The following is a 115343-nucleotide window of genomic DNA, read 5'->3' as shown; positions in this document are numbered from 1 at the left end:
TCACTTCTAGTTGCTCAACTAACTCTGTGGCTTTAGAGTCATACTCCTTAAGTGCTGTAGCAAAATCGCTTACAGAGCAATAATCTGCGCCAGCGTTCATTGATGGCTTGTTACTTTTGATTAAAGCAACCCCTTGTTTGGTTTTCCGTAAATGTACGAGCAGGTCGTCTAGGAGTTGGGTATTAATCGTGTCGTCTTTGATCTGTTGCTCTAATTCTTGAGCGAGATCTGCCAAATAGGTCATCGATAAATTGGCACCAGCCCCTTTAACTGCATGAAGAATATGTAGCGCAAGTTCGTAATTGCCAATCTCTATTGCTTGTTTTAAGTTTATAATTTCTTCAATTTGCTCAAACACAAACTTTTCTAACAATTTATAGTATATCTCTTCGTTGCTTGCTGCGCGTCGTATGCCCTCAACAACATCGATACCGATTAATTCTATATTTTCTTCCTGAGGCTGGACATGTGTGTCAAGCGTCTCAATAGGTACTTGGTCGCGCGTTAAATCTTGCGTGACAACCTGCAATATGGAGTCAATTAACCCCTCTACATCAATAGGTTTGGCAACATGACCGTTCATGCCAGCATCTAAACAAGTTTGAATATCTGGCCCCATTGCATTGGCCGTCATGGCAAGGATAGGTAGCGTATCGCTCGAAATAGTTTCTCGAATGATTTTGGTTGCTTGTACGCCATCCATCACTGGCATTTGCATGTCCATTAACACAACATTAAACTCATGCTCTATAATTTTCTGGCATGCAATTTCGCCGTTATTTGCCACGCTCACCTGAGCACCATGGAACGACAGTATTTCTACCGCAATTTCTTGGTTAACCGGTTGATCTTCGGCTACGAGTACATGAATACCCTCTAAACGCTTGTCGGGTATGTGCTCTTGGGGCTGCGTCTTAGCACTTTCGTTGGCCATAAAACAGGCTTGCAAGCAATCGACTAGATTAGAGGGGTTAAGCGGCTTAAGTAACATGCTGTCAAAAAGGTTTTTTTGCGCATCATTGAGCGCGATGTCATGGCCATGTGCTGTCACTAATACAAAATGGCCTTGCACTTCGAGAGATTTCAATTTGGTTGCCGTTTCGAGTCCATCGATATTTGGCATGAACCAATCGACAAATAAAATATCGTATGTAGGTTGTGCATCTTGAATGTATTCAATGCATTCACTACCACTGGAAAATGTTGTCACTGTTAGACCAAGGCCTTCCAGCATTTCAGTTAAAATATCGCGAGCATCCTCGCTATCATCGATAATGCAAGCTATTTTACCGGAAAACTTTTTAGCCTCTTGTGACAAGTACGTGGCTTGGTTATTGATAGTTAAAGGGAGTGTAAAGTAAAACTCCGATCCTTTGTTTGGCTCACTTTCTACAAAAATCTCTCCGCCTAAGAGCTTCACAAGTTGCTGTGAAATGGTCAAACCAAGCCCTGTGCCGCCATATTTCCTAGTGGTTGATGCGTCTGCTTGGGAGAAGGACTTAAACAGTTTCGTTTGTTGTGCTTGACTCATACCGATACCAGTATCTTTTACGGCGAAAGTCAGCTTTGCTTCGTCACCTTCTAAACCAAGCATTGAAATTGACACAGAAACACAGCCTTGCTCTGTAAATTTGACTGCATTTCCGGCTAAATTGATCAGTACTTGAGAAATTCGAAGCGGATCCCCCAAGTAATTAACAGGTAAGTCGGTCGGGACGTTAAAAATAAACTCTAGTCGCTTTTCCTGCGCCTTAATACCCACAATGGTTGCTACATTATCGAGTACTTTATCCAGCTGGAAAGGGATGTGTTCAATGTCAATTTTTCCAGCTTCGATTTTAGAGAAATCTAAAATGTCGTTGATTAACTTCAATAGTTGTTTGGCTGCATAATCTATCTTAGTTACATAGCCTGCTTGTTGAACCGAAAGCTCTGTATTGAGCGCAAGGTGTGCCATGCCGATTATAGCATTCATAGGAGAGCGGATTTCATGGCTCATATTGGCCAAAAACTCCCCCTTGACCTGTGCATTTTTGTCGGCTTCGTCTTTGGCCTTTAACATTTGACGCTCTAGTTCATTACGTTCGGTGACGTCTAGAAACGTACCGACAACGCCACCCACTTGTCCCAAACTATCAAAAAAGGGGGCTTCATAGACAACCAACTCTCGCATTTCTTTTAAACTGTTTTCCATCGATAGCGCAAAAGAGTGCGCTTCTTTCTTTTCGATGGTTTGCGTTGACTTAGCTTCAAGGTAGCTGGCGGTTTGCATATCAAAGACTTGATTGAGGTGAGAGTCTGATACTTCCACTTCAAATTTATCTATGAATGCTAAAAATGCGCGATTTACGCCCATAAAAATCCCCTGTGTATCTCGGTAATAAGTAGGGTTGGGGATTGCATTGATAATATGGAGTGTCAGTTCTAGATGTGCGGCGAGTGCGTTTTCTGCTTCTATTTGCTTTTGAGTGTTCTCACTGAGTCTAAGTTGTATACTTAAATCATCAGAGAGTAAATTGAGACAATGTCGCTGCCCCTCGCTGATTGAGCCTGTTAAAGCAACTACGACAACACCTACAAGTTCTTCATTTATTATCAATGGCAAATACAGCACGCAATGCAATGTCATTGAAAGCTCATTTTTGGTCAACAGAGCATTTTGACCTTTACTTACGAAAGATTGCGCGACCTTTTCAGTTTTCAGCTTTTGTATTTGTGTTGAGGACGCTTCAAATAAAGCCGGAAAACCAACACAGATTTGCTCGGTAAACTCGTCTTCAAGGTAACTAAAAATTGCGACGCTTGGGGCACTAAAGTGGTGCGCTAAGAAGTTGGCAGCAGTGGCCCTCATATCATCAGGATCTACACAGTGGCGCATTTCTCGACCGAATGCATGCCTAATTTTTGCGATATCCGCGCGCTCATCCAAGTTTTGATAAGTCAGTGATACGGCACTTACTACGTCTGCCATTTCGCCTTGTAACCCCTGTGGAAGGGTCACAGCTTCGTTTGAAGTGTTATTTGTGCAAAACGCATGATGCAATGCATTGAAAGGGGCAACCAATCGCTTAGTTAAATAAATGTAGGCTGCAAGACCAAATACCATCAGCAATATCATAATAGTCGTCAGTGCGATCAATAGGCGGCTTTGAATGTTATCAATTTGACTTTGAACAATGCGTATATGTTGTTCAGTCTGATCGAGCGCTCTAGAAATGCTGTTTATACTTGTTTGGTTTGCATTGGCTAAGGTGCTGTCGTTGAGCACATATCGAGATTGCCCAATATCGCTGACCAGCACTTCTTCTGCTATGTTGTATAGGACGAGGTAACTGTTAACAGCATCTTTTGTTGCTTGCGTACTCATGTTGGGTTGTAGTAGAGGCTGGATCGTTTCAAATTGTATTCTTGTGCTTATGAGTTCTGCACTGGCAATACTTCGGCTCGCAGCGTCTTTTTGCAAACTATAATTTTTTAAACTAAAAAAAATGTGTGCGCGCATTGATTGAAGATTCGCAAGGGCTTCATGTTGGCTGTTTAGGGTATTGAAACGGTACATGTACTTAGACATATCAGCATGCCATGTAGATAGAGAAAAAAGCCCCACAATTAGCAAAACTGAGAGTATTACAAAAAACGAATGAAACATTGTTTTTGTTGGCATAACTTACTTTCCGAAACTTTACTAATATTAACAATAGACCGCAGGAGGTAATTCACAAGCGATGCAATCACATACGGTAAAAATGGTAGGCGGATAGGGAGGTTTAGATGGCAAACATCTTAATTGTTGATGATGTTGCGGAAAACTTACAAATTCTGCAGTTGATATTACGAAATGAGGGACATAAGGTTTTTGCAGCAATCAGTGCGGAGATTGCGTTGAATATTGTGCAAGAACATCTGCCTGATTTAATCATTTCTGATATAAAAATGCCGAAAATGAATGGCCTTGAGTTTTGTAAAGAGTTAAAAACCTCAGCTTCAACTGCGCAAATACCGATTGTCTTTGTCAGCGCGCAAAGTGATACTGATAACATCGTAGCTGCGCTCGAAGTAGGCGGTGTTGACTATATCACTAAACCATTAAAGCCTGCCGAAGTGATTGCTCGTGTTAATACGCAGTTGAAAGTCTTAGAAGCCCATAAGCTCGCTGTTCGACAGCATTTATCCCATGTGGTGAATCAGATGGTCGTTGGCGTTGCACATGAGATCAACACTCCGTTGGGTACCGCAATTACCGCTGTCACACATTTCGAGAGCATTTTAAATGACTTGCGCCACGCTTTTGATGCCCAAACACTTAGCGCTGATCAACTGTCTTGCGGGCTCGATGATTCGTTAGAGAGTATGGGCCTATGTGAAAGGAGTTTAATAAGGGTTGCCAAATTCGTGAAAATGCTAAAAGAAATCGCCCAAGTAGAACGACCAAGTTGTCCTAGCCAGATAAATGTAAGTGAATTTTGTGAAAAGCTCAAAAGGCGGTGGAATGACGAAGCGGTGACACTTGACGTACATATTCACATAAATGAATTAACTGCGGACGATGAAGTGCTATCGACTGTGCTAGATAATTTAATTTCAAACTCTTTGGCTCATGGCAATTTAAACCGTACCACCCCAATTACGATTGAATTTGGCAGTGTTGACCACGGCGTACAAATTGTTTATTACGACCATGGGCAAGGCTTGCAAAATTTGACTGTTGAAGAGTTGCTCAAACCTTTCGTCACAACAAAAAGAGGAAACGCAGGGCATGTCGGTTTAAGTGCTTCGGTGACGGCAAATTTGATCAGCAATGCGTTGCATGGCCGTTATCAAATTTTTGAACAGGGAAGAGGGCTTGAATGGGTAATAGAAATCCCATTAGAAGCTGATTGATCTGTGTCAATGGACTAAACTAATCAACTTAAATGCGGACATAAGTCCTTATCTGTGGCCTCTTATTTCACTAAGCTCGCCGAGCAAAGATTTTATATCTTTATTCTTAAGATTAATTATAAATAATTCTTCTAATTAATGTTTTGAATTGAAGTCACGCAATTAAATTGGTGGAACCATTATGCAACAGCTACCTACAGTTGATTATAAGTCAGAAACAGCAGCAAAAGAATTTGTTGAGTCTCTACGTAACACGGGTTTTGGTGTTTTAAAAAATCACCCAATCCCTAAAGAGTTGGTAGAGTCTATCTATAAAAACTGGCAAGAATTCTTCTATACAGAAGAAAAGCACGACTTCCTATTTGACAAGGACACTCAAGACGGCTATTTTCCACCGGAAGTTTCAGAAGTCGCTAAAGGCTTTACTGTAAAAGACATTAAGGAATATTTTCACGTTTATCCAAAAGGGCGTGTACCTGCTCAATTAGAAGCTGAAATTAGAGAGTACTACCGCCTTGCGAATGAGTTTGCGGCTGAACTTCTAAGTTGGGTTCAAGCACAAGCTCCAGTAGATGTACGTGAGAAGTTTTCGATCGATCTCAAAGATATGATCAAAGACTCTGATCAAACGCTATTACGCGTATTACATTACCCACCGATGACGGGTGATGAAGAACCTGGCGCAATCCGCGCAGCAGCACACGGAGATATTAACCTGTTAACTGTGCTACCGGCTTCAAATGAACCGGGTCTTCAAGTTCAGAAGGGCGATGGTAGTTGGTTAGATGTGCCATGCGATTTTGGCTCGCTTATCATCAACATTGGCGATATGTTACAAGAAGCGTCTGGTGGTTATTTTCCATCGACCATTCACCGTGTAATTAACCCAACAGGTAAAGCGAGTGACAAATCTCGTATATCGTTACCGCTGTTTTTACACCCTAAACCAGAAGTGGTTTTATCTGAGCGTTATACTGCGGATTCTTACTTACAAGAGCGCCTGCGCGAATTAGGTGTTAAGTAACACACTGATAAATAAGTATTAAACGGCCCAAACGAGGCCGTTTTTTTGTATTCAAATTTAGCTGTAAATCGATTTTTCCCTGACAATTAATCTAAAGTGTGCAATATTAGAATTTCTCAAACTGAGAAAAAATAATAAAAAACTTAATGACAACGCTGTCATTTATTGTGTAACATCAAATCAACATGACTGAATACTGTGTCGCGATGAAATTCGCGTTCATATCTTACTTCTTAGGGGTCGCTTAATGATGGCTAAACAGGTTGAACAAGACCAGTTGTATATAGGTATCGATGGAGGAGGGACAAAGTGTCGAGCCACCATCTACTCAAATAAAAACGGCGTTTTAGGCACTGGTCTTGGTGGGCCCGCTAATCCACTTCATGGTTTTGAAAGAACAATTGAATCGATCATGGTGTCGACGCAATTGGCGTTGCAGGATGCAGGGCTTAGGATAGAAGCTGTGCACAACCTTTATGCAGGTTTGGGGCTTGCGGGTGTTAACCTGCCTGCACTTCATGAAAAAATTATGCGATGGGACCATCCATTTAAGCAAATGTTCTTAACGACAGATTTGCATACAGCGTGTATTGGTGCCCACGAAGGTGGTGATGGCGCGGTAATTATTACTGGTACCGGTTCTTGTGGGTTCGCAATGGTTGATGGTGTGTCTGTTAATTATGGTGGACATGGTTTTGCACAAGGTGACATGGGCAGTGGCGCGTGGATGGGCTTAGAAGCTGTTAAAGCGGCGTTGTTAAGTATCGACAAGTTAGGCCCCGAAACGATACTTAGTGACACACTCAAACAACACTTCAATACGACAACTGCAATGGGCATTGCCGAACAAATGGCGGGTAAGCCGTCTAGTAGTTATGCGCAATTAGCGCGTTTTGTACTTGCAGCTGCTGAAGATAAAGATGACGTTGCACTACGTATTGTTGAGTCGGGTGCAGAGTACATAAGCAACTTAGCGCATCGACTAATGGAAAATAACCCGCCTAGGCTATCGATGATTGGTGGTTTATCAGAACCACTCCGTAAGTGGCTTGACCCTGAAATTGCAAAGATTGTTGAATCTCCGAAACAGCCCCCTGAAATGGGCGCAATTTTCTTTGCAATCCAAAGTGTTGAGCAGCAGTCAGAAAAGGCGGTTTGAAAATGAAAAAGTATTTGGCGAGTCAGTTTTTTGATGGTCACAAGTTAAAGCAGAACGTCGAGTTTCTGGTTGTTGATGGTAAAATTTCTTTTGAAACACAAGATGTAAACTTGCAAGCACAGCCATTAGATGGATTAGTTGCGCCAGGCTTTATTGATGTTCAAGTGAATGGCGGAGGCGGTGGCTTCTTTAATGCGGAGCAATCGGTGGATTGTTTGAGAACGATTGTGAATGCGCATGCAAAGTATGGCTCTACGGCACTCATGCCAACGTTGATCACAGATAAGATTGAAGTGATGGAAAGAGCTGCAGATGCAACCGCACAGGCGATTGCAGAAAATGAGCCCGGTGTGGTTGGTATTCACTTTGAAGGCCCACACTTATCACACCCTAAAAAAGGCACTCACAGTGAGCAGTTTATCAGGCCGATATCTGAACAAGAGTTTGCGGTATACGCGAGGCAGGACCTAGGTATAAAAATGGTGACTTTGGCACCTGAAACGGTGCCTTTGGCTGACATCAAACGCCTTATTGAGCTAGGTGTAAAAGTAAGTATCGGCCATTCTAATGCTGACTTTGAGACAACAATGGCGGCTTTAGAGGTGGGAGTTGATGGATTTACACACTTATTTAATGCTATGTCGGCGTACACATCAAGGGAGCCCGGTGTGGTTGGTGCAGCTTTGTGGGAGGACAATGCGTGGTGTGGGTTGATTGTGGACGGTCATCATGTTCACCCAGCATCGGCAAAGCTTGCGATCCGCACTAAGCAGCGTGGTAAAATTATGCTCGTAACTGATGCGATGCCGCCTGTTGGCACGAATGATATGGAATTTGACTTTTTTGATGGCCGTAAGGTAATCAGAACGGGTGATAGGTTAAACTCGACAACGGGAGAGTTGGCGGGCAGCGTACTTGATATGGCAAGTGCGGTTAGAAACACAGTTGATACGCTTGATATCACCTTAAGCGAAGCGCTTAGAATGGCATCTTTGTATCCTGCACAATATTTAGGACTGACTAAAAAAGGGCACTTATTAGAAGGTGCCGATGCGGACTTTGTACTACTAAATGATAGCCAAGAAGTTCTGAGTAACTTCATTGGTGGAAAACAAATTTAAAAGTTCCCTGGGTAAAAAACCCCGCTGTAGTTTAGCGGGGATTTTTTGTTTTTACTGGAAAGGTATTAATGACAAATAAAAAGCAACGATTGACATCCTTAGATGCACTGCGCGGTATGGACATGTTTTGGATTTTGGGTGGACAATCGATTTTCGCAGCGTTGTTCGTATTGACGGGCTGGCAAGGTTGGAAGCTATTTGAAGCGCACACGATTCATAGCCCATGGCATGGATTTACATTCTACGACTTAATCTTTCCTTTATTTATTTTTCTTTCTGGGGTTGCGATGGGGTTGTCACCCAAGCGCATTGATCATTTGCCATTGAATGAACGTAAGCCTTATTACCAAAAAGCCGTTAAAAGGCTGCTTTTATTGTGTGGTTTAGGTGTTTTGTACAATCATGGTTGGGGAACAGGCATACCTCTGGCGTTGGATGAAATTAGATATTCCAGTGTTCTTGGCAGAATCGCGATCGCTTGGTTCTTTTGCGCAATGCTGGTATGGCATACAAGTCTCAGGACGACGGGCATGGTTGCGGGCGCAATACTGATAGGCTACTGGGTATTATTAAACTTTATTCCAGTACCGGATGGCAGTGCCGGCCAACTTAGTGCGCCAGGCACTCAAAGCTGGAATGCTTGGTTTGATCAGAACTTATTACCGGGCATCACCTATCAAAACAGACCTGTTGATCCCGAGGGGATCCTGTCTAGTGTGCCAGCTATTGTAAATGCAATTGCCGGTGTATTTGCAGGTCAGTTGATAGCAAAAGCTGAGAAACTTGGGCAGTGGAAAGTGGCATTGTGGTTATTTGCTGCCGGGCTAGCTGGTGTTGCACTAGGGTGGCTCTGGGATTTACAATTTCCAGTCAATAAAGAGTTGTGGACGAGTTCATTTGTACTGGTCACGGTGGGCTGGAGTGCAATTCTACTTGCGGTGTTTTATGCGCTGGTGGATATATTAAATGGTCAAAAACTCGCGTACCCGTTTGTCATTATCGGTGCAAACTCAATCATTATTTATCTTGCATCCAGTTTAGTGAATTGGGAGTTTGTAAGCTTAAGTGTATTTGGTGGGTTTGTTAATGCGGTCGGCACAGATTGGCAGCCTCTCTTTTCTGTGATTGCGTTATTATTAGTTCAATTATTGGTACTACACTGGATGTACAAGCGCAAAGTTTTCGTTAGCGTTTAGTCACTAAGGTAAGTTTAAAAAAGCGGTCGTAAATGTACGACCGTTTTTTTGTTGGGATAAAAAAAACACAAGTTTTTCTTCACTTTTACTTTACAAAGGCTTTTTTTCTGATAATAATGACAGCGTTGTCATAATGGTAATGACCTAATAAAGTGTATCCCAATTAGGTTTTGATCTGATCTTGTTTTGATTGCACGCGAAGCAGGATCAGATCCCATTTTTTCTTTTTTTCTCAACATTGAGCTTTAATATCATGCAAATAGTAATTTTAAAAAATGCTGCTGAAGTCGCTGCTTATGGTGCAGATATATTCGAAAAACAATTAAGTCGTAAAGCAGAATCGGTGTTGGGTTTGGCAACTGGTTCAACACCTGTTGCACTGTACCAAAATTTAATTGAGAAAAACCGCAGTGGTGATATCAGCTTTAAAGACGCCATTACCTTTAACCTAGATGAGTATTTAGGACTTGAGGGAACGCATCCACAAAGCTATCGCTACTTTATGAATGAACAATTGTTCAATCATGTAGACATTAATCATGACCATACACATGTGCCTCCGGGCAATGCGAAAAATCCGGTTGAGGCTTGCCAAGAGTACGAAGCGCAGATTGCCGCTGCAGGTGGTATTGACGTTCAGCTTTTAGGTATTGGCCGTAATGGTCATATCGGATTTAATGAACCTTCATCTGGCTTGACATCTAGAACACGTGTAAAAACGCTGACGAAAGAAACTATCGATGATAATGCGCGCTTTTTCTCTGCAGATGAATATCAACCACATTTGTCTATCACTATGGGTATCGGTACCATTCTTGATGCTAAAAAGGTGGTTTTATTGGCAACCGGTGAAAATAAAGCAGACGCGGTCAAAGCTACTGTTGAAGGCCCGTTAACGGCTTCATGCCCTGCATCGGCATTACAGTTACATCGTGATGCTGTGATTGTGATTGATGAAGCTGCTGCAAGCAAACTCGACAACATTGAATTTTATAAGCACATAGAAGCTGAAAATCAAAAGCTTCAAGCACATCTTGCCTCTCTGTAGTGTGAAATCACACTGTAGTTTTAAAGCCCGAAAGGGCTTTTTTTTTGCCTGAACCCTTGGCAAACACCGACACTATTGTTAGCTTGGCTTCGTAGCAAGTAAGGGCCAAGCAATTGAACGTGATTGATACATGGTTTTGATGCCAAATGCAGTGAATTAACTGCGATGTACATAAGTGCTTTTGTTTACACCTGCTAGTTTAATAAAAACAATGAAACCAAAGAAAAGGACAAGCGTTTGTTGTACTACACACAAATGACGCTAGATAGGGCGTCTGCTCAGCGTAAAGATAAAAATTGGTTGCTCACACAGTATGGTGATAGGAGCCGTTGGCTGTTAATTCATGATGATCAAAATCTCTTTTCACACGATCTGTCTAAACTTGCATTTTTAACACAATCAGATGTTGAGCATTTTGACAAAAATGAGGCTGTTTTTCTTGGTAAAGACGAAACGCATTCATACTTTGCCCTGGACGTATCTCGCAGTCCAATTAAAGAACTACAAAATACAATTAGCTTGGTAAGCGAAAAAGAGCAAACGGGTGACTATCAATTTGCAGATATGCGAAAAGTTGGCCCAAGATTAGAACAAGCAAGTGCGTCTGTCGGTGTTCTAGCACGTGGACTGTGCTATTGGCACAAAACACACCGATTTTGTGGGCGTTGTGGGACTGAAAACATCAGTGTAGAAGCTGGGCATGCAAGATTGTGTAAAAATAAAGCGTGTAAACATGTGACATTCCCTAGAACTGATCCCGCGGTTATTATGCTGGTGAAACACCGATTTGCAGATGGCATAGAGCGGTGTCTTTTGGGTCGACAAGCGTCTTGGCCTGAAGGGGTTTACTCAACGTTAGCTGGCTTTGTTGATCCTGGTGAAACGCTTGAGCAAGCTGTTGCAAGGGAGGTTGAAGAAGAAGCTGGGGTTAAAGTTGATAATGTTGAGTATCTGGCTTCTCAACCTTGGCCGTTTCCATCTTCATTAATGTTAGGTTTTATGGCGACTGCCAAAACGACGGACATATTTGTTGAGCAAGATGAACTTGAACATGCGCAATGGTTTTCCCGAGAAGATCTTAACAAGTTTGCACAGTGGGGAGATGACGCCCCGGGTTATAAGCTGACAAGACCAGATTCAATATCACGATTTTTAGTTGAGCATTGGCGTCAACTACCAGAGAAAGAGTAAATAATGAAAAAGAATACGAAATTAGCGAGCGCAGGTCGCAAATTACAGTACACCCAAGGAGTCGTTAATCCGGTCGTTCAGCGTGCTTCTACCGTTGTCTTTGATTCTGTTGCAGACATGCACGAGGCAGTCAAAGAACGTGGGAACCGGACTTTGTTTTATGGCCGTAGAGGTACAAACACGCATTATGCACTTCAAGACGCAATCACCGAGTTAGAAAGTGGTGCGGGATGTGCTTTGTACCCCAGTGGTGCAGCTGCAATTAGCCAAAGCTTATTGTCGTTTCTAAAAGCCGGAGATCACCTTTTAATGGTCGATACAGCTTATGAGCCAACAAGAGATTTATGTGACAAAATTTTAGCCGGATTGGGCATTTCAACGACCTACTATGATCCTATGATTGGCGAGGGGATTAAAGCGTTGATACAAGAAAATACAAAAGTACTCTTTCTTGAATCACCTGGCTCAATCACCATGGAAGTACAAGATGTCCCGGCACTGGTTAAAGAAGCAAAAGCTAAAGGCCTGATTACTATGCTAGACAATACCTATGGTAATGGTTGGCATTATCGGCCACTAGAGCATGGGGTCGACATTAGTATCCAAGCTGCTACTAAGTATATTGTAGGCCATTCAGACGTTATGATGGGGGTCGCTGTTGCAAATGAGGAATACTGGCCGACGTTGCGTGAGAACTCCTATCTTCTTGGTCAATGCACCTCAGCAGATGATGCCTATTTGGCGCTACGGGGCTTGAGAACAATGCCTGTGCGTTTGCAGCAACATGAAAAAAGCGCGTTGACAGTAGCAAATTGGTTGGTTTCGCATCCTCTGGTTGATCATGTTCGTCACCCCGCGTTATCAAGTAACCCTGGCCATGAGTTTTTTCAAAGAGATTTTGATGGTAGCAACGGTTTGTTCTCATTTGTCATGAAGACCGGAAATCAAAAAGCCATCAACCGCTTTTTAGACAGTTTGCACCATTTTAAAATGGGTTTCTCTTGGGGGGGATACGAAAGTCTGGTTACGGCAAACCGCACGATGGCAGCACTCAGGACGACGACTGGGTGGGCACACGGCCCAATTATTCGTTTGCATATTGGCCTTGAGGACGTCGAGGACTTAATTGCTGATCTAGAGCAAGCATTGAAGGTGTACGAATCACAGCTTTAATTACGGTTAGAAAGGGAGCCAAAGGCTCCCTTTTCTTTAGTCATTAGAGGCTCTGTGCGTAGTGGTAAAGGGCTTTTAAAATTGTTACTTTCTTTTCATTCCCTTCATGCTCGTACACAAGGTTTTCTAGAGTTAGCATAAAATCTTGTGCATTGATGGACGGGTTGTCCTCACCGTGCATGAGTTTACCCTGACAATACTTGCGCCAAGTCTCTAGTTCAGATTGAGACAGGCTTTCAGGCCAATTTCTTGCTCTATACCGAAACAATAAAGTATGAAATTTAGGGTCTTCAAAATCCAACGCTAAGCTACTCAGTTCAATTGGCGACGCGTTTCTAACAATTGCGAGCTTTGCTTTATCTGACTTACTAATAAAGCCATTATAAAGTTGGTAATCTGGGTTTGTTGTCTCACTAAAATCGCCCTGTTCGGCAAAGACTTGAGATACTTTGTCACGTAACTCAGGATGTGCCTTTAAAAATTTTAAGTGCTCTAAACATTGCTCTCTGTCTATACCCAAGCGAGCAGCATTCTCCGGTAGCAGAGTCTTAGCTGGTGCTAAAATGGGACACTTATTAATATGCACAAGCTTTAGGCCAACAGGCAACTCACCTTCTTCCAGCTCAGAGTGTTTTGTATACAAACGTGCTCTTAGCTCTTCAACAGAGAGGTCCATGAGGACACTGGGATCATGTGTCAAATTAAAACACACAACCGCATTTTTATTGACTGGGTGAAAGCTCATAGGGGCAATCCAAGTCGTGCACCCTTGCGTCGCTGGAATGCGTGACGAGGTGTGAACCAACGGCTGCATATTAAATACATCCACCAGTTCTGTTAACGCTTTCTTCGTGCGTAGGTTAAAGAAAAATTGATAGAGTTTTGGCTGTTTTTCTTTTATTAATTTGGCCAGAGCAATGGTTGCAGTTACATCACTCAAGGCATCATGTGCAGCGCTATGTTCAATGCCATTCGCGACAGTGAGTTCTTCGAGCCTAAAGCTTGGTGAGCCATCTTCTTTGCGAGGCCACTCGATACCCTCAGGGCGTAATGCATAACAAGCTCTTACTAAGTCAATGATATCCCAGCGGCTGTTTCCATTTTGCCATTCACGCTCATATGGGTCGTAAAAATTACGATACAAGCTATAACGGGTCACTTCATCATCAAAACGAATGCTGTTATAGCCAGCAACACAGGTTTGAGGCTTGATAAACTCAGCATGGATCTTTGCCATGAATTCACTTTCTGGTAATCCATGCTTTAAAGCATGTTGAGGGGTGATACCGGTAATTAGACATGCTTCAGGGTGTGGCAAGTAATCTGGCGCAGGTTGGCAATATTCAATTAGCGGCTCACCAATAATATTCAAATCATAGTCTGTTCTAATACCTGCAAACTGGCTGGGTCTGTCTTTTTGCGGACTTGCCCCCCAAGTCTCATAATCGTGCCAGTAAATTGTTGGGGTATTTTCATTGTTTTCTTGATTCTTTTTTTGGTCGCCATTTGTCATAAAATCATTAGCTTATATAAAAATTATGCTTTGCATTGTTTGTTCGTGTTTCTTGCAATATAGCCCAAGTGTGTGTATAGGTGTGTGTATCAAAACTTGCAAGTGTGTGTATGGTCGTAAAATGCTATCTGATGCTAAATTAAGAAACCTAGTAAACAAGAAGAACGACCCCGTCACATTATCTCATAGAGACGGGCTGAGAGTAAGACGTAATAACAACGGAACAATATCTTGGCAATATCGCTGTCGATATTCAGGCAAGCAGCAAGTAATTACATTAGGCTACTATCCACAGTTGTCGATTCGAGATGCGCAAGATTTAGCATATAAACTTAAGGGGTGGATAGCAGATGGTGAAGATCCTAGACTTCAACTTAAATTGTACAAAACGAGTGAAGAAGAGCAATTAACGCCGGCTCAAATTGTAGACAGGTGGTACAACAAAAATAAACGTTTATTCAAGCCCAAAACGCAAACACTCTACGAAAACAATATCAGTAAGTGGATCGCACCAAATAAGTATCTCACCGAAAAACCAGCGAGCCAAATGAAGCCATTGGATTGGAGCAACTATTTTGATTTTGTTTTTGAATCTGGGTCACCGAAACTTGCTCCCATTATGCTGGTTAGATTAAAGACTGCTTTTAGGTGGGCTGCCGCGAGAGGAGAGGTTACCAACGATAATTCCTTATTTAATATTAAAACGAAGCATGTTGGGGAGCCAGCATCACAAGGGCAGCGCTTTTTACAGTTTAATGAAATTGCGTTGTTATGGCGTCAAATAGAGCAGGCCAAAGCCACGCCAGCGAATAAAGCTTGTTTGCAACTGATCTTTTTAACCGGTGCACGTCAGTCAGAAGTCAGACTTATGAAGTGGGAAGACCTTGACCTACAAAACAACATTTGGACAGTACCGCCTGAGAACTCAAAAACCAATCAAGCAATACGTCGTCCTATAAGCAATAAAATGCATCAAATACTCGATAACCTTGCTCTGGTTTACGGCAAGAGTGGAATAGTTATACCTGGCAGTAACCCAAACAAACCTATTACAACCCACGCGGTGAATAGGTTTTGTGCACGCATGTGGCAACATCTAAATGAAAACCATAAAGTCGCTAAGTTTGTGCCGCACGATGCCCGCCGCTCTTTAAGTACATTGTTAAGTGAACAAGAAGTATTACCGCACGTAACCGAAAAAATGTTAGGCCATGCGATGCGTGGAGTCATGGCAGTGTACAACAAACACGATTACTTAAAAGACCAGGCTAGGGCATATGAGTTGTATTGGAAGACTATAGAGAGAAATATTATTTCCTTAGAGGAGACTTTTTCTTAAAAATTTATGATTTTTAAAGGTTTTATCAATAAGGGGTAAAGTTGTATGCTATGGAAAATATCGGTTTACTAATACTTCTCTATTCACATGAATATTTGGAATTGTATAAGATCGCCAGCGGGGTGAGTTGGCTCATCTATGGGGGTTATCTTTGACCTTCCTAATACTAAATGTGTTGTTATGAAAACAGGTACGTCTGGCATGTCTAAAAAACTGTAACTCGACAGGCTATTGATAAGGACCCCTACCTAGCGATTTAGTTATAATGCCTTTAGAGTGCTCATAGGCATACCAATTGCGAAACATGTTGCTTGTTTAACGATAAAGTTAGCGTGTTGCATTGTACCGTTGCCGATGTAACTCTGTGATTGCAAAGGTTATGGATGGCTTCTCTCATAATTAGTTCTAAACTCTACATTTAGGCCTTTGTCCATCGAGGCCTTAGAGATAACTTTTCCACTCAGCGGTTTTTTCAATGGTTGTCAGTCCCATATCTTGTTTAGTATTGGGAGTAAATGAATCTGTATTAACTTGAATTTTGCTGTTCAATACTCCTTTTTGTACAAGCTGAAGTCTCGCTATTTTTTCTAGCAAATTAAACATGTTAATGGTTCTAGATGAACCTGCTAAGAGTAGTGTGGAAGAGGCGGGTAGTTAAAAAGAGGCCTTTTCCTGTTATTGCAAATTTCATTAGTTGGTTCCACTCTTGATTCCAATAATGTTATGCACGGTTACACATCCAAATTGGCCAATGTGTATGAAACACTATGCCCAGTTAAGCATTTGATCTTGCCCGTTAGAGCTTTGTTGGTTAAGCCAGTGTGTATGTATTGGATTTAATCTAGCTATAATCTAGAAATCTTATATGTTTTAAATTAATCATCCTGATTTAGATAATTAGGATGAAAGTTTTCATATTGTGTAAATTTGTTATTTAATAAATTTTTTCAATATTAACATTGGATGATATAATTTATGTATTTTAATTTTGACTAGTTTTGTTCTGTATATTCTTTTTTTATTGAAGTAGTGTTTAATTTTTAATTTCGAGTTGAAAGAGTATGAAGGTTAAAAAAATAAAGTTAAAAAAAGTAAAGTTAAAGGAATTAACGGTTAAACAAACTGCACGAGTTTACGGGGGGGATACCTCTATCCTACAAGATAAAGTCACAGCGACAACTGACTTGATGGAACCCCCCACGGTTGAGTGATTAACGCAGGTTTATTTTGCCATGGTATATGTATTAATATTTTTTCTCACTTGTTTGGCATAATGGCAATTGATTTTTAAGTTTTATTTCCCTGTTTGAGTGGGGTTCTCAGTTTATAAAAGGCGTGTATTTTCTGATTTAATTTGTATATTTACAGCTTGAAAATCCAATTATTAAATGGCGACTTTCTAACTAAAAGTAGGAATATCGTATTCGGTACAAAATGTAACACTATTCCTTTCGTGTTTTCAGTGTCAACCAGTATACTGAATGCTTGATTGGGAATGAGGTCCCTTGTTTAATGTTTATAAGTGTTGAAGTATGATAAAACTGAAGAAAAAGAGTCTAAAAAAACTGTCATTAGAAGAGCTGCGGGAAGTTAAAGGTGGCAATGGTAGTACATCTCTCCCAAGTGACGTTGATCTAACGACTGCACGAGGCGACGAGCCACCAGCAGCATAACTGCTTACAATCAGAGCAAACAGGGCTTAGTTAACTAAGCCCTGTTTTACAGATGTGCTGATTCAAATTTTCTGAATTACTGGTGCACTTTCTCTTTGTAATACATTTTATTTTTAGACGGACAAATTATCTTTGTCAGCGTAAACTGTGAACTGACTTGAGAGTGTGCAAGTATGCAGGTGCTTTTATGAAAGCACGATTAATTGTAAGTCTATCTACCTTTTAATGGCAGGGGTAGTTCATTAATACGCTGTTGTGAGGGGCTGTATCGGCATTTCTGTAAGTTAGTAATTTCTATTTTTATAAATAATGTTTTTTCCTAGTAATTAATGATTTCTTAAATTTTACGGAATGTTTAAGGTGTAGCTATACAGGGTTTTAGGTAGTGTGGCCGGTCTTGTTTTATAAATAAATGCAGGTAATGACTTTTTTAGAGTTTAATAATTTTGCTTGCTGTAGGGTGAGATTGTAATTGAAATAAAGTCGTTATATGCGACTTTATATAGCGTGTTTTAATTGGTGTTGGACAATTTCTTTTCATATCTCCCCGTGTTTTAACCTTAAGTATCTGATGATTTTATTCGAGAACCTTTTTTAGTTGAATGTACTTTATAGACAGTTATTTTGATTTTGTGTCTATTCATAGGTGCGCAATGGTGCGTTGCTAATGCGTAGGGGTAAACGGTTTGATTGCTTAAGATGAGATCAGGCATATTATTTATAGTAAACATCGAGCTACAGCTCGATGTTTACCATTCAAAGAATTGCTTTAAAAGCTAAAGCTAACTTTTGCGTAATAAGTCATGCCATCAAAGCCATAAGGTAGTGCCCTGAGAGGGTAACGCATCGCGCCATTTGTAATAAAGTTTAATACTTCATCTTCACCAAGTTCATCAGGTGTTTCGTCAAATAGATTGTCGATCCCGACGGACAAGTTAAGGTTCTCTGTTAGTTCATACCCAAAGTTCACATCAACTAATACTGCGGACTCAACCACGCTGGTTTGTTGCCAACTATTAGTTGGAGATAAAGAATCCGGTAAAACAATGTGTCTGCCAGCAAAATAGCTTACCTCAGTTTCTCCAAAGTAATTGAATCTCAACAATGAGGACCAGTGCTCTGCTTTGTAATCAAACGTTAAAGTAGCGCGCTCTTGCGGTTGTCCATGGGTCAAGAAGGAGCGGCGCTGCTCGTCGAGTGCGATTGTATCTGGAATACCGTCGGGTGAATTTACCCTGTCGATGGTCGTTTCATTTTTGTTAGCAGCAAAGGTAATTTCAAGTTCACCACTGGCAAAGTCGGTGTTGTAAGATGCAATTAAATCCACTCCTTTTGTGGTTGAATCTAATGAGTTGGAGAAAAAGTTCCCTTGAACGGCACCGGTAGCCTTTAACGCCGTGTTTGCGTCGGCAAAATTGCTGAGCTCAGCGCTATCTGCGCCAATGAAGCTACCTAAATTGATTCTGTCGTAGATTTTGATTTGATAGAAATCCAAGGTCAGCGACAAATTACCGCTTACATCCCAGGCTAAGCCTAAGTTGTAGTTATCTGAAGACTCAAGCTTTAATCCGTCAATGCCCAAAGCCGATGGGAAAGGAGAGCCCGCAGTTGCTGTATATGATGTTGCCAACGAGCCGTCACCACCTAACGTCGTCGTGAATGCTGTGTAGCCTGACTGCTGAAGAGAAGGGGCTCTAAATCCTGTCGAAGCGGCTGCTCTAATAGCCAAATCTTCAGTTACTTCATAGCGAGTTGCTAATTTCCAAATCGTGTCGTCACCAGAATCTGAGACATCTTCATACCTCAGCGCAGCACTAACAAGCCAGTTCTCATTCAGTAAGGTCTCTGCTTCAAGATAAATTGCGTGGCTGGAACGCGATGCACTGTTTGCTGCATCTGGTCGTAACCCTTGATATGCCTGAAAACCACAATCAGCGAATACTTCTGAGTTAATCACAGAGGCAAATGAACGTTCTGCATTCGAAGCGCCACAGGCATATGATGCAACTTCACCAGGGACTATTTGGTAATTTTCTTTGCGATATTCTGCGCCAATAGAGAGATAAACTGGCTCAGCATTTGCTCTATCTATGACCCCATTAATATCTAAATTGGTGGTCCACTGATCAAAACGGAATCCGCCAGAATAACCGCCCCTAGGTCCTGCATTGTTTGCGATATCTTGGCTGCTTGCATTCGGATTATTCGCTAGATATTCCGCAGCATATGATGCATTGATTGTGTTGGATGAAGAGTAATCGTATTGGTTCTCGCCATATACGGTCGACAAATCAAAGTTCCAGTCTGGGTTAATATCGCCTTTGATCCCGACTGCGAAAGAAATATCTTCGGCCTCGTTATCTATACGCGGCAGAAAACCATCTGGGTAAACCTGAGGTACGTTGCGCTCAGCACGGTCGAAATCTCGGTAGAATCCATTGCCTAATGCTGTACGATTTGAGTAGCCAGCGAATGAGTATAACTCTTTGTCACCTAATGGGAGGGCAGCATTGTAAAAGACGGAAATAAATTCACTGTCTGAGTTACCTTGGCGCCAGCGCACAGAGTTTGAAAGGTCGCCTTTAGGCGTTGTAGAAGAACCACCAGTATCACGCTCTGCTCGGTTGGTGCCATCAGCATCTCTGTACTCCAGAGATACATTGATAAAGCCCCCTTCATTGCCCAAATCAAACCCCCTGTTTAGGCCCAGTGCATAGGTGTCGCCATCGCCTTCACCCGTTGAGCTGCCTTGCACAAATCCGGTAGTGACGCCTGTTGAGTCATTTAAAGACAGGTTGATAACACCCGCGATGGCATCAGATCCATATCTTGCAGCCGCACCGTCACGTAAAATTTCAACATTTTTAAGTGCCATCATTGGAATTGAATTCATGTCCGTTCCAGCCGCGCCTGCGCCAACGGTACCTGATAGCCCAAAAATAGCTTGGGTATGTCTGCGTTTACCATTGATCAACACCAGTGTTTGATCTGGTTGTAATCCTCTGAGCGTTGCTGGACGAAATAAATCCGAACCGTCCGATACTTGCGTTCTACTAAAGTTAAAAGAGGGAGCAATTGATTGGAGGCTTTGCCCTAATTCTGTGAAACCACCTTTGTTGAGTTGTTCAGTATCTAAAATATCGATGGGAGAGGTTGATTCTGTGGCTGTGCGATTTGAGACTTTGGAGCCGAGGACTGAAATTGTTTCAATTTTTTCTTCGGTTGGCTCGTTGGCTTGCGCCATCATGGTACTGCTTAATAGTGCCAGTGCTATTGGTGATAGCTTAAGAGATCCTGTCATAACTTACTACTCTATATAATTATTTTTTATTGTAACGGCTTTGCCTGCTGTAGAAGTTGTCATAAATAAAACGCAAGCGCAACTCATTTGTTTTAATTATGTAAACAAAATGCCAAAGGTATCAGTATGAATTACCTTCAAGTATTTGTGCTGCAATAGATTCGAGCTCAGAACGCAGCCATATTAGACCTTGGTCTAGGTTAAACGAGGGATGCCATACCATGAACAATTTATAGTCTGGTAATGACAGTGGAGGTTCTAAAATCATTACATCGTTACAGGCTTGTTGACTGAGCGAGGCGGCTGGGACAGTCGCAATTAAGTTACTGTGACTAACCAGCTCAACAACATGCATTAATTGAGGGAGCACGGCGGCAATGTGGCGAGACAAGCCTCGTTTTCGTAGCTCCCTATCTAAACTACCTTGCTCGCCTCCCCAAGGAGAAATTAAAACATGCTTGGCTTTTAAGTAGGTTGCTAGGGTGAGGGTACTCGAAATACATGGATGATTGCATCGAGCGATGACCCGATAGTTGCCTTTAAAAAGTTGCTGAGCGTGCAGTTTCGTGGCGATTGTCTGCTCATGACTAAAGGTCAGGACTAAATCAATATGGTTAGAGGACAGATCAAATGCGGGGATCTCAGCTGTCAGGTCTATCACTTTAATTCGTATATTACTTCCTGATTGAGCGAGTTTTGAAAGCAATGGGTAGACAAATAGAGAAATAGTAAAGTCAGTTGCAGCGATAACAAACTGCCGCTGAGAAGTATTAACGTCAAAGGTGTCTAGCCCATTGGCAAGCTGGGTTAGCAGTTCAATCGCTTGTTGGGCGAGAGGCCGAATTTCAGATGCTTTTTTAGTTGGGCGCATTTTTCCATTGTTCCGGACAAAGAGAGGATCATTAAATGCCACTCGGAGTCTTTTTAGCGCGTGGCTCATGGCTGATTGACTTAAGCTTAAGCGCTCGGCGGCATCGGAAACACTGTGAGTTTTGTACAACGCATCCAGTACCAGCCATAGATTTTGGTCAAATTGTCTTAAATCCATATTATGTATCAAATTCATGCATATCTGAAAAATGTACATTTGATTCATATTTGATTGCAACTTAATCTAGATTGTATACGACGTAGGAGCAATGAAAATGAATACAAACTCGGCGATAAACTTGGCACAAAAACTGACCTTGTTCAATGAGCATTGGTCACCCAAAGTGGTTACGAAGATGAATGATTATCAACTAAAGCTGGTTAAAGTACAGGGAGAATTTACGTGGCATAAACATCATGATACCGATGAGTTATTTCTTGTGCTAAAAGGCGCATTAGACATTCATTTCAGAGATCGAGTTGTGTCTTTGAGCGATGGAGAGCTGTACGTTGTTGAAAAAGGAGAAGAGCACAAACCCGTTGCTACACAAGAGTGCCATATTCTAATTATTGAACCCAGCGGGGTCGTAAATACTGGTGATGCGGGTGGAGACCTGACGGCGCAAAATGATGTTTGGATTTAAGGTCGCTGGCATACAAGGGGAAATACTAAACCCTGGTTTTGCATTGTAAAAGTGACTTTTATGAAGTCCTTTATAGAGAATCACGTTTACTCCTCTGTCCATCAGAGCCACCATGCGCTTTTCCAGTGTTATCTCGCTATTATCTAACCTTAAAGTAATAAAAAGCGTTCAGATTTGCGAATTCGAAATTAAGTAAGTTACTGAAATTTATAGCGTAAAATTCATATTCCTAGCGTTGTAAAATAAAACTGCTGTTTGGAAAAAATATTGATATGCTCTTTGCTGCCTGTTTAATAAATAGTCATTCCCTATTGCGGCAATATGTTTGTAATCAAAATGATTACCACTGGTTTTGTGTTGTTAATGGTGTTATTTTTTTGTATTGATGATGTTTTTAGTTAAGCTTAAAGTGGTGTGCTTCATAGAAATCTAAATACATTTAGTCTGAGGGAAGATATGTGGTATCTCTTGTGATTTAAGGATAATAAAAGAGTACTAACAATATGTTAATTGCACATTCGAATAGCTCAAAAATACAAGACTCCTTCTTCTCCAGTCGCTACCAGTTACTCGAGAAAATAGGTCAAGGCGGTTTTGGCGAGGTTTTTAAAGCGACACAAGTTAGCACCGGACAATTAGTCGCGATTAAGTTTCTTCGCATTGCTTCCGATCTTGAAGAAGATAAAAAAAATCGCTATGTCGCCAGATTTCACCGAGAAATCGATTTGATAAGCAGACTCCATCATCCCAATGTTGTGCAGTTAATCGATAGAGGAAAATGCGATGGAGGATTGATCTATGCTGTTTATGAATATATCGATGGTCAGTCTCTCAAAGAGTTTTTATCCAGTCATGGCCCTTTATCTGCTGTTGATGCTGCTGAAGTGATGGCAGGTGTACTAGACGCCTTAGCGCATGCACATGCAAAAGGGGTTATCCATCGAGATATCAAGCCTGCAAATATTATGTTGTTAAAAGCCGGTGCAAAGTTACATGTCAAAGTGCTAGATTTTGGTATCGGTAGTTTGGTGCAAGAAGCAAGGAAACTCGACTATGAAAGCATCACGCTAACCCAAGAGACACTAGGTACGCCAGCTTATAGTGCACCAGAGCAATTACGTGGAGAACCGCCGGTCTCGCAAACTGACATTTACGTTTGGGGGTTGGTTTTTCTTGAGTGTTTGACGGGAGAGACCGTCATGCGAGGTTCGAGTTTAGCGTCAATATTCCATCAACAACTGAGTCCTGCGAATATTCCGTTGGATGTGCTTGCAGGGCATGACTCTGCGTCACTCATGCGCAGAGTACTAGATAAAAAAGTAGATCAGAGGCCGAAGGATGCGGGAGAGCTATACAAAGTTTTTCGTAAAATAAATTTTGCGAACTTGGTCGGCACGCTTGCATCAGCCAGTTCAAAATTAGAGGCAGTACCTACCGAGCAATCCACACAAACGATGGTGCAATCACGCACTCAAACAATATCGGATACACGTTCGGGGTTGTCATACACTAGGTTAGCGGAGAGAAAACAGGTAACCATACTCTGCATCATATTGGGATGTGAACCGTTAAATAGTGCACATGATGGTGCGCAAGATGTCATCGATACTATGCATGCGGACCAGCTTCAACAATGCATTGACATCGCGACGAGGTTTGGAGCCTATCATGTGGGTACTTTGGGCGATACATTAGTTTTTTATTTTGGTTACCCGAGAGCCAGTGATAGTGATAGTCGACTGAGCGCGAGAGCGGCACTAGAAGTTGTTAGTAGGGTGCAGAGTAAAAATGCGCTCCTTAAACTCAGTCATGGCATAGTGTCGAGTTTAAAGATGGGAATAGAAACGGGCTCTATGGTGAGTTTGGCGAACAATATGCCGGAGGGAAGGGCTGCTCACAACGCAATGGAAATGGCGCGTTGTGCGAGTAGTGGCCAAATTGTGTGTTCAAAAAATGTGAAGCAACTGCTGGATGCGTATATCAATTTTGAACTCGCCCCTAATTCGCAGTCAAATCTTGAAAGGTATACGCTACAAGGAGAGCGTCAACTAGAGGCCTTCGGCTTTCTACGAGGAACGAGAAAAAACCCTGTATTTATAGGCAGGGACAATGAGTTAGCCTTTTTACTGGACGCTGTTGATGGCAATCGTCAAAGCCTTGACGAAATGGATAGGGAAGCATTGCTGCTCGATACACCTTGTGTCCACATTGAAGGCGAAGCAGGTATTGGCAAATCGAGACTAATCTTCGAACTTCGAGATAAAACCACTATAAAAGAACACCAAGTGGCGCAATGTTTACCCGAGCATGTGAATAACGCTTTATATCCGATCTTAAACCTTGTTCGCTATCGCTATGCCGTGGATGTACTTGACTCAACAACTGTTTTGAATTCACTTAAAAAAATCATTGATACGCAAAGTAATGAAAATGAGCAGAGTGCAATCGGTCTGTATATTTTAGCTTCATGGTTAAACATTGTGCTGCCAGAAGGCGCAGAACTAGACGGTATTTCCCCTGAAAGTCAAAAGGATTATTTATTCGATACCATCGCACGACTGTTATGTTACCAGAATGGTTGTCACGATGAGAGTGAAGATCAAGGTTTCTTATTCGTATGTGAAGATTTGCACTGGGCTGATCCATCGAGTAGAGAGTTTATTAAGTATTTTACAAACTCGTCGTATTTTAAAGCCGGTCGGCATGTGTGGGTTAACACTTCTAGAGAGGGGATCCCAAAGGCGTTCTCATCACAACCTACCCATTATTTAAAAGTTCAGAAGCTCTCGAAAGAAAGTACGCAGCAGTTTATTGAGTACTTGTTTGATCACGAGGTATTGAGTAACTCGCTTATGTCAGTCCTTTTGGAACGGACTGATGGCATTCCTCTTTTCATTGAAGAGCTGACTTTATCGCTGATACGCCAGAGTTTGGTTCATAAGGTCAATGGACAATTACAACTTAAAAATGAAAAGTCCATCTCTTCAGTACCGTTGACGCTCAGAGACTCTCTTCAACAAAGACTGGATAACCTTGAAAATAGCAAAGATACAGCTCAGTTAGCTGCAACAATAGGCAGAGAATTCGAATATCACCTCCTTGTGTTAGCTTCAAATAAAGAAGAGCATCGAGTTCAACTTGATTTGGAAGAGCTGATCGCAGCTGAATTGATCTTTAAGCAACGGACGGTAAGCGGTGATAAGTACATCTTTAAACACGCTTTAGTGAGAGACAATGCCTATGACTCTGTGGCAGCTGACTACAGAGTAGATTCCCACATTTCGATTGCAAGAGCATTAGAGGTTTATCACCAAAACCAGTTAGATGACAATGCATGGCTGATTGCGGCTCACTACAATTTTGGTAATAACATTCAAAAAGCTTGCGCATATGGGTGCATTGCAGTACGTCGGCAAGTAAAACTGTCGAACAACAGTGATGCCATTGAATTTGGAATGAAAGTTCGAGAGTGGTCTTCACAAGTTTCTGATATTACACAACGAGATGAATTATTTTTTACAGCGACTAAATTGATTATGCCTGCCGTGTTGACCTTGCATGGTTACGGTAGTCAGTATGTTGAAGACATTTACCATGAAGTGAAAAGCATGGTCGATGAAAGAGGTACGGAGCAATTAAGTGAGTTAGTTGCAAGCACACTGGATGTGTGTGAGTGGATGTACTTTTTGAACTTGCACTACCGTTCAAAACGCCAGGCGGCTAGGCGCCTAGGTATGAATATTTTAGATAAAGCATATCTAAAAAATGATCGCCAAAAAATAATGATAGTGAAGGGCCATTTAGGGCAAGCGGTTGTTCACGATGGAGATTTACTGGACGGAGTTCAAATGCTTGAGCAAAGTATTGAACTGTACAGGCCTGAAGATAAGGCCCTAGTGAATGAGTATGGCACGGATGTAAAGTGCATGACCACGGCGATTTGCTCGTTTTGCCATTTTCTCAGTGGCAATGCCATTAAAGCATTAGAATATATAGAAGGCTCGCTAAAGAGTGCCATAGAAATAGACCATGCGGGCAGTATATCTAATGCGTTCCTATTTGTTGGTTTACTGAACCTGCATTTACAAGATAAGCAATTGGTTAATGACCAGTATCAACTATTTAAAAACAGATACTCAGACGTTTTGAGTAAATCTTGGCATGGGCGCTATATTCAAGTTTTAGATGGCTGTGCGCGTGGAGATACGAAATACGCACGAGAAAATATAGACGTGTTAATACACAGTGGACAAGGGTTAGCTATTGGTTGGTATGTCCCGTTGTTGAGCGACCTTTACAGACAAGAAGGTGCCTACGATATAGCCATTGATTTAATTGAATCTACAGTCGCTGATCTAACGCGTGCAGATGAGTTGCTTTCACATCCTGCGTTATTGTGTGAGCTTGCTCAGTGTTACTTTGCGCTTGATAAGACAATATCAAAAAGAGTTGCGCACACCTTACAGCGTGCCGCGGAACTGGCTTCGCAAATGAATATCTGGCCCTATCAGCTGCTCGCAATGGTGATTCTTGGAGAGTATGAAGTCAAGCTCGGTCAATCCGTGACCCAAAGTTCTGAAATTAAACAACTACTCAGTTTTGAAAACAGTAGCCGGACTTATTTTTATCGCCGCGCTATGTCACTCGTCAATCGTACCTCAACAACTAAGGAATAAGATATGGGTATTAAATCAACACATGGCTCTGTCTGGGATCAGCTTCATAAACTCCTAGAATCTGGACATTTAATCACGACGCTAGATGAACAAGCGGCTAACCCGTCTGCAATTTACAAGCTAGTCGATAATGCGGCTATTCAGACCGTTGAAGATTGGAATGCCGTATGGCCTGTTATTATCGAAATATTTTGGTCTTATGAAGACGTGTTATGGAACAACGATAAACTGTCTGTTTTATTTAATGGGGGCAATGGTATAGACGCCAAGGAAGCTGAACTAATTCACTGTGCATTGATGTATGTAATTATGCAGAAAATGGGGGTTGTGAACATAAGCTTGCACTCAGAAGGCTACGTAGCGCTTCGTTCAGGCCGTGCGTTAAGCTCCATTTTTCTGAAACTTCAGCCCAATCTTTGCAGCAAAAGTCCTGCAAACAAACAGCCTTATTTTAATTGGCGTGATGCGTTTACTCCAACAAACGCGTGGCAACGTATTGATACAGAATTCTCAGTAGTGATACCGCCTATTACAGTGACACAAGAAGAGCAAATTGCTGTACAAGCTGATTTTATTAGTAAACGGATGTACCTCCCTTTACCTTTGCCATTTGCAACGCCCTTCAACTCTGATGATGTCTGGGATCAAACGGTTGATTACTCGAATCACCAACCTTTTATTGTATATACTGGTACAGATCTTAAAATCTATGACGAATCGAAAGACACCAGCTCTGACACACAAGGAGAGTTGCATACTTTTAATCTTGATGGCCAGACTGGCGATGTTGATGAACTAAAAGGTATCTTAATTGAGTCAGAATGGGTTAACTTTGTCCCTAGATTAGTTGCTTACAATTGGACTGCCGACCCAGATTTTCAAATTAAAAACAACACTAGCATTGAAAACTACCCACAGATGCTGAGCAGTCTAGCATTTGAAATACCCAGTAACCTGACGCTTATAGTGCAATATCCACCTCATGAAACAGAAGCAGAACAAAAAGCGGCTACTGTCATTGACGGAAAGTATGCAAGCACATTACGCTTTACGATTCCTAAGCCACCATCAAGAACGCTTTTTAAGCCTGTAGCCTTAGCTGATTTATCGGGTAAGCGCCCAAATCACCCATTCTGCTCTCTTTAAAACGTAATGTATGGGCATAGCTTTAGGTTATGCCTTTTCGATGAGTCATTCATTTATGAGTAAATATAAAATAATCGATGTAGATCGGCATGTTATTGAACCATTAGAGATGTGGCAGCAATACGTGAGCCCTGAAATTTATGAAAAATATCCAATTTGGATGAAGTTTGATACTGAGGAAAAAGCACTTGCTCGGGCGAAAAAGATGGGCGTGCCTGAGCCTGTATTTGTCCCCCCAGAATATATGATTGGCCAGCATGAAACGCTTTTACACTGGGGAGAAGATATTAAATTAGCGTGTCTTGAAGGAAATAATGAATCTGAACGCAAGCTCGCTATGTACCCTGATACTCAGTTAGACAAGATGACGAAAGATGGCATCCATCGAGCCTGCATACTTCCCACGTTTGGCAACAATATAATACATCATGAAAAACTACCCGATCATGTTTCAGTCGCATTCGCGGATGCATACAATAAATGGTTGAGGGATTACTGTGCGTTGGATCCTGAAAAACTGATTGCGGTTGGTGTGATAAGCCGACATGATCCGAAAAAAATGTTAGACCAACTGAGAAGAATCATTGATTATGGCTGGAGTTGCATCGCATTACGACCCGAAAAAATAAGAGGTCGTTTACTCGGGGATCCGGAATATGAGGCTTTCTGGGACTTGTGTGATGAACACAATATTAGTGTTGCTATTCATGGAGGCACTCACGCAGTATTGAACACGGTAGGAACTGACCATTTTACCTCGCATTTTGCTTTGCATGCTTGTTCTCACCCAATGGAAGCGCAAATGGCATTTGTATCCTTACTCGAGTCAGGGGTATTAGAAAGGCACCCCAATCTTAAATTCGCCTTCTTAGAAGCGGGCGCATCGTGGTTACCAAGTTGGCTGTGTCGTCTGGACACTATTTGCTTCCCTCAGTTTAGGTCTTTGACTAGGGCGCATATTAAACAGTTGCCCTCAGAGTACTTTAAGAGACAATGTTGGATTGCCATTGAACCAGGTGAACCTAATTTACGAGAAGTTATTAATTGGGTTGGTCATGAGAAGTTGATTTTCGGCAGTGATTTTCCGCATCCTGACCACGAACATATTGACACTACAAAGCTCGAACAAGTGCTGTCGATGTTAACCGACGACGAGGTGCGGGCTATATTAGAGGTAAATCCGGTGTCATTCCTGAGTTAATCTGTAGGTGAGTACTTTAATCAGGTAGCAATGCTGCTACCTGTTGATTAAATTAGAAGAATCGTAATCCTCTGTAATGTGACAATTTTTTTAAGGGTGTTAGGGTTCCTTTTAGATGACTGATTTAACAACAAGGATTTTGTGAATTATGGCAAGTATGGTGGACGCTTTGGGCGGGCACGTCATATCTATCAAAAAGCTCCATAAAGTAGGAAGAGAAAGTAGCATGGTGGAGACCGTGGTGAATAGTCCCGAGGTATCAAGAGTTCATTTCACGATAGAATGGGTTGATAATACATGGATATTTAGAGACTTAAGCAAAAATGGCACTTGGATTAATGGAATAAAAGCCGCTTTAGAAGTACCTTATGAGTTGTCGGTAGGTGACCGAATATGTTTTGCAAAAAACACAGACATTGGTTTTAAAATTAAAGAGTTACAGGCCCCTAAATAAAGGGCCTCACCGTGCATTGCTCTAATAATAAGGAGCACTGTTAGAACATTCGGCGTTGCATCACAAATATGCAGTGAGCAGAGTTTTCGCTGCGAACGACACCTGTGTGTACGATGTTTAAAGATACAGCCCTTGCTGATTGACAGTTGCTTCATTTAACGCAGTGTTCATCAAGCCAAGTTTAACAGGGGTTTCGTACAATCGAGGGTTACCTAGCTGGGGCCAGATATGACATAACCCAGGTACAAAGACATTGGCAGTTTTGATAGGTATGAACTCCTGTGAGTAATTTAACGCGAGTGTTTCCATACCTAAACTTTGTAGTTGCTCGACAATCGCGAATATATCTAACTTTAAGTCTTTACTTGGCTTCAACTTAGGCGAAATAGCAGGGTAATTGTCATGAGGCATCAAAAAATCTGTCTGATCAATGGCATCAAAATCAAAAGGCGCGTTACTTTGGTCGCGAATAGGGATGAGCTGACATAATTCAGTCAAAGCGCGTTGTGCAGCCATATGTGGCTTTAAATGACAACCAAAGCCAAAAATCCAGCCCGCAGTTTGTTTGTTTTTACCGATAGCTGCCATCACAGGAACACCAGTATCTAATGTAATATCGAGTACCCAATATTCGTAGTCAACAGAAATAGTTTGGTCAAGCTGAGTATAGTAATGGGTATCTAGTGTCGTCAGATCATATGATGGTCGGGGCAATTTGTTGTACCACCATATCGCAATCGCATCACGCTCTAGCAGCTCAAACAATCCCTGCATAATTGCTTCCTCAAGATTATTTCCTGCTGCACATCCATTAGAATGCCATTTTCCAAATACATCTTCCTCATAGGGGGTATTAGCAAAACAACTGACGTATGGAAGATAAACAGGATCGTTATGGGTCAAAGACCACACTTGCTGCCAATGGATTTGGCCATCGTTAAACGCCAAGACAGCTTGAGTTCTGTTAGACTCTGCGTTCGATAGGTCAGCAAATTGTATGTATTGCTGATCACTGTAGGGCACAAGCTGATTAAAATGATAACTGCGATGAGGTAGTTTTGACTGAGTTGCAAAGATTGAGGGGGGAATATGCCGATATTGTGCATTTTTGCGTTCTATGGTCTCACACAGAGCACTGGCCTTTGACTGAGCTTCACTGATGCCTTTCCCTAAGCAAATCTGTACAAAACTATTGTTATCTATGGTGTTAGCGTACTTTATTGGAAGCGATTTGAAAAATGCAGTTTTAAAAATAGAAATTGAACTTTCTTGCGGTTGTGGCAGTTTTTCAATATGTGTTATCTGCCCCGTTATTGGACTGATAAATGGCTTTAACTTTTCTACCGTTTGTTCAGCAGAGACGCATCGAGAGCCACCATCATCATCAGATGTAACAGGTTGAGAGCTTAGTGAAATTTTAGCATCAAGTTTGTGAATCGCTGTTGGTGGCTGATAGGGGTGCGTTTCAATATGGTGTGTGTCGTGGTTATATTCAATGAGTGTTCGACTTCGTTTCTGATCAGACACATGTTGCACGATTATTTTATTTAACGAACGAAAAAATTTCTCCGTGCAAGCGTCACGCTTGATAGGTGCGGGTATTGTAAAATCGGCCCCAGAATACGCTTTGACGAATTGTAAAACGGGCTTATTGGGTTCTAAAGCCTGCGCTAAGGAGTCCGCGTCTTGTATGCTAGAAAGGATGGGACTGATAAGAGAATAAGTATCGGTGATAGCGACAATACAGATAGGCCAGTCACTTTTTACGCCGTCGATGTAACGCAATGCTTTACATGTTGAAATTAAATTATCAGAAATGAATAACTGGACATGTTCGACATCGAAAATATGGGTGTGCATGCCGATGTCTAAATTACTAAACAGTCGCTTGCCGACACTTGTAATCTTATTGAGTAGCCTTGGCTTTTCTACGTTATTTGTATCTGTTATATATTGTTTTTTTGCTAGAAAATGTTCACATACAGCATAAAATCGCATCAGGTCTTGCTGGCTTTTTGCATGACTTGCAATTTCGCTCAGTGTCTTTTTACCATCAATCAAGTGAAATAGCGGAAAAGCAGTGTGTTCAAAAAGAAACTCGCTGTGAGCGCTGATCACAATGAGGTTGTCATTTGGTAAATGGATGACACGGTAGGGAGGTTGCCAACTTATTATTCTATCTTTCATGGTGACGAGTCCTTTACAATAAACTTTAAAACTAACTTCCTGAGTGTGTAGAGTATAATACTGAACTTTTTCAGAGGTAGGCCAGCTCTTTTAGGCGCATTGTTGTATATGCACTGCGCTGGCTCTGTAACTAAAACGAGTGTCTCTCTTACCCAGTTTGGTTTTGGGCCATTAATAAATCATTTTACTTAAACGATACGCAATTATGGCTTTATACTTTTGTGCCGTTAATGTTGCGAAGCAATACGTCTTTAATCAACCGATGTCGCGAGTTGTCCTTGTTGAAAGCATATCTAGCTTTCATCTCGAATAGCTTTTTGGTGCGCTAGGCGCGGGTGTATAGCGAGCGATAAAGCGCTGCCAAAAAGTCATGTTTTGGCTTTTATAATCAAGTAGATATTGTATTGAGTGCCTAATTTATTTAAATTATGAACTTCAACGAAATAACGAGAGAAACACATGTTAAAACTTTTTGCATTGCAGGTAAGTGTTCATGATATCGAGGCTGCAAGAGAATTTTACGTTAAAGGACTTGGCTTTGATGTTGTAGGGGACGATTTACTCCCGCAAGCGATGTATGTGAAAAAAGATGATTTAACGATTATCTTAAACAAAGTTGAACAACCAAAAGTGCTTACCTACCCAGATCAGTCGCAGATGATTATAAATTTGGTTACGACTGACCTTGAAGCAACGCTCGCTGATTTTAAAGAGAAAAACTTGAACCTGCTTCATGACAAAGCGCAAGAATGTCCAGTTGCCCATTACATTGCCGTTGCAGATCCAAGTGGAAATGTGATCGAAGTGATACAAATGAAAGGCTAGCGGAGTTTTTCGAGTTCACCAGTACTTAAAACTTCGTCAATTGCGAAACTGGTTTGATTTGCCAGTTTTGCTTTTAGCATGTCGAGTGTGGTTTCCCTTTCAATAAACGCGATAAATTCATTGGGTGTAATACCAAGCTCATCTAATACGCCTCCTAACTTGTTAAAGTCGGGTTTGCCTGCACTGCTACAGTCCCAAGTGGTCGCAATTTTTAGCATCGTCGGAAAGGTGTCGTCCTTGGAGACGTTTGGCATAAGTTTGCTTGCTAAAAAACGATTTAGTATGTGTGGTTGACAACCCGCTAGCAGGGTGCCGCTCTTCAACAACGTATCGTTACTGTAAAGTGATTGCGTTTTTTCGCTGACGAATTCGTCTAGCATCATTTGCCAAGCATCTGTGAAGCTGAAATCAAACTCTGGCGGAGGGGCAAAAGTGGAGCGCTTTTCTTGTACATCTTTGACTAATTTTAATGCTGTAAGCGCATCTAATTTCTTCAGCGAAGTGATTTGGTTTACATAGTCAGTGAATGATTTTAATGCTGTCTCAGAGAGGTGTTTAGCCGCGATTTCAAACATCAATGTATAAGTTCGATTGGGGTACCAAGTCGCTTTTAACTCCGCTTCTATTAGGATAGCAATGTTTTCACTTATTAAGTTTTTGACGACGCACTCATGGAGGGCATGCCGAATATCAACCAGAGCTTCAGAAATATGAGCATACCCATACTGACTGTCGGTGTGTAGGAGTGTCACTTCATCATCATCTTCCAGTTTACCTGAGTCGAATTGCTGAAAAATCTCACCCACACCTATCATGCCGTACACCGATAACTCAGATGCTCTTAATGCACCCATACTTGAACACCCAATGACTGCGACGTTACTTTTCATTGCATCTAAGATTTCTTTGTGCCAGACCGCGGGATGCTGTTCAAATGTGCCATCAATAAGTAGGATAATGTCAGGGTTGGAAGCTTTTTCTTTAAGTATATCGCCTTGTTTAGCTGGTGGCCTGACGGTTACCATAGGCAATATTGTCTTGATTTCCTGTTCAGATATTGTAGGACCTGCAAATACGATTATCTTCATTTTTCAGTTCTCTGCATTTGAGCGCGCAGTTTATTTGCTCTGGAGCCAAACACATACCCAGGAACATCATGAATTCCCTCTAGGTTGGGAGCAATAACACGTACAACGGGTATATTGAAGGCGGGCTTTGTTAGATCAACATAGGTGGGATGAATATTCACACCCGCTAAACAGCCAAGCACATAATTAAGATCATCGTTAATTGTCTCGCCACTATGACTAGGTATGGCTTGGAATGCTATCTGCGTTTCAGGTTTCTCTAAGAGTAAGTTGCGCAGTTGGTTTACGGACTCTTGCTGTCGTTTTGATTCATACTTGGATAGGTTGATATCATCGCGTGAACCTGAAATAAGTGTCAGTCTCGTTTGTACAGCTTCTGTGATCGCTCTTAAAAGTGCGACAATGGCATTTGGGTGAGTACCAGCGCCTGAGGCTGAATATAAACGCCTATGAGGGTTTTCTTCTGCATCTAAAATGGTTGCCAAAAAAGTGGGTACACCCACATCGCTTGTCGTTTCCCAGGCCCCACATAGGACACCAGCTCGAGATAACTGTGCCAATAGTGCTTTTACCGTGTCATCTTGAACTGTCTCCAAGTCAATGCGTTTGTGGGTATACTTCGTGTTACTTTTCAGTGACCATAAGCACAACGCATCTCTCTCTATGACTTCACACAAACCGTGTAGTTGCGCTTCTTCTAGCGTATTACCTGAGGCAAGTCCATTTGTACTCATCTGAAAAACGCCGCTGCCAGTTGGCAAAGGTAGTGTGTAATCACAATGTACCAAGTCATAAGGCACATAGAGTGGATCATTTTGAACAAAAGTATGGCTGGCAATCCAAAGGCGTTTTTCCTTTGGGCAGAACGGTTTGACATTCAGCTTGGGTAAAGAGCTTTGCTCAACACATGGGTAGCTGTTTTTAAGTTCGTTATAACTCATCAGCTTGAGTGGTAAATCTATATTCTCAGCGTGATAAGTTTCTATGGCTTCCATTGCGGCGGAGACCTTCGCGGCAACGAGGGTTGTCCCCTTACCCTGCGACACTGCGACGGCTTTAGAATTTGGACGACAAGCCGTCGCAACGGGTAGACCAATATTATCTAAGCCTGTTACGTTCGCTATCCGTGTAATCCCCATGGCGGTAAAATACGGGGTGATTCTATTGAGTGTCTGCTGCGGACTTATGACACGGTGAGTGCCTTCAAAATAGTGCTTTTTCATTTTGTTTTGTTAGGAAAGGCGCCGTATATCGGAGCCTTTTTGACCTAGTTAGTCGTTTTTCATTGTACGCAAGTTTGCGATGTAGCAAGCTGCACCCAGTAAATGAGGGATCATATCACGTGGGTTAATCGCACCAACTTGCGCGTTTGTATCACCATAGTAACGTTCTAGGAATTGGCCCGTGTGAAGTTTAGACAGCGCATCAAGCTCAAGGTCTACATCTCTATCTGTTTCTGCTGGCACATAAGAGTCTAGGCCATCAAGGTCTTCTTTACTGATGTAGCTGATTTGATACCCATAAAGGTCATTGATACCTCTGATTTGCTCTGGGTTTTTGAATGAAACAACGTATAAGTTTTCTTCTTCGATTTGTTCGCTCAGCTGATACTCTTTGTCTGCTGGCACAGGGAAGAATGGGCTTATTGTATTGGATTGCAAAGAAATTGGTGTATCAAGGCCTAGATTTAAGCTTCTTACAAAATTAGGATCATTTGCATTCAAGCGATTCAACTGTATAACACGTAGATCAATTAGGTATCCTGGTTTTAACGGCGCAGTGCCTGCAAATGTGCTTGGCAGTTTATCCTGAGCATTTTCTAGATTCCATGGAATCACCTTGGTGACCGCAGGGCCCATGAGATTTAATGGGAACAAATTCTCGTCAGTTAAAAAGAATTTCTGAATATCCTGCTCTGAGTGAACCCATTCGATAAGTCTTGAGCCTTCGGTGTAAAAATCGACATCCATGTATACGATGTCGCCATTTTGTCTTAGTAAAAATAAATTGTGCGCAACTTTACGCCATTGTTCTTCAAGGTCATCCACTGAGATTGGCGCACTACCTTTAGGTGCGTTATTTGAACTGAAGATAGGATTTCTTGAGCTAGGCTTATCTTGAGGAGTTTGTGGCATTTTATAATTTTCCTTTATTAAAGATAATTTGATTGAGTGAGTGTATTGGTCAATTCAATCAAGAATTCACGGCTAGAACATTTGTCTGGTTTTTCTAGCAATGTTTGGATTTGGTTACCTAAAAACATTTGGTTCTGGTCAGATAACTGGTCAAAGATCGCGGCCATCTTTGAACTATACTTCTCATTTATTTTTGGCTCATTGAGCATGAGAGGAAATAATTGTGCATATGCAATCCAACTAAATGGGAATGAATAGGTCTTACTCAACTCTTCCCAGATTTCAAAGCAACATTCTAACTGTTCTGTTGCTTGTGCAAACTGACCCTGCTTATAGGCTGCCCATGCGAGATTTGCGTGGGCAGCAGCTTTATAATCATGCATACCAGTATCTTCGCTGTACTTAAGGCATTTAATGGCGCATGAGTAGGTATTCTCAACATCTTGCGCTAGGCGATATGAAATAGTTTGATATGTAACACAGCGAGTGAGCGTGACTTTATCTTTGAGTTTGTGGGCGATCTGCATTGCTTGGTTTAACTTATCAATGGCCAAACTATGCTTTTGATTCAAAGAAAGTGAAAACCCATTGACAAAAAGCGCATAGGCCATCAGTGAAGGATCTTGTGTATCTTTAGATGAGTTTTCCGCAAGTTGTGCAATATTTAGGTCTTCATCAGAAAGAATATACCTTTTTTCCCTGAACTTTAAATGCAATAAATCATCATAAAACTTGGCTTTCACTTCATCTGTTCCAATGAGGTTAACTATCGGCGACGTCAAAGACACCAGTTTGCTCATCGACACTTTGTTACCTAGCCAATAGTTTACGTACAACTGGGCACTTTTAAGTGAGAGCCACAATTGCCACCAAGTATCGTCTTGAGGTGAGGCAGAATGGGGAAGGCTTTCTAAAATTGAATCTGCAATCATATAATGCTTAAGCGCTTCACTATGTAGGTGCACGATTTCAAATGTCTTGCCCAAGGTAATGTACGCTTCAACAGATAGCGTATTGTGGTGTTTTATGTCTAATTGTTCGGTCAGCTCATGTAAGAAATCACGTGCTTTTTCTTGCTGTCCAAGCTGAGAGTATATGTGACCCAATCGATACAAACTTTGAGCATATATCGTGTCTTGTTTCGTTTCAGCTGAATTGCTTAGCAATAATGATTTATCGTAAAAAGCAATTGACTCTTGCAGTGAGTATCTGATTTCTGCGACTTTTGCTGATTGAAAATACCATTTCCTCGCGAGAGGTAATTCGGCAGCGGCTTCATAGTGGCGCGCAATTTCAGAGCTGACATTAGGATCTTGAGGTGCTTCTTGCTCAATCACTTTAGCGGCTTGCAAGTGCCATTTTATGCGGCTGCTTTTATCTATGGATTCGTAAGCAATATCTTTAATTAACGCGTGTCTAAAAATATAATGGTCTGATAACGCTTTGCGTTGTTTTATTAAAATTCCTTGCTCTACAAGCAGCTGTAAATCGGCAAATAATTGCGGCTCAGATATATCAACAATGCTCAATAAGCGTTTGAGTTCGAATTCCCTCCCTAACAAGGCTGCTCTTTGCACCGTGTCTTTGGCAAAACCGAGAGATTCTAAATTGCTTTGAAGTGACTCACGTAATGAAAGTGGTACCTGATTAATACTTTCAGGGTCAGAAAAGCAGTAAGCGCCCCCTTTAAACTCAATTAACTCTTTTTGTTTGAGCATTGCGACCAGCTCTTCAATAAAGAGCGGGACACCATCTGCTCGACTCACGAGTACACGATAAAGGTCACTTGATACCTTTTGGCCGCCAAAGAGGTTTGAAATAAACGCACTTGAGTCTTGCTCCGTTAATTTAGCCAAAGACACTTCAGAATAAGCACATGAATTTTTGAGCGCATTGGGCAGTACTCTCCTAGAAGAGCAAAGAAGGTGACTTCTGTTGCTGAGTAAGGGGGTGGCGTATGCAATAAACTCTTCGGTCATGTTGTCTGCCCAGTGGAGATCCTCTATTACGAGGCAACTAGAGCTTGTTTCTTGGCTGTTTCCATTAAAAATCAGTGCATAAACCGATGCAAACAGCAGTTGTTTCTGTACTTGGGGTGAGGATGGCGCACGCAAAGGTTTACCATCTAACTTTAAGTTCAACCAAATTAGTAAAGAGGAAACGGCTTGTTCCAAATTTATACTATCTACATGACTTTTTATTTTTTCTTTAAATAGTACGTATGCTTCATTTCCGCCCAGTTTATCCAGCCCGAATTTATATTTAATTAAATTCAATATTGGATACAGTGCATTACTTTGATGTTCCGGCAAACACTGAGCTAGTTGAAAGGTCAATTTAGGGTTCTGATTTCTTATTTCAAAAAGCAGACGAGACTTTCCGATCCCTGCATCACCGTGTATGTGGATTAATTGGCTTTGCGTTGATTGCGTAGACAGCAATGATTGAATTTGGTTGATCTCATATGTTCTACCAATAATTTCATGACTACTTCTGGTTCCTCTTAAAAAACCAAATGCCTCTGCTTTTCTTTCGCCAAGTAGTGAATATACTTGCTCAGGGTGATATGACTGCCCAAGTTTTAGCTGAACGAAGTGCTCAAACTCATAGAAATGGTCAAGTAGTGCCTGTGTATCATGGCTACAGAGAATTTGCTTTTCTTTGGCCGTTCGAGCCAGTGCCATCGCAGCACTGGCGACATAGCCTTCCGGCGTAGCGTTTGCGTAAGTCACAAACATGCCAGTATGAATGCCTATATGAATATTTAGTTGAGCACCGTGAGCTTCCCGCATTAGTCCATTTCTGGAAGCGAGCTCACTGAGTATTTCAAGTGAGCCGCGAGCGCCAAGCCTCGTATCGTTATCACTTGTTGTGGGGTAGCCAAAGTAAAACAGCGACGTGTCTGACACACTTCCAACATGAAAGGCTCCGTATCTTGATGCAATATCGATAAAATGATTACGTTGGGATTTGAATAGGGTATCGAGTACTTCTAAATCATGTTGTCTATTGTCAACAAACGTGGTGCTAAATCGAATGGCAACCGCGGTGATTTGCTTTTTTTCTGTATAAACCGTTTGCTGCTGAGTGGGGGAGCCTATCTGAAGTTCGTCTGGTCGATACACAACCGTTTCGTCATCGAAGCTTGGGTGAACAGGCATATTTGTAGCGAGGCCAACCAAGTTTGACATATTTAATGATTTTAGTTCTTCAAAAATTTCTGTACCTGTGATGACCCGTTCTGTGGTGCTTTTTTTTAGAATTCGGCGTAGCAGGCCAGAAATGGGGTGACTCAACAATGCACTGGGTAGCGGAATATGTGATTCACTTAATTGCTTATGGTAAATTGCGGCAACGCTTGTGCCATTCATCGCTGGCAAGCCTGTTAAGCATTCGAGAAAAACCAGTCCCCACACATATAAATCGGTTTTAGTTGTTGCAGGTTCGCCTCTCAGTTGCTCTGGAGAACTGTATGATGGCGTGCCTAGCGTTTCTTGTGTCAGTGTCAGTGTTCTAAAATCTGCTTGTCGGTTGTCCTGCGTAAAGGTACCAATACCAAAATCTAATATTTTGGCATGTAATTTTGCCCCAGTTTTTGTGAGCATTATATTGGCGGGTTTGATATCTCGGTGCACAATGCATTTGTTGTGGGCATGTATCAGAGCATCGAGTACCTGAAGCATAATGTCTGTCGCTTCAAGCGCATTAAATGGGCCTTCAATGAGCAGGTGCTCTCTTAATGAGCGCCCTTCGACGAACTCAAAGACACCATAAAGCAAATCTTCATCAATTTGGCCCTTATTGAGTAGCCTAACGATATTAGGATGTTGTAATTGGCTACTTAAGTTCGTTTCTCTTTTGAACCTATCAATGTATCGTTGTTTTTTCTGCTCATCGCAGTGCTGATCAATTGCTAAAAACTTGATTGCGACATGCTGACCAGTATTCAGCTGCTTTGCTTTGAATACTTTACCAAAGCCGCCTTCACCTATTTTATTTAACAACTCATATTTTGAAGACTCAAAGCGTTGTAAAATATACGAGTCGGAGAATTGAGTTAATGACATGTTTGGGATCAGCTTCTCTAAATTTATAATCCGTTATGGCACATTTAAATCATAGATGTAAATCATCTAGAGATAAATTTTACCCAGTGAAGTTAAAACGATAAAATTATAACTATCGCTTTGTTGAACACCAGACCTTTTTGATAATCTGTATAATCAAAAGAAAGTACAGTGCGCTTTTACTCAACAGTATCTACTATTTTGCAATGAGATTATGTCGTTTAGTTTATAAAAATAAAATAGTTAGTGTCTTGTATGTGGGTAAAATACACGGTTAGTAGACGCAAGTAAATACATATGTAATGGGGTGTAATGTCTAGGTTCATACTGAAACTAGAGTGACTTTATACCTCTGTGTTTAAATTTAAAGTACATTGAGTGTGAAGTGAGAGTGCACAGATATTAGATGTTCAACTGTTTAGTATAAGAGGATAATAAGGAGGTTGAATTACGAAACCTGATAGTTTATTTAACCCCAATAATTTTAGAGGATAAAATCAAGTCCAGGCTCACGCTCATTAATGGTTTTTGACGTTTCAATGTAATAAAGTTGACAAGCTTGAGCCATAGAAATTGATCATTATGCAATGGCTTTTAGTAATACGCTCATGTCGGTAACACCTGCCTCCTTCATTGCCTCCCTGACACTTTTTATCATGTCAAAATACTGATTTTGAAGCTGGATGAAGTATTGATTTTTTTGCTCGTATACCGCTTTTTCGGCCTCATTATTGTGGTCAATTTTAGCGTTTAACTGGGCGACTTCTTGCTTTAATTCATCTAACTCTTCTTTCATCTCTTCCAAGCGCTCTAACATACGACGAATGTGGTCGGGTAAATCAGCGTATTTGTCTTCATTTTTCTCTTGAGCTTCTCTACCTGAAAGTCTCTCTTTTTCTTCCTTTGTGAGTTTATGTGTGCCTTCAAGCTCCGACTTTTGTTCAGCTTGTTGGGAAGTTGCTTCAGTTTTTGCAGGCTCTGGGTCTGGTTGCTCTCTTTCTTGCGCCTTGGTTTTGAGGTCAGAGGCTAGTTGATAACCATAGGCCACGCTGATTTCATGTAATAGGTTCATCAGAAATTCCTTGATATTACCGCCAGTAAAAACGGACGAACGTAACTGTCCAAAACATATATCGGCCTCTTGGCGAAGTACTTTAGGCGTTTTTTGAATAAATATTAGGAAGTGCTTATCAAGGTGAGACATGTGGGCATGCTCAAGTCAGCCCACAGAAAGTTAAATTATCAGAATGTCCAAGCAACATGGATTTGGGGCACAGACTCATTGGTGTTTGTACCAAGTTTATTGCGCCAATACTGCCACTCAACGCCTAAATACAACTGCTTTTCGGCCATATTTAATGCATGACCTAAATCCCAGCGAATGATAGGCTGTGCTAAAAGCCAGCCTTTAACATCGTTACCTGTTTCACTTTCACGCTCGGCAATATATTCAACGTGACCTGTGATTTCGAACTTTTGATTACCGAGTGTAAAAGGGTAGCCCCAAGCTACATCAATCATCCAACTATTCGTTTGAGCTGGTGCTCCACCTTTCGCTAAACCTTCACTGTCGTCAATATATGCAGTAAATAGTGTCGAAAGAAAAGAAAAGCCTTCGACATTCCAAGAAACCTTAACACCTGGTAGGTACTTCATGACTTTAGAGTCACCCGCTATATTGAAGCCTGCAACAATACCCACATCCTTTATCAAGCTATTGTCAAACTGCATATCGACAAGTTTACTCAAGCTAAATGTTGAGTACCATTCTCCATAAAAGTCTCTGTCTTGGTAATCATCATTCAAATCATCAACGAGATAGTCAATGAAGAAGAAATTGTCACCATACGCATACCCAGAGCTATGTTGCAGAGAGTACACGGTTGTATTGGACTCAACTCGACTAAATGGGTTTTTAAAGTCACCATTGTTGATATGAAGTTGAGTGTTGCTCCAGTCTGCCGCGAAAGTCGTTGAAGATAGCAGCGCAAGAGGGAGAGTCAGACATAACTTTTTATTCATTAATTAATTCTTCAAAGTTTGGGAACTTTGTAATTATATATTAATTCATGAAGTTATGTGAATTTTGCCAAGGGTAAATAATGCGCCCAAAAACTGGGCGCGATTAAGGTCAGGCGTGATTACGACGTAAAACAATGACCGTTACAGCCGTAATTGCTAAAATAAAGCAGTAGAACGATGACATTGAAACTTCAAAAGGGTTAATACCAAACGTGGTACCAAGCAATAGGGCTTGTGCACCGTAGGGCAGTGAACCTTGCATAACACAGGCAAATATATCAAGCAAACTGGCTGAGCGTTTTGGTGATATATCGCTATCTTCAGCAAGTTTTTTAGCGACAGGGCCGGCAACAATAATACTTACTGTGTTATTGGCGATACACATGTTGCTGGTCAAAACCAATGCCGCAATACCCAGTTGGTCAGCGACTTTCGTATTGAGTTTGCCAAGTGCTGCTGTTAGCTTGTGTATCTTTTTAGCGATGTACTCGAGGCCGCCATTCACTCTGATGAATTCAGAAAGGCCACCGATAAACATAGATAACAAGAAGATCTCCTGCATATCAGTAAAGCCTTTGTACACATCTTTTACAAAAGCTCCGCCCTCATAATCACCCGCAAAGCCGACAGCTGCGGCGAATATAATGCCGCTAAAAAGCACTGCGAAAACATTTAGCCCCATAACGGCCAATACCAGAATGAAGATGTAAGGAAGGACAAGTAACCAGTCAAACGGCTTAGTTTCAACGGCTTGAGGTTCAGGTGTTAAGAAGATTAAGAGCACGACAGTTAATAGAGCTGCCGGTAACGCAATCTTTAAATTCTCTTTAAATTTGTCTTTCATTTCACAGCCCTGCGTACGAGTAGCAGCAATGGTCGTGTCAGAAATAATAGATAGGTTATCACCGAACATGGCTCCGGAGACAATTGTGCCTGCCATCAACGCTGGGTCTATTCCTGTTTTAACAGAGACTGCATATGCAATGGGGCCGATAGCACCGATAGTACCCATTGAAGTACCCATCGCAGTAGATACGACAGCGGCAATCAAAAACAATCCTGGCAGTAAAAATGAGGGCGGGATAAGTGACAAACCTGCGTTCACCACGGCATCAACACCACCTGTTGCACCAGCCACCGCTGAAAATGCACCGGCTAATAGGTAAATCAAACACATGGTGATGATGTTGTTGTGTCCAGCACCTTTGATAAAGGTCTCGACACTTTGATTGATAGAGGTCTTATTTAGCCAAAACGCCAGTACAATAGCTGGCAAAATAGCAACAGGCGCGGGGAGTTGATAAAACGCATAATCAACACCTTGCGAATGTAAGTAAAGCCCAGCGCCTAAAAATAGCGCAACAAAAGTAAGTAAAGGTAGCAAAGATAACTTCGCACGTGAGTTGTCAAAAGATGGCTGCATAGCACTCCCCAAAAACCATTATCCACTTAATACGACCTGTGTAAGTAGATACAACCACAGCCAACAGGGTCATTATTAGCTGTATTTAAACTTCAACGCCCGCAATAATTTAAATCGGCGAATGCGGAAGTTTAAATGTTTAGACGTCTAAAGTCCAATGGTGTTTATTATAATTATTCAATAACTGACTATGACATAGAGATGGGCTAAACTCTAGGCCTGACATAGCATGAGTAAAACACTTTAGATATTGTAACCTAATGATTTTTCTCACTAGCGACGTGAAGTAAATGCATTTATATTACTTGCCACATTAGCGTTTGGGCTATGCATAAGGTGCGTTTTTGCGCCAAATTTAAAATGATATTGAAAACTAGGAATGAGAAAATAATGACAAAAATAGGTGTGTTTGGAGCCAACGGTAGAATGGGTCAAGCTTTAATCGAAGCTGTAGAAATAGAAAAAGAAGCGCAGTTGGCTGCGGCATTTGTAAGATCACGCTCGCCGTTTTTAGATACCCCTATCAAAGCGTTACAACCTGTTCATTCATCGGAGCTGGATTTTTCAGATGAAGAGGGTGATATAAGTCACACAGAAGTCTTAATTGACTTCACACTACCACAAGGCATGTTGGCACATTTACAAAGCGCCGTAGATAACAAAATACCGATGGTGGTTGGTACAACTGGTTTAACAGAAACTGAAATGGACCAATTAAGGGAAGCAGCAAACGTGATCCCAATCGTGTTTGCGCGTAACTTTAGTGTTGGTGTGAACCTGCTTTTAAACCTTGTTCAAACCGCGGCGACAAAACTTGCAGATGAAATGGACATAGAAATTTTTGAAGCGCATCACCGTAACAAAATAGATGCGCCGTCTGGCACTGCTTTGGCAATTGGTGAAGCAATTGCTGAAGCTAAAGGCTGGGATCACGACGAAGTGGCACGATATGACCGCATTAATGTGCATGAAGCAAAAAGTCAAGGTGAAATTGGCTATTCAGTCCTCCGAGCAGGTGACATAGTTGGTGAACATACCGCTTACTTCGCAACGATGGGAGAAAGACTTGAATTAACCCACAAAGCGGCTTCGAGACTGACGTTTGCATCAGGGGCAGTAAGGGCTGCGCAATGGTTGAAAAATAAGCCGGCAGGACTTTATGACATGCAAGATGTCCTAGGATTGAAGTAGTTTGTTTATTTTTTTGACGGTTTCACAAAGAAAATGCATTTAAGGGCTTATTTTTAAGTTTTTTCAATGAATAGTTAGACGAATCTCTGAAAGTGCTGTAGACTATAACGAATTTGCCAAAAATTTAATATCTGCGTGTTACCAAGCGCTTTGTAGACGGGAAAAAAGCGTGTTTGCTTATCCCGTTTTTTTATATCTATGGAGGTTAACTTGACTAAATCCGCTCTGTTAGTCCTTGAAGACGGTACGGTGTTTCGCGGTACTGCCATCGGTGCCGACGGTATATCTGTTGGTGAGGTAGTATTTAATACGTCTATGACAGGATATCAAGAAATCTTGACAGATCCGTCTTATGCGGAACAAATTGTCACCTTAACTTACCCGCACATCGGAAACACTGGTACAAACAGTGAAGACGAAGAAGCGGACAAAATCTGGGCAAAAGGCCTAGTGATTCGTGACTTACCATTACTTGCAAGTAATTTCCGTAACGAACAATCGTTAAGTGATTATTTAAAAGAACGTAATATCTTAGGGATAGCGGATATCGATACGCGTAAATTGACGCGTATCTTACGTGATAAGGGTGCTCAAAATGGATGTATCATCGCAGGTGATGACATCGATGAGCAAAAGGCGCTTGAAGCAGCTAAGGCATTCCCTGGCTTAAAAGGAATGGATTTAGCAAAAGTTGTGACAACAGAATCTTCATTTCAATGGAATGAAGGCAGCTGGACATTGGGCGAAGGCTTTAAAACGCTAGAGCAGGGTGAAGAGCAGTTCCACGTTGTTGCATATGATTTTGGTGTAAAGAAAAATATCTTACGTATGCTAGTTGACCGTGGCTGTAAGCTAACGGTAGTACCTGCAGAAACCTCCGCTGCAGAAGTACTGGCATTAAATCCAGATGGCATCTTCCTTTCAAATGGACCTGGTGATCCAGAGCCATGTACTTATGCAATCGATGCTATCAAGTCTTTCCTTGAAACGGACACACCAATTTTTGGTATTTGTCTTGGTCACCAATTATTGGCATTGGCGTCTGGTGCTAAAACAGTCAAAATGAAATTTGGCCACCATGGCGGTAACCACCCAGTTAAAGATCTTGACCGTGATGTCGTGATGATCACTGCGCAAAACCACGGTTTCGCGGCTGATGAGGAAAGCTTGCCAGAAAATCTCAGAGCGACTCATAAATCACTATTTGACGGTACGTTACAGGGTATCCACCGCACTGATAAGCCTGCTTTCAGTTTCCAAGGTCACCCTGAAGCAAGCCCTGGTCCTCACGACGCTGCGCCGTTGTTTGACCACTTCATTGAATTAATGCAAGCACGCAAAGCCTAATTTATTACTGGAGTAACAATGCCAAAACGTACCGACATAAAAAGCATTCTAATCTTGGGCGCTGGCCCAATTGTTATCGGCCAAGCATGTGAATTTGACTACTCTGGTGCTCAGGCCTGTAAAGCGCTTAGAGAAGAAGGCTATCGAGTCATTCTTGTAAACTCGAACCCTGCAACAATTATGACTGACCCTGAAATGGCAGATGCGACGTACATCGAGCCAATTCACTGGGAAGTTGTTGAAAAAATCATCGAAAAAGAAAAGCCGGATGCAGTATTACCTACGATGGGTGGACAGACTGCACTAAACTGTGCGCTTGATTTAGACAAGCACGGCGTACTAGCTAAGTTCGATGTTGAACTTATCGGTGCAACTGCGGATGCAATCGATAAAGCAGAAAACCGTGAGCGTTTTGACATCGCGATGAAGAACATTGGCCTTGAGTGTCCGCGTGCCGAGATCGCACACTCAATGGATGAAGCAAAAGATGTACTAACACGTATTGGCTTCCCATGTATCATTCGTCCTTCTTTCACAATGGGTGGCACCGGTGGTGGTGTTGCTTACAATATGGAAGAGTTCGAAGAAATCTGTACACGTGGTTTAGACCTTTCGCCTACGAATGAGCTTCTAATTGATGAAAGCTTACTAGGTTGGAAAGAGTACGAGATGGAAGTGGTTCGTGACAAAAACGACAACTGTATCATCGTATGTTCAATCGAAAACTTTGACCCAATGGGTGTTCACACAGGTGATTCGATCACAGTTGCACCTGCACAAACACTGACTGATAAAGAATATCAGCTAATGCGTAACGCTTCGATGGCGGTACTGCGTGAGATTGGTGTTGAAACAGGTGGTTCAAACGTACAGTTTGGTGTGAATCCAAAAGATGGCCGTATGGTTATCATTGAGATGAACCCACGTGTTTCTCGCTCTTCTGCACTTGCATCGAAGGCGACTGGTTTCCCAATCGCGAAGATTGCAGCAAAACTAGCGGTAGGTTATACACTAGACGAGCTTCAAAATGACATCACTGGTGGCGCGACACCAGCATCATTTGAGCCTTCAATTGATTACGTTGTGACTAAAATCCCACGTTTCAACTTTGAAAAGTTCGCTGGTGCAAATGACCGTCTAACGACTCAGATGAAGTCTGTTGGTGAGGTTATGGCGATTGGTCGCAATCAGCAAGAATCTCTTCACAAAGCACTTCGTGGTTTAGAAGTGGGCGCAACAGGTTTTAACCCAATCGTTGCACTTGATGACCCTAAAGCAAAAGAAACCATTATCCGTGAACTACGTGAGCCCGGTGCAGAGCGTATTTGGTACATTGCAGATGCAATGCGCCACGGTATGAGTGTTGACGATGTATTTGACCTAACTAAGATTGACCGTTGGTACTTAGTTCAGATTGAAGACATCATCAAAGATGAAACGAAGATCGCAGAAGCTGGTCTTGCAGGTCTAAACAAAGATTTCCTACGTCGCCTTAAGCGCAAAGGTTTCTCTGATGCACGTATCGCTGAAATTGCAGGTGTGTCTGAAAAAGAAATCCGCAAGAAGCGTCATCAGTTAGAAATTCTGCCTGTTTACAAACGCGTTGATACATGTGCAGCAGAATTCAGCTCAGACACCGCTTACATGTACTCTTCTTATGACGAAGAGTGTGAAGCAGCACCGTCTGAAAAAGACAAAATTATGGTAATCGGCGGTGGTCCTAACCGTATCGGTCAAGGTATCGAATTCGATTACTGCTGCGTACACGCGGCGCTTGCAATGCGTGAAGACGGTTATGAAACGATCATGGTTAACTGTAACCCTGAAACCGTTTCTACAGATTATGATACATCTGACCGTCTATTCTTCGAGCCAATTACACTGGAAGATGTGCTAGAAATCGTTCGTGTTGAGAAGCCAAAAGGCGTTATTGTTCAGTACGGTGGCCAAACACCACTTAAACTAGCGCGTGATCTAGAAGCGAATGGTGTGCCAGTCATTGGTACTTCTCCTGATGCAATCGACCGTGCGGAAGACCGTGAGCGCTTCCAGCAACTTGTTGAGCGTCTAGACCTGCTTCAGCCTGAGAATGCGACAGTCACTTCATTAGAAGAAGCGGTTGCTAAGTCTCAAGAAATCGGTTTCCCATTAGTTGTTCGTCCATCATACGTACTAGGTGGTCGCGCGATGGAAATCGTATATGACGAAGATGATTTACGTCGTTACATGACAGAAGCGGTTTCAGTATCTAACGAAGCACCAGTACTTCTTGACCGTTTCTTGGATGATGCAATCGAAGTTGATGTTGATGCTATCTGTGATGGTGAAAACGTGATTATCGGCGGTATCATGGAGCATATCGAGCAGGCGGGTGTTCACTCAGGTGATTCAGCATGTTCACTACCAGCACACTCTCTATCGCAAGATATTCAAGATGTGATGCGCAAGCAAGTACGTGACATGGCACTAGAGTTGGGTGTTGTGGGCTTAATGAATACTCAGTTTGCTGTAAAAGATGGCAAAGTCTATCTTATCGAGGTGAACCCTCGTGCAGCGCGTACAGTACCATTTGTGTCTAAAGCAACTGGTGTCGCACTGGCGAAAGTAGCAGCACGTTGTATGGTTGGCCAGTCTCTAGAAAGCCAAGGCGTAACGAAAGAAGTTATCCCGCCTTACTACAGTGTTAAAGAAGTTGTACTTCCTTTTGCTAAGTTCTTAGGTGTTGACCCAATCCGTGGTCCTGAGATGCGTTCAACGGGTGAAGTCATGGGTGTTGGTGAAAACTTCGCCGAAGCATTCGCGAAAGCACAATTAGGTGCATCAAACGCTTTACCACGTGGCGGTCGCGCGTTACTATCTGTGCGTAACAGCGACAAGTCACGCGTTGTCGAGCTTGCTAAAACGATGAAAGCTATCGGTTTTGAGCTTGATGCAACGAACGGTACTGCTAAAGCACTAGAAGAAGCGGGTATCGAAGTTCGTCGCGTGAACAAGGTATTCGAAGGCCGTCCTCATATTCTTGACCGCATCAAGAATGGTGAGTATAGCTACATCGTCAATACCACTGAAGGTCGCCAAGCGATTGAAGATTCGAAGGTGTTACGTCGTGGTGCACTTCAGCATAAGACTAACTACACCACCACGCTAAATGCAGCGTTTGCAAACTGTACTGCGCATGCCGCAGATGACAGAAGCTCTGTAAATTCTGTACAAGAATTACACCAGCGATTGAACTAATGGATATAAGCCAAGGCCTTTGGCCTTGGTGGTAAGTGAGAGACTTATGCAATCAATTCCGATGACTGTACGAGGCGAAGAACTGCTTCGTGAAGAACTGAACCATCTGAAAAAAGTGGTCCGCCCTCAAATTGTTGCCGACATCGCAGAAGCGCGTGAACACGGTGACTTGAAAGAAAACGCTGAATATCATGCTGCGCGTGAACAGCAGGGTTTTTGTGAAGGACGTATTCAAGAAATCGAAGCCAAACTATCGACTTCTCAAGTAATTGATGTCACAAAGATGGCTAACAACGGTAAGGTAATTTTTGGTAGTACAGTATCTATTGTCAATGTAGATACTGACGAAGAAGTGACTTACAAGATTGTTGGTGATGACGAAGCAGATATTAAGAATAATCTTATCTCTGTGAATTCACCAATTGCTCGTGGCCTAGTTGGCAAAGAGCTGGATGATTCAGTTAATATTCAAACTCCAAACGGTACTGTTGAATACGAAATCATCGAAGTTGAATATGTCTAATTTGTCTAACCTATAGACCAAAAGCCCGGCGGTAAAATGTTGGGCTTTTTTATTTCTATTTTGCTTGTCATCACAATCTCCTCCAATGTAGCCTTTTTTAGTGACTCTAACGTCTCCGTTTTTATCACATGATTTGACAACAAATGGGGTGTTTATCACAACCCCCGTGAATAGCTGATATGCTCAGACATCTTTTGATCAAGATCATAAGGTGACGACCTTAATTAGTACGGCGGTTTTCTTTGCGATACTATACTCGTGAAATATCACGAGGGGGTATCATGTCTTCAGTTATTAAGCACTTTTTAAATGATCCGAAATTATTACTGAATGCAGTCGGAGAAGGGATTTATGGCTTTGATTTGTCTGGAAACGCGGTATTTATCAATCCCGCAGCAGAAAAAATGACCGGGTGGGGCGCGGGAGAGTTACTCGGTAAAAAAATACATCAATATCATCACCACAGTCACGCTGATGGCAGTGTATATCCTGCTGATGAATGCCAAATCTATAAAACTATGTTTGATGGTGAAACTCGGTATGTTAAAGGTGAGGTTTTTTGGAGAAAAGATGGAAGTTGCTTTCCTGTAGAGTACACTTCGACGCCGGTTTATAGAGACGAGCAAATTATTGGCGCGGTCGCTATTTTTCGTGATATTTCACAACAAGTGGAAACAGAGCAAGCACTTCGCGATGCCCTGAAAAAAGTGCGGAGCTTGTCTGAGCAACTCAAAGATGAAAACAGCTATTTACTGTCGGAAATAAATCAAAACTGGCAAGGCTCAGGGCTGGTTGGGGAAAGTCATGTATTTAACAGAATGCTAGAACAAATAAAGTTAGTCAGTAAAACAGACAGTACAGTACTGATTCTTGGTGAAAATGGCACAGGTAAAGAGTTGGTAGCGAGGAATTTACATCATTTGAGTGAACGTTCAGACATGCCATTTGTACGAGTGAATTGTGCTGCATTTTCGCCGAGCCTTTTAGAGTCTGAATTGTTCGGGCATGAAAAAGGGGCATTTACAGGAGCCCATGACAAAAGGAAAGGGCGCTTTGAGTTAGCTCACAATGGCACGTTATTCTTAGATGAAATTGGAGAGCTACCACAAGAAGCTCAAAGCAAGCTATTACGGGTACTTCAAGAGCAAGAGTTTGAGCGGGTAGGTGGGAGTAAAACCATTTCTGTCAACATACGGATTATTGCTGCCACAAACAGAGATCTCTGGCGGATGGTTGAAAGTGGTACATTCAGAATGGATCTTTATTATCGATTGAATGTATTTCCAATTAAAGTACCACCACTTCGCGAAAGAAAAGAAGATTTACCTGCATTGTGTGCAAATATAATTAATAAGTTAAACGTACGCCTTGGCAAGCAAATTAAGGGCATTGCTAAGTCGTCTTTGTTGAAACTCAAGTCTTATGAATGGCCGGGTAACATTCGTGAATTGCAGAATATTTTAGAGCGTGAAGCAATTTTATCTAATAATCACACATTGCATTTGTCCCAGTCACTCGACCTCGATGAAGTTGTGCAAAGAGAAGGGGATAAAAGTCAAAGGTTAGAGTCAGTACAAAAGCAGCACATAATACACGTGCTAGAGTCAAGTGGTTGGAAAATCTCCGGAAAGGAAGGGGCAGCAGACAAGCTCGGTTTGAATGAAAGCACGTTACGCTCCAAAATGAAAAAACTGGGTATCGTAAAAAATCGTGAAATATAGCGGTTTTTCGTGATATATCACGAGGGTTGGAATGTGGGTTTGGTAAAAGTATATTAAAATCAAGCGTTTAATAAAGTTTCAGTTTGGTCTGAAAGTTGCAAATAGATAAGTGTCTTTAACTTAACGTAAGCAAGTAATATGAAGTTTGATATTAAAGAAGAGGATATGATCATCAAACCCTACAAACAAGAGGGTCCGATTTATATCCGTGAACAAAAAGGCTTCTTCCAAAAAATCCGTCGCAATCTTGGTTGGATCCTCATGTTTTTATTTGTAGCCATTCCTTGGATCCCTTACAAAGGCCAGCAAGCTGTTTTGTTGGATGTTGCAAGCCAGCAATTTCGAATTTTTTCTCAAACCTTCCTTCCCCATGACTTTATGATCCTTGCATGGGTTTTTATGGCCGGCGCGTTCGGCCTTTTCTTTGTTACAAATTGGCTTGGTCGTGTTTGGTGTGGTTATACCTGCCCACAAACAATCTGGATGCTTATGTTTACTTGGGTTGAGCATAGGATTGAAGGGACTCGCAATCAGCGGATTAAGCTTGATAAATCTAACTGGGACACAAAGAAAGCGTTAAAAAAAGTGGCAAAGCACATTGTTTGGGTAGTTATCTCCTTATTTACTGCCACTTCGTTCATGGCCTATTTTGTGCCAGTAAAGACCTTATACGTAGAGATGTTTACACTAGAATGGTCTGGGCTTGTGAGCTTTTGGGTATTTTTATTTGCTTTTTGTACTTATGGTAATGCAGGCTTTTTAAGAGAAAAAATGTGCACAGTTGCATGTCCTTACTCACGTTTTCAATCTGTGATGTTTGACAAAGACACCTTGGTTGTTGCTTATGATGCACTGCGAGGTGAAAACAGAGGTCGACGTAAACGTAAGTCAGACCACAAAGCACAGGGGCTAGGTGACTGCGTAGATTGCAATTTATGTGTAGAAGTATGCCCCGCAGGGATTGATATTCGCAATGGCCTACAATATGAGTGTATCAATTGTGGGTTATGCATTGACGCCTGTGACGATACCATGAGTAAATTTGGTTATGCAAAAGGCCTGATAAAGTATACCAGTGAAAATCAGTCAGCTGGTAAAAAGTCGAGCCCCTTTAGGCTTAAACTTGTTGGGTATGCTGGCTTATTTGGCGTCATACTTATTACCATGGCAGTTTGGGCATTCAATCGTACCCCGATTGAAGCATCCGTTATCCGCGACAGAAATGCACTTTATAGAGTGAATTATGAAGGCTTGGTCGAGAACCCTTATACGTTAAGTGTGATAAACAAAACCCAGCAAACGATGCAGTACGAAGTGAGCTTCAGTGGTATAGACAATGCGCATCTTACTGCGCCTGAGCATATTGAAATACAAGCTGGTAAGATGTTGTTAGTTCCTGTCACCATTGCGGCTGATGGCTACGAATTAAAGGGCAAGCGAATTCCTATTACCTTTACTATTTCCGCGAATGAAGATAGCAGTATTTCGATAACGAAAGAGAGCTATTTTTATAAAAACTAGTGTTCTAGTAGATCACTGGGTTATTCCTCAAGGGCCATTCGGCCCTTTTTTACTGTTAGAGATCTGGTGGACTTAATTGCCTCGTTGCAGTTTTCCTCGATATTTAGAGTTAGCACGTGCACGTATTGGGTGAATGGGGGTAGCCGCTTACAATTTATGATGTTAAAGGCGGCACTAAGCTTTTATATCAGCCCTTTTAAGCGGAAAGGGAGAAGTGACCAAGAACATCATTTTGTCAAATGGTGCTTTTTTAACGCCATAAAAAAGCCTCTTATTACTAAGAGGCTTTGGGTAGGGAGATGATGATTGGTTTATTCAAACTTTGCGTTAAGCTGTGCGCCAGTGCCTTGCCCAGACACCATTAAGTAGTGCCACCCAGAGGCTGGGTTATTGATTACAATCAGCTCTTCGCTGCTACCTTGAGTGGTCGCTGAGTGTTGGAAATTACTCGCGCTTGGCCAGCCTGCTGCATTTTGATAAATGCTGGCGTCGCCGTCACCACCTGCGGTGGTGATGGTTAGCTTCGACTGACCAGCAGGCACGCTAATGGCAACATAGACGGTGTTACTGCCCATACAAATAGCGTCATTATTAGATAAGTTGCCACGTGTTTGCGGTGCCTTAGTTGCACAAGCGTTAATAGGTGGCTCGATAACATCGCCTTCGGTGAAAGAGCCTGTCAGTGTTACGTTATTAGAAGCCGTCCAACCGACAACGGAAACATAGTAAATACCACCTGACTTAGTGAGTTTGCTGCTATCACAGGTCTCATCTCTATTACCGCTAGTATACGGTCGACAATCCCAATTAGTTGCGGTGTCTGAATCACCAAATTTTACGTATAGATCTGGGTCACCAGTTCCTGCGCCCATTTCAACTTTGATGTTTTTAGCGCCCTCAGGGACAAAAAATGTAAAGGTTTTAGTTTCTTTTGCTGCAATTGAAATACCTGATTTAGTCGCGCCATTAAGTAAATCAGATTCGGGACCTTGTTCATCTGTTATCGTCACCGAGTAATCCTCAACTTCACCCCAACCATACGAACCGCATGCGGGTAACTTGCCATCAGCTAATTCATAGGATTGGATTATTCGCATCGTTGTCGAGCCGCTTTTAGCAGAAGCCGGAATTGTTACTGAGTTAACAACTTCGTCAAAGGTAGTCGCGCTTGTTTGGAGCAATAACTCGCCAGAATCATCAAAACTGTTGTTTTGATTCAGGTCTAAATAAACAGCCCAATTTGCCAGGTATGGTCCATTAGAACCGTGTGTTAACCCAATGTTTGTCATAGCATTTTTCTTGAAGCTAAAGCCTGTCTTTTCAAAGCGACTAAATTGGCTTTTCTTTGAACTGTTGCGCAAGCTACCGACACGTACGTTACTAGTCCATTGAGTAGTTGATTTTGCGTAGGCGATGCAATGAGCGGGTCCGCTTACAGTGACGTCTTGCTCTTTCATGTAGCTTACGCCATTTTGTAAAGTCACTTTTAATCTAACAGAGTAGGTCCCAGCATAGAGATAAGTGTGCGAAGGATTGCCTTGTGTGCTGGTGTGATTTTGATTAACCACACTGTCGCCAAAATCATACTCGATTGAAGCGATATCAGGGTTGTTCTCAAGTGAATCTGCAAAGTTCACCGTTAGGTTATTTGCTGTTACGTTGGGCGTGAAATCGGCTGGGTTGTCAGACTGAATGTCTACCGTGAAATCTTCAACCTCACCCCATCTGATGCGTCCACATGGAGATTTAAGCTCTTCGTAACTTTGTAGTACACGCATTCTGGCTTTGCCCGTCAATGCCGAAGCGGGAATAGAAATTGTTCTTTCAATGTCATTTGCTGTATTTGCGCCTACCCAATACCAAACGCTTTCCGAGTCTTCAAAAGTACCATTTTGATTCATATCAATATAAACGCGCCATTCAGCGTTATAAGAGGTTTTAGAACCTGTTGCACCTTGACGTACTGACAGAATATTATCACCTTTGACAGCACCTAAGACTTTGTCTGTGTGGTTTGTATAATGTGCCGAACCGGAAGTAACGCTATTACCGTTCAGTGTGACATTTGCGTTGTATTGATATTTTGGTTGATTACCATACGCACGACAATAGTCTTGGCCAGCAGGGGCGGTTACCGTAATGACTTTAGTCTGAGTATAGGTTTCTCCATTTTTCAAAGTAACCGTGAGTGTTACCGTGTACTCTCCAGCAAAAAAATATTGATGGCTCGGATTGAATGAGGTGCTGGTACTTGAGTCGCTAAAGAGGCCATCACCAAAGTCCCATTTAACCGATGCGACATCACCAGAGTCGATAGAAAAGGCAACATTGAGATCGCTGTTGTTAATAGACGTCGTAAACTCTGCGGGGTTATGCTCTTTAATTACATTAATGCTGTAATCTTCAGCTTCACCAAACTTAAAATCGCCGCAGGCTGCAAGTTGTGTTTCTCCTTCACGTAGGGTGTTAGATTGAATAACACGCATTCGAGTTATACCCGCAAGTGCACTATCGGGAATAGTGATACTAGCAAGTATGGGTTCAGGAGAAGACTTGGATAATGGCTCAGAAAAATGAATGAGCTCCCCTGGATCCTCGAAACTGTTGTTTTGGTTTAAATCAACATATACGGCCCAATATGCGGAGTAGGGACCAAACTTACTGCCACGGGTACCTTGTTGTAGCTCAATACCTGTTGCCGAACCAGCATAAACAGTAAATGGGTCCAATGCTGTGTGATCCGTGTACTGCCTTCTATCCGACTGATGCGCCTTGCCATTCACAGACACGCTTTGTGTATATTGATAGACCGCATTTGTTCCTTTCACACCACAGTAGCTTTGACCCGGCGTAGAGGTTATGGTGACTTGTTGTGAGGTTGAATGGATCAAACCTTCATTATCGGTTGCTGTATATCTAACAATATAAGTGCCGGGGAATAAATAAGTATGTGTAACAGAATCACCTTGTGCGTATGGCTTATTATTGTATACACCATCACCGAAGTCCCAGAGTGTAGACACAATAATGCCATCGCTGTCATTTGCTTGACCAGAGAAATTGGCTGTTAGGCTACCTGGCGTTATGGTCGCTTGTGTTATCGCAGCAGTCGGAGCGTTGTGATCTGGGGTGCGCAATGCAGCCATGAAGGCAGCGCGTTCATTATGTACGCGTGCATTGTCGTTGACTTCAACAGTACCCCCAGCTTCTCCTTGATAAGTTCTATTTGGATTAGACCATACATTCAGCCTTTCGCCACAATCACTAATGGCCATGAGAGTGCGCCACGTTTTGGAGTCATTACAAAATCCATGGCCAAAAGCAAAAGGCGTGGTCGTTGAATCGTTGTCATGCCTTGCACCATACAAGTGACCGAGTTCATGACCGAAGGTATTTTTAAAGGTACCCCAGCTACTCATAGTAAACAGAGCGCTCTCGGCATCCGTTCCAATTTGTCCAGCCCAACCAGCCCAAGGGGAGCTTGCATTTTGATCCGCTAGAAAGACCATGATATCTGCTTGATGCGCATCGCGAATACTCTTTAGCTCAACGCCAAACCCATTTGGGGCCAGAGGATTGGGTTCCGCCAGCCAACTACTGGTATTTTCATTGAGAAGTAAAGAGTTATCCTCTGACATATCACCGGTTGACACATAACCGGTTTGATAAGAATGTAGCACTCTAACACTGGCGTTAATGCCACTTGCTGCATAGCTGTCGTTAGTGTCTTTTTCCATCAGTGCAATGTATGCATCAACATCACCAACCTCTGCTGCGAGTTTATCTGTATACGCAACAACCACAGTTACTTCAGTTGCTGCATTGGCTGCATTATTTGAGGCGGCGCGTAAAAAAGGTGATACCTCTGTATGGCCAACTAAACCGTGCGAAGAATCACCCTGTTCTAAATCAGGTCGATCTGATGTTGAATCAATAGGGGTGTTGTCTTGTGTAAATTTACTTAATTTATAAAACCCATTTCCCGATGGTGTTAATAAATAGCCAGTATTTCCGATATAAATTTTTGCGCTGTAGCTGTTGTTTGTTTTTATCATTGAAAGCTTGGCATGCCCATCGGACGAGCGGCCGTTAATATAGGTTGTTTTGCTATTATGTACCGTTACTTCCTGTAATTGAATTTGTACAAACTGTCCGTCTATTGTAAGGCTTAGTGAATTTCCTACTTGCAGGCTTGCACCCAAAGCACTGTTTAATTTTATTGAATCTAAAATCAGCTTTTGCCTTGTTTGGCTAGGTTCTGTTATTGATGACTGTGATAAGTTCGAAACTTCATTTTCGAAGCTCAATTGTCTATCGAATAGATAGGTTTGTTGAGCCGAAGCTGAAAATGAAACAGTGATAGCCGTTGCTAGCGCCAGCTTTTTTAATTGGTTTTTTTGTCGCACTGTAACTTTCCTTTAACGAGTATGGGTAAAGCACAAACATGCTTTACATGTTGTTAAAGAGGGGTTTAGGCATTGAATTTCAATGACATACCTCTTGCATATCATACTTCAATGACAGTTTTTAAAGTATGATTGTATACAATATATAATATGCGATTAAGATTTGTACATGGTTTTGTTGAATTTTTATCAATACTTTTGTGTGTATCAATAAAGAAACAAAGCTTAATAGTTCCTGTTTTATTAACAAAATCAATGAAGTATCAACTTGGCTTCGAAAGAAAAAAAATGAAAAAAATTATTTATTGTGAGGCTGGATAAACACGTAATTTAGGATACGAAACGAAAAAGCTTAGCCTTGAAGAGCAGAGATTGGACTTAAAAATGAATATGTTTACGAGTCTAGTAGACAGCCTCAAGATGAGAGTAAGAATGAATTTTATAAAAAGAAAAGTCCGATATTATTATCGGACTGTTTTGTGACCATTATTCTAGAGGACTTTTATAGCCATCAGGCTTGAGCGCCAACACATCGCAGTCAAGGCTATCAATTACGTGTTCAGCGGTGTTGCCAATTAACGCTGCGCTTAGGCCCGTTCGCCCAACTGTACCAATCACGACTAGTTCAGCAGACTTCTTCTGAGCAATAGATGGTATAACATCCTCAGGTAGACCTTCTTCAATTATGCAGGTCTCTTTAGCGAGGTTAAATTCATTCGCTAATGACCAAGTTTCATCTTCGTGGTGCTTTTTAACAGCCTCGCTGTATTGAGAAGGATTAAATTCCGGAATCTCAATCGCAATGTTTACGGGGGTAGCAGGGTAGGTATTTACTAAACTCAGTGACGCATTAGCCAGTTCACAGATAAACAATGCGTCTTTAATGATACGCTTATTTAAGGTTTGATGCTGTTCATTGTCACTCACTGCATTAACCGCTGCAATGATTTCACCATCCTCTGGCCATGCCTGATCTTTTACAAGTAACACTGGTGCAGGGCACTTCCTAATGAGATGCCAATCGGTAGGGGTGAATATGACGGATTTGAGAGTATCGTGTTGGTGCGTCGATTTAATAACAATATCAAATTGAGCGTTAAGTACCTCTTCGATAATTGCTTCATAAGGCCGGTTGTGCCACACGACCTTTGCCGTTATTTCAAGGCCTTTATAGTCGGTTATGAGATCGTTTATCCACGCTTCTCTATCTTTTACAACCGCTAACCTCATCGCCTCTCTTTCTTCCTTAGAGAGCATTGTGGTCATCTCATATGAGAAATCATAAATAGACAAAAACGCCGTAATTTGAGCGCCTGTTTTCTGTGCCAGGCTGATTGAACGTTCAAGGCTGTTTTGTTGCTCTTTTGTTGGGTCAATGACTGTGAGAATTCGTTTAATCTTATCCATCGTAGTCTCCTTTGTCGCTTGGCTAATCAATCTACTTTGAGTGTAACTGATATAGCCAAGGTATAAAGGTATTTCGAAGGAAAAATTGGCTTAGATCAACTACTAATCCCAGCGGCACTAGCCAGTCCATCTGCTTCTAGGATAGTGATAAACTTACCCTCTACTTTGATTAGGCCTGCTTTTTGAAATCTGCTTAGCAGTCTGCTGATTGTTTCAACTGTAAGTCCCAAATAGTTGCCGATTTCACCACGTGTCATCGTAAATCTGAACTCTTTTCTAGAGAAACCTCGCTCACCAAAACGGTTAGACAAGTTAAAGATGAACGTCGCGAGCCTCTCCTCAGCAGTTTTTTTGTTAAGTAGCAACAACATTTCTTGGTCATAATTAATTTCGTTACTCATCAAACGCATGATTTGTTGACGTAACTTAGGAAGTTTACCCGCTAGTTCGTCAAGCGTATCAAATGGTATTTCACACACCATCGACGTTTCAAGGGCTTGTGCAAAGCTCTGGTGTTGCATTTTGTTGATGGCGTCAAAACCAACAAGGTCACCAGCGAGATGGAAGCCGGTAATTTGTTCATCACCTTGTTCTGAGAGGGTGTAAGATTTAAATGAGCCAGATCGTACGGCATAAATTGCTTCAAGTTTAGAACCCGACTCAAACAAGAAATCGCCTTTGTGCAAAGGCTTCTTTCGTTCAATGATTTCATCAAGTTTGTCCATTTCATTCCCATTGAGTGAATAGGGCAAACACAGCTGACTGATACTGCAGTTTGTACAACTGATTGTACACTGACTTTTGGAGCGATTATTTAAATCCATAATAAATCCATTACTCGTAGACGCACATAAAAAATTACAAATTCAAAAAGTTAACAACAAACCCAGACAGGCATTAAGCGTTTCCGGTCTTTGGTCTAGAACTTTCACGTTTTAGGCGAATAAAAACTCCTGCTTCTAATCGCCTAAGATATGATTGGTATTATCTTACAATGCCAATCATAAAACCAGATTAAAGTACTAATTTGTGACTAGTAACAATAATCAGGTAAAACCCATACCAAACAAACAAATTTCCAAGTATTACTCGCGTGACTGGGTGATTCAAAAATTGATTCAAAACTTGCGCAGATTGACCCGCAACGATCAATGCTGGAAAGGTACCAAGAGCAAATGCGACCATTGTTAAGGCGCCATAAAATGGGCTTGAAGCGTGTAAGCTCCAAACCAAAGCACTGTACACTAAGCCACAAGGTAGCCAACCCCAAAGCGCACCATAAGCTAATGCTTTTTTCTTGGTATCAATGGGGAGAATATATTTATTAAGTTTGACGATGCGTTGCCAAATGAAAAAATTCCCAAGTTTTTCAAGCCAGTTTAATGTGCCTACAAAACGCATAATGTACAGGCCCACTAAAAGCATAAAAATACCGCTTAAGTACGAAAGACCGATCGCAAAAGACGAGTTTTGTTTTGCGAAAGAAGTCCCTAACAATGCAACTAACATACCCGCGGTCGCATAGCTCAACAGCCTGCCTAGGTTGTATAAGAATGCAACAACTAATGGATGCTGTTTATCTTGGGCGAATTGGAGGCTTGAAGCCACACCACCACACATAGCAAGACAGTGTCCACTTCCTGCGAGCCCCATAAAAAAGGCACCAGTTAAGTTAATTTCCATCATTACTCTTTTTATGCTGCTCTTTGTCATCTTCAAACAAAATGCTGTGAGCTTGTTTGTTTAAATCCGAAAATTGCTCGCTTTTCACCGCCCAGAAAAATACTCCTATTGCGATGACAACAAATAGAATGGCAATGGGAATTAATACGTAAATAATACTCATAATTTCAGCAACCTTAGTGAGTTTGAAATTACAACGATAGAACTTGCCGACATACCAATCACAGCAAGCCATGGGGGTACCATGCCTAATGCTGCCAACGGTAAAATAGACCCGTTATATAGTAGGGATATCGTCAAGTTTTGCTTGATGATTTGTTTCGTTTTCACCGCAACATTTTGTAGTGTTTCTAGTGAGTTTAAATCACTATTTAACAGTACTACATCTGCTGTATTTTTTGAAATATCAGCACCGGTTTCCATCGCAATAGAGAGGTGTGCACTGTTAAATACAGGGCTATCATTTACACCGTCACCGACCATTGCGACGATATCTTGCTCGCTAGACCACAGCTCAACACTCTGTTGCTTATCTTTTGGAGAGCAAGCGTGTCTGTATGAGTCTAAACCCAGCTCATCAGCCAGATTTTTTGCTGCGTTCGAGCTGTCCCCAGTTAACATATGGCAGGTAAGGTGCTTACTTTGTAAAAAAGCCACGACTTTATGTGCGCTGTCGCGTACTTTATCTTGAAGATAAAAGTCAGCGATCGGCTGCTTATCAACAAAGAGTGTCGCTTGTGCAAAAGAAGCGTGGTTGTTAAACCAAGCAGGTTTACCTATCGAAATGTCTTGATTGTTTATACGGCCGCTTACGCCATAGCCTGTTTTAACTTCTGGAGATGAAACATCAAAAACAACCTCAGAGTTTGAAACAAATGCTTTCGCAATTGGGTGTTCAGAGTACCTTTCTAGCGCACCAGCCAAGGCAAACACTTCTTGTTCGGTATACATTTTATTGATAATTGTTGTCTCGACAATAGAAAAGCGTCCCTCGGTTAAAGTCCCTGTTTTGTCAAAAGCGTAGCGGGTAATTTTAGGGGCGGTTTCTAAGACGTGGCTTTCTTTTATCAATATTCCCTTTTTGGTTAATGTGGCTACCGCGCAGGTTAGGGCTGTCGGGATCGCTAAACTAAGCGCGCAGGGGCACGTTGCTACGAGTACCGCTATGGTGACCCAAAACGCATGCTCTGGTTCTACATGATACCACCCAATTGCGGTAAAAGAGGCGACTATAAGTAAACAAGCTACAAACCACTGCGCGACTTTGTCTGTGATTTCGACAATCTTGGGCCGCTTCATCAACGCATTGTGTTGAAGCTTAATGATTTGGTTTATTAATGTATTTTGCCCAACTTTATTGATTTTGACTGTGATAACACCATCGTGATTTAAAGTCCCTGCGTACACTTGGTGGCGCTCAAATTTTTTTATTGGAAGGTGTTCACCGGTCATCATGGACTCATCTACGGTACTGCTACCTTCTACGACAAGGCCATCTGCTGGGATTGTTTCACCAGGCTTAATCAAAATAAGATCGTTTAGCTGTAAACTCTTGGCGGCAATAACCTCTTCAATCTGGCCGGATAATTTTCTCGCGGTGAGTGGCAGGAGTTTTTGTAAGTTTGCGGTGAACTCGCTGGCTTTCATTCTGGCTCTAAACTCTAAGTATTTACCGAGCAAGAGCAAGAACGTAAACATACAAATAGATTCAAAATACACTTCACCGACAGACATCACCGTGGCATAGCAGCTCGCGCCATAGGCGCCAAAGATAGCGAGCGACACGGGTAGGTCCATATTGAGCTGCTTGCTTTTCAGGCCTTTTACCGCATTGGTCAAAAAGGGCAGGGCAGAATATAAAATAACTGGGGAAGCTAAGACCAAACTGATCCATCTGAAATATTGTTCAAACCCCTCATCCATGCCAGAAAACATGCCAAAATACATCGCAAAAGCAAACATCATAACTTGCATTGTCATCAGACCCGCAACACCTAGGCGCCTCATATATGCTTTAGCGACTACTTGCTTTTGGTAGGCTTCTTCGTCAGCTTGAAAAGGGTAGGCTTTATATCCAATGTGCATGAGTGACGCGATTATTTCACTGAGCTTAGTATTTTCATCTTGCCACAAAATCATCGCCCGGTGGGTGGAGGTATTTACGTCAACGCGCTTTACACCTGAAATTGCAAGGAGTTGCTTTTCAATGAGCCATGCGCATGCCGCGCAGCTGATCCCCTCAACACTGAGTAAGACTTCTTTTAGGTCACCCTGTTGGCCTACAAAGTCTTTTTGTATATCTTGGTTGTCATAGCTGAGTAGTTCTTTGAGTTTTTCGGGAACTAGTTGTTCAACTTTACCATTGGTTTGCGTTCTAAATTTGTAGTAATCGCTCATACCTTGAGCGAGGATAGTCTCGGCTACCGCTTGGCAGCCGGTACAGCAAACAGGGTTTGCGACTCCTTCAAAAATAACCTCGCCATTGAATCCAATTGGCACTGGTTCAAGGCAATGAAAACAACTTTTTGTCATACTGCCTACTTATACTGTGGTGTAATTGATATTACTTTCTCAGAGGGTAGCTGTAAGTTTTCTTTTATTTTCCAACTGCCATCCATCGGCTCAATAAACACGGTGAATGCACCTTGATGAGGCTGTTCAAGTAGCCCTGTAAACGCGCCACTTGCATTGGCAAGTAGGTTGAGAGAAAAATCATATTCTTTGATTGTTCGGTGGTAAAAAGAAACTTTGAGTGCATTTACTTTACTATGATCGCCTTTAGTAAAACTAAAACTGACTCTATCATTTTCGACAAGTAGGTCCCCGTGAAGGTATAGCGCCTTTGCTTTATTGAACTTGCTTAACTCTAAGTTAATTGCTTTGCCTTTTTTGTAGTAGTCATCAACGACCATATCAGGCCCATTGCCTACGGCGACACTCACCAAAATGACGCACGCTATAATCGTGACGAGCGGGAAAAACATTAAAAACCAAGGCCAAAAATTCTTATACCACGGAGTTGGATTCATAATTGTTCACTACTTTACAATGTTGTTGTGTACTTAAAATATGTTTGAATATATCTGTTAAGTTTAGGTTTTAAAAGTAAGCCCCCGCTACCGGAGGCCTACTAGATTGCTCAAAGCTCGCTTATTTGTCTTGTGATAAGCTATAGACATATGCCGTCAATAAGTGAACTTTGTCTTCACCTAATATGTCTTTCCATGCAGGCATAACCCCTGCGCGACCATGACGTACAGATTCTTCAACAGCGCGCTGAGAACCGCCGTACAACCAGATATTGTCTGTTAGGTCTGGGGCGCCAAATGGTAAGTTATGAGCGACAGAGCCCTTACCATCCATGCCGTGGCACGCTGCACAAAGGGCGAACTTACTCTTGCCAGCATCAGCGTCTTTTTGGTTTACCTTACGACCAGATAAACTCAAAACATATGCTGTCATTTCTTCTACGCCTTGTTCGCCAAGTGCTGCTTCCCAGCCGGGCATTGCCGCTATGCGACCGTTCAATAGCGTTTCTTTGATCTGGTCAGGGCTTCCTCCGTATAACCAATCTTTATCAGTTAGGTTAGGGAAACCTAATCCGCCCCGAGCATCTGAACCGTGGCATTGTGCGCAGTTTTGTGCGTACAGGCGCTGGCCTATTTCAAGCGCTTCGCTATTGTCAGCAAGTGCAAGCACATCTTGTTGTGCAAATGCTTTAAATATTGGACCAAAGCGTTCATCTGCTGCTTCAAACTCTTTATCCAATTGCACCCAATGGCCGTTCTCCTTCGCGTTTAATACCGCTTGTTTAGATTCTTCAATGGAAGTGACACCTTGGTTAGAGCTCGTCCAACCCAGTAATCCAGCAAAGTTACCTAAACCTGGGTACATTGCGAGGTAGTAAACAGACCAAACAAAGGTGGCGAAGAACATATAAGTCCACCACTTAGGAAGGGGATTATTTAATTCTTCGATGCCGTCAAACTCGTGTCCACAGCTCGCGCCTTCTTCGACTCCTGTATAGTTTTTCAGGTTCCAAACAAGCAGGCCAAATATCAGAGCCAGACATGCTAGGGTCAGTACAATGACCCAAATACTCCAAAAGCTAGTCATTTTTCAGACTCCTTTTCCTCTTTTGAGATCGTGTTGTCATGTTTAATTTCGTCATCAAAAATTGCTTTCGCAGCATCATCAAAACGACTTTTTGTACGCTTGCTGTAAGCCCACACAACAATCACAATGAACAGTACTAAAATTACCAGAGTTAAAATGCCTCTGTATGTGCCGTAATCCATAATCAATTACTTCAAATGCGTGCCAAGTTGTTGCAAGTATGCGATGAGTGCTTCCATTTCTGTTTTGCCCTCAACAGCAGCTTTTGCATCATGAATATCTTTATCGGTGTAAGGCACACCAAAGTTTTTAAAGATCTCAAGCTTCTTGGCGGTTAATTTACCATCCAAAACGTTCTCTTCGAGCCAAGGGTACCCTGGCATATTCGACTCAGGAACTACCGAGCGTGGGTCCATCAAGTGTGCGTAGTGCCAGTCGTCCGAGTAACGACCGCCAACACGTGCAAGATCAGGCCCGGTGCGTTTTGAACCCCATTGGAAAGGGTGATCCCATACTGATTCACCTGCGACTGAATAGTGTCCATAGCGCTCAACTTCGTCGCGAAACGGGCGGATCATTTGTGAGTGACAGTTGTAACAACCTTCTCGCACATAAATATCCCTTCCTTCCATTTCAAGTGCGGTCAGTGGGCGTAACCCGTCCACCGGTTGAGTCGTGTCTTTTTGGAACATCAGTGGCGTAATTTCTACCAGTGCACCAAAGCTGATTGCGAACACGGTTAGAATAGCCATTAAGCCGACATTTTTTTCTACAATTTCATGTTTATTAGTAGAACCATTGTTGCTCATAATCGATACCTCTTAAGCCATTTGTGTGTTTGCATCAGTAGCAAGAGAGCCACTTTTAGCAGTAACTGTACGGTATACGTTGTAAGCCATAACGAGCATACCAACAACGATGAACACACCACCTAGGAAGCGCATAACATAAAATGGATAAGAAGCTTCAAGTGACTGTACAAAGCTATACATTAACGTGCCATCAGAGTTTACTGCGCGCCACATTAGGCCTTGCATAACACCCGAGATCCACATGGCTACGATGTAAAGGACAACGCCTACTGTGTGCAACCAGAAATGCGTATTGACCAGTTTGACGCTATACATATTTGAGTGACCAAATAACGCGGGAATTAGGTGGTAAATAGCACCGATAGATATCATAGCTACCCAACCAAGTGCGCCTGAATGTACGTGGCCAACCGTCCAGTCTGTATAGTGAGATAGCGCATTCACAGATTTGATCGCCATCATTGGGCCTTCGAAAGTAGACATACCATAAAAAGAGAGAGAAACAACAAGGAAACGCAGCACAGGGTCTGTACGTAGTTTATGCCAAGCACCTGAAAGCGTCATGATACCGTTAATCATACCGCCCCATGAAGGAACGAATAAGATAACTGACATAACCATACCCAGAGATTGTGTCCAGTCAGGTAATGCTGTGTAATGTAAGTGGTGAGGGCCTGCCCAGATATAAAGAGAAACTAGGGCCCAGAAGTGTACAACAGATAAGCGGTAAGAATATACGGGGCGACCAGCTTGTTTAGGAACAAAATAATACATCATGCCTAAGAAACCAGCGGTAAGTAAGAAACCTACAGCGTTGTGTCCATACCACCATTGAACCATCGCATCAACAGCACCTGCATAGATTGAGTAAGATTTAGTAAGTGAAACAGGAACGGCCATGCTGTTGACGATGTGTAAAACAGCAACGGTAATGATAAAACCTGCATAGAACCAGTTAGCAACATAGATGTGCGACACTTTTCGGTTGATAAGCGTGCCGAAAAAAACCACTGCATAGGTGACCCAAACAACAGCGATTGCAATATCAATTGGCCACTCCAGCTCAGCATACTCTTTCGAGCTCGTTATACCCAATGGTAACGTGATTGCGGCTGCAACGATAATTGCTTGCCAGCCCCAAAATGTGAATGAAGCTAGTTTGTCGGAGAATAAACGCGTTTGACAGGTGCGCTGAACGACGTAATAAGACGTTGCGAATAGTGCACTTGTACCAAATGCGAAAATAACAGCGTTCGTGTGTAACGGACGAAGTCGAGAGTAAGTTAACCATGGAATGTCGAAGTTTAAAGCAGGCCAAGCGAGTTGCGCTGCGATAAAGACACCTACACCCATGCCAACGATGCCCCAAATCACTGTCATTATAGCGAATTGGCGTACAACTTTATAATTGTACTCAGTTTGTGATGCTACTGTTTGGCTCATTTTCTGGATTCCGCTGCAGTTTATGCGATTAGAAATGAATAACCTGTAAAACAGGCCCTACTTTTATATTTCAACAAGCTCGCTTTCAGTACGCTAAATGTGATGAAGCAAGCCTGAGAAACCCTTATTTTTGCAAGGAAATAATAATTTTTTTGCAAAACAAAAGATACCTAAAACACCCTAAAGCATGACATCAATCAAATTTTCGGTGAGTTGATTACAACCACCTAGTTTCGCTGCTTGTAATCTAGGCACCACTTAAACTTGACTGGCTCAAATCTATCTAAAAGCGTAACATTAAGCTCAATTATAAGCCTGATGTTAGTTTAAATTATGCGCTATTTTTCAACATTCGCAGCGGTATTTTTGGTTTCTTTTGTGGTGTCTTGTTCAGACTTGTATTTAAGTATACATGAAAGTTCAGAAAAAAGTGAACGTTCAGTTGAATCTAAAAATTGCACGCTTGAAAAACCTTGTTTTTTGGCGGAGGGAGTTAAGTTTTGGGTGAGCTCCCTTGCGCCAAAACCAGAAACACCATTCAATGTGGTGCTCGAGATTGATGATCCGATAGAAATCCAAAGCGCTTATTTGGAAGGGGTGTCTATGTATATGGGGAAAATACCAATCACATTAGTTAATGCGGGGGGAGGGCAATGGCGTGGAGAGGCCATGGTCGGTGCTTGTAATTTAGCTGAGATGCAATGGCGCCTTAAATTCTTTGATACCAATAATAAGGAAGTACGCTTTTCTGCGACTATTTATACCTACCGATAATGCTTTCAGACACCTACTGGATGTATCCAAGTAAGGGATTTAGTGCGGTGCGTCAAGCAACACGCATGACTTGAGGGGTGTATTATTTTTGTACTTTTAGTTTGGTTTTTTGTTTGTTTTGTAACTATTTTGATTTGCTTTGTTATTTTTGGCGAAATTATCCTCTTAAATGTTTACTAGATCTGTTTATTGCCTTTTTGTTGTAAATTTGTTTTCATGAAAATAACAAGCTTGCTTTTATTTTGATCTTCCTTTGCAGGATTGTTGCGTTTGGTGGTTTTAATGTTGCAATTTTGAGTGCTTGAGTTGTGTTGGGTGTGCTTGAAAAGCAATCAGACATGCAGGCTAAGTATCAAAAAACCAACAAAAAAATATTTGCCAACGCTAGAGTTTTACTCTTTTGCAACTAAGCTTTACATAACTAAAAGAAAAATCTTGGGCATATTAAGGAGGCCTCAGTGGTGAATAAAAAAATTTACCTTACCCCAGTAGCGGCATCGCTGGCGTTAACTCTCGGTTTATCTGGTTGTAGTCTATTTGATAGTGAAGATGGAGCCTCAGTAGTTCCTGTCGATCCTGTAACCCCCGTTGATCCTGTCGATGTAGAAGGTACTGCAACTGCTGAGTTCAATGTGTTTGTTTCGGGAAAAGCCGTTAAAGGTACAATGAGAGATGCCCAATTGACAGTTAAAGAGCTTAAAAATGGCGAGTTAATTGATGTCGCATTTAGGGCTGAACTGGGCAGTGTAGAAGAGAAAGCGACCTCATCTACTGAAAGTGAAGCAGTCGCGAAAGCAACCGCGCAAATTATTGCCGGAAGTCCAAGTTCTTTGCAAACCGCAGATGATGGAACATACGGTTTTTATATCGACCAAAGTTTCAGTGGTTCGCTATATATCACCGTCAAAACGACAAAAACGAGCGGGTTTATCAAATGTGATGCTATTTTAGGCTGTGGTAGCTTCAGCGCTGCATCTAGCCTAGATACCAATGCTAACTTGGCAGTTGATTTCGACGAGTGGTACCAAGACGACTTAACACTCAACGTGGTGAAACAAATCACCGCACAAGCGAATCGAAAGGCTAAGGGGGCTGAGGGGACGACAAAATCATATACCGCGAATGCAACTATCTTTACCAGTCTTGCTTCTGCACTACTGCAATCTGAATCACAAAACGGCAATGAAATATCGGCTGCGGCAATATCTAAAGCAAGTTTGAGTACGCTATTACTATTACTTGGCCCTGAAGCTACAAAAGAAGCAGTATTGCTAGCTGGTGATATCTCTAGTGGGGGCGCGGTAGACTTTACCAATGTTGGTTCGGAAGATGTGATTGATTCCGGTACGCTTGCGCTGATTAATGTCGCATCGACGTTACAAAATATTGCCTCGAACAGTGGTGACAATGTGACCTTAGATACGGTGCTTGGCACTTTGAAAGATGGTGTCTCAGCCGGTGCTGTAAAAGGGAGTAGTAATCAAGCCGTAGCGTCACTTGCTAATACGCTTCAAGAAGAAGTGAGCAAAACCGCGACGGTTTTTGTTGCAATTGCAAGCGGTGATATCGAAGCGATCAAACAAGCATTGAAAGAAGTTGCCCCAGAGCTAAGCGATGATGTCGTCTCCGATTTGGCTGATAAAGCCAAAGATGCACGTGACAATGCTATCGAATCGGGAGCAACCGACGAATCAACCCTAGAAGGTGCTGCAGAGGATTCTAAGAAAGCAGTAGAAGATTTGGGTTGTACTGGTGATGAATGTGACTCAGAAGATCAATCATTAATAAATGAGGGTGTCACACAGCTTAATGAGGCTTTGACTTCGGCTCAAGCAAGATACGCAACTTTAAATGAAAAGTTTGATGCGCTTAACACTACGTTAGCCAATGTTGTTGCGGCTGGTCAAACAATAGAAACAGATGCTCAAAGATCGGCCTATCTACAACTAGCAGATGGTTTGGTCGTTGAGATCGCTTCAGCTGATTTGGTTGGAGATATTACAAATTTAATTGCTGAAGTAACGCTAATCGTGACCAGTGCGGAGTCTTTTGCAAGCTTAACCAATGCGGCCCAAACCATATTCACTTCTGGGCAAGCGTTATTGCAAAATACAGAAACACTGAACACAAACTATGCAACACTCTCTGCCAGTGCGAGTGCTGAGCTACAGAAAGCAGTGGACGCAATCGGTTCAGGTAGCAATGCGGATAAAGTACTTGCTGAAACGGCCCTTATGCGAATTGCAGAAACTCAAAACGCATTCAATGCACAAAATAGTACGCTAGATAATACAGTCGAAGATGCAAAAAGTCAGTTCGCTGCGGCGACTGATACAGCTTCCTTGCAAGTAGCGGTTGCAACTGCACAAAGTGCTATTGAGTTGTTTGGTGAAATAAATAGTGGCATTGATGCAATAGTCAGTGATGTTGCTTTGGCGAAAACGCGTGCAGAAGGTTACGTTGCGTCAGCTTCAGACGCGCAAAAAGAGGAAGCGGAACAAATTCTTGCGGATGTTATTGCAATAGAAGCTCAGTTAAACACTGACATTACAGCATTTAGAGCGAAAGAGCAGACAATTCGAGCTCTGAAAACTGAAATTGAGTCTAGCTCTGACATCGCAAGAGGAAAGGAAGGCACAACAAGGCTTACCTCTATTAACTTTGTGACCAAAGAAGGTGCAGATTCCGTCTTTAATGCTGGTGAAGTTGTGTACGATGTTGTCCGAGATATATGGGAACAAGATTTAGGTTCGGGGCAGCATTCAGGCACGGCACCAAATTATCCTGACTGGACGTATACATACGATACAGATGGTTACCAAATTGAGCTGAAAAATGCCCAAGAAGGTACAGAGGTGTCGGCTGTTGCGCAAGTTAACTCAGGTGCATCAAGTAGAATAATTCTCACTTGGAGTGGTATTTTAAAAGCCATAGAGGGGCAAACTGTTGAAGTAAAATCCCCAGATCTCGCAGAATGCGAACGTTGGGCGTTAGACATCATCGCAACACCTAATGCATCATGCTCTGTTATTTCAATAGATGGTAATATTTCCACCATTGAAGATGCGAAAGACTTTGAAGCTTCCAAAGCTGAAACGTTTAACATTGTTGAGTTTATTGATGGGCAATATGGTTTCGATGGCACCATGCATGCCGTAATGACGTCTGAAGATTTGAATGGTAACCCAACGTCTTTATTTGTGGACGATGCCGTGGAAGTGGCTCAAGTTAATATCAGTGGCACAACCGAAGGGTTGGCAATGAGTATTAAGCTAGACTTGAGGAATGCAAATGGCATTGATGAATTAGGCACTGCTAATGTCACGTTGGATCTGTTTAATGGCTACGCATTCAAGGTAAATCTGGTTGATTCTGATGCACCGTTAGTCGGGGAAGTATCCGTAAATAACAATACTACGCCGTTAAAGGTAGGAGATGTGCTTGAAATAGAGAATGGTTTCAGAGTTACCTACATTGATGGTGTATCAATTGATTACACAGACATAGACTTTTTAGGCCAATCAGGCAATTAAAAATAATATAATAACAAAGGGAAGGCGGAACTAGTTCCGCCTTTGTTTTACTTGCTTATGATAAAATCCTGTTTTACCACCTTAGCGTTATGCACTGCGTCAACGGTATACGCTGCAGATATTGAGTTTCTTCACCATTTTGACTCTGAGATTTACACCGAAGCTCAGCCTGTGAAGTCTTTTTTAGATGAATTTGATCATCCCTTAACAGCGGGAGATAGCGCCTTTACATATAATGTTTTTGAGCTTGGAGTGAAGTACAAAGGGGTCTCTATTGGTGCACAAAGTAGATATAACTATGTACTAGAATTTGACCCTGATACCGCTTTGTTTACTTACCTGGAAAAGAACGACTTACCATTTGAAAAGAGAAACTATCGCTATTTACTCAAAGGAAAACAATCGACTACCCATGGTGTGTTTTTAGCCTATGACATTAAAACACTTGGACACGGTCTGACAATCACGCCCAAAATTACTTATTTTCAAAGTGCCCACTTTCAAGATGCGGTCGTCGATGGTACGGTTTTTAGTGATGAAATTAAAGGTGCATTAGAAACCGAGTACTTTTTTTCTAGAGACATCTTATTTAAAACTTTTACGCCAGAAGAGCGACCAGATGGTAAAGGATACTCTTTTGATTTGGCAATTAATTGGCAGCTAAATGATGATCTTTACTTATCACTTAGGGCGTTGGATTTAATCAACGAGACACAATATAAAGGGGCTGGTTTTGTCAATGGCTTCACGACTGATGTCCCCTTTATAGAGCAGGGGGACAGCATTGTAACAGAGCCCTCTATTCGTCTTCGCACCTCTGCTTTTGGAGGCGAAATAGACTATTCGTTTGAGCATGATGCGCGTTATTATTTTGATATTTCCTATCGAATTAACAATCAATTTTCTGTTGATTTATTTACCCGCTTTTTTAACAACGACACATTTGTTCAAGGGAATGTGAATTACTACTTTAGTGATGATTGGAAGGTCTTCACTGGGTATGAAAGTCACTCGAAAGCCGTCGAGGTTGGCATAGCGAACAAGTATTTTGGTGCTTCTATTAAAACAGACAAATTAGATCTAGATGATGCGTATTATGCGAATGTTAACTGGTATTTGAAGTTGGCATTTTAGGGAGTAATTATGAAAAAGTTAAGTGCGATATATGCGCTGTCTGCTGCTCTGCTCGGGTGCGGAGGAAGCGGTGCTGATGCCCCTCAAGTTTCTGACATTCAACCTGGATCCGGCAATAATATCAATGAGCAATTTGAGGCCAAGATAGCGTTTTACATGCCACCTTATGTAAGTGATAAAGGAACGCTGGAAATAACCAATTTAAAAGAGAGCTCTACGGAACGTCATCAAGTGGCGTCTCTCAATGCATTCGAGATCACACTGCTTGTCGGTGGGCAATACCAATTTACATTTGAACCAGACAGCGACCAAGTATTTTGCCCTAAAGTTACTGGCTGTGGTCGCTCTAAGTTGAATGACCCAAATGATCTAAATGGTAACAATGAAATAGACTTTGAAGAGCCTGTAGATGCAAAAATAAACCTCGCGTTGACCGCATTGCCAGTGCCTGGTTCCAACCAACTGTTTTTTTCTTCATATTCGAGTGCTATTTCCACAGACAACTATGACAGTCGAGTCTTATCATTGACTGCGACCCCACATTATCAGCTGACAATCAACACGGTGCTTCAGAAGCGAAAAGCTGAATATATCGCGAATGCCATGGTTTATGCGGATATAATGCAGCAGTTTACGTCTGATGTTGCGAGCTCTGTTCAATTCTCTGATGCGTTCAATGGTCAAATGCAGCAAGAAAACGAAATCTGGTCGTCATACATCACATTTGCAAATGAATATCTAGCAGACACATTAATGGGGGAAGGATCTAATATTTTATATCGTGAGGATGCGGCAAGAACGCTACTCGAAGTTAATGAGCTGTTTAGGTTACGGCCACTGCAAAAAAGCCAAGACACCATTGTTCCTTACAACAAAGATTTGCTCGATGAAGTGAGGAATGCGCTAGGTGTTTTGAGGCTGCAAGAAGAACAGTATAGTGACGAACTAAAACAAAAATTGGAAGACGTCGAAAACATTGCCAGCAATGATGCACAAGAAGCCTTTGTTACAATCGGAGAAGTGATTGGTGACGCGGTGAAACACGTCTCTCCGTTTCAAGGTTCTACACCTGGTGAATATGACCTTCCTGGGCTAAATATTAGCTATGAAACGCAACCTAGTTTCAGGTGGCAAGTCAGTGGAGTGCGTCGAGGGTTCGAGGTTGATCTAGATATCACAGTACCCGAATGGCGAATAAGCCCAACATTGGGTGACAAGATAGTAGGAACCGGCGGCGGCTCTGTTAAAAAGCCTGGTACTAACCTAGCGGTGTCATTTGAGCGCTTTGAAATCGTCACTAAAGCCAGTTTCGATCCGAGCAACGTTCAAGAAGTTGTGGGTATAGCATCTGCAATAGGGGCGCTCGAATTAACGCAACAGAATGCGAGTTTGACAGGGGATATTACACTGGACTTGATTCGAGAGCCTCTCAGTATCAAGTTAACGAAAACAATCATCCCTTTCTTGTCGATAGACGGTGTCTTAAACACTCCCAATCAAAATACGCCAATTAGGTTATATGCAAATGAGCGTTCTCCGCTTGCACTTAATGAAGAGCTTGATATCACCGTAGGTGTACAGTTAGAGCTCGCGTTAAACGGTGCTAAGGGCTTGCGTCTGCAAATGGATGGTGAGCCTGATACTTTATCTAATTTTGGCACAGCAGATATCGCGATGGTATTGGGTGAGCATGTAAGCGAGATTACCGTGACCAACGTCGGTGGCAATATCAACCTTATTGTTCGTGGTCGAGATGGATATTGGATTGATATAAAGAAGAAAGATACGCTATTTACTGGCGGGTTCTATTTTGGAGATAAACTGGTTGGAGACGTCAGGACAATAAGACGTGTGCCAGGGGTTTTGTTTCCTGATGGTAGCTTTGAGTCTTTATTTTAATATAGAATATCAATATTCATGAAAGGGCCAACTGGCCCTTTTTTTTGTATTAAGAGATACCTGTGAAAAAGATAGTTGTGATTGAAGCGCTCAAATTTGCGCTTGAAGGGAAGCTTTATGAAGCGAAGGCTGCCGCAGACAGTGCTCGCCAAGACGCGATACACGAGCAAAGTGCGGCTGAAACCCAATATGACTCATTAAGTATTGAATCAGGGTACCTAGCTGAGGGTCAAAGTGAACGAGTTGAACAAGCGATTCGGGCTATTCATCAGTTTGAAGCATCCTATAATCTAAACCCTGAGCCCCATATTGTTGAAGGCGCTTTGGTACAGATTGCTGATGAAGCTGAGTCCAAAAGCTGGTACTACATAGGCCCTGCTGAGGGCGGCCTCAAAATTCAAATCGCACAAACACAAGTAATGGTTTTGACAGTAGCATCGCCGCTAGGGCAAGTGCTTTACCGTAAATGTCTCGAAGATGAGATCGAATTTAACTTTAACGGTCGCACTCAATATTTGTATGTAGACGCTATTTTATAATTATGAGAAGAGCTTCTTCCTGACTATTTGCCTGTAGTTGCTAGGGGTTTGATTCATCTGCTCTTTGAAAGCCCGTGAAAGTTGGCTCTGAGAGGTAAACCCGACTGTCAATGCGATATCCTGAATACTTAAATTGGTAGAAGACAGGAGTTCAGATGCTTGTTGTATTCTGACCTCTTGTACGTAGTTGATGGCCGTTTTTCCCGTTGCGGCTTTGAATCTGCGATTAAAACTTCGATAACTCATATCGAATTGTTCAGCAACCTCACTTAACGAGGATATAGCGCTAGCGTTGTTTTTCAACCAAAATTGAATAGCAGCGATTTGTTCATCGCTATGTCTGTCGACGGCACCTTCCAGGTAGCGTTGTTCTTCATATGGCTTTCTGATTTCGTGAGAAAAGTTCTGTTGAACGTGATTCGCGGCGTCTTTGCCGTAAAACTGTCCAATCAAATGCACCACAACGTCAGCTAGGGCATTGAGGCTAGCCACCGTATATATACGATCAGATTGAGTAATAAAGTAATCGGGTTTCAAATCCACGTTACTGTAGTTTTTAATAAATTGTTTCGCATAATGCCAGTGTGTTGTGGCAGAGTGGCTATCAAGCAAGCCTGACTCTGCTAAAAAACACACTCCCGTGCCTACGCCGATTAATGTGGCCCCATGATGCCATGCCTCAGATAGGTTACTTGCTAGTAACGGATTGTTTGCCACCACGGGTCTTGGGTTACGCCAAATGCTCGGTACAATAATGTAGTCGTAATCCCGTAATGTGACGAAATTAGATTGAATATCCATAGAGATACCCATCGATGTCTTTACGGGTTGTCCTGAATGACTCAAGCAGTCTATTTCCAGTGGCAAATAAGACGCTTGGCAGTGACGCTTTGCAAATGCTTCTCCTGCACGCAACATTTCAATCGGCAAAGTGACGCTGGTGATCAATAATTGTTCATATAAAGTAAGTGCTATTTTAATATACGTCATAAAAACTCGTCTGACCTCTTTATGTTGGCGAAAAATGCATTATTAGTGGCGGGTTTTGTAAAGTTATATTATCTACTTCATTCTAGAATTATTGCAACAAATAAGTTTTAGATGAGTTATATATGACAGCATTACCAATCATTGTCGGTATGGGCGGCATTAACGCTGCGGGGCGTACGTCGTTCCACCAAGGTTACCGAAGAATTATACTTGATAAACTTGATGATGCTGCGAGAGAGGAAACTTTTCTTGGCCTCGCTACGCTAATGAATTTGGTGTCTTTTAAAGATGGCCAATTAGTATCGCAAGATGGCGAGGCTGTTAGCGTTGGTGAAATTGAAGAGAAATTTGGCCAACAGATAATTGATGGCACTCTAATCAGAAAAATTGAAAAAAATCACTTTGATGTCGATGCAACGCATTGGCAGCAAAAGCTGACGGTTACGGCAAACAGCAGTGAGGGGATCGCCTTTACATGCCGAAAGCGTGATTTACCATCGCCGGTACCTAGTAGCTGGGTTGTTGAAGAAATTGAACCAAAAATGGTGAGCGTTAGAGTACCTGAGCAGCTGGAATTTAAACATGACAGTTATAGAGACAATCCTATAAAAGCTGCCGGTCAATTACCAACAGGGTTTGAACCTGCGAATTTGTATAATAGTAGGTATCAACCCCGAGGTTTACAAGCGACTATTTTCGCAGCGACAGATGCCATCAAGTCAACAGGTCTAGATTGGGATGCTGTAATGAATAGCGTCAAGCCTGATGAAATTGGAACGTATTCGGCATCTGTTGCTGGTCAAATGGATGCTGAAGGGCTTGGCGGTCTTGTTCGCAGTCGCTTGAAGGGCGATCGCGTCAGTACAAAGCAACTGGCGCTGGGACTAAATACAATGTCTACTGACTTCATCAATGCCTATGTGACAGGCAGTGTTGGCACAACCTTTTCTACGACGGGTGCGTGCGCAACATTTTTATACAACTTGAGAGCCGCAGTGAATGATATTCAAGCTGGACGCACGCGCATTGCGGTTGTAGCCAGTGTTGAATGTGCATTGACGCCAGAAGTCATCGAAGGCTTTGGCAATATGGGGGCGCTTGCCAATGAAGAAGGCTTGAAAAAGCTTGATAATTCTGACGTTGCAGACCATCGCAGAACTAGCCGTCCGTTTGGTGAAAACTGTGGCTTCACCATTGGTGAAGGTGCGCAAGTAGCAATTTTAATGGACGACAAACTGGCATTAGAACTTGGTGCACAAGTGATGGGTTCTGTGGTCGATGTATTTGTGAATGCGGATGGTGTTAAAAAGTCAATTACGGCACCAGGCCCAGGCAACTACATTACCATGGCAAAATCGGTTGCATTGGCGCAACAAATTGTAGGTACAGACTCAATACAAAAACGCAGCTTTATTCTTGCTCATGGTTCAAGTACACCACAAAACCGGGTGACCGAGTCGGCCATATACCACAAAGTTGCGGAAGCGTTTTCTATTGAGGGTTGGAAGTTAGCAGCGCCAAAAGCGTTCGTTGGCCACACGATTGCCCCAGCATCGGGTGATCAACTTGCTATGGCACTTGGCGTATTCACTCATAATATCATGCCGGGTATCACGACAATCGATAAGGTGGCAGACGATGTGTGGAACGAGCACCTTGATATTCGTACCACGCATTATGACTGTGGTGAGATGGATGTCGCGTTTATCAACTCTAAAGGTTTCGGTGGTAACAACGCGACGGCGACTGTGTTTTCTCCTAAAGTGACGCTGAGCCTATTGCAAAAACGTCATGATGAAGAAGTGCTGAGTAACTACAAACAAAAACTGACAAGCACAACGGCTGTTCAGCAAGAATACAAAACTGCCGCTGATCTGGGTCAATACGAACTTATTTATCGATTTGGTAATGGCATGATAGACGAGTCTGAATTAGTACTTGATCAAGACATGCTGCAAATACCTGGGTTTGAACAGGCAATATCTTTAAATGGATTCAACCAGTACCAAGATATAAGTAAGTAATAGAATTAATGTTAAGCAGTTAAAGGCGCTAAGGAAAAGCGCCTTTTTTCGTTCTTGCAAACCCAGTTATTACACCGTTATTTTTATCAGTTCGCTATTTCAGTCTTTCAAAAACTGTGCGTGAAACGCAATGTGGGTTTCTATAAACGATGATATGAAAAAGTAGCTATGATCATACCCATCATGGCTTTGGTACTCGATATCATAGGTACTGTCTTTTGCTGCTTCTAGTAATTTCGTCGGCTTTAACTGCGCTTCTAAAAACTGGTCCGCACCACCTTGGTCTATTTTGATTGGTAACTTCCTATCGTATGCAGATGCTTTAATTAATTCCGTTGCATCATACTTCGTCCATGCTGCTTGGTTCTCTCCCAGATACCCCGTCAGAGCCTTTTTGCCCCAAGGACTATCAATGGGATTTGAGATTGGCGCGAACGCAGATATGCTTTCGTACGATACGCTATTTCGTAAACCGATGATCAATGCACCGTGTCCGCCCATAGAGTGTCCACTGATGCTTTTTTTGCTGTTTACGGGAAAGTGCGCATTAATAAGGTTGGGCAGTTCGGTGGTAATGTACGTGTACATATTATAATGCTGTGCAAAAGGAAGTTCAGTCGCATCAACGTAAAACCCAGCGCCTAGGCCAAAATCATAGGCGCCTACAGGGTCATCAGCAACGTCCTCACCACGCGGACTTGTATCTGGTGCGATGATGGCAATGCCACATTCGTTGGCATATTTAAACACGCCAGCTTTTTGCATAAAGTTTTCATCATTGCAGGTCAATCCAGACAGCCAATACAGGGCAGGTACCTTTTTATAACTGGCCTGTTCTGGCAAGTATACAGCAAAAGTCATCTCACAATTATTGGCCTGACTTTGGTGTTTGTAACGCTTATGCCAACCGCCAAAAACTTTGTTTTCGCTAATTAATTCCATGCTTGAGTAAGTGCCTTTAGTTTAGTTGTATCGAATTATGTGCGAGTGACGGCAATGGAAAATTACCGTCACTACAATTGCTTAATAATGAATGACTGAACGAATGCTCTTACCTTGATGCATTAAGTCAAATGCTTCATTAATATCTTCTAGATCCATTGTATGAGTAATAAAGTCATTTAATTTAAACTCACCCGCCATATAACGTTCAACAATCTCAGGTAGCTCTGAGCGACCTTTTACGCCGCCGAATGCGCTGCCACGCCATACGCGTCCAGTTACAAGTTGGAATGGCCTTGTAGATATCTCTTGACCAGCACCTGCCACGCCAATAATGACCGATTCTCCCCAGCCTTTATGACAGCACTCAAGTGCACTGCGCATCACGTTGACATTGCCGATACATTCAAATGAAAAGTCAACACCGCCTTCGGTCATCTCGACAATCACTTCTTGAATCGGTTTATCAAAGTCATTTGGGTTTATTAAATCGGTTGCGCCTAGCTTAGATGCAAGCTCGAATTTGTCCGTATTGATGTCAACGCCGATAATGCGGCCAGCCCCAGCCATCGTCGCGCCAATAATTGCTGATAGACCAATTCCACCTAAGCCAAAAATTGCAACTGTGTCGCCTTTTTGAACTTTAGCGGTATTTAAAACAGCACCCATACCTGTGGTCACACCACACCCTAAAAGACAAATTTCTTCCAGAGGGGCGTCTTTGTTCACTTTTGCCAACGAGATTTCAGGCAAAACGGTATACTCAGAAAATGTCGAAGTGCCCATGTAATGATAGATTGGTTCACCATCTTTATAGAAGCGTGTGGTGCCATCAGGCATTAAACCTTTTCCTTGAGTTTCACGGATTTTTTGACACAGGTTTGTTTTACCTGATGTACAAAACTTACATTCTCCACACTCTGGTGTATAAAGAGGGATAACATGGTCACCGACAGCGACACCGGTGACACCTTCGCCCACGGCTTCAACAATGCCAGCTCCTTCGTGTCCGAGAATTGCGGGGAACACACCTTCAGGATCGTCACCTGACAGTGTAAATGCATCAGTATGACATACGCCAGTGGCGGTAATTTTTACTAAAACCTCACCTGCTTGAGGCATCATTACATCCACTTCTTCGATACTGAGTGGTTTACCTGGGCCCCATGCAATTGCGGCCTTTGACTTAATAAATTGTGCCATTTTGTTGCTTTCCTACTTTTATAGATGTGCTTAGTATAACCCTTAATGTTATTTTGATAATCTCTAATATAATAAAATACTTTTACGGATATGTAATAATGGATAGGTGGATTGGTATTGACGAGTTTGTTGCTGTGGCCATTTGTGGCTCTTTTACAGGCGCCGCAGAACAATTGGATACATCTGTTGCTCAAGTAAGTCGCCGAGTGAAAACTTTAGAGGGGACATTGGGTTATCAGCTACTCAATCGTACAACACGCAAACTATCTCTGACCACAGAGGGTAATGTCTTTTTGTCTCATGCCAAACATTTGCAGCATGTACTTGATGACGCCACCTCTGCACTGAGACAAAGAGATGCTGAACCTGCCGGTAAAATTAAGATTACAGCTCCCGTAATGTATGGTGAGCAATACATCATGCCGTTGATCAATCAGTTTATGACTTTATACCCCAACATTCAGGTCGATATGGAACTCAACAATAACCAGCTTGATTTAATTGAGCAGGGCTTTGATTTTGCAATTAGACTAGGAAACTTGAAGGACTCTTCGCTTCGAGCAAGGTTATTGGCGCACAGGCAAACACTGGTATGTGCTGCACCGAGTTACCTGATGAGTGCGCCAAAACTTAAAGCCTTGGAAGACTTAGAGCAACATCACTGCTTACTGGGAAAGTCGAGTGTTTGGCGCTTTATTGATAAAGGCAAGGAGACACATTTCAATGCAAAAGGTCGGCTTAGGTGCAACAGTGGCTGGGCATTAGTCGACGCGGCAATCCAAGGTCTAGGCTTAATACAATTACCGCATTATTATGTAAAAGAGGCGATTTCAAGCGAGGCTTTAGTTGAGGTGCTTACACCATTCAAACCAGAATCAGAGGGTATCTGGGCGGTGTACCCACCCAGGCGGTATTTACCCACATCAGTAAGGGAGCTACTAGAGTTTTTAGCAACAGGGTTAGGTAAAACCTAGGCCTGTTGATCAATAGCCATGGCTTCCAAAGCTTTATTCAACGCAGCTTCACGGCTATGACAAAATGCGTCCTCACCAAGCTTTTCACGTACATTAATCTTATTGAGCTGTTCACTTGTTTCTTGGTTTGGCGAATAGATAAAGACTTGAACATTGGCATCGACAGCATCTGAAATCGCATTTTCAATGGCCAAACTCACCGTCACATCCAGCATAGCCACATCACTTAAATCCAGTACCATGGTTTTGTATTCACTGATCTGACGATGTTGGCGAGCGATGGCCTTAGAAACACTGAAGATCATGGGCCCTGACAAATAAAAGAACAGCAGCTTGCCTTGTGCTTTTTCGAGCAGAGACTTTTCATGTGTGCTAAGTGGCACATCTTCATCTGTATCACTGTCACTGATTGCCTTGACGTGCTGTTCTTGTACACGACTGAGTCGCTCAATCACCATGATGTTAGAAATGAAAACACCGAGCCCAACGGCAACGATTAAGTCGACAAAGACGGTTAACAGCATGACTCCATACATAATCGTCATCTGACTAATACTCAATTTATGAGCGCGCTGGATAAAACTCCAATCTAGTATGTTGTAGCCTACGTAGACAGCAATACCTGCTAGTACGGCCATCGGAATTGGCTCAGTCAGGCTACCTGCAACAAATACCACAGCCATGAGAATTAATGCACGTATGATGCCTGCTAAGGGGGATCTCGCGCCTACTTGTATATTTACAACGGTGCCCATTGTAGCACCAGCACCAGGTAAAGCGCCGAATAGGCCCGATAGCATGTTCGCGATACCTTGGCCACGCAATTCTTTGTCTGAGTCATGTTCTGTTCTTGTTAAACTGTCGCCAATGACGGCTGTTAGCAAAGTGTCGATACACCCTAATGTGCCCAGTACTAACGCGTCGATAACCATTGAAGTGAACTGCTCAGTGGTAAACGTTGGCCACACGATGGAAGGCAACCCGCTTGGGATTTCACCAATACGATTAATACTCTCCATATCAAAAATGATAATAGACACGAGCGTAACCGCGACCAAAGCCACCAGTTGCGCGGGTACATATTGGCGGTACTTTTGTGGCAAATAGAACAGGATACCGAGAGTCGCGATACCTAAAAACAATTCAGCAAAGTGGAGGTCTAACAATAGGCTCGGTAACGCACTTAACGTACCGAGTACGCCTCCCGCAGGAGCTTGGTGTCCGAGCAGTGGGGCAAGTTGTAAAATTATCAGAATTACGCCGATGCCAGACATAAAGCCTGATATCACGCTATAGGGCATTAAGGTAACATATTTGCCTAGTTTTAATGTGCCCAAGAGGATTTGGAATGCACCCGCCATCATAACAACGGTGAAACCCATAGCGAGGCCATTTTCAGGATACTGCGCCATCATTGTGGTCAAAACTGCTGTCATTATGACCGTCATCGGACCTGTTGGCTCAGAGATTAAGGAGGTTGAACCGCCGAACAAGGCAGCAAAAAGACCGACGAGAATAGCGCCCCACATACCTGCTTCTGCACCGGCACCAGAAGCGACCCCGAAGGCGAGGGCTAGGGGAAGAGAAATAATCGCAGTGGTCACACCACCGAACAAATCCCCTTTTAAATTCATATGCTTATATCTGTCAAGGGATAACATAGAACTTCCATACCGCAAGATTTCACGCATTTTACACTAAATTGAGACATTAAGTAGCGGATAATTAAAAATTTTTTACACATCATGATGTGACCGTCAATTCTTATCTGTGTTAGGATTAGCGTCTAGAAGAAAACAAAGAAATAAATTTTTTATATGTTTCAATCAGTTAGTCTTTTTGTTGGGCTGAGGTACAGCCGTGCCTCAAAAGGCAACGCATTTGTCTCATTTATATCGTTTTTCTCCATTGCTGGCATAGCACTGGGACTTATGTCGTTAATAACAGTCAATTCGGTAATGAATGGGTTCGAACAGAGTCTAAAAAACGCCATGTTAGACTTGATACCGCATGTGCAACTTTCTAAAACCGCAAAAGAACAACCCCGTTTGCAACCAGCGCAATTTGCTGCATTACCAGGTGTGAAGCGTGTTACGCCCTATGTTACCTCCGACGTAATTTTGCAGACAAATAAAGAGTTAGTTGGGGTTAGATTGCAGGGCGCATTCAAAGGTTATCCGACGTCCATTACCAAACATGTTGAATCTGGCTCTGTCAAAACTTTGGAAAATGGGCGCTATCAACTTGCGCTCAGTCGTTTCTTAGCGAACAAGTTAGACGTGAGGCTGGGCAGCAAGGTAAGAGTTATTTTTCCAGATATTACAAGTTACACCCCACTGGGGCGAGTGCCAAAACAACGTTTATTTACGGTTGCTGTGATTTACAATTCGGCCAGTGAAGCTGATACAAGCTTGGCATTTGCTGATGGAGAAAGCCTACTGAAACTGCTCAAAAAGAAACCTGACAGTTTTGATCTCAGTGTGACGCTTGACGACGCTTTCGCGGTTGCAGATTTCAAGCAAGCAAATGCGCCGTTGTTATCTCAATTCGGGTACCAAGATTGGCAAGTACAACAAGGGGCGTTATTTGCCGCAGTCGCTATGGAAAAACGTGTTATGTCTTTACTTTTGGCGCTGATTGTTATTGTTGCCGTGTTCAATATCGTATCCGCGTTGTCCATGATGGTAAGTGAAAAGCAAGGTGAGGTTGCTATTCTTCAAACATTAGGTTTTACACCTCGAAAAATTGCTCAGGTTTTTATGGTGCAAGGCTTATATAACGGTATTGTCGGTACAGCCATCGGATCTGTGCTCGGCATCGCATTGGCTGCAAATATAAATGAAGTCTTGAATGTAGTGGGCTTGTCATTGCTAGGTGGCATGGCTTTGCCCGTTAAATTCGACTCCGTTAGCCTAACTTTTATTATTGTAACGAGTTTATTGTTAAGTTTTCTAGCAACACTTTACCCTGCCCAAAAAGCGGCAAAAGTGATGCCTGCCGAGGTATTAAGATATGAATGATCCCGTAATTCAGTGTCAACAATTAAGTAAATCGTACCAAGATGCTGGCGCTCAAGTGTCAGTACTCAAAGGTGTCAATTTGTCACTAGAGCAGGGTGAAACACTTTCTATTGTGGGCAGTTCCGGTTCTGGTAAAAGTACATTGCTGCATATTTTGGGTACACTGGATGGGGCGAGTGATGGCAGTTTAAAAATCAAAGGTATTGAAGTAGATAAACTATCCCGATCAAAGCAGGCTGACTTTCGTAATCGCCATATGGGTTTTATTTATCAATTTCATCACTTACTGATGGATTTCAGTGCCCTCGAGAATGTTTCAATGCCTTTACTTATTGCGGGTAAAACGAAAGTAGAAGCTGAAAAAGAGGCGACTAACATGCTAGAAAAAGTCGGCCTTGGACATCGGACATCTCATCGACCTTCTGAGTTGTCTGGAGGCGAAAGGCAGCGAGTGGCCATCGCTCGTGCTCTGGTGACTAAGCCATCGCTTGTATTAGCGGATGAGCCAACGGGTAATCTTGACAAACACAATGCACTCAAAATATACGAATTATTGAATGAGCTAAATAAAGAGTTTGATACCAGTTTTGTCGTGGTGACACATGACTTAGAGCTTGCAGAAAAGCTTGGCCGTGTTGTGCAGCTAGATGATGGCGTTTTGGTTGAATACCAAGGGGTTGACGGGGCGAAGCATGCTTAGTTTATTTTTAAGTAAACGGTTACGAGAGTCGAAAAACCACAGCGGTTTATTTGGGTTTTTAAGCAAAGCTTCCACAATAGGGGTGTTTCTTGGCGTAACAGTTTTAATCGTTGCGCTCTCTGTGATCAACGGTTTTGAGCATCAACTCAAAGAGAGGTTGTTGTCTGTGGTGCCTCATGTGAGTTATCAAGCACCTTATGATCCGATTCACAACTGGCCAGAAAAAGTCAATCTGCTGGCGTCTCAACCTGGTGTCAAAGCGGCAGTGCCAGAAATCAATTTGACTGGGATGGTACAGTACAAAGGCCAGTTAAAAGCGGCTCAACTTAAAGCGATTAAACCCGAGCTCCATGATCGAGTGTCGAGTATTGGACTTTATACTGCCCCTTTTAAGTTAGGTGATTTATCAAATGATGACATTTTGATTGGCCGGGGGATCGCGACTCAGTTGAATGTGCAAGAAGGGGATAAGGTTACGGTCTTGATAGCTAATCAGCATGCAAAGAATGCGTTGGCAGCGCCCAAACGTGTTTCTTTTACAGTCGCAGGATTCATTACCATGGGTGGCGAAGTCGATAGGAATTTAGTGATAGTCAACCTTGAAAAAGTTCAAAGTGCTTTGTCATTGAGTGAGGATACGGTAACGGGGCTTCGGCTAGCGGTGAATGATGTTTTCAATGCGCATCAAATTGCCATGAGTGCTGGTAGGGCATTGCCTGATCTTGTGTACGTTCAAAGTTGGTTTCGCACGCAAGGCAGTCTATATCAGGACATCCAAATGGTTAGGACCATTGTGTATCTGGTGGTCTTTTTGATCATTGCAGTAGCAAGTTTTAATATCATTTCTTCAATGGTAATGGAAGTTAAAGAGAAACAGGCTGACATAGCCATTCTCAAGACCATGGGAACGCAAGACAAAACGATTTTCATGACTTTTGCGGTGCAAGGCCTCAGTTATGCACTGGTCGGTGCCTTTTTTGGTATGTTACTTGGTACTGCCATTGCACTAAGTATCACGGAGTTATTTTCTGTTTGGGTTTCAATGGATGGTGCTAACCCCTTACAAGGTGTCTACTTTATCGAGTTTTTACCAAGTAAATTAGTCATCAGTGATATTGTGGTGGTATTGCTCGCAACATTATTGATATCAATCTTGTCGAGCGTTTACCCAGCTTGGCAGGCTACAAAAGTTGAGCCAGCACGCGTCCTTGGCGGGGGGTAGGCAATTAGCTCTCAAAATGTAGATAGCTGGATTTGTCTTCTAGTACATATTCAACAAAGGCGTCAATGGGCAGTGGTTTACTATAGTAATAACCCTGAACATATTGGACGCCTTTAGCCTTGGCATAAATCATTTGTTCCATATCTTCAACGCCCTCTGCAACGAGCGGCTTATCAAGGTTTTTGGCCAAAGATACGATCGAGTTAAATACCGACTGAAGCTTACCGTCTTTGACCACATTAGTAACAAAAGAGCGGTCGATTTTTATCTCATCAAAATTGAGTTTGCATAGGTAGCTGAGGCTAGAAAAGCCAGTACCAAAGTCATCGATAGAGATTGTAAAACCTTTAGATTGCAGTGATACCAGTACTTCGTTTACATAAGAGAAATTATCAATAAGTGCTGATTCCGTTAACTCCAGTTTTATGCGGTTTGGCTCAATATTGTATTGAGCGAGTGCCGCCAGTAGTTTATTTTCAAATTTCACATCCAGTATTTCCACAACACTGATGTTAATGGCAAACATATAGTGTTTACAGTCTATTCCCTCGCTATGTAAATGTTGTACAGTTTTACGTATTTGAGATAGCGTAAACAAGGTCAGTTTATTGATGTCTCCCGTGCTTTCAACGATCGGTATAAATTCAGCAGGTGATATTGGCTTGCCCTCCAGTGTCCAACGCATGAGGCATTCTGCGCCGATCAGGCACTCAGTTTTGGTGTCATGTAAAGGCTGTAAAACGACGGTAAAACTACTATTTAAGTCTTGATGAAACGAATCCCTTAATGCTGTTTCAATTTTATTTTGGCGTTCAATTTGTCGAGCTAAGCCCTCTTGGAATTCAACTAATCGGAGTTTGTCTGACAAAACATCAAATGTGGCCATTTCCGCTTTATTAAGGCTTAATTCGTGATCATCTTTATGGCTCTCTTTGTAATAGCCCAGTGCCACATTGCTATAAAAGCTACTATCGTTAAATTCAAATGGTTCGTTAAGGTGATTATACAAGGCTTCTATGTTGATTTGGGTCGTGTGAGGGACAAATACGCAAAAACAATCGGATGAGTGCTTAGAAAAGATACCTTGTTCAAAGTCTCCTTGAAATCGTGACAGGACCTCCATAAATACAAGATTCGCAACGCCAATATTCCATACCTCTGAAATACGTTGATAATTGCATATTCGAATGCAACACATAATGCCATAGGTATCCAACTCTTGAACTTTGGACACAAATGCTTCTCGGTACAGTAACCCTGTGTGTGGATCTCTAATCGCTAGTTGCTTATTGAGCCTTCTGATTGCAATAAGCTCTTCGATGAGTTCAACTTTAACAAAGGTGAGGGTATTCTTTCGTGTGTAGCAAAATCGCACCCAGTGCACATTACTGTTGTCTACACTTACACCCACTTCTCGATACTCAAAGCAGGTTTCAAAGAGGATTTCCTTGCTGTCCAGTTCGGTAAAGTCTTCGTCAAAGAACTTTAAGGCGGGGCAATTTACTATATTATCGCCGACTTTGAGGGTGATAAGGTCGCTTGCCTTATCTGAAATTCCAGTAATAGTACCGTCATTTTCGTAAGCGACGTAGATAATGTTGAGCAACTCTATGAGGCTTTTTTGCATACCTAGCACCTTAGCACTTTTAAAATTTGATACGGAATGTTGCTCAGCGAGAACACCTTATCAACGGCACCTCTCGCAATGGCTTCTTTGGGCATACCAAACACGACGCAGCTTGATTCACTCTCTGCGAAGTTGATTGCTCCGGCTTGTTTCATGTCTAGCATGCCTGATGCGCCGTCATCTCCCATTCCCGTTAAGATTACACCAATGGCATTTCTGCCGACTGATTGTGCAACGGAGCGAAACAAGACATCAACAGAGGGTTTATGTCGACTCACCAAAGGCCCATCCCGTATTTCTAAATAGTAGTCGCTACCTTGACGTTTTACCAACATGTGCCTTCCGCCTGGGGCGATGTAAACGTGTCCGGACTTCAATCTCATAGCCGTTTCACCCTCAACAACCACGTGTGGTGTAATGGTGTCCAGACGCTGAGCGAATGCGTGGGTAAACTTACCAGGCATGTGCTGGACAATGACAATCGGTGGTGTCGAAGGGGGAAGTAATGAGAGAAACCCTGTTAGTGCTTCAGTTCCTCCTGTGGACGCACCCACCGCAATAACCTTATCTGAAGTAATTGGTGGCTTAAGTTCTGTGGGGTCAGGTGGAGGGATCACTTCATCAACACTATGGTTGTGTCGTACTGACTCGGCAGATAGATAACGCATTGGCTTAACTTTCGCTTTCCCGGCCGCTTTGATGGCATCAATTATTTGTGTTACACCTTGGTTGTTAATAAAGTCGGCTAGGCCATGTGTTGGTTTCGCGATGACATCAACGGCACCCGATGCGAGTGCCTCCATCGTGGTTTCAGTATTTTTTTGAGTGAGTGCAGAGCACATAATTATTGGTGTGGGTCGTTCTTGCATGATTTTTTTCAAAAACGTAATGCCGTCCATTTTTGGCATCTCCACGTCTAGCAGTATGACATCAGGCCAATTCATTTTCATTTTTCTTTCAGCCAAAATAGGGTCAGGTGCGCTGCCTATCATTTTTAACTCTCTATCATGGTTGATAATTTCTCCCATGAGCTGGCGCATGACCGCCGAGTCGTCAACAATAAAAACGTGAATCATAATCGTACCTTCTTATAGATACAGGGCTGGATTAAATCGATGCCATTACGTTTTTTTCTTAGTGATTCGGAGTGCCCTAAAAACAGCAATCCGCCGTGATTGAGACGGTGAATAATGTTATCAACTATTTTTTGTTGTTTGGCTTCATCAAAGTAAATCAGTACATTACGTAAGAAAATAATATCAAAAGAATAGTCTACCGTCCTGAGCTTCAAAAGGTTATCAACGTTAAAGTTGCAATGGTGTCTGATCGATTTATTCACTGTAAAAGTCCCTTCATTTTTTCCAGTGCCTTTTAGGCAATATGCGCGACGGTACTTTTTAGGAATTTTTTGCACGGTCGATAATGCAAAGCAGGCATCTTTGGCCATATCAACGGCTGTTGGGGAGATATCAGTGCCTATAACAGACCAGTTACCGGCATAAAATAAATCATCGAGGATCATCGCTATTGAGTAAGCTTCTTCTCCAGTCGAAGCGGCCGCACTCCAAGCTCGAACCGGCACATTGCGGCTCTTTTTTTGTCGATAATAGTTGTACAAAAACTCAAACTGAGGTTGCTCTCGGAAAAAGTACGTTTCATGCGTTGTCATCTTATCGATGAAGATATCAAGCTCATTTTTTCCCTGCGGGCTTATTATGTACTGATAATATTTGTTAAATGATCCGCAATTTGTTGCCCTCAAGCGAGCACTTAAACGGCTTGCCATAATATCCGATTTGTTTGAGTTCAAACGAATACCAGTGTGCTGGTCTAATACGCGGTTTAATTGATTGAACTCAAGCGTGTTGATGGACATATGAGCCATTTACTTCTGACAGTAATCGATAAAAAACTGCTCTTGCTCGTGTTTTAGAGAGGTGTTAATTTCATTGACGTTTAGCACCTTAGCAACATCTAAAAGGGTGGTCAGCTTATTGTTAATCTTCGCCATTTTCCATTCAAAATGACGAGGAATATTCGAGCCAAATGAGGGCGAAGATTCAAGGTTATTCAAATCAATAAACTCAATAGAAACGACACTGTTAACTAACATTCCCAGTGTCATTGATTCTTCTAGCGAGTGGTCATAAAAGTCGTAAAGGACAATACAACTATATTTATCATAGGGGGTAGTAGACTTGAGGCCCAATCGACTTTGCAAATCTAGCACTGGAATAACGCTCCCCCTGACATTGATTACTCCTCGAATAACGTCGTTACACATAGGCACCATTGTTGTTTCTACTAACTCGATTACCTCTTTAACAGAGTCAATAGGTATACCGAAATGGTCGTGACCGACTTTTACAAATAAGTACCTTAGTTCATCTTTTTGCTGAACGTGTTCGGTTTCTGATTGAGATTCACTCATGGGTTACCTCGGTTTCATCATTCTCACACTCTGAATCTTGCTCCATGCCGTCGTCACTCTCTTCACGTTGTTGCTCTTTGTCAGCCGCTTCACTGAGCTCAGCATTGTTTAGATCTTCTATCAGTTTCATATCGTCAAGTGTGAGGATTTTAGAGATGTCTAAGATGGTCATTAACTTATCGGGTAGTTTTGCCAAGCCCATGACAAAGCGACTGTGAAATTGTCCGCCAATACTGGGGACTTTATCGATGTCAGCAGCAGAGATATCAAGTACCTTCGTCACCATGTCTACTTTTAGGCCGATTGTAATTTGTTGCTCGTTAAAGAGGCATTCGGCGATAATAATACAAGTTCTATTCGTTATCTCTTGAGGCTGCTTCGCCAAGCGCAAAGATAGGTCGAATACAGGTATTACCTCGCCGCGTAAATTAATGGCACCAATAATAAATTCTGGTGCCATAGGGATCGGATCTACCTCAACGTATTCCATAATCTCTTTAACTAAAGAAATATTAATAGAGTACGAGGCATGGTTCAGCTCAAAAGCCAGATACTTATCTTTATCTACAAAGCTACTTTGAGTTGTATGATCGGTCATAATCGTTACTCATCAAATGGTGTGTAGCCTTCTTCTGGCATAGAATTGGGAGATTTCCCTTCCTGTACTGAGCGTCTTAGTTTCATCATTTGCCTATCATTACTCAGTTTAAAGTAGTTAACCGTAGAGCGAATGTCGCTGGTTTGGTCTTGCACCATTTTTGCCGTTGACGCGAGCTCTTCAGAAGCAGACGCGTTTTGCTGAGCAATTTCATCTAACTGGGATACCGTTCTATTGATTTCCGCAACACTGGTACTTTGCTCTGTAGAAGCGGCCGTGATTTCTTGCACTAAATCGGCCGTTTTTCCAATATTTGGCACCATACGGTCTAACATACCGCCGGCATGTTGTGCGATCTTCACACTGTTGTCTGCGAGTGTACTGATATCTTGCGCGGCGACTTGTGAACGCTCAGCAAGTTTTCTGACTTCATCAGCCACCACCGCAAACCCTTTGCCATGCTCACCAGCTCTGGCAGCCTCGATTGCCGCGTTCAATGCCAAAAGGTTAGTTTTGTAGGCGATGTCTTCGATGATACCTATCTTTTCTGCAATTTGAGTCATGGCTTTAACGGTATCTTTAACGGCACGTCCACCGTCATTTGCTTCACTACTTGATTGCTTCGCGATATCGTTCGTCACTTTTGAATTTTCAGTATTCATTGAGATAGAGGAGCTCATTTGTTCGAGCGACGCCGATGTCTCTTCAACACTTGCTGCTAATTGGTTTGATGTTGAACTTAACATCCTCGAAGTAGTGCCAACCTCGTTGGTGCTGTGGGCGATAGACTCGACAGATTCTTGTATATCCAACAAAATATTTTGTAAACGTTCAATGAAACCGTTGAAGCTGCGCGCCGTCTCGCCAATTTCGTCATTGCCAAAATCAGGGATCCGACGAGTCAAATCACCTTCTCCAGATCTTAAGTCTTCAGCGGCTTCTGCAAGTGCATTGATTGGGATGACAATACCTCGGATCAAAAAGGCAGCTGTTGCGGTAGCGAGTATTATTGCGACGACGAGCAGCGCCCACACCAGCGATATACTTTCACGCGCTGCGGTAACCAACGAATTTAAAGAGTCGTCACCTTCTTGAATGGCTTCATTCGAAATTTCCTCAAGTAAATCTTCGATTTTGTTGAACACCTCGTGTTCTAATCGGTCAACATCGCTCGATGCTTTGATCTTGTTACGGGGGTCGTACATCGCGAATATTTCTTTTCCGCCGTTGTAGAGTTCAAGATACATTCTCTCTACTTCACTGAGTGCTTTAATTTCAGGCGGTTTTCTTTCCAGAGGTTTAAGGTCAGCTAAAAATCCAGTAAATGTTCTGGCGTCTTTTTCAAAGGCAGCATCCGCGCCAAGCGCACCGCGCATATATGCATTGAGTGAGCTCATCATGTCACCTTGTTCGTCGATGAGCTCAAGGTAATATCGCACACCTGGTAAGTCGTCATTGACCACTTCATTAAAATCTCCACTGCTACCGGCATCCGCTACTTCTTCTTCTTTTAAAGTATCCAGTAATTGCTCGAGTGGAATCGCAAACTCTTTATTGAGGTAGTCATACTTATCTATTGCTTTGGCTTCCATCAAAGGGTCAAACCTGTCAAAAATGAGTTCTTGATTTTCATTGGCGTAACGTGTGACCAGCTCTTCTAGCTGGCGGATGAGGGAGTTGCTGACAGTACCTAGCTGCTTGAGGTCGTCCAAATAGCGAATAAACTCGTTGTAGTTTGATCTAAAGTCTTCACTTTCGTCTGATTCACCTGCTATATACTCAAGTACATTACTGTTCATGTCGCCCAGCTCGTCGAGCATATTAAGCGCGTAAATTGTTTCAGGAATGTCAACCTTACCAACGTCAACTGCAAACTCTTCAATTTCCCCATTTTTGAGTTGTACCGACATGGCTATTACAAGCAGCAACAGTCCCATGGTAAACATCGCAAGAATTATCTTATTGCGAATAGTGAAGTTCTTAAACATGTTCGTTCTCCGGGTATCGCCTAATGTTTTTTCTCTAATGCTTCATACACTGAAATAGCTGACTTAATGAGCGCTGATACGTCCAGAATAATTGCGACGTTACCACTGCCCAAAATCGTCGCGCCACTAATACATTTGAGTCCTTCGAACAACCTTCCTAGTGGCTTAACAACTGTCTGAAACTCGCCTTTTAGGGAGTCAACAACCAAACCCGCGCGCAAAGTACCAAATTGAACGATGACTAAAGATTCTCTTGTGTGATCAATTTGTTCTTCAATGCCAAATAAGGTGCGAAGCCGTATGAATGGCAGTACTTCTGTGCGCAAATTAATGTAACTTTTATCCTGTATGTCTTGCTCTGACACGACTTCGTGGAGCTCCAAGCACTCAACGACCGTATCAAGTGGTATAACATAATTTTCCTTATGAACTTCAAACATAAAACCGTCAATTATGGACAATGTCAGTGGTAGGCGGATCAATATAGTTGACCCTTCTCCCTGTACGCTTTCAACCTCAACACTGCCTCTTAAGCTGTCAATATTCCTCTTGACGACATCCATGCCTACACCACGACCTGAGATGTTGGTGATTGATTCGGCGGTAGAAAAGCCTGGTTCAAAAATAAGTAGGTTGATGTCTTTTTCTTGCAACGTTTGATTGGCAGATACTAAGCCTCTGTCAACCGCTCTTTGCAAGATACGCGCTTGATCTAACCCTTTTCCATCATCACTGACCTCTATCACGATAGAGCCCGAGTCGTGATATGCTTTCAAAGTCAGCTGCCCTTGCTCTGTTTTGCCTTGCGCTAAGCGAGTTTCAGGATCTTCGATACCATGATCGATAGCGTTTCTAACGATGTGCATTAACGGATCACTGACTTTTTCAACAAAGGTTTTATCCAGCTCTGTTTCAGCCCCGATAATGGTGAGGTCAACTTGCTTCCCTAACTCATCCGCAATATCTCGCACTACACGCTTGAATTTATTGAATGTTTCGCCAATTTGCACCATTCTAAGTTTCAAAGAACTATCGCGAATGTTCTCCACCAGCCGCTCAAGTAAAGCCATGGCTTCTATCAGAGTTTCATTCCCTGTTTCGTGGGCAAGTAAATTCGTTCGTGCGCCTGTTATGACCATTTCGCCCACTTGATCAATCAGCCTATCCAACTTTAAGGCTTCTACTCTTAAGGTTTTACTTTTGTGTATCTTTGAAGGCGCCTGCACGGGGGCATCGCCAGCAGGCGTAGATATTTGCGCTTCGCTTTCTGCGGGGTCGTTATTCAGGAGCTTAACGATATCTAAAAAGGAGTCGTCGGCTTTTCGCAGTGACTCAATGATAAAGTCAAAGTCCTGATAGCGCTGAATACTCTGTTTTAAAACATCAACACTGCCTTTCGGTTGCAGAACTGCGATATACGCTTCACTTTGAATAAATTCAAAAACATCCACAATCTCGTCTTTTGATTTGTCAGATTCAAAAGATATGACAAAGGATAGATAATTGGATTCTGGGTCAAAATGTTGTGGTCCAAACATGCCGTCAAACCAAGTATCAACACGCAAATTAGTAGTTTCAGCATCTAAATAGTGAATAAAAGAGTAGGGGTCTAACCCATTTCTCAATACGTTTTCATTGGGCACAAAGAAAACAATCCAGCGCGTATTATCTAATGACCTATCACCCGTATTTAAGTTTGTTGACTGGTGATCGATTGTTTCGGTTTCTGCGTCTATGTATTTTGAAAAGCATGCAACGAGGTTGTCCACCTTGGATAACAGTACTTGGTCTGGCGCGGTCTCTGAGGCGGCAAGTACAATCAGGGTTTCAGTTGCGTCTCGTGTTTCCAGATAGAGGGAGATCAGTTCCTTATCTAACTGTAGATTGCCATTGCGAGCGTCTTCGAGCAAAGTTTCTGCAATATGGGTGAGCGTCACGACATGCTCAAAATCAAATATACCCGCACTGCCTTTTATCGTATGAATGGCCCTAAACAGTGCATTGATGATTTCATTCGCATGCTCGTCCGAAGTCTCTGTCTCGAGATCTAAAAGACCATTTTCCATTTCCTGCAAAAGCTCTTTTGATTCTGTAACAAAAGTCGCGATGGCTGAAGACAAATCAATAGACATATTTGTCCCTTACTCAATTTGTGGGGCGGATATTCCGACACCCAGTTTTTCAAATCGTGCTTCAATTAACTCATTTGTAGAAATTGTTACTACATTAAGTCCAACTTTTTGACTGTGATAAACGACCCAAATTATCAATTGCAAACCAGCTGAGTCGACTTCAGTGGTCTCACTAAAGTCAAACGACACTTCTTCCTTGTCTGAAATATATGACTTCACTTCATTAAATGTTTCCTGAACTTCATAGATCGTGAGCTCAGAAGGGAACTTAAAACACTCAGACATACCAAACTCTCTACATCATTAATAACTTAGATACCGCTTGTAGCATCTGCGCTGGCTTAAACGGCTTGACCATCCAAGCTTTTGCACCTGCTTTCTTACCTTCCTCCATCATGCTTTGTTGATTTTCTGTCGTTAGCATAATCACAGGCGTAAACTTATATTGCGGCAGTTGTTTTGCCTGTTTAACGAATTCAATGCCATTCATATTAGGCATATTTACATCACTTATAATGAGATGAATCTTATTACCGTTAAGTTTGGTGAGGGCATCCTTTCCGTCTCTGGCTTCAACGACGTTAAAGCCTGCGCCTGTAAGCGCGATATTTACCACTTGTCTGAGAGAATCAGAATCATCTACGACTAAAATTGTTTTACTCATAATTTCCTCATAAGAAAGTTAAGTCATCGACTGTGTCGTCGCCACGACTCTTCGACAAAATGTTTCTTTGTTCGTTGGTTGCGGCTGTTTTCTTCAGCTCTTGGCTAATTCTTTGGTGATTAAATTGTGCGGATTTACAATCTCTTCTGCTGGCAATGAACTGATCAATTTCTTCCACCATAATGTTCAAGGCGATGTTCACACTGTCTTGAATTTGATCAACTCTGTCTTGAAATTGCAGGTCAACGAGGATTTGAGAAATTTTTTCACGTATATCTATATTGGACGTATGCAGTTCGGCTGCTTGTGTTTGCATTTGTTGAGAAAGCACCAGCCACTCATCAACGACCTGATTGATTTCTGTTCGGTATTTTTCAGTCAACGCTTGTTTCTTTTCTAGTTCTGCGTTCATCATGTCCATGGATGTTCGCATCGCATTGGCAATACTTTCTACTAATTGACCTATACGTACGCCCGTCTCGCCACTTGAATTGGCCAGTGATCTCACTTCGTCCGCCACAACGGCAAAACCACGGCCATTTTCGCCCGCCCTTGCTGCTTCGATTGAAGCATTTAACGCCAGTAAATTAGTTTGTTCCGCGATTTTTGATACATCCACTGACATAGTTTGCAACTCATTGCTTTTTATAACTAAATCGCTAATTGTGGATGTCATTTGTGCCTGAGAGTCGTTTGTTTGTTCGATATACTGCAAGACACCATTTAACTTATCGCGACTGGTTTCAGAGACTTCCTGTAGACTATGTCCACTGTCTGAGTTAGTTCTTTCAAGCGTATCGGAAATATTGGTAACTAACTGGGAAAACTCTCCAGACATATTCACGACGGATGTTTTTGTTTGCTCTCTCGCTGCGCTAACCTGAGCGATAAGTTGGGGAATAATGACGCTGCTCAGTTTCTCAAGGCAAGCCAAATCATCCTGAATGTTTTGCTGACTTTCCAACGCATTATTAACAGCGTCGAGGTCGTGTTCGGTGTCTTTATTGTCTTCGTCAGACAGTGCAATTTTCTGTAGCAGTAGACCCAAGGCGGCGAGCACACTCGTGACGATAGTTACGATTAGTGAATCTGTGAATAACAGACCAATAACCAAAACAATGATGGGCGTTGAATACGATACAAACAAGCGCATTTTACTAAATCCTTTGTTGGATTATTTTTAGCCTAGTAAAGTATGATTATTGTGCAAATTTAAATTTGTTTTGTATCTTGGCCTATTCTTGGTTGCAAGTGGTTAACGAAATTAATAGAGTGAAGAAAAAATAAGAGAAGTAATAAAATGAGCGAAAATAATCACGTCGAGCAAGCATTGACCGAAGAACAGAAGCAGCAACGTTTTGCTCTGTGGCAGCGAGAACACCTGCAAGCAGCACAAAAATTTCTGGCCGAAAAAGGCATCATCACGACGAAAGTTGTCGAAAAAGATTGCCGCCTTCTAGCACCTGTAATTGCGATATGGAAGTTTAAGGATCCGAAAGGGAAAGCATATTGGGCTATATCAGGGCAAATGCCAACTGATGCCGCTGATGAATCTGCGGCATCAAACCCACGAGACGTGCTGCGTTATTTTTCTTTCCAATGGCAATTAAAGGCCGACGGGATTGTTGCATCAGGTGTCAAAGATAAAACTCAATTAGATTTTGCAAACTTACTTGTCAATAGGGCGCATGCGTTGTATGACTTGTACGAGAATGATCAAGTTTGGGCTAATGAAGCATCGTAAATGGTTCTGAGTTGATCATTGAAGCAGGGCACTTAAGCCGTTGCCTAGGGATACCTGCTTCCATAAACACAGAACCTTGTTTACTAAACCCTGACTTCAGAAAGGTTGGCACTTCGTCAAGTATACACTGTACAAACACCTCTTTGAGCCCTTTTTGCTGGGCTAAATCCGCAAGATAACCAATGAGTGATTGATAAGCTTCGCGGTTTCGATGTGCTTTAATTATTGCGACTCTACTTATCAGGCCATCGCTGCATAACCTTCCAGTCCCAACTACTTGTTGATTTTCATCTCGGATCAAAACATGATCCGCTGTTGTATCATGTTGGTCAAACTCAACATTTTTAGGCAGGTGTAACTCACATACGAATACACGCTCACGAATTTGGCGCAGTTGTCCCTGAGTTTGTTTCCAACTCACTTTGTCGACGTGATAAATCATGATGACCTCTTAGCGAAAAATCATTCAACACGTCCTGACGAATAAGGGAAGTTTCAACCCCTATTATTATTAAGTGCCATAAATTTTATGGCACCTTTATTCTTTGGTTGACCCTGTAGGTCAGGCATTAAGACCAAGCTTCTACAAAGTAAAGCCCGTCATTTATAAGCGTAGTTAACGTTTGTTTGAATTCCAAGCTATTTAGTGCTGGTTTTACCTCATTAAATGAAAAAAATGTTTCATCAGTTAACAATTTTACCTGCTCAAGGTATTCATTCTGAATTTGATAGGTATCGCCGTTGATACTCAAGAGTATTTTATCACTTAACACTTGATACATTGCTCTAACGCCACCCGCTTTGTAAATGACATCTTCCGGCGAGATCTCATCTGTTAAACTATCTGCAACAAGTGCATCCTCAAGAGGGGCGAGGTCCATTTCATGCTTAGGCTGACTTAAAAATGTGCCAAGCCATTGGCTGTATAGTTCATCGTCATTTATCAATGTGTTTAGTAGCGTACGCACGCGTGCTTTATCTTCAGTATTGATTTCGCCAAGGGAAGATCTCAAATTTAAATTTGCATCGCTGTAACGGCGCTTCCCAGCTTCTTCATCAATAATGTGGTCTGCGAAGCTGCTAATGAGGTCTTTTTGATCTGGTGCTCTGAAACCAACCGAGTAGTTTAACGCATTTTCTACAGCATACCCTTCATGTGGACAACCTGGAGGAATGTAGAGAATATCACCAGGTTCTAACTCATGATCAATGACAGCATCAAATTGTTCTACTTGGAGCAAGGCTTTGTCTTTCGTAAACTGTTTTAAGCTTGCGTCAGGTAACCCGACACGCCACCTTCTTTTACCTTGGCCTTGAATGATAAAAACGTCGTACTGGTCTAGATGCGGACCAACACCACCGTGAGGTGTTGAAAAGCTGATCATGAGATCATCAATACGCCAGTTTGGTATAAATCGAAATGGCTCTAAGAGTGCTGCTGCTGTTGGGTGCCAATGATCAACCGCCTGTACTAACAGTGTACTGTGTGTCTCTGTTAATTTTGAGAAATCTTCAAATGGCCCATGATGTGCTTGCCAATTTCCTTCGTGATTTGTAATTAAGCGAGATTCAATCGCTTCTTCCATTGCTAGCCCAGCAAGCTCCTCCGCTGAGAGAGGATCTTCAAAATTGGTAAAACCACCTTTGATTAACAATGGCTTTTTTTGCCAAAACTCTGATAAAAAGGCTTGTTTAGTCATGCCATTAATAGACAGCTGATACATATTTTCCCCATAAAAAAAGCGAAAGTAACGGACACATTACCGTTTCTTTCGCTTAATTATATCTAAGTTTAATTAGATTATTTTAGTTCGTCGATGAAAGCTTCTGCACGACCAATGTAGTTGGCTGGTGTCATTAGCTTCATTTCAGCTTTTGCAGCGTCTGGAAGGTCTAAACCATCGATGAAGTCTGCCATGATTTCTTGATTTACACGCTTACCACGCGTCAGTTCTTTCAACTTTTCATACGGCTTTTCGATACCATATTTACGCATCACTGTTTGAATTGGCTCTGCCAATAGCTCCCAGTTATCATCTAGCTCAGCAAGTAGGCGGTCTGCATTAACTTCTAGCTTGCTAATCCCTTTTAGTGTCGCTTGGTAAGCGATAAGCGCGTAGCCCATACCAACACCAAGGTTACGTAAAACGGTAGAGTCAGTCAGGTCACGTTGCCATCTAGATACGGGTAGCTTTTGAGCAAGGTGAGCAAAAATAGCGTTTGCTAGACCCAGGTTACCTTCAGAGTTTTCGAAGTCGATCGGGTTAACTTTGTGTGGCATCGTCGATGAACCAATTTCGCCCGCAATTGTTTTTTGTTTGAAGTGGTTTAATGCAATGTAGCCCCAAACGTCACGGTCAAAGTCTAAAAGAATCGTGTTGAAACGTGCGATTGCGTCGAATAGCTCGGCAATGTAGTCATGCGGTTCAATCTGAGTTGTGAATGCATTCCAAGTCAGGCCTAGGCTTGTAACGAATGATTCTGAATGTGCGTGCCAATCATATTCAGGGTAGGCACTTAGATGTGCATTGTAGTTACCTACAGCGCCGTTAATTTTACCTAAGATAGATACGTTCGCAATTTGCTCACGTTGACGTTGAAGTCGAACATACACGTTCGCAAACTCTTTACCCATAGTCGAAGGTGAAGCAGGTTGGCCGTGAGTACGCGTCATCATTGGTACAGACTTGTACTCAATCGCTTTTTCTTTGATCGCAGCAAGTAGATTGTCGCAGTATGGCAATAACACTTCGTCACGCGCTTCGCTAAGCATCAAACCGTGTGAAAGGTTATTAATGTCTTCAGAAGTACACGCGAAATGAATGAACTCATTTACAGCTTGTAATTCTGCGTTGTCTGCCACTTTCTCTTTCAGCAAATATTCAACGGCTTTCACATCGTGGTTAGTCGTACGCTCGATGTCTTTCACTCGTTGCGCATCTTCCTCGCTGAAGTTGTCAACGATGCTGTTTAGTAGCGCATTTGCTTCGTCGCTGAACGCCGGTACTTCTTTGATTGCGTCAGCTTTCGCTAATGCTTGTAACCAGCGAACTTCTACAGTCACTCGATACTTGATAAGACCGAACTCACTGAAGATACTTCTCAGTTCTTTGGTTTTGCTACCATAGCGACCATCCACTGGAGAGATAGCGGTTAACGCTGAAAGCTCCATAATTTCTCCTAACTAATTGGTTTTTTGAACGATATTTATATAAATTGTTGCGCTGTGGCAATAATCTTCTTCTTTGAAAAGAAAAAGTGTCGGCGTTTACCGCCTAGCTGTCGCCACAGTACTGCACTTCGTATTCCAGCTAACAATAAAGCTCTGATTTTGTGCTGTATATGAGTTTGTTGTAGCAAGTCTGGCTTACCAAATACTTGAATTTTGGGTCCCGCCGGACTGATAACTTGGGTATAGATATCAGCGAAAGCACCAAGGATTTGCTCATCATAAACATTGAAATGAAGCGTTTGGCGTTCTACTTGCTCGATTCGTTTTGCTAACTCATTAAACACGTCAGGATTACTAGAAAGCGCTCTCTCCAGTTGCATAAGGCTCCCAACGTATTTGACTATTTCGACGTCTTTCTCACCCTCGCTGGAGAGTTGAGATACCAGTGCTTGATAACCACCTTTCAGGGCAAAGTGATCATCATAGACATCTTCTGGATTTTTAGGCGCAGTATTCAAAATGCTTTGTAAAAAAGTATGCACTTCATTTTCGTTAAAAGTACCGTATCGTGCACATTTTTGTACAAGCTTTGCTATTTGACAAATAGCGGCAAGTGGAATGACTACTTTTGGCTGCATTATTTGATCACCGACTCAATGATACCACCGCCTAAGCAGGCATCATCTAAATAGAATACTGCTGATTGACCTGGTGTCACTGCTTTTTGTGGCTCGTCGAATAAAACGCGCGCCATGCCGTCTTGTCCCACGAGTAATGTACATGGGATGTCTTCTTGCCTGTAACGTGTTTTTACTGTGCAGCGAGTTGTGCCTTGTGGACCTTCTCTGTCTACCCAGTGTAGTTGGTTCGCATTTAAGCCATTGCTGTATAATCTAGGGTGATCTTTGCCTTGGCCAACCACAAGCACATTGCGTTTTATATCTTTATCAACAACATACCATGGTTCACCAGAACCTTCTTTCATGCCCCCGATTAATAGACCTTTTCGTTGCCCAAGTGTATGGTACATTAAACCTTCATGTTCACCGACATGGTTACCCTCTGTATCTTCAATCTTACCGGGTTGCGCAGGCAAAAACTTTTGTAAAAAGTCTTTAAACTTACGTTCGCCAATGAAGCAAATACCAGTGCTGTCTTTTTTATTGTGCGTAATTAGGCCTTGATCTTCGGCAATACGACGCACTTCTGGTTTTTCAATTTCACCGACAGGGAACAGTGTTTGGGCAACATGCTCATGGCTTAAAGTGTAAAGGAAATAACTTTGGTCTTTATTGTTATCAAGGCCTCTCAACATCGCGAATTTACCGTCGCGTTCTTCTCTACGTACGTAGTGGCCAGTGGCGATGTAGTCTGCGCCAAGTGCTTCAGCAGCAAACTCTAAAAATGCTTTGAATTTTATTTCTTTGTTACACATGATATCTGGGTTTGGTGTGCGACCCGCACGGTATTCTTCTAAGAAATACTCAAATACGTTGTCCCAATACTCAGCCGCAAAATTAACGGTGTGCAATTCGATACCAAGCTTGTCACAAACCGCTTGCGCATCCTTTAGATCTTCAGCTGCGGCACAGTATTCATCGTTATCGTCTTCTTCCCAGTTTTTCATGAAAAGGCCTTCTACCTGATAGCCTTGTTCTTTTAAAAGATAAGCTGAAACTGAAGAATCCACGCCACCAGACATGCCGACAATGACTTTAATGTTACTGTTATCGCTCATAATATCGCTGTAAATCTATATGAATATTTGAAAGGTCGTGAGTATAGCATGCAAATGGTCCCCCTCAAAAGCCACACTTTAGACTTTATTTCCTTGTAAAACCCTATACTGCCCGTTATTTAACCCAGATAACGTATACTGGCCAATGCTGTAGCGGATCAATCTGAGAGTAGGGAAGCCAATATGGGCTGTCATTCGTCGTACTTGTCTATTTCTGCCTTCTGAAATAGTGATGCTCAACCAGCTTGTTGGAATATTTTTACGCTCACGAATTGGTGGATTCCGAGGCCATACTTCGGGTTCATGCATAATTTCAATTTTGGCGGGTTTGGTCATGCCATCTTTGAGTTCTACACCTTCTCTTAACGCATCTAGTGCATGTTCGGAAGGCTCTCCTTCTACTTGTACCCAATAGGTTTTATTGGTATTTTTCTTAGGCTCAGTCAACTTGTGTTGTAATTTACCGCAGTTTGTTAACAGTAAAAGGCCTTCACTGTCTCTGTCTAGTCGACCGGCTGCATACACAGATTTGATATCAATAAAATCAGCGAGTGTTTTGCGATGTTGATCATCGGTGAACTGACACAATACATCAAAGGGTTTATTGAACAAAACAACTTTGACATCTTCCGGTTTAACTGCGGGTTTTTGTCTTGTTTGACGCTTATATCTCTTATTTTTGTTTAGTGTGTTTTTTGGAGAAGATGAAAAAGGGCGGTTTCGATTATTGTTGGTCATCTTAATATTGAACTGGCACGTTAGAGACTCAATATTAGCAAATTTTACTGGCTTAACCCATCTTAAAAATTAAAAAAGGCAGCCATAGGCTGCCTTTTTAATTAAATCGCGAGCAATTAAGCAATCAGATTTAATGCATCGTTGAACAGTTTGCTCGGACGCATTGCAGCAAACGCTTTGTCGTCATTTGGCTGGAAATAACCTTCTACATCCATTGCTTGGCCTTGAACGTCATTCAGCTCAGCAACAATAGCAGTTTCGTTTTCAGTTAGTTGCGTAGCAACTGCTTCAAACTTGGCTTTAAGCTCTGCGTCTGTGTCTTGTGCCGCAAGCGCTTGTGCCCAGTATAGAGATAGATAGAAGTGGCTACCACGGTTATCTAGTTCATTTACTTTACGAGAAGGTGACTTGTTCTCGTCAAGGAATTTGCCCGTTGCCGCATCTAGCGTATCTGCCAGTACTTGTGCTTTAGGGTTATTAGTTACTTGGCTTAGGTGCTCAAGAGACGCTGCAAGCGCAAGGAATTCACCTAAAGAGTCCCAACGTAAGTGGTTTTCTTTTTCGAACTGTTGAACATGCTTAGGCGCTGAACCACCTGCACCAGTTTCGAATAAGCCACCACCGTTCATAAGTGGAACAATAGAAAGCATTTTCGCACTTGTACCAAGCTCTAAAATTGGGAATAGGTCAGTTAGGTAATCACGAAGTACGTTACCAGTTACCGAGATTGTATCTTGGCTGTCTTTCATACGTGCTAAAGAGAATTGAGTCGCTTCAACAGGTGCAAGAATACGGATGTCTAAGCCATCTGTATCGTGCTCAGGCAGGTATGCATTTACTTTTTTGATAAGCTCAGCATCGTGTGCGCGTTCTTCGTTTAACCAGAATACTGCTGGTGTGTTAGATGCACGTGAACGATTAACAGCTAGCTTAACCCAATCTTTGATTGGTGCATCTTTAACCTGACACATACGCCAGATATCGCCTTGTTCAACGTCATGTTGAAGAAGTACATTGTCTGCACTATCAACTACACGGATAACGCCGTTTGAAGGTGCTTCAAACGTTTTGTCGTGTGAGCCGTATTCTTCTGCTTTTTGTGCCATAAGACCAACGTTAGGGATTGTACCCATAGTACGCGGGTCGAACGCACCATTTTCTTTACAGAAGTCGATTGTTGCTTGGTAAACACCTGAATAACAACGATCAGGGATTACAAAGCTCGTATCTTGTTGTTTGCCTTCAGCGTTCCACATTTGACCGCTTGTACGGATAGCCGCAGGCATAGAAGCATCAATGATTACGTCACTTGGAACGTGTAGGTTTGTGATACCTCGGTCAGAATCAACCATTGCGATACTTGGACGAACGTCATAAACAGCTGCAAGGTCAGCTTCGATTTCCGCGCGTTTTGCGTCATCTAGCTTAGCAAGCTTGTTGTATACGTCACCAATACCATTATTAACGTCAACACCAAGTTGCTCGAAAGTTTCACCGTGCTTTTCGAATACTTCTTTGTAGAAGACTTTAACTGCATGACCAAAGATGATTGGATCTGACACCTTCATCATGGTTGCTTTCATGTGTAGTGAGAAAAGAACGCCTTTCTCTTTTGCCGCTTCAACTTCAGCCGCTAAGAATGTACGAAGTGCGTTAACGCTCATGCGAGAAGCATCGATGATTTCGCCAGCAAGTAACGGCGTGCTTTGCTTAAGTACATTGACTGTACCGTCAGCAGCAACATGTTCGATACGAACATCCGTTGCTTCAGCAACAGTTGTAGATTGCTCAGAGCCAAAGAAATCGCCTTCGCTCATGCTTGCAACATAAGATTGAGAATCTGCAGACCATGCACCCATTGAATGTGGGTTTTTCTGAGCATATGCTTTTACAGAACCCGGTGCACGACGGTCAGAGTTACCTTCACGTAGTACAGGGTTTACTGCGCTGCCTTTGATTTTGTCGTAAGTCGCTTTGATAGCAGCTTCTTTGTCATCTTTTGGTTCTTCAGGATAATCAGGCAGTGCGTAGCCTTTTTCTTGTAGCTCTTTGATAGTTGCTTTGAGTTGAGGGATTGAAGCACTGATGTTAGGTAATTTGATGATATTTGCTTCAGGCGTCTTAGCAAGCTCGCCTAGCTCTGAAAGCGCATCTGCAATTCTTTGCTCTTCAGTAAGAAACTCTGGGAAGTTAGCGATCACACGACCAGCTAAAGAGATGTCTCTTGTTTCTACTTCAACACCAGCTGCTTTAGTATAAGCTTGAATTACTGGCAACAAAGAATATGTTGCTAAAGCGGGTGCTTCGTCGGTTTTTGTATAAATAATTTTTGATGTCATCATCATTCCTAGATAGTTTTGGGTCAATTTCGACCGTTCAACAATAAGCAAAATCTTGCTAACTTTTGTTACCCAACGTTATATGGACGCATGAGCACAAAAAAAATTAGCTTGCAAGAACAAATCTAAATTCGTAGTAATTAGCAAGTTTGTTAGTTATTTTTACTTATAAAAGCAATAAACATAACTAACAGACCTGGACATCGGCTGGGATTGTACCAATCTAAATGCGATGCTGCTAATGCAATTTACTTTAGACATAGATAAATATGTTACATAGAGGTTTTTGTGAGAGAAATAAAAAAGAGATGAAGCGAGGTACTCTCGTAACTCGCTTTTAGAGCCTTGAGAATATCCTACGCAAGCTCACCAATTTTTGGTGCGATATTTGTAGCATGCAAGCCCTTAGGCCCTTCCTGTAGCTCGAATGTTACATCTTGACCAGCTTTAAGCGTCTTGTATCCATCCATTACAATCGTCGAGTAATGTGCAAAGATATCTTCGTCACTGCCGTCTTCTACGATGAAACCAAACCCTTTGGCATTGTTAAACCATTTGACTTTTCCGCAAGCCATACTTCTACATCCTTCTATAAGTTGACTAATTAAGTTAATCTAACCTTTGAAATTTGCTAAGCTGTCCATAACATGAACAACTAGGACTAGAATGTAGTTTAAATAACCATACAGTCAAGTTTTTTAGTGCAGTTTTTTAACATTTTATTTATTTTTTAATTCAAGTTTGCTTGAGTATATAAGACAAGACTATAGTTAATTATGAGTGGGATAAAAGATTCAGGTGTGTTGGAAGAGGTCAGAGACCAAGAGAAGCAAAAACTTCAACCACCTAAGAAATACAAAGTCATTTTGAATAATGATGATTATACACCGATGGATTTCGTCATTGAGGTATTAATGACATTTTTCAACATGGATAGCGAAAGAGCAACTGAAGTGATGCTCAAAGTGCATCACGAGGGAAAAGCGGTATGTGGAATGTATCCTGCAGATATAGCCCATACAAAGGCTGAGCAGGTGAACAGATACGCTCGCGACCATGAGCATCCGCTCTTGTGTAGCTGTGAGCAAGAATGACCTTATTTATTCTCGTTGGGGGTTGCCAATGCTAAATAAAGACTTAGAAATAACATTAAACACCGCGTTTCGTGAAGCTCGTACACGTCGTCACGAGTTTATGACCGTAGAACATTTATTACTTGCGCTAATAGATAACCCTTCCGCAAGTGAAGCCTTAAATGCATGTAGCGTGGACACAGAAGGGTTAAAACGCGATCTTTCCGAATTTATTGATGAAACAACGCCAATCATACCAGAGCTGGAGGAGGATAGAGAGACTCAACCAACTTTAGGTTTTCAACGTGTATTACAGCGCGCGGTGTTTCATGTGCAGTCGTCTGGTAGAAACGAAGTAACTGGCGTTAATGTGCTAGTTGCAATTTTTTCAGAGCAAGAAAGCCAGGCAGTCTATTTACTCAAAAAAGCGGATGTAAGCCGGCTAGATATCGTTAACTTTATCAGTCATGGCATCTCCAAATCAGATGATGAGCCTGAACCTGAAGAGCACGAAGACTTGAATGATGACGGTGCTGAGGTTCAAAGCGAAGAAAAAACCAAGCTAGAAAACTTTACATCTAACTTGAATGTAATGGCAAAAGCTGGCCAGATAGATCCTCTTGTTGGTCGCGACCAAGAAGTTGAGCGCACAATTCAAGTGCTATGTCGCCGTAAGAAAAACAACCCGCTTCTCGTGGGAGAGGCTGGTGTTGGTAAAACCGCGATTGCCGAAGGTCTTGCGTATCGTATCGTAAACGACCAAGTCCCAGAAGTGATAGAAGACGCTGTTGTGTACTCATTAGATATGGGCGCCTTATTGGCTGGAACGAAATATCGTGGTGATTTTGAAAAGCGCTTTAAGGCTTTATTAAAAGAGCTGCAAGCAAAACCAAACGCGATCTTATTTATTGATGAAATTCATACAATCATTGGCGCTGGTGCGGCGTCTGGTGGTGTCATGGATGCGTCCAATCTAATTAAGCCGTTACTTTCAAGCGGAAAACTTCGTTGTCTTGGTTCAACGACATATTCTGAGTTTAAAAATATCTTCGAAAAAGACAGAGCGCTTGTTCGTAGATTCCAAAAAATCGATGTTGTAGAACCGAGTGTGGCCGATACAGCAAAGATTTTATACGGCCTGAAAGAGCGCTATGAAGAACACCATGGCATTAGATACACGCAAAAGGCATTAAAAGCTGCGGCTGAATTAAGTGCTAAATATATTAACGAACGCCATTTGCCAGATAAAGCCATTGATGTCATAGATGAGGCGGGTGCAAACCAGCGACTATTACCAGTATCTAGGCGTAAGAAGACAATTGGTGTGTCAGATATCGAACAAATAGTTTCAAAAATTGCACGTATCCCACAGCAAAATGTGTCATCGAGTGACAAAGAGGTACTCAAGAATCTAGACAGAAACTTGAAAATGTTGGTGTTTGGTCAGGACGAATCCATCGATGCACTGACGTCTGCAATCAGACTATCTCGCTCTGGTTTAGCAAATGAAGAAAAGCCAATCGGTTCATTCTTGTTTGCCGGGCCAACAGGCGTGGGAAAAACGGAAGTTACGAAACAACTTGCAAAGTGTATGGGTATCGAATTCATTAGATTTGATATGTCAGAGTACTCAGAGAGACACGCGGTGAGCCGTTTAATTGGTGCGCCTCCTGGCTACGTAGGGTTTGAACAGGGTGGGTTACTTACCGACTCAGTGATTAAACATCCACATGCTGTTGTGTTACTGGACGAGATTGAAAAAGCTCACCCTGATATCTATAACATTTTACTACAGGTTATGGACCACGGTACGCTAACTGATAATAATGGCCGTAAAGCTGATTTCAGAAACGTCATCTTTGTTATGACTACCAATGCAGGCGTTCAGGAAACGGTGAGAAAGTCGATTGGTTTCCAACAGCAGGATCACTCACATGATGCGATGTTGGAAATTAACAAGGTGTTCACACCTGAGTTTAGAAACAGACTCGATAATATCATTTGGTTCAATCACCTTGAGAAAGAAGTGATCCTTCAGGTTGTCGACAAGTTTATTGTAGAGCTACAAGCACAACTTGATAAGAAGTCTGTTAATCTTGAATTAACGAACGAAGCTCGAGATTGGATTGCAGATACTGGTTATGATAAAGCGATGGGTGCGAGACCTATGGCACGCGTTATTCAGGATAACCTTAAAAAGCCGCTCGCCAACGAAATACTGTTTGGCAAGCTGTCCGATGGCGGCAGTGTAAAAGTGTCTGTAAAAGGCAATGAGCTGGCATTTACCTTTGAACAGGAACTTATTCCAGCCTAACGGTATAAAAATATTCGATGTTAAAAGCCCACATTTTTGTGGGCTTTTTTGTTTTGTATTGTTTGCGAGTGAATTCAGCAAGTGAGCGTGTATGAGGGGGAGCTATCACTATATATTAAGATGGTTGCGGATATACGTCGTATTAAAAGCAAAAAACCTAGCCATAGGGCTAGGTTTTTTGCTACATACGTCTTATAGCATCTTATGCGATGCTGGCGAGACGAATAGAATTAACGCGCACGGAAAACAATGCGTCCCTTGCTCAAGTCGTAAGGTGTTAACTCTACTGTGACTTTGTCACCTGTTAAAATACGGATGTAGTTTTTGCGCATTTTGCCAGAAATATGAGCCACAACAACGTGACCATTTTCTAATTCAACACGGAACATAGTATTTGGTAAAGTTTCAAGGACCGTGCCTTGCATTTCAATTACGTCTTCTTTCGCCATTTGGAGCGTATCACCTCTGTATAAGTTAATCGTTGGAGATTTTGCCCAAAAGCACGCAATAAGTAAAGGTAAGAGCCCAAATTAGTGGCTTAAATATTTGTCCAAACGTCTTCTTTAAACTGTTGAGCAGGCAGAAACTGCTTTTTGTAGCGCATTTTTTTGCATTCGTCTATTTGGTAACCAAGGTAAACATACTGTTTATTCTCAGATTTTGCTAAGTTAATTTGCGCCATGATCATCACTGTGCCGAGGCTCATGTGCTCGTATTCTGGATCAAAAAATGTATAAATCGCAGACAATGCGTCGGGCATAGTGTCAGTAACAGCAATAGCAACCAGTTTGTCTCCATGCCACAACTCAATAAAAGAAATGGGCATCCATCTACAAAACAAAAAGCTTTCATATTGCAGTCTGTTGGGCGGGTACATAGTACCGTCTTGATGACGCTCTGAGATATACTTCTCGTACAACGGGTAGTAATTTGGTTTTTCATCAAAACTGACTTGAATAGTAAAGTCGTTTTGTATCTTTTTATATTTCCTTTTTTGAGACTTTGAAGGTGTGTATTCTTGAGCTAACACCCTCACTGACTGACAGGCGTTACACATTGGGCAATGAGGGCGGTAAATTTGATCGCCACTGCGTCTAAAGCCGAGTGAGAGTAATGCTTCAAACCTTTCCGCTGAATAGCATTCATGATCAAGTATGACGAGTAGCTGCTCTTTTCTATTTGGTAAATAACTGCAATCAAATTGTTGACTGAGTCCAATTTTGGATGGGAAGTGTTCAGTCATATATCGCCCTCAGCTCTTGTGGTTGCCACATGTCATGTTCTGACGAATAGTTACTTGCTTCTTTAAGTCTAGTCAAAAATTCAGCTCTAGGAATGACTTTTGCGCCCATAGAACTTAGGTATGGGTTATCCAACTGGCAATCGATAAAGTGCGCGTTGTGCTTTTTTAACCAGTTGACTAGGGCCCACATAGCGAGTTTGGATGCGTTAGGAACGGTATGGAACATGGATTCACCACAAAACACCCCTGAGACCATAATACCGTATAAGCCGCCAACTAACTGGTTGTCAGACCAAACTTCTAAACTATGAGCAAAGCCTTCTTGATGACCCTTGCAATAAGCTTGCACCATATTTTTGTTTATCCAAGTGCCCTCATTATTAAGGCGCTGCGCGCGGCATTGGTTGATGACTTGTTCAAACGCCTTATTTACTGTGACGATTGGTTTTAGTTTATTTTTGGCTTTTTTCAGTGTGCGCCCAACATGAAAGTCATCGAGTTCAAGAATGCCTCGCTCACTCGGCGCCCACCACATGATCGGTTCTCGCTCGTTAAACCATGGGAATATACCTAGTTGGTATGCTTTACGCAGTCGTTGTGTACTGAGACAACCACCAATGGCTAAGAGTCCATCTGGATCTTTTAAAGCAAAGTGACATGGCGGAAAAAGAAAATCAGATGGTGATAAGTGAAACAGCTGTTGCGTCATATCTGAATTTTGAGTAATGCAGTTTAGCGCTAAACGTGATTTAAGTTTAGCAAAATAAGTGTAGAAGCACGCCAAAACATGGCGTGCTTTAGCGTATTATTTTAGATTATCTAAATAACGCTCGGCATCTAACGCGGCCATACAACCGGTGCCAGCAGACGTGATTGCCTGACGATAGATGTGATCAGATACGTCACCCGCGGCAAATACGCCTTCAACACTGGTTTGTGTCGCATTGCCATTTAGGCCTGATTCAACAACTAAGTAGCCGTCTTTCATCTCTAATTGACCTTCGAACATATCGGTATTTGGCTTGTGGCCGATAGCAATAAATACACCCGCTAAATCTAGGTCTTCAGTTGCATCCGATTGCGTATCTTTGATTCTGATACCTGTTACGCCCATGTCATCACCAAGCACTTCATCTAATGTGCGGTCGAAGTGTAGTACCACGTTACCGTTTTTAGCTTTTTCTAGTAGGCGGTCAGAAAGAATCTTCTCACTACGGAAGCTGTCTCTACGGTGAACAACGTGAACTTCTTCAGCGATATTTGATAAGTATAATGCTTCTTCAACCGCAGTATTACCACCGCCAACAACGGCTACTTTCTGGCCTCGGTAAAAGAAACCGTCACAGGTTGCACATGCAGAAACACCGCGACCTTGGAAATTAGTTTCTGATTCTAGACCTAGGTACTTCGCTGACGCGCCTGTTGCGATGATTAATGCGTCACATGTATATGTGCCTTGATCACCTGTCAACGTGAATGGTCTTTTTGTTACATCTACTTTATTGATGTGGTCAAAGATAATTTCAGTTTCAAAGCGCTCAGCGTGCTCTTTCATGCGATCCATAAGCGCAGGACCAGTTAGGCCATGCGCATCACCAGGCCAGTTTTCTACTTCAGTTGTTGTTGTTAATTGGCCACCTTGTTGCATACCCGTAATTAAAACTGGGTTTAAGTTTGCACGGGCAGCATATACTGCAGCAGTGTATCCAGCGGGGCCTGAGCCTAAAATTAATAATTTACAGTGCTTATCACTCATTAATTTCTGTCCTAAAATTTAGTATTAGCATTACAATGATGCCGATTCTAAGTAAATCAACCCAGAAGTAAAATAAAAATCAAATAAAGCAATTAGAGAAATTTAGAACTTGTCAAAAATACTGTACTTGATGGAAAAGTAGGCCAACGAAGCGGAAATTATCGGAACTTCATGACCTTTCTATTTTTTTTTGGTATGTTCTAAGGAATTTTTTTTGCCATCAAATAATGTGGTGGCCCAAGAATCAAAGGTACATATGGCATTTTGGCAGGACAACGCTGGCTTTTCATTAGGGGCAGATAAGTGCACGGTATTGACGGATGCGAAGCACTATCACAGCGAATTACTATCACTAATTGGTAAAGCTAAAAAGCGAATCTATATTGCCGCTTTGTATTTGCAGGATGATAGCGCTGGCCAAGGCGTTTTGACTGCATTACACAATGCATCGTTGCAAAACCCTGATTTAGAAATCAAAGTACTGGTAGATTTCCATAGAGCACAACGAGGTTTAATTGGTGAAGCCAAATCTGAGGGAAACGCGCGTTTATACTGTGACTATCTAGAGAAATTTGGCTCAAATGTTAAAGTTTACGGCGTACCTGTAAAAGCAAAGGAGCTGTTTGGTGTTCTTCACCTGAAAGGCTTTGTTATTGATGATACCGTGTTATACAGCGGGGCAAGCATCAATGATGTGTACCTACAACAGGGTGATAAATACAGGCTTGACAGATACTTTTTAATCGAAAACGTAAAGCTTGCTAATAGTTTTATAAATTTTATTGATAAATATCTAGTCAGCTCTGACGCCGTACCAAGGTTGGATATAAGGCCATTGCCTTTGTTCAGTGAGATTAAACTGGCTCAGAAAAAACTGATGCGTTCACTCAAACGCGCTAACTATGATATGTCTGCGGGGGACGAATCTTCGGGTCTAAATGTGCGAGCTTTCTTAGGGTTTGGGCGTAGGACAAACAAGCTAAACAGGCTAATTAAGGCCTTGTTTGATACAACTGAACAAGAACTTATCTTATATACGCCATATTTTAACTTTCCAGCTCCTCTGTTGAGATCTTTAAGGCGGTTACTTAAACAAGGTAAATCGATTACCATTGTGGTGGGTGATAAAACCGCGAATGATTTTTATATTTCGCCTGACAAACCGTTTAGTCGTATCGGTGCATTACCCTATCTGTACGAGCGTATCTTACATAAGTTTCTTAAATCGCAAAGACGGTATATCGAACAGGGAAATTTAAATGTATATCTATGGAAAGATGGCGACAACTCTTTCCACTTGAAGGGCATTAATAAGGACAACCAAGTCCACTTAATGACTGGCCACAACTTGAATCCTCGCGCTTGGGGACTCGATATTGAAAATGGCGTATTAATAGAAGATAGAGACCAAGCACTCAAGCCCTTTATTGATACAGAAAAACAGGCTATTTTGGCACATTGTCGAAAGTTGTCAGGGCCTGACGATATAGAAACCTTACAAGATTATCCAGCTCCAGTGCAAAAAATACTGGGCCAAGCTAAACGGGTAAAAGTAGATTTTATTATCAAAAAATTTATCTAAATCTCTATTTATTAGAGCTTTGCGCACTGGTTTAAAGTGTGCAAAGCCCTTTATTCGATATGCGTTGTCTCAACGCCGCCCTTTCACATTGACAGTGCTCACAGGTCTAGCGCTGAGCGTGATTCGTTACGTCCAAGGTAGGCCACTTTATTGTGAACGGCGAATTTGACCTGGGCTAACACCAACTATTTTTTTAAAAGCTTTGCTAAAAGAAGATTCAGAGCGATATCCGACTTGCTCAGCAATACTCACCATAGATGTTTGCTTGTCCCTGAGTAAATCTTGGGCGAGGTGCATACGCCATTGGCTAAGATAAGCCATGGGTGTCATACCAATTACTTCGTGGAATAAGCTTGAAAATGCCGAGCGCGACATACCTGATTGACGTGCTAGACGCTCTACAGTCCATGGATGAGCAGGATCGCGGTGAATGATACTGAGCGCGCAACTTAAACGCGTATCTCCCAGTGCGCTAAAATAATTTTTATCTGTGTCTTGTGTATTGATATGCCATCGTAATATTTGAATAACGAATGCTTCGGTAAGTCGATCCACAACGACTGTGCCACCGGGTAGGGCGGAACGAGATTCTCGGGCAAGTATGTTGGCTAAGCTATTGAGCCATACACATGAATCATTCCTTCCTTGTTGTATATGTACAAAGCTGGGCATATCCCTGAGTATGGGAAGATTAGAATGTGACTGATACTTAAAGTAACCGCACAAAAGCGTTGTTTTGTTAAATTCACCTTCAAAAGGGTTGGCATTATTGTAGATTTTCGCCAACAATTCATCACCTGATACAGTCTTACTATTTGGCGCATCACTGATTTGATGTGCTGAACCCGTCGGAAAGGCAACGATGTCGCCGCAAGATAAATATGTATCATGTTGATTGTCTTCTGTACTTAACCAAGCGCCGCCAGTAACAACATAGTGAAAAGTACCATAATCTGTTTGCAGCTCTCTGATCCCCCACGGTGCAGAAAATTCAGTACAAAAATAACTGCTGGCTTGGAGCCTAATTGCTTTGAGGATGTTGGACAATGCATCTTGTTTTTTTGAACTATAGTCTTGTCTAGGCAGTTCTTTCTCTATGTTGGGTGTTGTTCGGGCCTGCATGTGTGTCTCCAATCAGTGAGGAAAATTCATACTAACTAACCGTGGTTGTGAAGCGAATATTCAGGTTACTTACTCAAACAGTCCTTTTTAGTGTGACCCATCATTATACGATCTGACAAGAATTCGGTCCTTTTGGTCATAGATAAGCGCAGCCTTGAGGCATAGCATTAACCTGATCACTGCGCGTTTGCTTTGTTGCCTAGCAACTTACCAATGACAGACGAGCACTGATTGGCTTATCAGGCTTATTAATAATAATAATGACTTTTTTATTTTACAGGAGACCATCATGAGAAATTTGCGAAAGGTTCGATACCGCCACACTACCTGTGCGGTTTTGTCACTTGCCTTAGGTTTAGGGTCAATACCGGCAATGGCAAGTCATCATTTTGAGAGTAAACTTGCGCAACAGCATCCGCAATTTGACCTAACAGATATGTATGTATTTGATTCAGACAGACGTGGCTACACTGCTTTTATGATGGATGTTAACCCTACAACCCAAGACAAAGCTGACTTTGGTCAAAAAGGGGTTTACAGCTTTCATATCGCAAATGACAAATCATTCAATTTGGGCGGCATTACCATTACAGTACATGTAGAAGGTGAACAACTTGTTTTTGGCTTGGCGGATGGCGCAAACCAAGCCGTCGGGATGAAAGGCAAGCAGTTTGGCAAAGCCGCGATTGGGCAATCGGCAACGTTTGGCAATGGCATTAAAGTATGGAGTGGTGCTGCACATGACCCATTTGTTGGAAATTCAGAAGGGATCATAGGATTTTTAACGACATTAATTGGAAAAGGAAAACTTGAGCTTTCGAAGTTTGAGCGGGGTATTGACTTATTTAAGGACTTCAAAAGCAGCATTATTTTAATCGAAGTGCCCAACAAGATGTTACCCAAAGAAGTTCATGTCTATGCAAGCAGTGCGCTATACGAGGTTGATCAATGGGTACAAGTGAATAGGGTAGCAAACCCCCTCGTGACACATTTGTTTTTGGCTAACAATAAAATGGAAGTGAGTGAGCATGTTCATCATCGTCCTGATAGTGATTCATCTCGCCAGTATGCTGTGTCCGGAATGGTTTTAAGGGCAGTGGTACTCGATGGAAAGATCTCTAACCCTGTTGAATATGCAGATTCCGTTGCAGCGCAACTACTGCCAGATATGGTCTCATACAAAGTGGGCAGTCGTGCCGAGTATCGTTATTCAAATATGAATGGCCGTAAACCGAGTGATGATGCAATGGATGCCGTACTCAGCCTTTTCATGGGGCGAAAAGTGACCGATCATGCCAATTCTTTTAATCGACACCCCAATAAATTCCCATATGTAGTCCCTGTTAAATAGTACGATGTAAAGG

87 protein-coding genes (1 of these 87 running past the window's edge) are annotated in these 115343 nt (G+C 42.2%); 37 read left to right on the top strand and 50 right to left on the bottom strand.

Features of this window, described 5'->3' with window-relative positions; genetic code table 11:
* Nucleotides 1-3571, bottom strand: partial view of a PAS domain-containing hybrid sensor histidine kinase/response regulator gene (locus L1286_RS12105; RefSeq protein WP_235407310.1) — the 5' portion only. It extends 113 nt beyond the left edge of the window; only the first 3571 of its 3684 coding nucleotides appear in the window; its start codon is at nt 3569-3571; the stop codon falls past the left edge of the window.
* A gap of 200 nt (nt 3572-3771) precedes the next feature.
* On the opposite strand from L1286_RS12105, the gene L1286_RS12100 reads away from it, so the two are divergent.
* The 8 genes from L1286_RS12100 (at nt 3772) to L1286_RS12065 (ending at nt 12793) form a co-directional block, all read left to right on the top strand.
* On the top strand, nt 3772-4881 hold the full coding sequence (locus L1286_RS12100) for an ATP-binding response regulator (RefSeq protein ID WP_235407309.1): 1110 nt from the start codon (nt 3772-3774) through the stop codon (nt 4879-4881).
* 181 nt (nt 4882-5062) lie between these two features.
* A complete protein-coding gene (locus L1286_RS12095) occupies nt 5063-5905 on the top strand; it encodes an isopenicillin N synthase family dioxygenase (protein WP_235407308.1) in 843 nt (280 codons plus the stop codon).
* A gap of 247 nt (nt 5906-6152) precedes the next feature.
* Nucleotides 6153-7064, top strand: coding sequence for an N-acetylglucosamine kinase (gene nagK, locus L1286_RS12090; protein ID WP_235407307.1), 912 nt, complete (start codon nt 6153-6155; stop codon nt 7062-7064).
* A 2-nt stretch (nt 7065-7066) separates the two neighbouring features.
* On the top strand, nt 7067-8185 hold the full coding sequence (gene nagA, locus L1286_RS12085; RefSeq protein WP_442961731.1) for an N-acetylglucosamine-6-phosphate deacetylase: 1119 nt from the start codon (nt 7067-7069) through the stop codon (nt 8183-8185).
* Between the two features lie 68 nt (nt 8186-8253).
* Complete coding sequence (nagX, locus tag L1286_RS12080; RefSeq protein WP_235407305.1) at nt 8254-9381, top strand: transmembrane glucosamine N-acetyltransferase NagX; 1128 nt, start codon at nt 8254-8256, stop codon at nt 9379-9381.
* Between the two features lie 253 nt (nt 9382-9634).
* Nucleotides 9635-10429, top strand: coding sequence for a glucosamine-6-phosphate deaminase (gene nagB, locus L1286_RS12075; protein ID WP_235407304.1), 795 nt, complete (start codon nt 9635-9637; stop codon nt 10427-10429).
* A 237-nt stretch (nt 10430-10666) separates the two neighbouring features.
* Nucleotides 10667-11620, top strand: coding sequence for an NAD(+) diphosphatase (gene nudC, locus L1286_RS12070; protein WP_235407303.1), 954 nt, complete (start codon nt 10667-10669; stop codon nt 11618-11620).
* A gap of 3 nt (nt 11621-11623) precedes the next feature.
* On the top strand, nt 11624-12793 hold the full coding sequence (locus L1286_RS12065; protein WP_235407302.1) for a cystathionine beta-lyase: 1170 nt from the start codon (nt 11624-11626) through the stop codon (nt 12791-12793).
* 43 nt (nt 12794-12836) lie between these two features.
* Here L1286_RS12065 and sbcB read toward each other — a convergent pair whose 3' ends face one another.
* Nucleotides 12837-14306, bottom strand: a complete 1470-nt coding sequence (gene sbcB / locus L1286_RS12060; protein ID WP_235407301.1) for an exodeoxyribonuclease I — start codon at nt 14304-14306, stop codon at nt 12837-12839.
* A gap of 121 nt (nt 14307-14427) precedes the next feature.
* Here sbcB and L1286_RS12055 point away from each other — a divergent pair, with 121 nt between their 5' ends.
* Nucleotides 14428-15645: a tyrosine-type recombinase/integrase gene (locus L1286_RS12055; RefSeq protein ID WP_235407300.1), complete on the top strand. Its 1218-nt coding sequence runs from the start codon at nt 14428-14430 to the stop codon at nt 15643-15645.
* Nucleotides 15646-17177: 1532 nt separating this feature from the next.
* Nucleotides 17178-17318, top strand: a complete 141-nt coding sequence (locus L1286_RS12050) for a hypothetical protein (RefSeq protein ID WP_235407299.1) — start codon at nt 17178-17180, stop codon at nt 17316-17318.
* A gap of 769 nt (nt 17319-18087) precedes the next feature.
* Here the strand turns inward: L1286_RS12050 and L1286_RS12045 are convergent.
* A complete protein-coding gene (locus L1286_RS12045) occupies nt 18088-20619 on the bottom strand; it encodes a TonB-dependent receptor plug domain-containing protein (protein WP_442961730.1) in 2532 nt (843 codons plus the stop codon).
* Nucleotides 20620-20740: 121 nt separating this feature from the next.
* On the bottom strand, nt 20741-21667 hold the full coding sequence (locus tag L1286_RS12040; RefSeq protein WP_235407298.1) for a LysR family transcriptional regulator: 927 nt from the start codon (nt 21665-21667) through the stop codon (nt 20741-20743).
* 97 nt (nt 21668-21764) lie between these two features.
* On the opposite strand from L1286_RS12040, the gene L1286_RS12035 reads away from it, so the two are divergent.
* The 5 genes from L1286_RS12035 to L1286_RS12015 all read left to right on the top strand — a co-directional run bounded on the left by L1286_RS12035 (nt 21765) and on the right by L1286_RS12015 (nt 29610).
* Nucleotides 21765-22133, top strand: coding sequence for a cupin domain-containing protein (locus L1286_RS12035; protein ID WP_442961729.1), 369 nt, complete (start codon nt 21765-21767; stop codon nt 22131-22133).
* Nucleotides 22134-22636: 503 nt separating this feature from the next.
* Nucleotides 22637-26809, top strand: coding sequence for a TOMM system kinase/cyclase fusion protein (locus L1286_RS12030; protein WP_235407296.1), 4173 nt, complete (start codon nt 22637-22639; stop codon nt 26807-26809).
* A gap of 3 nt (nt 26810-26812) precedes the next feature.
* Complete coding sequence (locus L1286_RS12025) at nt 26813-27955, top strand: hypothetical protein (RefSeq protein WP_235407295.1); 1143 nt, start codon at nt 26813-26815, stop codon at nt 27953-27955.
* A gap of 55 nt (nt 27956-28010) precedes the next feature.
* Entirely contained in the window at nt 28011-29156 is a 1146-nt protein-coding gene (locus L1286_RS12020; RefSeq protein ID WP_235407294.1) for an amidohydrolase family protein, read from the top strand.
* 148 nt (nt 29157-29304) lie between these two features.
* Nucleotides 29305-29610, top strand: coding sequence for an FHA domain-containing protein (locus L1286_RS12015; protein WP_235407293.1), 306 nt, complete (start codon nt 29305-29307; stop codon nt 29608-29610).
* 117 nt (nt 29611-29727) lie between these two features.
* Here the strand turns inward: L1286_RS12015 and L1286_RS12010 are convergent, their stop codons facing one another.
* A complete protein-coding gene (locus L1286_RS12010; RefSeq protein ID WP_235407292.1) occupies nt 29728-31797 on the bottom strand; it encodes a YcaO-like family protein in 2070 nt (689 codons plus the stop codon).
* Between the two features lie 459 nt (nt 31798-32256).
* Between L1286_RS12010 and L1286_RS12005 the strand changes: the two genes are divergently transcribed.
* Nucleotides 32257-32622: a VOC family protein gene (locus L1286_RS12005; protein WP_235407291.1), complete on the top strand. Its 366-nt coding sequence runs from the start codon at nt 32257-32259 to the stop codon at nt 32620-32622.
* Here L1286_RS12005 and L1286_RS12000 read toward each other — a convergent pair.
* From L1286_RS12000 to L1286_RS11970, 7 genes are all read right to left on the bottom strand, one after another.
* Nucleotides 32619-33710, bottom strand: a complete 1092-nt coding sequence (locus tag L1286_RS12000) for a TfuA-like protein (RefSeq protein ID WP_235407290.1) — start codon at nt 33708-33710, stop codon at nt 32619-32621. The two genes, L1286_RS12005 and L1286_RS12000, sit on opposite strands and share 4 nt — an antisense overlap.
* Nucleotides 33707-34933, bottom strand: coding sequence for a YcaO-like family protein (locus L1286_RS11995; RefSeq protein ID WP_235407289.1), 1227 nt, complete (start codon nt 34931-34933; stop codon nt 33707-33709). Before L1286_RS11995 ends, L1286_RS12000 begins: the two co-directional genes overlap by 4 nt.
* A gap of 48 nt (nt 34934-34981) precedes the next feature.
* Nucleotides 34982-35845: a hypothetical protein gene (locus L1286_RS11990; RefSeq protein ID WP_235407288.1), complete on the bottom strand. Its 864-nt coding sequence runs from the start codon at nt 35843-35845 to the stop codon at nt 34982-34984.
* Nucleotides 35846-35862: 17 nt separating this feature from the next.
* A complete protein-coding gene (locus L1286_RS11985; RefSeq protein ID WP_235407287.1) occupies nt 35863-39912 on the bottom strand; it encodes a protein kinase domain-containing protein in 4050 nt (1349 codons plus the stop codon).
* A 580-nt stretch (nt 39913-40492) separates the two neighbouring features.
* A complete protein-coding gene (locus L1286_RS11980; protein ID WP_235407286.1) occupies nt 40493-40984 on the bottom strand; it encodes a hypothetical protein in 492 nt (163 codons plus the stop codon).
* A 170-nt stretch (nt 40985-41154) separates the two neighbouring features.
* Entirely contained in the window at nt 41155-41934 is a 780-nt protein-coding gene (locus L1286_RS11975) for a nucleoside-binding protein (RefSeq protein WP_235407285.1), read from the bottom strand.
* Between the two features lie 109 nt (nt 41935-42043).
* Entirely contained in the window at nt 42044-43357 is a 1314-nt protein-coding gene (locus L1286_RS11970) for a Na+/H+ antiporter NhaC family protein (protein WP_235407284.1), read from the bottom strand.
* A 390-nt stretch (nt 43358-43747) separates the two neighbouring features.
* On the opposite strand from L1286_RS11970, the gene dapB reads away from it, so the two are divergent.
* The 6 genes from dapB to ccoG all read left to right on the top strand — a co-directional run bounded on the left by dapB (nt 43748) and on the right by ccoG (nt 52897).
* Nucleotides 43748-44548 carry a 4-hydroxy-tetrahydrodipicolinate reductase gene (dapB, locus tag L1286_RS11965; RefSeq protein ID WP_235407283.1) on the top strand — a complete coding sequence of 267 codons (801 nt, stop codon included), beginning with the start codon at nt 43748-43750 and terminating at the stop codon, nt 44546-44548.
* 210 nt (nt 44549-44758) lie between these two features.
* On the top strand, nt 44759-45895 hold the full coding sequence (gene carA, locus L1286_RS11960) for a glutamine-hydrolyzing carbamoyl-phosphate synthase small subunit (RefSeq protein ID WP_235407282.1): 1137 nt from the start codon (nt 44759-44761) through the stop codon (nt 45893-45895).
* Nucleotides 45896-45913: 18 nt separating this feature from the next.
* Nucleotides 45914-49132: a carbamoyl-phosphate synthase large subunit gene (gene carB / locus L1286_RS11955; RefSeq protein ID WP_235407281.1), complete on the top strand. Its 3219-nt coding sequence runs from the start codon at nt 45914-45916 to the stop codon at nt 49130-49132.
* 46 nt (nt 49133-49178) lie between these two features.
* Complete coding sequence (gene greA / locus L1286_RS11950) at nt 49179-49655, top strand: transcription elongation factor GreA (protein WP_235407280.1); 477 nt, start codon at nt 49179-49181, stop codon at nt 49653-49655.
* A 281-nt stretch (nt 49656-49936) separates the two neighbouring features.
* Complete coding sequence (locus L1286_RS11945) at nt 49937-51376, top strand: sigma-54 interaction domain-containing protein (RefSeq protein WP_235407279.1); 1440 nt, start codon at nt 49937-49939, stop codon at nt 51374-51376.
* Between the two features lie 138 nt (nt 51377-51514).
* Complete coding sequence (ccoG, locus tag L1286_RS11940) at nt 51515-52897, top strand: cytochrome c oxidase accessory protein CcoG (RefSeq protein ID WP_235407278.1); 1383 nt, start codon at nt 51515-51517, stop codon at nt 52895-52897.
* 311 nt (nt 52898-53208) lie between these two features.
* On the opposite strand, the gene L1286_RS11935 is transcribed toward ccoG, so the two are convergent.
* The 11 genes from L1286_RS11935 to ccoN all read right to left on the bottom strand — a co-directional run bounded on the left by L1286_RS11935 (nt 53209) and on the right by ccoN (nt 66764).
* Nucleotides 53209-57303, bottom strand: a complete 4095-nt coding sequence (locus L1286_RS11935; RefSeq protein WP_235407277.1) for a GEVED domain-containing protein — start codon at nt 57301-57303, stop codon at nt 53209-53211.
* A 486-nt stretch (nt 57304-57789) separates the two neighbouring features.
* Nucleotides 57790-58710, bottom strand: coding sequence for a universal stress protein UspE (gene uspE / locus L1286_RS11930; RefSeq protein WP_235407276.1), 921 nt, complete (start codon nt 58708-58710; stop codon nt 57790-57792).
* Nucleotides 58711-58805: 95 nt separating this feature from the next.
* On the bottom strand, nt 58806-59534 hold the full coding sequence (locus tag L1286_RS11925; protein WP_235407275.1) for an FNR family transcription factor: 729 nt from the start codon (nt 59532-59534) through the stop codon (nt 58806-58808).
* A gap of 190 nt (nt 59535-59724) precedes the next feature.
* A complete protein-coding gene (locus tag L1286_RS11920; protein WP_235407274.1) occupies nt 59725-60396 on the bottom strand; it encodes a sulfite exporter TauE/SafE family protein in 672 nt (223 codons plus the stop codon).
* Entirely contained in the window at nt 60383-60556 is a 174-nt protein-coding gene (gene ccoS / locus L1286_RS11915; protein WP_039609023.1) for a cbb3-type cytochrome oxidase assembly protein CcoS, read from the bottom strand. The genes L1286_RS11920 and ccoS overlap by 14 nt, the downstream gene beginning before the upstream one ends.
* Nucleotides 60553-62925, bottom strand: a complete 2373-nt coding sequence (locus L1286_RS11910; RefSeq protein WP_235407273.1) for a heavy metal translocating P-type ATPase — start codon at nt 62923-62925, stop codon at nt 60553-60555. Before L1286_RS11910 ends, ccoS begins: the two co-directional genes overlap by 4 nt.
* Before the next feature lie 5 nt (nt 62926-62930).
* Complete coding sequence (locus L1286_RS11905) at nt 62931-63422, bottom strand: FixH family protein (protein WP_235407272.1); 492 nt, start codon at nt 63420-63422, stop codon at nt 62931-62933.
* Nucleotides 63423-63543: 121 nt separating this feature from the next.
* Nucleotides 63544-64509 (bottom strand): cytochrome-c oxidase, cbb3-type subunit III, encoded by a 966-nt coding sequence (gene ccoP, locus L1286_RS11900; protein ID WP_235407271.1) that lies wholly within the window; start codon nt 64507-64509, stop codon nt 63544-63546.
* Entirely contained in the window at nt 64506-64691 is a 186-nt protein-coding gene (locus L1286_RS11895; protein WP_046355371.1) for a cbb3-type cytochrome oxidase subunit 3, read from the bottom strand. Before L1286_RS11895 ends, ccoP begins: the two co-directional genes overlap by 4 nt.
* 6 nt (nt 64692-64697) lie before the next feature.
* Nucleotides 64698-65318 carry a cytochrome-c oxidase, cbb3-type subunit II gene (ccoO, locus tag L1286_RS11890; protein WP_235407270.1) on the bottom strand — a complete coding sequence of 207 codons (621 nt, stop codon included), beginning with the start codon at nt 65316-65318 and terminating at the stop codon, nt 64698-64700.
* Nucleotides 65319-65330: 12 nt separating this feature from the next.
* Nucleotides 65331-66764, bottom strand: a complete 1434-nt coding sequence (gene ccoN, locus L1286_RS11885; RefSeq protein WP_063357257.1) for a cytochrome-c oxidase, cbb3-type subunit I — start codon at nt 66762-66764, stop codon at nt 65331-65333.
* Nucleotides 66765-67097: 333 nt separating this feature from the next.
* On the opposite strand from ccoN, the gene L1286_RS11880 reads away from it, so the two are divergent.
* The 5 genes from L1286_RS11880 (at nt 67098) to L1286_RS11860 (ending at nt 74643) form a co-directional block, all read left to right on the top strand.
* A complete protein-coding gene (locus L1286_RS11880) occupies nt 67098-67538 on the top strand; it encodes a hypothetical protein (protein WP_235407269.1) in 441 nt (146 codons plus the stop codon).
* Nucleotides 67539-67996: 458 nt separating this feature from the next.
* Nucleotides 67997-71071, top strand: a complete 3075-nt coding sequence (locus tag L1286_RS11875; RefSeq protein WP_235407268.1) for a hypothetical protein — start codon at nt 67997-67999, stop codon at nt 71069-71071.
* Nucleotides 71072-71128: 57 nt separating this feature from the next.
* Nucleotides 71129-72205 carry a hypothetical protein gene (locus L1286_RS11870; RefSeq protein WP_235407267.1) on the top strand — a complete coding sequence of 359 codons (1077 nt, stop codon included), beginning with the start codon at nt 71129-71131 and terminating at the stop codon, nt 72203-72205.
* 9 nt (nt 72206-72214) lie between these two features.
* Complete coding sequence (locus tag L1286_RS11865; RefSeq protein ID WP_235407266.1) at nt 72215-74104, top strand: hypothetical protein; 1890 nt, start codon at nt 72215-72217, stop codon at nt 74102-74104.
* A 62-nt stretch (nt 74105-74166) separates the two neighbouring features.
* Nucleotides 74167-74643, top strand: a complete 477-nt coding sequence (locus L1286_RS11860; RefSeq protein WP_235407265.1) for a transcription elongation factor GreAB — start codon at nt 74167-74169, stop codon at nt 74641-74643.
* Here the strand turns inward: L1286_RS11860 and L1286_RS11855 are convergent, their stop codons facing one another.
* Nucleotides 74644-75633 (bottom strand): GlxA family transcriptional regulator, encoded by a 990-nt coding sequence (locus L1286_RS11855; RefSeq protein ID WP_235407264.1) that lies wholly within the window; start codon nt 75631-75633, stop codon nt 74644-74646.
* 122 nt (nt 75634-75755) lie between these two features.
* Between L1286_RS11855 and L1286_RS11850 the strand changes: the two genes are divergently transcribed.
* Nucleotides 75756-77657, top strand: coding sequence for a beta-ketoacyl synthase (locus L1286_RS11850; protein ID WP_235407263.1), 1902 nt, complete (start codon nt 75756-75758; stop codon nt 77655-77657).
* Nucleotides 77658-77756: 99 nt separating this feature from the next.
* Here the strand turns inward: L1286_RS11850 and fghA are convergent, their stop codons facing one another.
* Both fghA and L1286_RS11840 read right to left on the bottom strand, forming a co-directional pair.
* A complete protein-coding gene (gene fghA, locus L1286_RS11845; RefSeq protein ID WP_235407262.1) occupies nt 77757-78599 on the bottom strand; it encodes an S-formylglutathione hydrolase in 843 nt (280 codons plus the stop codon).
* Nucleotides 78600-78680: 81 nt separating this feature from the next.
* The gene (locus L1286_RS11840; protein ID WP_235407261.1) at nt 78681-79802 is read right to left on the bottom strand and encodes an S-(hydroxymethyl)glutathione dehydrogenase/class III alcohol dehydrogenase; all 1122 of its coding nucleotides are present in this window, start codon (nt 79800-79802) and stop codon (nt 78681-78683) included.
* A gap of 98 nt (nt 79803-79900) precedes the next feature.
* Between L1286_RS11840 and L1286_RS11835 the strand changes: the two genes are divergently transcribed.
* Nucleotides 79901-80776: a LysR family transcriptional regulator gene (locus L1286_RS11835; protein WP_235407260.1), complete on the top strand. Its 876-nt coding sequence runs from the start codon at nt 79901-79903 to the stop codon at nt 80774-80776.
* Here the strand turns inward: L1286_RS11835 and L1286_RS11830 are convergent.
* Nucleotides 80773-82437, bottom strand: coding sequence for a SulP family inorganic anion transporter (locus L1286_RS11830; protein ID WP_235407259.1), 1665 nt, complete (start codon nt 82435-82437; stop codon nt 80773-80775). The genes L1286_RS11835 and L1286_RS11830 overlap by 4 nt on opposite strands.
* Before the next feature lie 156 nt (nt 82438-82593).
* On the opposite strand from L1286_RS11830, the gene L1286_RS11825 reads away from it, so the two are divergent.
* From L1286_RS11825 to L1286_RS11815, 3 genes are read left to right on the top strand one after another with little or no spacing between them, the layout of a single operon-like run.
* Nucleotides 82594-83796, top strand: a complete 1203-nt coding sequence (locus L1286_RS11825; protein ID WP_235407258.1) for a lipoprotein-releasing ABC transporter permease subunit — start codon at nt 82594-82596, stop codon at nt 83794-83796.
* Complete coding sequence (lolD, locus tag L1286_RS11820; RefSeq protein ID WP_235407257.1) at nt 83789-84496, top strand: lipoprotein-releasing ABC transporter ATP-binding protein LolD; 708 nt, start codon at nt 83789-83791, stop codon at nt 84494-84496. Before L1286_RS11825 ends, lolD begins: the two co-directional genes overlap by 8 nt.
* Nucleotides 84489-85718 (top strand): lipoprotein-releasing ABC transporter permease subunit, encoded by a 1230-nt coding sequence (locus L1286_RS11815; protein ID WP_235407256.1) that lies wholly within the window; start codon nt 84489-84491, stop codon nt 85716-85718. Before lolD ends, L1286_RS11815 begins: the two co-directional genes overlap by 8 nt.
* A 4-nt stretch (nt 85719-85722) precedes the next feature.
* Here the strand turns inward: L1286_RS11815 and L1286_RS11810 are convergent, their stop codons facing one another.
* From L1286_RS11810 to L1286_RS11765, 10 genes are read right to left on the bottom strand one after another with little or no spacing between them, the layout of a single operon-like run.
* The gene (locus L1286_RS11810; RefSeq protein WP_235407255.1) at nt 85723-87345 is read right to left on the bottom strand and encodes a bifunctional diguanylate cyclase/phosphodiesterase; all 1623 of its coding nucleotides are present in this window, start codon (nt 87343-87345) and stop codon (nt 85723-85725) included.
* Nucleotides 87346-87347: 2 nt separating this feature from the next.
* On the bottom strand, nt 87348-88421 hold the full coding sequence (locus L1286_RS11805) for a protein-glutamate methylesterase/protein-glutamine glutaminase (RefSeq protein ID WP_235407254.1): 1074 nt from the start codon (nt 88419-88421) through the stop codon (nt 87348-87350).
* Complete coding sequence (locus tag L1286_RS11800) at nt 88418-89221, bottom strand: CheR family methyltransferase (protein ID WP_235407253.1); 804 nt, start codon at nt 89219-89221, stop codon at nt 88418-88420. Before L1286_RS11800 ends, L1286_RS11805 begins: the two co-directional genes overlap by 4 nt.
* Before the next feature lie 9 nt (nt 89222-89230).
* Nucleotides 89231-89776, bottom strand: coding sequence for a chemotaxis protein CheW (locus tag L1286_RS11795; RefSeq protein ID WP_235407252.1), 546 nt, complete (start codon nt 89774-89776; stop codon nt 89231-89233).
* A complete protein-coding gene (locus tag L1286_RS11790; RefSeq protein ID WP_235407251.1) occupies nt 89769-90374 on the bottom strand; it encodes a chemotaxis protein CheW in 606 nt (201 codons plus the stop codon). Before L1286_RS11790 ends, L1286_RS11795 begins: the two co-directional genes overlap by 8 nt.
* Before the next feature lie 5 nt (nt 90375-90379).
* Nucleotides 90380-92362 carry a methyl-accepting chemotaxis protein gene (locus L1286_RS11785; RefSeq protein WP_235407250.1) on the bottom strand — a complete coding sequence of 661 codons (1983 nt, stop codon included), beginning with the start codon at nt 92360-92362 and terminating at the stop codon, nt 90380-90382.
* 20 nt (nt 92363-92382) lie between these two features.
* Nucleotides 92383-94494, bottom strand: coding sequence for a chemotaxis protein CheA (locus L1286_RS11780; protein WP_235407249.1), 2112 nt, complete (start codon nt 94492-94494; stop codon nt 92383-92385).
* Between the two features lie 9 nt (nt 94495-94503).
* Nucleotides 94504-94779 carry an STAS domain-containing protein gene (locus L1286_RS11775; RefSeq protein WP_235407248.1) on the bottom strand — a complete coding sequence of 92 codons (276 nt, stop codon included), beginning with the start codon at nt 94777-94779 and terminating at the stop codon, nt 94504-94506.
* Between the two features lie 10 nt (nt 94780-94789).
* Entirely contained in the window at nt 94790-95158 is a 369-nt protein-coding gene (locus L1286_RS11770; protein ID WP_039608997.1) for a response regulator, read from the bottom strand.
* A gap of 7 nt (nt 95159-95165) precedes the next feature.
* Nucleotides 95166-96311, bottom strand: a complete 1146-nt coding sequence (locus tag L1286_RS11765) for a methyl-accepting chemotaxis protein (RefSeq protein ID WP_235407247.1) — start codon at nt 96309-96311, stop codon at nt 95166-95168.
* Nucleotides 96312-96458: 147 nt separating this feature from the next.
* Between L1286_RS11765 and L1286_RS11760 the strand changes: the two genes are divergently transcribed.
* On the top strand, nt 96459-96902 hold the full coding sequence (locus L1286_RS11760; RefSeq protein ID WP_235407246.1) for a DUF4826 family protein: 444 nt from the start codon (nt 96459-96461) through the stop codon (nt 96900-96902).
* Here L1286_RS11760 and L1286_RS11755 read toward each other — a convergent pair.
* The 8 genes from L1286_RS11755 to cspD form a co-directional block, all read right to left on the bottom strand.
* Entirely contained in the window at nt 96886-97344 is a 459-nt protein-coding gene (locus L1286_RS11755; RefSeq protein WP_235407245.1) for a GNAT family N-acetyltransferase, read from the bottom strand. The two genes, L1286_RS11760 and L1286_RS11755, sit on opposite strands and share 17 nt — an antisense overlap.
* A 127-nt stretch (nt 97345-97471) precedes the next feature.
* Nucleotides 97472-98626: a cupin domain-containing protein gene (locus L1286_RS11750; protein ID WP_235407244.1), complete on the bottom strand. Its 1155-nt coding sequence runs from the start codon at nt 98624-98626 to the stop codon at nt 97472-97474.
* 77 nt (nt 98627-98703) lie between these two features.
* Nucleotides 98704-100074, bottom strand: coding sequence for an adenylosuccinate lyase (gene purB, locus L1286_RS11745; protein ID WP_235407243.1), 1371 nt, complete (start codon nt 100072-100074; stop codon nt 98704-98706).
* 35 nt (nt 100075-100109) lie between these two features.
* Nucleotides 100110-100712, bottom strand: coding sequence for a high frequency lysogenization protein HflD (gene hflD, locus L1286_RS11740; protein ID WP_235407242.1), 603 nt, complete (start codon nt 100710-100712; stop codon nt 100110-100112).
* The gene (gene mnmA, locus L1286_RS11735; protein WP_235407241.1) at nt 100712-101812 is read right to left on the bottom strand and encodes a tRNA 2-thiouridine(34) synthase MnmA; all 1101 of its coding nucleotides are present in this window, start codon (nt 101810-101812) and stop codon (nt 100712-100714) included. The genes hflD and mnmA overlap by 1 nt, the downstream gene beginning before the upstream one ends.
* A 78-nt stretch (nt 101813-101890) precedes the next feature.
* Complete coding sequence (locus tag L1286_RS11730; RefSeq protein ID WP_268832309.1) at nt 101891-102550, bottom strand: rRNA large subunit pseudouridine synthase E; 660 nt, start codon at nt 102548-102550, stop codon at nt 101891-101893.
* A 116-nt stretch (nt 102551-102666) separates the two neighbouring features.
* Nucleotides 102667-104889: an NADP-dependent isocitrate dehydrogenase gene (locus tag L1286_RS11725; RefSeq protein ID WP_235407240.1), complete on the bottom strand. Its 2223-nt coding sequence runs from the start codon at nt 104887-104889 to the stop codon at nt 102667-102669.
* A 356-nt stretch (nt 104890-105245) separates the two neighbouring features.
* Complete coding sequence (gene cspD / locus L1286_RS11720) at nt 105246-105464, bottom strand: cold shock domain-containing protein CspD (protein WP_235407239.1); 219 nt, start codon at nt 105462-105464, stop codon at nt 105246-105248.
* 201 nt (nt 105465-105665) lie between these two features.
* On the opposite strand from cspD, the gene clpS reads away from it, so the two are divergent.
* Together clpS and clpA are read left to right on the top strand one after the other, a co-directional pair.
* Entirely contained in the window at nt 105666-105983 is a 318-nt protein-coding gene (gene clpS, locus L1286_RS11715; protein WP_235407238.1) for an ATP-dependent Clp protease adapter ClpS, read from the top strand.
* A gap of 28 nt (nt 105984-106011) precedes the next feature.
* A complete protein-coding gene (clpA, locus tag L1286_RS11710; RefSeq protein ID WP_235407237.1) occupies nt 106012-108276 on the top strand; it encodes an ATP-dependent Clp protease ATP-binding subunit ClpA in 2265 nt (754 codons plus the stop codon).
* A gap of 230 nt (nt 108277-108506) precedes the next feature.
* On the opposite strand, the gene infA is transcribed toward clpA, so the two are convergent.
* From infA to trxB, 4 genes are all read right to left on the bottom strand, one after another.
* The gene (gene infA, locus L1286_RS11705) at nt 108507-108725 is read right to left on the bottom strand and encodes a translation initiation factor IF-1 (protein ID WP_023401681.1); all 219 of its coding nucleotides are present in this window, start codon (nt 108723-108725) and stop codon (nt 108507-108509) included.
* Between the two features lie 89 nt (nt 108726-108814).
* Nucleotides 108815-109519: an arginyltransferase gene (locus tag L1286_RS11700; protein WP_235407236.1), complete on the bottom strand. Its 705-nt coding sequence runs from the start codon at nt 109517-109519 to the stop codon at nt 108815-108817.
* Nucleotides 109512-110228, bottom strand: a complete 717-nt coding sequence (gene aat / locus L1286_RS11695) for a leucyl/phenylalanyl-tRNA--protein transferase (RefSeq protein WP_235407235.1) — start codon at nt 110226-110228, stop codon at nt 109512-109514. The genes L1286_RS11700 and aat overlap by 8 nt, the downstream gene beginning before the upstream one ends.
* Before the next feature lie 96 nt (nt 110229-110324).
* On the bottom strand, nt 110325-111275 hold the full coding sequence (gene trxB, locus L1286_RS11690) for a thioredoxin-disulfide reductase (protein ID WP_235407234.1): 951 nt from the start codon (nt 111273-111275) through the stop codon (nt 110325-110327).
* 256 nt (nt 111276-111531) lie between these two features.
* On the opposite strand from trxB, the gene pssA reads away from it, so the two are divergent.
* Nucleotides 111532-112857 carry a CDP-diacylglycerol--serine O-phosphatidyltransferase gene (pssA, locus tag L1286_RS11685; protein WP_235407373.1) on the top strand — a complete coding sequence of 442 codons (1326 nt, stop codon included), beginning with the start codon at nt 111532-111534 and terminating at the stop codon, nt 112855-112857.
* A gap of 147 nt (nt 112858-113004) precedes the next feature.
* Here the strand turns inward: pssA and L1286_RS11680 are convergent, their stop codons facing one another.
* Nucleotides 113005-113979 carry an AraC family transcriptional regulator gene (locus tag L1286_RS11680; protein WP_235407233.1) on the bottom strand — a complete coding sequence of 325 codons (975 nt, stop codon included), beginning with the start codon at nt 113977-113979 and terminating at the stop codon, nt 113005-113007.
* Nucleotides 113980-114268: 289 nt separating this feature from the next.
* Between L1286_RS11680 and L1286_RS11675 the strand changes: the two genes are divergently transcribed.
* A complete protein-coding gene (locus tag L1286_RS11675; protein WP_235407232.1) occupies nt 114269-115330 on the top strand; it encodes a DUF4331 family protein in 1062 nt (353 codons plus the stop codon).
* The last annotated feature ends 13 nt before the right edge of the window (nt 115331-115343 follow it).

The organism is Pseudoalteromonas sp. SMS1 (genome assembly GCF_021530565.1).
In the GTDB taxonomy this organism is placed as follows: domain Bacteria; phylum Pseudomonadota; class Gammaproteobacteria; order Enterobacterales; family Alteromonadaceae; genus Pseudoalteromonas.
This window is presented reverse-complemented; position numbering and strand designations above follow the sequence as displayed.

Excerpts from the sequence above, each read along its gene's own strand:
- L1286_RS11700 (WP_235407236.1), bottom strand. The coding sequence starts at position 109,519 with ATGACTGAACACTTCCCATCCAAAATTGGACTCAGTCAACAATTTGAT.
- cspD (WP_235407239.1), bottom strand. The coding sequence starts at position 105,464 with ATGGCTTGCGGAAAAGTCAAATGGTTTAACAATGCCAAAGGGTTTGGT.
- L1286_RS11825 (WP_235407258.1), top strand. The coding sequence starts at position 82,594 with ATGTTTCAATCAGTTAGTCTTTTTGTTGGGCTGAGGTACAGCCGTGCC.
- L1286_RS11990 (WP_235407288.1), bottom strand. The coding sequence starts at position 35,845 with ATGCCACAAACTCCTCAAGATAAGCCTAGCTCAAGAAATCCTATCTTC.
- L1286_RS11800 (WP_235407253.1), bottom strand. The coding sequence starts at position 89,221 with ATGTCCATCAACACGCTTGAGTTCAATCAATTAAACCGCGTATTAGAC.
- ccoO (WP_235407270.1), bottom strand. The coding sequence starts at position 65,318 with ATGAGCAACAATGGTTCTACTAATAAACATGAAATTGTAGAAAAAAAT.
- carB (WP_235407281.1), top strand. The coding sequence starts at position 45,914 with ATGCCAAAACGTACCGACATAAAAAGCATTCTAATCTTGGGCGCTGGC.
- L1286_RS11680 (WP_235407233.1), bottom strand. The coding sequence starts at position 113,979 with ATGCAGGCCCGAACAACACCCAACATAGAGAAAGAACTGCCTAGACAA.
- nagA (WP_442961731.1), top strand. The coding sequence starts at position 7,067 with ATGAAAAAGTATTTGGCGAGTCAGTTTTTTGATGGTCACAAGTTAAAG.
- L1286_RS11985 (WP_235407287.1), bottom strand. The coding sequence starts at position 39,912 with ATGTCATTAACTCAATTCTCCGACTCGTATATTTTACAACGCTTTGAG.
- L1286_RS11835 (WP_235407260.1), top strand. The coding sequence starts at position 79,901 with ATGGATAGGTGGATTGGTATTGACGAGTTTGTTGCTGTGGCCATTTGT.
- L1286_RS11730 (WP_268832309.1), bottom strand. The coding sequence starts at position 102,550 with ATGACCAACAATAATCGAAACCGCCCTTTTTCATCTTCTCCAAAAAAC.
- L1286_RS12030 (WP_235407296.1), top strand. The coding sequence starts at position 22,637 with ATGTTAATTGCACATTCGAATAGCTCAAAAATACAAGACTCCTTCTTC.
- L1286_RS11750 (WP_235407244.1), bottom strand. The coding sequence starts at position 98,626 with ATGTATCAGCTGTCTATTAATGGCATGACTAAACAAGCCTTTTTATCA.
- L1286_RS11895 (WP_046355371.1), bottom strand. The coding sequence starts at position 64,691 with ATGGATTACGGCACATACAGAGGCATTTTAACTCTGGTAATTTTAGTA.
- L1286_RS11905 (WP_235407272.1), bottom strand. The coding sequence starts at position 63,422 with ATGAATCCAACTCCGTGGTATAAGAATTTTTGGCCTTGGTTTTTAATG.
- L1286_RS12100 (WP_235407309.1), top strand. The coding sequence starts at position 3,772 with ATGGCAAACATCTTAATTGTTGATGATGTTGCGGAAAACTTACAAATT.
- L1286_RS12040 (WP_235407298.1), bottom strand. The coding sequence starts at position 21,667 with ATGGATTTAAGACAATTTGACCAAAATCTATGGCTGGTACTGGATGCG.
- dapB (WP_235407283.1), top strand. The coding sequence starts at position 43,748 with ATGACAAAAATAGGTGTGTTTGGAGCCAACGGTAGAATGGGTCAAGCT.
- ccoS (WP_039609023.1), bottom strand. The coding sequence starts at position 60,556 with ATGAGTATTATTTACGTATTAATTCCCATTGCCATTCTATTTGTTGTC.
- ccoG (WP_235407278.1), top strand. The coding sequence starts at position 51,515 with ATGAAGTTTGATATTAAAGAAGAGGATATGATCATCAAACCCTACAAA.
- L1286_RS11970 (WP_235407284.1), bottom strand. The coding sequence starts at position 43,357 with ATGCAGCCATCTTTTGACAACTCACGTGCGAAGTTATCTTTGCTACCT.
- L1286_RS12095 (WP_235407308.1), top strand. The coding sequence starts at position 5,063 with ATGCAACAGCTACCTACAGTTGATTATAAGTCAGAAACAGCAGCAAAA.
- L1286_RS11795 (WP_235407252.1), bottom strand. The coding sequence starts at position 89,776 with ATGAGTGAATCTCAATCAGAAACCGAACACGTTCAGCAAAAAGATGAA.
- L1286_RS11945 (WP_235407279.1), top strand. The coding sequence starts at position 49,937 with ATGTCTTCAGTTATTAAGCACTTTTTAAATGATCCGAAATTATTACTG.
- uspE (WP_235407276.1), bottom strand. The coding sequence starts at position 58,710 with ATGGATAAGATTAAACGAATTCTCACAGTCATTGACCCAACAAAAGAG.
- pssA (WP_235407373.1), top strand. The coding sequence starts at position 111,532 with ATGGCATTTTGGCAGGACAACGCTGGCTTTTCATTAGGGGCAGATAAG.
- L1286_RS11880 (WP_235407269.1), top strand. The coding sequence starts at position 67,098 with ATGCGCTATTTTTCAACATTCGCAGCGGTATTTTTGGTTTCTTTTGTG.
- L1286_RS11780 (WP_235407249.1), bottom strand. The coding sequence starts at position 94,494 with ATGTCTATTGATTTGTCTTCAGCCATCGCGACTTTTGTTACAGAATCA.
- L1286_RS11775 (WP_235407248.1), bottom strand. The coding sequence starts at position 94,779 with ATGTCTGAGTGTTTTAAGTTCCCTTCTGAGCTCACGATCTATGAAGTT.
- L1286_RS11725 (WP_235407240.1), bottom strand. The coding sequence starts at position 104,889 with ATGACATCAAAAATTATTTATACAAAAACCGACGAAGCACCCGCTTTA.
- clpS (WP_235407238.1), top strand. The coding sequence starts at position 105,666 with ATGAGTGGGATAAAAGATTCAGGTGTGTTGGAAGAGGTCAGAGACCAA.
- trxB (WP_235407234.1), bottom strand. The coding sequence starts at position 111,275 with ATGAGTGATAAGCACTGTAAATTATTAATTTTAGGCTCAGGCCCCGCT.
- L1286_RS11770 (WP_039608997.1), bottom strand. The coding sequence starts at position 95,158 with ATGAGTAAAACAATTTTAGTCGTAGATGATTCTGATTCTCTCAGACAA.
- L1286_RS11810 (WP_235407255.1), bottom strand. The coding sequence starts at position 87,345 with ATGCAAAAAAGCCTCATAGAGTTGCTCAACATTATCTACGTCGCTTAC.
- nagK (WP_235407307.1), top strand. The coding sequence starts at position 6,153 with ATGATGGCTAAACAGGTTGAACAAGACCAGTTGTATATAGGTATCGAT.
- ccoN (WP_063357257.1), bottom strand. The coding sequence starts at position 66,764 with ATGAGCCAAACAGTAGCATCACAAACTGAGTACAATTATAAAGTTGTA.
- L1286_RS11815 (WP_235407256.1), top strand. The coding sequence starts at position 84,489 with ATGCTTAGTTTATTTTTAAGTAAACGGTTACGAGAGTCGAAAAACCAC.
- fghA (WP_235407262.1), bottom strand. The coding sequence starts at position 78,599 with ATGGAATTAATTAGCGAAAACAAAGTTTTTGGCGGTTGGCATAAGCGT.
- L1286_RS12010 (WP_235407292.1), bottom strand. The coding sequence starts at position 31,797 with ATGAAAGATAGAATAATAAGTTGGCAACCTCCCTACCGTGTCATCCAT.
- L1286_RS11840 (WP_235407261.1), bottom strand. The coding sequence starts at position 79,802 with ATGGCACAATTTATTAAGTCAAAGGCCGCAATTGCATGGGGCCCAGGT.
- L1286_RS11805 (WP_235407254.1), bottom strand. The coding sequence starts at position 88,421 with ATGATTCACGTTTTTATTGTTGACGACTCGGCGGTCATGCGCCAGCTC.
- purB (WP_235407243.1), bottom strand. The coding sequence starts at position 100,074 with ATGGAGCTTTCAGCGTTAACCGCTATCTCTCCAGTGGATGGTCGCTAT.
- clpA (WP_235407237.1), top strand. The coding sequence starts at position 106,012 with ATGCTAAATAAAGACTTAGAAATAACATTAAACACCGCGTTTCGTGAA.
- L1286_RS11830 (WP_235407259.1), bottom strand. The coding sequence starts at position 82,437 with ATGTTATCCCTTGACAGATATAAGCATATGAATTTAAAAGGGGATTTG.
- greA (WP_235407280.1), top strand. The coding sequence starts at position 49,179 with ATGCAATCAATTCCGATGACTGTACGAGGCGAAGAACTGCTTCGTGAA.
- L1286_RS11855 (WP_235407264.1), bottom strand. The coding sequence starts at position 75,633 with ATGACGTATATTAAAATAGCACTTACTTTATATGAACAATTATTGATC.
- mnmA (WP_235407241.1), bottom strand. The coding sequence starts at position 101,812 with ATGAGCGATAACAGTAACATTAAAGTCATTGTCGGCATGTCTGGTGGC.
- infA (WP_023401681.1), bottom strand. The coding sequence starts at position 108,725 with ATGGCGAAAGAAGACGTAATTGAAATGCAAGGCACGGTCCTTGAAACT.
- L1286_RS11870 (WP_235407267.1), top strand. The coding sequence starts at position 71,129 with ATGATAAAATCCTGTTTTACCACCTTAGCGTTATGCACTGCGTCAACG.
- L1286_RS11755 (WP_235407245.1), bottom strand. The coding sequence starts at position 97,344 with ATGATTTATCACGTCGACAAAGTGAGTTGGAAACAAACTCAGGGACAA.
- sbcB (WP_235407301.1), bottom strand. The coding sequence starts at position 14,306 with ATGACAAATGGCGACCAAAAAAAGAATCAAGAAAACAATGAAAATACC.
- L1286_RS12055 (WP_235407300.1), top strand. The coding sequence starts at position 14,428 with ATGCTATCTGATGCTAAATTAAGAAACCTAGTAAACAAGAAGAACGAC.
- L1286_RS12065 (WP_235407302.1), top strand. The coding sequence starts at position 11,624 with ATGAAAAAGAATACGAAATTAGCGAGCGCAGGTCGCAAATTACAGTAC.
- L1286_RS12015 (WP_235407293.1), top strand. The coding sequence starts at position 29,305 with ATGGCAAGTATGGTGGACGCTTTGGGCGGGCACGTCATATCTATCAAA.
- L1286_RS12020 (WP_235407294.1), top strand. The coding sequence starts at position 28,011 with ATGAGTAAATATAAAATAATCGATGTAGATCGGCATGTTATTGAACCA.
- L1286_RS12045 (WP_442961730.1), bottom strand. The coding sequence starts at position 20,619 with ATGACAGGATCTCTTAAGCTATCACCAATAGCACTGGCACTATTAAGC.
- L1286_RS12050 (WP_235407299.1), top strand. The coding sequence starts at position 17,178 with ATGATAAAACTGAAGAAAAAGAGTCTAAAAAAACTGTCATTAGAAGAG.
- L1286_RS11765 (WP_235407247.1), bottom strand. The coding sequence starts at position 96,311 with ATGCGCTTGTTTGTATCGTATTCAACGCCCATCATTGTTTTGGTTATT.
- ccoP (WP_235407271.1), bottom strand. The coding sequence starts at position 64,509 with ATGACTAGCTTTTGGAGTATTTGGGTCATTGTACTGACCCTAGCATGT.
- L1286_RS11785 (WP_235407250.1), bottom strand. The coding sequence starts at position 92,362 with ATGTTTAAGAACTTCACTATTCGCAATAAGATAATTCTTGCGATGTTT.
- aat (WP_235407235.1), bottom strand. The coding sequence starts at position 110,228 with ATGACGCAACAGCTGTTTCACTTATCACCATCTGATTTTCTTTTTCCG.
- L1286_RS11995 (WP_235407289.1), bottom strand. The coding sequence starts at position 34,933 with ATGAAAAAGCACTATTTTGAAGGCACTCACCGTGTCATAAGTCCGCAG.
- L1286_RS11920 (WP_235407274.1), bottom strand. The coding sequence starts at position 60,396 with ATGATGGAAATTAACTTAACTGGTGCCTTTTTTATGGGGCTCGCAGGA.
- L1286_RS11850 (WP_235407263.1), top strand. The coding sequence starts at position 75,756 with ATGACAGCATTACCAATCATTGTCGGTATGGGCGGCATTAACGCTGCG.
- L1286_RS12005 (WP_235407291.1), top strand. The coding sequence starts at position 32,257 with ATGTTAAAACTTTTTGCATTGCAGGTAAGTGTTCATGATATCGAGGCT.
- L1286_RS12035 (WP_442961729.1), top strand. The coding sequence starts at position 21,765 with ATGAATACAAACTCGGCGATAAACTTGGCACAAAAACTGACCTTGTTC.
- hflD (WP_235407242.1), bottom strand. The coding sequence starts at position 100,712 with ATGCAGCCAAAAGTAGTCATTCCACTTGCCGCTATTTGTCAAATAGCA.
- L1286_RS12025 (WP_235407295.1), top strand. The coding sequence starts at position 26,813 with ATGGGTATTAAATCAACACATGGCTCTGTCTGGGATCAGCTTCATAAA.
- nagX (WP_235407305.1), top strand. The coding sequence starts at position 8,254 with ATGACAAATAAAAAGCAACGATTGACATCCTTAGATGCACTGCGCGGT.
- L1286_RS11925 (WP_235407275.1), bottom strand. The coding sequence starts at position 59,534 with ATGGATTTAAATAATCGCTCCAAAAGTCAGTGTACAATCAGTTGTACA.
- nagB (WP_235407304.1), top strand. The coding sequence starts at position 9,635 with ATGCAAATAGTAATTTTAAAAAATGCTGCTGAAGTCGCTGCTTATGGT.
- L1286_RS12000 (WP_235407290.1), bottom strand. The coding sequence starts at position 33,710 with ATGAAGATAATCGTATTTGCAGGTCCTACAATATCTGAACAGGAAATC.
- lolD (WP_235407257.1), top strand. The coding sequence starts at position 83,789 with ATGAATGATCCCGTAATTCAGTGTCAACAATTAAGTAAATCGTACCAA.
- L1286_RS11980 (WP_235407286.1), bottom strand. The coding sequence starts at position 40,984 with ATGAACCTATTACATGAAATCAGCGTGGCCTATGGTTATCAACTAGCC.
- L1286_RS11910 (WP_235407273.1), bottom strand. The coding sequence starts at position 62,925 with ATGACAAAAAGTTGTTTTCATTGCCTTGAACCAGTGCCAATTGGATTC.
- L1286_RS11675 (WP_235407232.1), top strand. The coding sequence starts at position 114,269 with ATGAGAAATTTGCGAAAGGTTCGATACCGCCACACTACCTGTGCGGTT.
- L1286_RS11865 (WP_235407266.1), top strand. The coding sequence starts at position 72,215 with ATGAAAAAGTTAAGTGCGATATATGCGCTGTCTGCTGCTCTGCTCGGG.
- L1286_RS11975 (WP_235407285.1), bottom strand. The coding sequence starts at position 41,934 with ATGAATAAAAAGTTATGTCTGACTCTCCCTCTTGCGCTGCTATCTTCA.
- L1286_RS11790 (WP_235407251.1), bottom strand. The coding sequence starts at position 90,374 with ATGACCGATCATACAACTCAAAGTAGCTTTGTAGATAAAGATAAGTAT.
- L1286_RS11760 (WP_235407246.1), top strand. The coding sequence starts at position 96,459 with ATGAGCGAAAATAATCACGTCGAGCAAGCATTGACCGAAGAACAGAAG.